The organism is Streptomyces sp. NBC_01460, from assembly GCF_036227405.1.
GTDB lineage: Bacteria > Actinomycetota > Actinomycetes > Streptomycetales > Streptomycetaceae > Streptomyces.
The window spans coordinates 7,656,594-7,771,936 of record NZ_CP109473.1 but is presented as its reverse complement, the minus strand read 5'-3'; the positions used below and the strand labels follow the sequence as shown (position 1 = coordinate 7,771,936).

The 115,343-nt window shown below is 71.2% G+C and carries 97 protein-coding genes and 1 pseudogene (2 of these 98 cut by a window edge); 48 read left to right on the top strand and 50 right to left on the bottom strand.

Annotation, left to right across the window (positions count from 1 at the left end):
* On the bottom strand, positions 1–679 hold the 5' portion of the coding sequence (locus OG488_RS34735) for an enoyl-CoA hydratase/isomerase family protein (protein ID WP_329236515.1). The gene continues 179 nt to the left of window position 1, outside the view; the window shows 679 of its 858 coding nt (coding positions 1–679); the start codon lies at positions 677–679; the stop codon falls past the left edge of the window.
* Between the two features lie 20 nt (positions 680–699).
* The gene (locus OG488_RS34730) at positions 700–1,479 is read right to left on the bottom strand and encodes a phytanoyl-CoA dioxygenase family protein (RefSeq protein WP_329236513.1); all 780 of its coding nucleotides are present in this window, start codon (positions 1,477–1,479) and stop codon (positions 700–702) included.
* A 437-nt stretch (positions 1,480–1,916) separates the two neighbouring features.
* On the opposite strand from OG488_RS34730, the gene OG488_RS34725 reads away from it, so the two are divergent.
* From OG488_RS34725 to OG488_RS34690, 8 genes are all read left to right on the top strand, one after another.
* The gene (locus OG488_RS34725) at positions 1,917–3,365 is read left to right on the top strand and encodes a B12-binding domain-containing radical SAM protein (RefSeq protein ID WP_329236512.1); all 1,449 of its coding nucleotides are present in this window, start codon (positions 1,917–1,919) and stop codon (positions 3,363–3,365) included.
* Positions 3,362–4,765, top strand: coding sequence for an oxidoreductase (locus tag OG488_RS34720; protein WP_329236510.1), 1,404 nt, complete (start codon positions 3,362–3,364; stop codon positions 4,763–4,765). The genes OG488_RS34725 and OG488_RS34720 overlap by 4 nt, the downstream gene beginning before the upstream one ends.
* Before the next feature lie 35 nt (positions 4,766–4,800).
* The gene (locus OG488_RS34715) at positions 4,801–5,910 is read left to right on the top strand and encodes an AMP-binding protein (RefSeq protein ID WP_329236508.1); all 1,110 of its coding nucleotides are present in this window, start codon (positions 4,801–4,803) and stop codon (positions 5,908–5,910) included.
* Between the two features lies 1 nt (position 5,911).
* Positions 5,912–7,291 carry an asparagine synthase C-terminal domain-containing protein gene (locus tag OG488_RS34710; RefSeq protein ID WP_329236507.1) on the top strand — a complete coding sequence of 460 codons (1,380 nt, stop codon included), beginning with the start codon at positions 5,912–5,914 and terminating at the stop codon, positions 7,289–7,291.
* On the top strand, positions 7,288–8,685 hold the full coding sequence (locus OG488_RS34705; protein ID WP_329236505.1) for a B12-binding domain-containing radical SAM protein: 1,398 nt from the start codon (positions 7,288–7,290) through the stop codon (positions 8,683–8,685). Before OG488_RS34710 ends, OG488_RS34705 begins: the two co-directional genes overlap by 4 nt.
* Positions 8,686–8,770: 85 nt before the next feature.
* Positions 8,771–10,813, top strand: coding sequence for a B12-binding domain-containing radical SAM protein (locus OG488_RS34700; protein ID WP_329236503.1), 2,043 nt, complete (start codon positions 8,771–8,773; stop codon positions 10,811–10,813).
* Positions 10,810–12,276 (top strand): MFS transporter, encoded by a 1,467-nt coding sequence (locus OG488_RS34695; RefSeq protein WP_329236501.1) that lies wholly within the window; start codon positions 10,810–10,812, stop codon positions 12,274–12,276. Before OG488_RS34700 ends, OG488_RS34695 begins: the two co-directional genes overlap by 4 nt.
* A gap of 90 nt (positions 12,277–12,366) precedes the next feature.
* Positions 12,367–13,767, top strand: a complete 1,401-nt coding sequence (locus OG488_RS34690) for a LysR family transcriptional regulator (protein ID WP_329236499.1) — start codon at positions 12,367–12,369, stop codon at positions 13,765–13,767.
* Here OG488_RS34690 and OG488_RS34685 read toward each other — a convergent pair.
* Complete coding sequence (locus OG488_RS34685) at positions 13,742–14,431, bottom strand: HAD family hydrolase (RefSeq protein WP_329236497.1); 690 nt, start codon at positions 14,429–14,431, stop codon at positions 13,742–13,744. The two genes, OG488_RS34690 and OG488_RS34685, sit on opposite strands and share 26 nt — an antisense overlap.
* 250 nt (positions 14,432–14,681) lie before the next feature.
* Between OG488_RS34685 and OG488_RS34680 the strand changes: the two genes are divergently transcribed.
* Together OG488_RS34680 and OG488_RS34675 are read left to right on the top strand one after the other, a co-directional pair.
* The gene (locus OG488_RS34680) at positions 14,682–15,452 is read left to right on the top strand and encodes a phytanoyl-CoA dioxygenase family protein (protein ID WP_329236495.1); all 771 of its coding nucleotides are present in this window, start codon (positions 14,682–14,684) and stop codon (positions 15,450–15,452) included.
* Positions 15,449–16,465: a GNAT family N-acetyltransferase gene (locus OG488_RS34675; RefSeq protein ID WP_329236493.1), complete on the top strand. Its 1,017-nt coding sequence runs from the start codon at positions 15,449–15,451 to the stop codon at positions 16,463–16,465. The genes OG488_RS34680 and OG488_RS34675 overlap by 4 nt, the downstream gene beginning before the upstream one ends.
* A 28-nt stretch (positions 16,466–16,493) precedes the next feature.
* On the opposite strand, the gene OG488_RS34670 is transcribed toward OG488_RS34675, so the two are convergent.
* Positions 16,494–17,285: an enoyl-CoA hydratase/isomerase family protein gene (locus tag OG488_RS34670; RefSeq protein WP_329236491.1), complete on the bottom strand. Its 792-nt coding sequence runs from the start codon at positions 17,283–17,285 to the stop codon at positions 16,494–16,496.
* A gap of 222 nt (positions 17,286–17,507) precedes the next feature.
* On the opposite strand from OG488_RS34670, the gene OG488_RS34665 reads away from it, so the two are divergent.
* Positions 17,508–18,548, top strand: a complete 1,041-nt coding sequence (locus OG488_RS34665) for a hypothetical protein (protein ID WP_329236489.1) — start codon at positions 17,508–17,510, stop codon at positions 18,546–18,548.
* 53 nt (positions 18,549–18,601) lie between these two features.
* On the opposite strand, the gene OG488_RS34660 is transcribed toward OG488_RS34665, so the two are convergent.
* Positions 18,602–19,072 carry a hypothetical protein gene (locus OG488_RS34660; RefSeq protein ID WP_329236487.1) on the bottom strand — a complete coding sequence of 157 codons (471 nt, stop codon included), beginning with the start codon at positions 19,070–19,072 and terminating at the stop codon, positions 18,602–18,604.
* Positions 19,073–19,605: 533 nt separating this feature from the next.
* Positions 19,606–20,931 carry an ROK family transcriptional regulator gene (locus tag OG488_RS34655; RefSeq protein WP_329236485.1) on the bottom strand — a complete coding sequence of 442 codons (1,326 nt, stop codon included), beginning with the start codon at positions 20,929–20,931 and terminating at the stop codon, positions 19,606–19,608.
* Between the two features lie 143 nt (positions 20,932–21,074).
* Between OG488_RS34655 and OG488_RS34650 the strand changes: the two genes are divergently transcribed.
* The 6 genes from OG488_RS34650 to OG488_RS34625 all read left to right on the top strand — a co-directional run bounded on the left by OG488_RS34650 (position 21,075) and on the right by OG488_RS34625 (position 28,338).
* A complete protein-coding gene (locus OG488_RS34650) occupies positions 21,075–22,388 on the top strand; it encodes an ABC transporter substrate-binding protein (protein WP_329236483.1) in 1,314 nt (437 codons plus the stop codon).
* 10 nt (positions 22,389–22,398) lie between these two features.
* Entirely contained in the window at positions 22,399–23,409 is a 1,011-nt protein-coding gene (locus tag OG488_RS34645) for a carbohydrate ABC transporter permease (protein ID WP_329236481.1), read from the top strand.
* Between the two features lie 31 nt (positions 23,410–23,440).
* Entirely contained in the window at positions 23,441–24,280 is an 840-nt protein-coding gene (locus OG488_RS34640; protein WP_329239223.1) for a carbohydrate ABC transporter permease, read from the top strand.
* Positions 24,281–24,300: 20 nt separating this feature from the next.
* The gene (locus OG488_RS34635) at positions 24,301–25,659 is read left to right on the top strand and encodes a GH1 family beta-glucosidase (RefSeq protein WP_329239220.1); all 1,359 of its coding nucleotides are present in this window, start codon (positions 24,301–24,303) and stop codon (positions 25,657–25,659) included.
* 129 nt (positions 25,660–25,788) lie between these two features.
* Positions 25,789–26,169 carry a hypothetical protein gene (locus OG488_RS34630; RefSeq protein WP_329236479.1) on the top strand — a complete coding sequence of 127 codons (381 nt, stop codon included), beginning with the start codon at positions 25,789–25,791 and terminating at the stop codon, positions 26,167–26,169.
* 159 nt (positions 26,170–26,328) lie between these two features.
* Positions 26,329–28,338, top strand: coding sequence for a hypothetical protein (locus OG488_RS34625; protein ID WP_329236477.1), 2,010 nt, complete (start codon positions 26,329–26,331; stop codon positions 28,336–28,338).
* A 149-nt stretch (positions 28,339–28,487) separates the two neighbouring features.
* Here OG488_RS34625 and OG488_RS34620 read toward each other — a convergent pair whose 3' ends face one another.
* From OG488_RS34620 to OG488_RS34600, 5 genes are all read right to left on the bottom strand, one after another.
* Positions 28,488–30,254, bottom strand: coding sequence for a galactose-binding domain-containing protein (locus OG488_RS34620; protein ID WP_329236476.1), 1,767 nt, complete (start codon positions 30,252–30,254; stop codon positions 28,488–28,490).
* A gap of 106 nt (positions 30,255–30,360) precedes the next feature.
* On the bottom strand, positions 30,361–31,494 hold the full coding sequence (locus OG488_RS34615; RefSeq protein ID WP_329236474.1) for a DUF1996 domain-containing protein: 1,134 nt from the start codon (positions 31,492–31,494) through the stop codon (positions 30,361–30,363).
* Between the two features lie 188 nt (positions 31,495–31,682).
* On the bottom strand, positions 31,683–32,669 hold the full coding sequence (locus OG488_RS34610) for a phosphotransferase family protein (RefSeq protein ID WP_329236472.1): 987 nt from the start codon (positions 32,667–32,669) through the stop codon (positions 31,683–31,685).
* Between the two features lie 326 nt (positions 32,670–32,995).
* The gene (locus OG488_RS34605; RefSeq protein WP_329239217.1) at positions 32,996–34,129 is read right to left on the bottom strand and encodes a S1 family peptidase; all 1,134 of its coding nucleotides are present in this window, start codon (positions 34,127–34,129) and stop codon (positions 32,996–32,998) included.
* A 180-nt stretch (positions 34,130–34,309) separates the two neighbouring features.
* Positions 34,310–35,839 (bottom strand): carboxylesterase/lipase family protein, encoded by a 1,530-nt coding sequence (locus OG488_RS34600; protein WP_329236470.1) that lies wholly within the window; start codon positions 35,837–35,839, stop codon positions 34,310–34,312.
* Positions 35,840–36,054: 215 nt separating this feature from the next.
* On the opposite strand from OG488_RS34600, the gene OG488_RS34595 reads away from it, so the two are divergent.
* Positions 36,055–36,702: an HD domain-containing protein gene (locus OG488_RS34595; RefSeq protein ID WP_329236468.1), complete on the top strand. Its 648-nt coding sequence runs from the start codon at positions 36,055–36,057 to the stop codon at positions 36,700–36,702.
* Between the two features lie 70 nt (positions 36,703–36,772).
* A complete protein-coding gene (locus OG488_RS34590; RefSeq protein WP_329236466.1) occupies positions 36,773–37,252 on the top strand; it encodes a hypothetical protein in 480 nt (159 codons plus the stop codon).
* On the opposite strand, the gene OG488_RS34585 is transcribed toward OG488_RS34590, so the two are convergent.
* From OG488_RS34585 to OG488_RS34535, 11 genes are all read right to left on the bottom strand, one after another.
* Positions 37,234–38,736, bottom strand: coding sequence for a UDP-N-acetylmuramoyl-L-alanyl-D-glutamate--2,6-diaminopimelate ligase (locus tag OG488_RS34585; RefSeq protein ID WP_329236464.1), 1,503 nt, complete (start codon positions 38,734–38,736; stop codon positions 37,234–37,236). The two genes, OG488_RS34590 and OG488_RS34585, sit on opposite strands and share 19 nt — an antisense overlap.
* Before the next feature lie 333 nt (positions 38,737–39,069).
* Positions 39,070–40,653 (bottom strand): ABC transporter ATP-binding protein, encoded by a 1,584-nt coding sequence (locus tag OG488_RS34580; RefSeq protein WP_443074255.1) that lies wholly within the window; start codon positions 40,651–40,653, stop codon positions 39,070–39,072.
* Positions 40,650–41,471 (bottom strand): ABC transporter permease, encoded by an 822-nt coding sequence (locus OG488_RS34575; protein ID WP_329236462.1) that lies wholly within the window; start codon positions 41,469–41,471, stop codon positions 40,650–40,652. The genes OG488_RS34580 and OG488_RS34575 overlap by 4 nt, the downstream gene beginning before the upstream one ends.
* Positions 41,468–42,421, bottom strand: a complete 954-nt coding sequence (locus tag OG488_RS34570; protein WP_329236459.1) for an ABC transporter permease — start codon at positions 42,419–42,421, stop codon at positions 41,468–41,470. Before OG488_RS34570 ends, OG488_RS34575 begins: the two co-directional genes overlap by 4 nt.
* On the bottom strand, positions 42,418–44,037 hold the full coding sequence (locus tag OG488_RS34565; protein WP_329236457.1) for an ABC transporter substrate-binding protein: 1,620 nt from the start codon (positions 44,035–44,037) through the stop codon (positions 42,418–42,420). The genes OG488_RS34570 and OG488_RS34565 overlap by 4 nt, the downstream gene beginning before the upstream one ends.
* A gap of 43 nt (positions 44,038–44,080) precedes the next feature.
* Positions 44,081–44,992, bottom strand: a complete 912-nt coding sequence (locus OG488_RS34560) for a class I SAM-dependent DNA methyltransferase (protein ID WP_329236455.1) — start codon at positions 44,990–44,992, stop codon at positions 44,081–44,083.
* Positions 44,989–46,260, bottom strand: coding sequence for an MFS transporter (locus OG488_RS34555; protein WP_329236453.1), 1,272 nt, complete (start codon positions 46,258–46,260; stop codon positions 44,989–44,991). Before OG488_RS34555 ends, OG488_RS34560 begins: the two co-directional genes overlap by 4 nt.
* Positions 46,257–47,438, bottom strand: a complete 1,182-nt coding sequence (locus OG488_RS34550; protein ID WP_329236451.1) for an enolase C-terminal domain-like protein — start codon at positions 47,436–47,438, stop codon at positions 46,257–46,259. Before OG488_RS34550 ends, OG488_RS34555 begins: the two co-directional genes overlap by 4 nt.
* Entirely contained in the window at positions 47,435–48,520 is a 1,086-nt protein-coding gene (locus OG488_RS34545) for a PLP-dependent cysteine synthase family protein (protein WP_329236449.1), read from the bottom strand. The genes OG488_RS34550 and OG488_RS34545 overlap by 4 nt, the downstream gene beginning before the upstream one ends.
* Entirely contained in the window at positions 48,517–49,437 is a 921-nt protein-coding gene (locus OG488_RS34540; protein WP_329236447.1) for a Rossmann-like domain-containing protein, read from the bottom strand. The genes OG488_RS34545 and OG488_RS34540 overlap by 4 nt, the downstream gene beginning before the upstream one ends.
* Complete coding sequence (locus tag OG488_RS34535) at positions 49,434–50,690, bottom strand: ATP-grasp domain-containing protein (RefSeq protein ID WP_329236445.1); 1,257 nt, start codon at positions 50,688–50,690, stop codon at positions 49,434–49,436. The genes OG488_RS34540 and OG488_RS34535 overlap by 4 nt, the downstream gene beginning before the upstream one ends.
* A gap of 213 nt (positions 50,691–50,903) precedes the next feature.
* On the opposite strand from OG488_RS34535, the gene OG488_RS34530 reads away from it, so the two are divergent.
* The 6 genes and pseudogenes from OG488_RS34530 to OG488_RS34500 form a co-directional block, all read left to right on the top strand.
* Positions 50,904–51,386, top strand: a complete 483-nt coding sequence (locus tag OG488_RS34530; protein ID WP_329236443.1) for a DUF5709 domain-containing protein — start codon at positions 50,904–50,906, stop codon at positions 51,384–51,386.
* A 680-nt stretch (positions 51,387–52,066) separates the two neighbouring features.
* On the top strand, positions 52,067–53,896 hold the full coding sequence (locus tag OG488_RS34525; RefSeq protein WP_329236441.1) for an ABC transporter ATP-binding protein: 1,830 nt from the start codon (positions 52,067–52,069) through the stop codon (positions 53,894–53,896).
* A 472-nt stretch (positions 53,897–54,368) separates the two neighbouring features.
* Entirely contained in the window at positions 54,369–55,439 is a 1,071-nt protein-coding gene (locus tag OG488_RS34520) for an LLM class flavin-dependent oxidoreductase (RefSeq protein WP_329236439.1), read from the top strand.
* 224 nt (positions 55,440–55,663) lie between these two features.
* The gene (locus OG488_RS34515; RefSeq protein ID WP_329236437.1) at positions 55,664–56,710 is read left to right on the top strand and encodes an aldo/keto reductase; all 1,047 of its coding nucleotides are present in this window, start codon (positions 55,664–55,666) and stop codon (positions 56,708–56,710) included.
* 218 nt (positions 56,711–56,928) lie between these two features.
* Positions 56,929–58,368, top strand: a complete 1,440-nt coding sequence (gene gndA, locus OG488_RS34510) for an NADP-dependent phosphogluconate dehydrogenase (RefSeq protein WP_329236435.1) — start codon at positions 56,929–56,931, stop codon at positions 58,366–58,368.
* Between the two features lie 438 nt (positions 58,369–58,806).
* Positions 58,807–58,929 (top strand): annotated as a pseudogene (locus tag OG488_RS34500) (reverse transcriptase N-terminal domain-containing protein); the annotation flags it as partial.
* 101 nt (positions 58,930–59,030) lie between these two features.
* Here OG488_RS34500 and OG488_RS34495 read toward each other — a convergent pair.
* From OG488_RS34495 to OG488_RS34470, 6 genes are all read right to left on the bottom strand, one after another.
* Positions 59,031–60,248 (bottom strand): amidohydrolase, encoded by a 1,218-nt coding sequence (locus OG488_RS34495; protein ID WP_329236433.1) that lies wholly within the window; start codon positions 60,246–60,248, stop codon positions 59,031–59,033.
* Between the two features lie 99 nt (positions 60,249–60,347).
* On the bottom strand, positions 60,348–61,364 hold the full coding sequence (locus OG488_RS34490) for an ABC transporter ATP-binding protein (protein ID WP_329236431.1): 1,017 nt from the start codon (positions 61,362–61,364) through the stop codon (positions 60,348–60,350).
* Positions 61,361–62,416, bottom strand: a complete 1,056-nt coding sequence (locus tag OG488_RS34485; RefSeq protein WP_329236429.1) for an ABC transporter ATP-binding protein — start codon at positions 62,414–62,416, stop codon at positions 61,361–61,363. The genes OG488_RS34490 and OG488_RS34485 overlap by 4 nt, the downstream gene beginning before the upstream one ends.
* Positions 62,416–63,417, bottom strand: a complete 1,002-nt coding sequence (locus OG488_RS34480; protein ID WP_329236427.1) for an ABC transporter permease — start codon at positions 63,415–63,417, stop codon at positions 62,416–62,418. Before OG488_RS34480 ends, OG488_RS34485 begins: the two co-directional genes overlap by 1 nt.
* 2 nt (positions 63,418–63,419) lie before the next feature.
* Positions 63,420–65,156, bottom strand: a complete 1,737-nt coding sequence (locus OG488_RS34475; RefSeq protein WP_329236425.1) for an ABC transporter substrate-binding protein — start codon at positions 65,154–65,156, stop codon at positions 63,420–63,422.
* A 36-nt stretch (positions 65,157–65,192) separates the two neighbouring features.
* Positions 65,193–66,230 carry an ABC transporter permease gene (locus OG488_RS34470; protein ID WP_329239212.1) on the bottom strand — a complete coding sequence of 346 codons (1,038 nt, stop codon included), beginning with the start codon at positions 66,228–66,230 and terminating at the stop codon, positions 65,193–65,195.
* A 274-nt stretch (positions 66,231–66,504) separates the two neighbouring features.
* Between OG488_RS34470 and OG488_RS34465 the strand changes: the two genes are divergently transcribed.
* The 4 genes from OG488_RS34465 (at position 66,505) to OG488_RS34450 (ending at position 71,717) form a co-directional block, all read left to right on the top strand.
* Entirely contained in the window at positions 66,505–67,992 is a 1,488-nt protein-coding gene (locus OG488_RS34465; protein WP_329236423.1) for a chlorohydrolase family protein, read from the top strand.
* Positions 67,989–68,666 (top strand): GntR family transcriptional regulator, encoded by a 678-nt coding sequence (locus tag OG488_RS34460; protein ID WP_329236421.1) that lies wholly within the window; start codon positions 67,989–67,991, stop codon positions 68,664–68,666. Before OG488_RS34465 ends, OG488_RS34460 begins: the two co-directional genes overlap by 4 nt.
* Before the next feature lie 673 nt (positions 68,667–69,339).
* A complete protein-coding gene (locus tag OG488_RS34455) occupies positions 69,340–70,746 on the top strand; it encodes a sulfatase family protein (RefSeq protein WP_329236419.1) in 1,407 nt (468 codons plus the stop codon).
* 74 nt (positions 70,747–70,820) lie between these two features.
* Entirely contained in the window at positions 70,821–71,717 is an 897-nt protein-coding gene (locus OG488_RS34450) for a formylglycine-generating enzyme family protein (RefSeq protein ID WP_329236417.1), read from the top strand.
* Between the two features lie 53 nt (positions 71,718–71,770).
* On the opposite strand, the gene OG488_RS34445 is transcribed toward OG488_RS34450, so the two are convergent.
* Positions 71,771–72,109, bottom strand: coding sequence for a thioredoxin family protein (locus OG488_RS34445; RefSeq protein ID WP_329236415.1), 339 nt, complete (start codon positions 72,107–72,109; stop codon positions 71,771–71,773).
* A gap of 237 nt (positions 72,110–72,346) precedes the next feature.
* On the opposite strand from OG488_RS34445, the gene OG488_RS34440 reads away from it, so the two are divergent.
* A complete protein-coding gene (locus OG488_RS34440) occupies positions 72,347–73,546 on the top strand; it encodes a TetR/AcrR family transcriptional regulator (RefSeq protein WP_329236413.1) in 1,200 nt (399 codons plus the stop codon).
* A 97-nt stretch (positions 73,547–73,643) separates the two neighbouring features.
* Here the strand turns inward: OG488_RS34440 and OG488_RS34435 are convergent, their stop codons facing one another.
* Complete coding sequence (locus tag OG488_RS34435) at positions 73,644–74,843, bottom strand: oxygenase MpaB family protein (protein WP_329236411.1); 1,200 nt, start codon at positions 74,841–74,843, stop codon at positions 73,644–73,646.
* Positions 74,844–75,633: 790 nt separating this feature from the next.
* On the opposite strand from OG488_RS34435, the gene OG488_RS34430 reads away from it, so the two are divergent.
* Both OG488_RS34430 and OG488_RS34425 read left to right on the top strand, forming a co-directional pair.
* Positions 75,634–76,560, top strand: coding sequence for an aminoglycoside phosphotransferase family protein (locus tag OG488_RS34430; RefSeq protein ID WP_329236409.1), 927 nt, complete (start codon positions 75,634–75,636; stop codon positions 76,558–76,560).
* Positions 76,561–76,741: 181 nt separating this feature from the next.
* Positions 76,742–77,134 (top strand): helix-turn-helix transcriptional regulator, encoded by a 393-nt coding sequence (locus OG488_RS34425; protein WP_329236407.1) that lies wholly within the window; start codon positions 76,742–76,744, stop codon positions 77,132–77,134.
* A gap of 216 nt (positions 77,135–77,350) precedes the next feature.
* Here the strand turns inward: OG488_RS34425 and OG488_RS34420 are convergent, their stop codons facing one another.
* Positions 77,351–77,821 (bottom strand): molybdopterin-dependent oxidoreductase, encoded by a 471-nt coding sequence (locus OG488_RS34420; protein ID WP_329236405.1) that lies wholly within the window; start codon positions 77,819–77,821, stop codon positions 77,351–77,353.
* Between the two features lie 458 nt (positions 77,822–78,279).
* Between OG488_RS34420 and modA the strand changes: the two genes are divergently transcribed.
* The 3 genes from modA (at position 78,280) to OG488_RS34405 (ending at position 81,144) form a co-directional block, all read left to right on the top strand.
* Positions 78,280–79,095, top strand: a complete 816-nt coding sequence (gene modA / locus OG488_RS34415; protein WP_329236404.1) for a molybdate ABC transporter substrate-binding protein — start codon at positions 78,280–78,282, stop codon at positions 79,093–79,095.
* Positions 79,092–79,970: a molybdate ABC transporter permease subunit gene (modB, locus tag OG488_RS34410; RefSeq protein WP_329236402.1), complete on the top strand. Its 879-nt coding sequence runs from the start codon at positions 79,092–79,094 to the stop codon at positions 79,968–79,970. Before modA ends, modB begins: the two co-directional genes overlap by 4 nt.
* Before the next feature lie 91 nt (positions 79,971–80,061).
* Entirely contained in the window at positions 80,062–81,144 is a 1,083-nt protein-coding gene (locus OG488_RS34405; RefSeq protein ID WP_329236400.1) for an ABC transporter ATP-binding protein, read from the top strand.
* Positions 81,145–81,225: 81 nt separating this feature from the next.
* On the opposite strand, the gene OG488_RS34400 is transcribed toward OG488_RS34405, so the two are convergent.
* Together OG488_RS34400 and OG488_RS34395 are read right to left on the bottom strand one after the other, a co-directional pair.
* A complete protein-coding gene (locus OG488_RS34400; protein ID WP_329236398.1) occupies positions 81,226–82,158 on the bottom strand; it encodes a hypothetical protein in 933 nt (310 codons plus the stop codon).
* A 142-nt stretch (positions 82,159–82,300) separates the two neighbouring features.
* On the bottom strand, positions 82,301–82,843 hold the full coding sequence (locus OG488_RS34395; RefSeq protein ID WP_329236396.1) for a DUF1707 domain-containing protein: 543 nt from the start codon (positions 82,841–82,843) through the stop codon (positions 82,301–82,303).
* 231 nt (positions 82,844–83,074) lie between these two features.
* Between OG488_RS34395 and OG488_RS34390 the strand changes: the two genes are divergently transcribed.
* The 3 genes from OG488_RS34390 (at position 83,075) to OG488_RS34380 (ending at position 84,991) form a co-directional block, all read left to right on the top strand.
* Positions 83,075–83,767, top strand: a complete 693-nt coding sequence (locus OG488_RS34390) for an HAD family hydrolase (RefSeq protein WP_329236394.1) — start codon at positions 83,075–83,077, stop codon at positions 83,765–83,767.
* 88 nt (positions 83,768–83,855) lie between these two features.
* The gene (locus tag OG488_RS34385; protein WP_329236392.1) at positions 83,856–84,686 is read left to right on the top strand and encodes a siderophore-interacting protein; all 831 of its coding nucleotides are present in this window, start codon (positions 83,856–83,858) and stop codon (positions 84,684–84,686) included.
* 83 nt (positions 84,687–84,769) lie between these two features.
* Entirely contained in the window at positions 84,770–84,991 is a 222-nt protein-coding gene (locus tag OG488_RS34380; protein WP_329236390.1) for a hypothetical protein, read from the top strand.
* A gap of 34 nt (positions 84,992–85,025) precedes the next feature.
* Here the strand turns inward: OG488_RS34380 and OG488_RS34375 are convergent, their stop codons facing one another.
* On the bottom strand, positions 85,026–86,090 hold the full coding sequence (locus OG488_RS34375; protein WP_329236388.1) for a serine hydrolase domain-containing protein: 1,065 nt from the start codon (positions 86,088–86,090) through the stop codon (positions 85,026–85,028).
* A gap of 326 nt (positions 86,091–86,416) precedes the next feature.
* Between OG488_RS34375 and OG488_RS34370 the strand changes: the two genes are divergently transcribed.
* From OG488_RS34370 to OG488_RS34355, 4 genes are all read left to right on the top strand, one after another.
* On the top strand, positions 86,417–87,529 hold the full coding sequence (locus tag OG488_RS34370; protein ID WP_329236386.1) for an ABC transporter substrate-binding protein: 1,113 nt from the start codon (positions 86,417–86,419) through the stop codon (positions 87,527–87,529).
* A 123-nt stretch (positions 87,530–87,652) separates the two neighbouring features.
* Positions 87,653–88,717, top strand: coding sequence for a Dyp-type peroxidase (locus tag OG488_RS34365; RefSeq protein ID WP_329236384.1), 1,065 nt, complete (start codon positions 87,653–87,655; stop codon positions 88,715–88,717).
* Positions 88,717–89,514 (top strand): family 1 encapsulin nanocompartment shell protein, encoded by a 798-nt coding sequence (locus tag OG488_RS34360; RefSeq protein WP_329236382.1) that lies wholly within the window; start codon positions 88,717–88,719, stop codon positions 89,512–89,514. The genes OG488_RS34365 and OG488_RS34360 overlap by 1 nt, the downstream gene beginning before the upstream one ends.
* A gap of 125 nt (positions 89,515–89,639) precedes the next feature.
* Entirely contained in the window at positions 89,640–90,920 is a 1,281-nt protein-coding gene (locus tag OG488_RS34355) for a diaminopimelate decarboxylase (protein ID WP_329239210.1), read from the top strand.
* 698 nt (positions 90,921–91,618) lie between these two features.
* Here the strand turns inward: OG488_RS34355 and panD are convergent.
* The 5 genes from panD to OG488_RS34330 form a co-directional block, all read right to left on the bottom strand.
* Positions 91,619–92,044, bottom strand: a complete 426-nt coding sequence (gene panD / locus OG488_RS34350) for an aspartate 1-decarboxylase (RefSeq protein WP_329236380.1) — start codon at positions 92,042–92,044, stop codon at positions 91,619–91,621.
* A 579-nt stretch (positions 92,045–92,623) separates the two neighbouring features.
* On the bottom strand, positions 92,624–92,797 hold the full coding sequence (locus OG488_RS34345) for a hypothetical protein (RefSeq protein WP_329236378.1): 174 nt from the start codon (positions 92,795–92,797) through the stop codon (positions 92,624–92,626).
* Between the two features lie 109 nt (positions 92,798–92,906).
* Positions 92,907–93,983, bottom strand: coding sequence for a zinc-binding dehydrogenase (locus OG488_RS34340; protein WP_329236376.1), 1,077 nt, complete (start codon positions 93,981–93,983; stop codon positions 92,907–92,909).
* A gap of 28 nt (positions 93,984–94,011) precedes the next feature.
* Entirely contained in the window at positions 94,012–95,469 is a 1,458-nt protein-coding gene (locus OG488_RS34335) for an aldehyde dehydrogenase (RefSeq protein ID WP_329236374.1), read from the bottom strand.
* A 190-nt stretch (positions 95,470–95,659) separates the two neighbouring features.
* Positions 95,660–96,523 carry a 3-hydroxybutyryl-CoA dehydrogenase gene (locus OG488_RS34330; RefSeq protein ID WP_329236372.1) on the bottom strand — a complete coding sequence of 288 codons (864 nt, stop codon included), beginning with the start codon at positions 96,521–96,523 and terminating at the stop codon, positions 95,660–95,662.
* Between the two features lie 229 nt (positions 96,524–96,752).
* Here OG488_RS34330 and OG488_RS34325 point away from each other — a divergent pair, with 229 nt between their 5' ends.
* From OG488_RS34325 to OG488_RS34305, 5 genes are all read left to right on the top strand, one after another.
* Complete coding sequence (locus tag OG488_RS34325; RefSeq protein WP_329236370.1) at positions 96,753–97,910, top strand: acyl-CoA dehydrogenase family protein; 1,158 nt, start codon at positions 96,753–96,755, stop codon at positions 97,908–97,910.
* A gap of 35 nt (positions 97,911–97,945) precedes the next feature.
* Positions 97,946–99,112 (top strand): thiolase family protein, encoded by a 1,167-nt coding sequence (locus OG488_RS34320; protein WP_329236368.1) that lies wholly within the window; start codon positions 97,946–97,948, stop codon positions 99,110–99,112.
* Between the two features lie 89 nt (positions 99,113–99,201).
* A complete protein-coding gene (locus tag OG488_RS34315) occupies positions 99,202–100,032 on the top strand; it encodes an acyl-CoA thioesterase (RefSeq protein WP_329236366.1) in 831 nt (276 codons plus the stop codon).
* Positions 100,033–100,076: 44 nt separating this feature from the next.
* Complete coding sequence (locus OG488_RS34310) at positions 100,077–100,841, top strand: crotonase/enoyl-CoA hydratase family protein (RefSeq protein WP_329236364.1); 765 nt, start codon at positions 100,077–100,079, stop codon at positions 100,839–100,841.
* An 85-nt stretch (positions 100,842–100,926) separates the two neighbouring features.
* Positions 100,927–102,624: a class I adenylate-forming enzyme family protein gene (locus OG488_RS34305; RefSeq protein WP_329236362.1), complete on the top strand. Its 1,698-nt coding sequence runs from the start codon at positions 100,927–100,929 to the stop codon at positions 102,622–102,624.
* An 86-nt stretch (positions 102,625–102,710) separates the two neighbouring features.
* Here the strand turns inward: OG488_RS34305 and OG488_RS34300 are convergent, their stop codons facing one another.
* The 9 genes from OG488_RS34300 to OG488_RS34260 form a co-directional block, all read right to left on the bottom strand.
* The gene (locus OG488_RS34300) at positions 102,711–102,908 is read right to left on the bottom strand and encodes a hypothetical protein (RefSeq protein WP_329236360.1); all 198 of its coding nucleotides are present in this window, start codon (positions 102,906–102,908) and stop codon (positions 102,711–102,713) included.
* Between the two features lie 183 nt (positions 102,909–103,091).
* Positions 103,092–104,960, bottom strand: a complete 1,869-nt coding sequence (locus tag OG488_RS34295; protein ID WP_329236359.1) for an alkyl/aryl-sulfatase — start codon at positions 104,958–104,960, stop codon at positions 103,092–103,094.
* Complete coding sequence (locus tag OG488_RS34290; protein WP_329236356.1) at positions 104,957–105,970, bottom strand: acyl-CoA dehydrogenase family protein; 1,014 nt, start codon at positions 105,968–105,970, stop codon at positions 104,957–104,959. The genes OG488_RS34295 and OG488_RS34290 overlap by 4 nt, the downstream gene beginning before the upstream one ends.
* Positions 105,967–107,088 carry an acyl-CoA dehydrogenase family protein gene (locus OG488_RS34285; protein WP_329236354.1) on the bottom strand — a complete coding sequence of 374 codons (1,122 nt, stop codon included), beginning with the start codon at positions 107,086–107,088 and terminating at the stop codon, positions 105,967–105,969. The genes OG488_RS34290 and OG488_RS34285 overlap by 4 nt, the downstream gene beginning before the upstream one ends.
* A 29-nt stretch (positions 107,089–107,117) precedes the next feature.
* Entirely contained in the window at positions 107,118–107,900 is a 783-nt protein-coding gene (locus OG488_RS34280) for an enoyl-CoA hydratase/isomerase family protein (RefSeq protein ID WP_329236352.1), read from the bottom strand.
* Positions 107,901–107,914: 14 nt separating this feature from the next.
* Complete coding sequence (locus OG488_RS34275) at positions 107,915–109,480, bottom strand: AMP-binding protein (RefSeq protein ID WP_329236351.1); 1,566 nt, start codon at positions 109,478–109,480, stop codon at positions 107,915–107,917.
* Between the two features lie 82 nt (positions 109,481–109,562).
* A complete protein-coding gene (locus OG488_RS34270) occupies positions 109,563–110,330 on the bottom strand; it encodes an SDR family oxidoreductase (RefSeq protein ID WP_329236349.1) in 768 nt (255 codons plus the stop codon).
* Between the two features lie 28 nt (positions 110,331–110,358).
* Positions 110,359–111,123 (bottom strand): SDR family NAD(P)-dependent oxidoreductase, encoded by a 765-nt coding sequence (locus OG488_RS34265; RefSeq protein WP_329236346.1) that lies wholly within the window; start codon positions 111,121–111,123, stop codon positions 110,359–110,361.
* A 20-nt stretch (positions 111,124–111,143) separates the two neighbouring features.
* On the bottom strand, positions 111,144–112,301 hold the full coding sequence (locus OG488_RS34260; protein WP_329236345.1) for an acyl-CoA dehydrogenase family protein: 1,158 nt from the start codon (positions 112,299–112,301) through the stop codon (positions 111,144–111,146).
* Between the two features lie 155 nt (positions 112,302–112,456).
* Here OG488_RS34260 and OG488_RS34255 point away from each other — a divergent pair, with 155 nt between their 5' ends.
* Positions 112,457–113,632 carry a thiolase family protein gene (locus OG488_RS34255; protein ID WP_329236343.1) on the top strand — a complete coding sequence of 392 codons (1,176 nt, stop codon included), beginning with the start codon at positions 112,457–112,459 and terminating at the stop codon, positions 113,630–113,632.
* A gap of 72 nt (positions 113,633–113,704) precedes the next feature.
* Here the strand turns inward: OG488_RS34255 and OG488_RS34250 are convergent, their stop codons facing one another.
* Complete coding sequence (locus tag OG488_RS34250) at positions 113,705–114,817, bottom strand: CaiB/BaiF CoA transferase family protein (protein WP_329236341.1); 1,113 nt, start codon at positions 114,815–114,817, stop codon at positions 113,705–113,707.
* A gap of 40 nt (positions 114,818–114,857) precedes the next feature.
* Positions 114,858–115,343: the end of an acyl-CoA dehydrogenase family protein gene (locus tag OG488_RS34245; RefSeq protein WP_329236339.1), read on the bottom strand. It continues 672 nt past the right edge of the window; only the last 486 of its 1,158 coding nucleotides appear in the window; its start codon lies off the right edge, out of view — the gene reads right to left on this strand; the stop codon is at positions 114,858–114,860.

Below are 115,343 nucleotides of genomic sequence, written 5' to 3'. Positions count from 1 at the left end.
CGGTCCGGCCGAGGCCGCCCATCACCGCCGCCTTCAGATGCCGCAGGCAGTCGCCCGGGACATCGGCCAGGGTGCGGGCGAACAAGGCGGTCTCCTCACGGAGCCGGTCCCGCGGCACCGCGCGCAGCGCCAGTCCCTTGTCGACGGCCTCGGCGGCCGACAGCCACCGGCCGGTCATCAGCAGCTCCATCGCCGGCTGCAGGCCCATCTTCCGGATGGTTCGGTGGGTGGCGCCGGCACCCGGCATGTGACCGTACGGTGTGTGCACGTCGCCGATCCGGGCCTCCTCGGCGATCAGCACGAAGTCGCAGGCCACCACCATCTCGAAGCCGCTGGCGCGCGCCTTGGCCTGCACCATGGCGATCGTCGGCACCGGCAGGCGCTCCAGGGCGAAGACGACCCGGTTCAGCCGTTCCAGATAGGCGGCGAACAGATCGGAATCGGCTTCCTCACCGTCCAGGACCTCGGTGAGGAAACCGAGGTCGCTGCCGATGCAGAAGGCCCGGTCGCCGGCACCGGTGAGGACGAGCACCTGGCTGGAACCGTCGTCGGCGACGCGGGCGAAGGCGTCCAGCAGTTCGTGGTGCATCTGCTCGGTGGTGGCGTTGAGCCGCTCGGGGCGGTTGAGCGTGACCCAGGCGATCCCGTCGGCGCGTTCCAGCAGAATCGTCTCGTACACCGGGTCCGTCCCCTGCGCCGTCACCGGGCGAGCTCCGCCGCGAGCGGGAGCCCGGTCAGGGTCTCACCGCGCGCGCACACGTCCGCCCGGACGAAGACGAGGGCGTAGGCGCGGCGGGGGCCGTCGGTGCGGTTCGGCCCGGAGCCGTGCAGGGTGTTGGCGTGGTGGACCAGCGCGCTGCCCGCGGGCACCGGGTACGCCACGGGTTCCTGCTCGCTGTGGGCCTCGACCAGGACGGCGCCCTCCTCCGGCCGGGTGTGTTCCACCCGGCCCCACCGGTGGCTTCCGAGGACGTACTGGACGCAGCCGTTCTCCGGCGTGGCGTCGTCCAGCGCCATCCACACCGTGACGGCCTCGGGCGGGGTGAGGTGCCAGTAGCGGTTGTCCTGGTGCAGGACGAGACGGCTGCGTTCGCCCTTGCCTCCCGGCTTGTAGAAGGAATGGTCGCGGAGCAGGCGCACGGGTCCGCCGAGCAGTCCCTCCACCCGCCGGTAGAGGTCGGGGCGGCGGACCTGGGCCTCGCAGGCCGGGTCGGACTGCCACAGGTTCACCTTCTGCAGCAGAGCCAGGTCCAGCGGTCGGCCCCTGCGCTCCGACAGGTCTCGTACCCCTTCCACCGGCCGGCCGTCGTCGAAGAAGGCCCGCTCCACGCTCCCCCGGAGATCCGCCACCTGCCGGGGCGTCAGCACGTGGTCCCAGCGGACCACTCCGTCGCGCCGGAAGACCTCGCGCTCACCGGCTGCCGGATCCGTCGTGGTCGTCGGCTCCACCGCGCCGGAGGACGAGTGGAAAGCGGTCATGACACTCCTCGGGCAGGGAGGGGCCGGGCAGTCACGGTGCGGCGGGCGGACCGGCCTGGCCGGCCCGGGGCCCTCGCGTCGGACACCGCACGATGCTGCCACAGGGCCGGCCCCCGGCCCATAGGCCGGGACGCCATCGCGGTGATGCGCCCACGGCATGGCTCCCGCGGGCCGGACCCACTCATGCCACCGGCGGGTTCGGGTGACCCGCGATTGGCATTGGACGCCGCTCCGACGTGCGGTGTCCCCTGTACTGCGGCTTGCAAAGCCCCATGTGACCCCCGTCCATGCGAGCCGTTCCGGAACCGCTCCCGCCTCCTCACAGGCGGCAGGCACGGCATCACCATGTTCGCCCGTCCCACGGAGCCGGGTGCACGGGCTGTGCGGGCAGTCGGTCGGTGCCCCGGGACTGTCCACGCGCAGGAGGCCAGACACGCATGCAGGTTCTACTCGTGAACGCTCGCCGCTCGTCGTACTCCGGGGAGTCGATCTCCGCACCGCAACTGGGGCTGCTCTCCCTGGCCGCGACCCTCCGGGAGGGCACCTTCCACGACACCAAGGGCACCGACGTCCGGTTCATCGACGACCAGTTGTTCGTCCTGCAGAGGCCGTTGGCCACACCCAACGAGTTCCTGCGCGGCCATCGCCCGGACATCGTGGGCATCCAGGTCCTCACCTCCAGTCTGAAGAACGGCATCAAACTCGGTGCCGAGAGCCGCCGCCATCATCCGAACGCACTCGTCGTCTACGGCGGTGTCGGCGCCACCCCGCTGGCACGCAAGCTCGTCGAGGACGGCTCCGCGGACGTGGTGGTCAAGGGAGAGGGAGAGGTCACCTTCTCCCATCTGGTCCACGAGTACGGCACCAACGGCCGCAAGAACCTGCGCAAGATCCGCGGCATCGTCTTCCGCGACGACGACGGCACCGTGGTCGAGACACCGGCCGCGCCACAGGTGATGCGTCTCGACAAGCTGCCCAAGCCTGCCCGGGACCTGGCGGACATGCAGTTGTACAACACGATCTCCCGAGGCCGGTCCGGCAACCTCGTCACCAGCCGTGGCTGCTCGTACGCCTGCGCCTACTGCTACTCCAAGCACCAGTGGGGGGTCGGCCAGCGCCGGCACAGCGCGGAACGGGTGGTCGAGGAGATCCGCGAACTGGTCGAGGTCCATGGCTTCGACCGGATCCGCATCGAGGACGACGACTTCGTCGAGGACGTCCCACGCATGCAGGAGCTGTGCCGGGGCATCGAGAAGTCCGGTCTGCAGGGCAAGTTCGAGTGGGAGGCCAAGGCCCGTCCTGACCTCATCGACGACGACATGGCGCGCATGCTGCGCGCCTCCGGCTGCTTCCGGCTGCTGGTCGGTGTCGAGACCCTCGACTGGTCGCTGCTCAAGCGGCTCGGCCGGCCGGTCAAGGTCGACGTGACCGAGCGCGCGCTGAGCTCGCTGAGCAAGGCAGGGATCGGCGTCCAGGCCACCCTGATCCTCGGCATCCCGGGCGAGACCGACGAGGCGATGCGCTCGACCATCACCTGGCTGCAGGCGCGGCTCGGTGACAACCGGCACGACATCGTCTCGCCCTGCTTCTTCGTGCCCTTCCACCACGAGGTGGAGAAGGACATGGCCAAGCGGGTCGACTTCACCCTGGAGACCGACGACAGCGACTGCTTCACCGGCCACATCCCGGTGACCTCCAGCGAGGCCGCGTCCATCGACGAACTGTGGAAGCTGTACGACGACATGACCCCGACGCGTCGCGACGGCAAGTACAAGCGCATCGCGTACCTGGCCGACCTGAGCACCGTCCAGACCCGGCTCGGTCTGCTCGACGGCGGCGCACCGCAGACGAAGGAGCCGGCGGCGCTGGTTCCGGAGGTCCAGTGAGTGCGCCGACGGCGGCCCTGGGCACGGAGGTCCTGGACGTCCCGGCCTACGACGGGGCGCGGGCGGTCATGTCGCACCGTCCGTACGTCGTCCACGACGTCGAGGGCAGGCCGCTGGCCCGGCTCGGCTCCGCCGGGCGTCTCACGCAGTTCCGGATGGCCGAGGAGGCCGGCCGGGCCTCCCGCCGTATGCGCTCCATCGACGACGCGGACTGGTTCGGGCTGCTGCGCCGCGCCGCCGACCGCGTCACCGCCCGGCTGGACAGCGGGGACCTCGACCTGTGGCTGCGCGCCCTGTCCGCGGTGAGCGGCCTGCCACGCCGGCGTGCCGCCCGCGGGCTGCGTACGGCCGCCCAGGACCTCGCCCGTATGGAGGAGATCCTGGCCGCGCAGTCCCCCGACGGCACGGTGGCGGCCTACCGGACCGGCGGCAGCGGCCTGGGGTGGAGCTGGCGTCCAGCGGGCCGGTCGGTGCTGGTGCGTCAGCCCGGCAATTTCCCGACCATCAACATCGAGTGGCTCCAGGCCCTGGCCACGCGTCGTCCGGTGCTGCTGAGCACCGCGGCCGCCGACCCCTTCACACCGGTCCTCCTCACCGAGGAGCTGTACGCGGCCGGGCTGCCCGAGCACGGTGTGTCCGTGGTGCACGGGGACGCGCCCGCGCTGCGCCGGCTGGCCGACCAGGTGCTGTGGCCGGGCGAGGACGTGCCTGCCGACCTGCCTCCCGGGAAGGTGAAGACGTACCACTTCGGCCGCAGTCGGGCGGTGATCGGTGACCGGCTGCCGGTCGACGCCTGGCAGCGCCTGGCCCGGGAGGCGTTCGCGGGCTGCGGCAGGCTCTGCGTCAACATGAGCTCCCTCGTCGTGCTGGGCGATCCGAAGGCGGCTGCCGAGGCGCTGGCCCACGAGTTCGCGGCGCGTCCGGTGCTGCCGCTGGACGACCCGAGGGCGGCCGTGCCCGCGTTCCCGGACCGGGCGGCGCGGGATTCACTCGCGCTGCGGATCGAGAGGGAGGTCGCCGCCGGCGCGGTGGACGTCACCGCGGCCGCGACCGGTGTGCCGCTGCGGGTGGAGCTCGACGGCCAGGCGTTCCTGAGGCCCACGGTGCTGCTGGTGGATCCCGGATCGTCGCTGTTCGGCACGGAACTTCCCTTCCCCTTCACGGCGGTGGCGCACGTGCCCCGGTCGAAGGCGGTGGCCGCGTGCGCCGGGTCCCTCATCGTGTCCGTGGTCGGTGAGGCCGACGGGCTGGTGCGGGCACTCGCCGAGGAGCCGGGCGTCGACAAGGTCTTCGCCGGCGACCGGTTCGACCGCGGTTACCACCCGTGCGACCCGCACGAAGGCCATCTCGCCGACTTCCTGTTCAAGAAGAAGGCCGTACTCCCGGGCGCCCTCGCGTGACCGGCCCGGACGGCAACGAAGGAGAGGGACCCGTCATGCGATGTCCGAGCGAGTCGAGGCTCCGTCCGATCACCGACGAGGACGTACGCCGCCTCGTCCGCCTGCACTTCGATCCGCGGCACGGCACGCCGTACTGGCTGGAGCGGGACAGGCGGCAGGGCACCGAAGCGCTCGGGAAAGTACAGGGTCTCGCGGACGCCGTCGCCCTGATCGGGCTGCGTGACGGGTCCGACCAGATGCACTTCGAGGAGGCCGCGCGTCGGACCCCGCTGGAGAACTTCGTGCCGCGCTCGGTGCTCGCCGAGGGCGGCCCGCTGTGGGCGGCGCAGACCGGCGGCACTACGGGACCGGCCAAGCACGGCACCTGGGGCAGCCGTTACTGGGAGGACATCCTCGCCTTCTCCGACGAGTTCCTGGACATGCACGGCGTCCCGCGCGGGAAGAACTGGCTGTTCGTCGGGCCGATGGGCCCGCACACGACGGGCCGGCTGGTGGTCGCCTTCGCGGAGCGCCGCGGCGGGATGTGCTTCTCCATCGACCTCGACCCGCGGATCGTGAAGATCTTCGGCGAGGAGGGGATGACCGCCGCCTACGACCGCTACGTGGATCACATCTGGGCCCAGATCGCGGAAGTCGCCCGGTCCCAGGACATCGGCGTCCTGTTCTGCACCTCCCGGCTGCTGGAGATGCTGCCGGAACGGCTCGGCACCGAGGCGCTGGCCGGGGTGGAGGCCATCGTGCACGCCGGCACCACCCTGGAGCCGGAGACGCACCGGCAACTGCGGGAGGACTTCTTCCCCGGCGTCCCGGTCGTCGGCATGTACGGCACGTCGACCACCGGCATCAGCTGGCAGAAGCCCTTCGAGGCGGAGGACGAGCACCGTGTGGTGTACGTGCCGTGCCAGCCGCACGTCGCCCTGGACGTCGTCGACGAACAGGGGGACGACGTGCCCTTCGGTGAGGAGGGCCGGGTACGGGTCTGGCGGCTGACGGACGACGCCCTGCTGCCCGGTTTCTGGGAGCGGGACCGGGCCCGGCGGGTACGCCCGTACGGGGTCGCGGCCGAACTGTATCCGTGGCCGTGGGTGGGGGATCCGTACAGCCCCGAGTTCACCGAGGGACGCCGCGTCGAGGGGGTCTACTGACATGGCGGGATTCATACTGTCCAGCCGTCCGGACGGCGACGCCGAGGTCGAACTCCTCGGCGAGGGCCGGGCCATGGACGTCCTGGTGCGGCGCGACGGCAGGGACGTCCTCGTGGTCCAGGGCGACCGGCTGACCCGGGAGGACCCGCCTCGGCACGCGTCACTCACCGACCTGGCCGCCTGGACCGAGCGTGCTCACAGCCGTTACTGCGCCGTCCTCGTCCGCGAGGACCGGGCCACCCTGTGGAGCGACGTCGGCGCGACCTGCCCGCTGCACTGGGCGCGTGCCGGCAGGACGCTCGTCGTCGGTACGTCGGCCGGTGCCCTGCTCCCGCGCCTCGGCCGCCCCGCGGTCCTGGGCGACGCCGAACGGTCGCTGCTGCCCGGCGGCCGGTTCGCCGGAGTCACGGCGGTTCCCGCCAACAGCGCGGTGACCCTGGTCGTGGACGCCTACGGCGAGGACCCCGTGTCGGTACACCGGCTTGCGCACCTGCCTGACCTCGCCTCGGTGACGGACGAGGACCAGGCGGTGCGCACGGTCCGGACGGTGCTGGGCTCGTCCGTCGCGCGACTGGCCGCGGGTGCGGACGAGATCGCCGTCTCGCTCAGCGGCGGTGTGGACTCCTCCACGGTCGCGGCGCTGGCGGTGCTGGAGGCGGGTGCGTCGGCGGTGCGCACCTACACCGTGGGCACGCCGTTCGGCGACGAGTTCGCCCAGGCGGCATGGCTGGCGGACCGGCTGGGCACCAAGCACGAGGAGGTGCTCTTCGGGCCGGACGAGCTCGCCGGGATGCTGCCCGGCATGATCCACGCGCTGGAGACCTGGGACCTGCTCACCCTGCAGATCGCCGCACCCGCCTGCTTCCTTCAGGACCACATCGCCACCGACAGCCGCCAGGTGCTGCTGTCGGGATACGGCGCGGACCTGCTGTTCGCGGGGCTCGGCGGCACCGGAGACGAGGAGGCCGTCGAGCGCGCCGTCGTCGATCAGACCCGGGCGACCGCCCGGAGCAACGAGTTCCACCCCGCCTTCGCCGACGCCCGCCACACCTCCGTACGCCACCCGTACTGGTCTCGGGAGGTGATGGCCGCCGCCCTGGACATCCGCGGACGGCTCAAGGTCCGGGAGGGGGAGGCGAAGTGGGTGCTGCGCAGCGCCGCCGCCGACGTCCTGCCGGCCGAGGTGGCATGGCGCCCCAAGCGGGGCATCCACGAGGGCACCGCGATGAGCCACATGTTCGCCGCCGCGCTGGGCAGCGACGACCCCGCCGTCCAGGCCGGACGGCTGTACGAGATCGCCACCGAGGTCTTCCGCAGCGGCGGGCCTGAGACCGGGCCGGGCGAGACGGACCGGGACCGACGTCTGGGAGGCATGGCATGAGGGTTCTGCTGGTGTGGCCACGCAACGAACGGGCCCTGCTCAGTGACCGGCTGAGCTGTTGCGAACCGCTGCCGCTCGAGTACCTCGGCGGCGCGCTGCGCGGCCATCACGACGTGACGATCCACGACCTGCGCCTGGACGCGCCGCTGGCGGACTACGCGGCGACGCACGAACCGCCCGACCTGGTGGGCGTGGCGATCCCCTACACCACCAGCGTCCGGGTGTCCCGCGAGGTGAGCCGTGAGGCCCGCCGCCTGTGGCCGGACGTACCGATCGTGCTCGGCGGCCACCACCCGACGGTCTCGGCCGAGTGGCTGGACGGCTTCGCCGCCGACTGGGTGGTGGCGGGCGAGGGCGGCGCGCCGCTGAACCGGCTGGCCGCCGACCTGGAGGCGGGCCGCGCTCCGCAGACGGGGCCGGGGCTGGCGCCGTACGACTCCCGCACCGGCCTGGAGCGCGACCGGCGGCCCCGCCCCGCGGCTCTCAACGACCTGCCGATGCCGGACCGTTCACTGCTCGCCCATCACCGGCAGGACTACTTCCACTCGATCTACCGGCCGGTGTCCCTGATCCGCTTCACAGCGGGCTGCCCGTACACCTGCAAGTTCTGTTCGCTGTGGCGGATGACGGACCGGCGCTACCTGGTCAAGGACATCGACCGGGTCCTCGCCGAGATCGCCGACATCGACGGCGACAACCTCTACGTCGTGGACGACGAGGCGTTCATCCAGCCCGCGCGCATGCTGGAGCTGGCCGACGCCATCGACAAGGCCGGCTTCCGCAAGCGGTTCCACATGTACATACGCACGGACACCGCGCTGCGCCGGCCCGATGTGATCGCCCGCTGGGCGGAGATCGGCCTGGACTCCGTGCTGGTGGGGGCCGAGTCGATGACCGACGACGAGCTGTCCGGCTATCGCAAGGGCACCGACTCCGACCAGACCCGGCGGGCCCTCGACCTCTTCCACACCAACCAGGTGAAGGTGCGGGCCAATTTCATCGTCCAGCCCAGCTGGGTCGACGAGGACTTCGCACGGCTCGGCCGGACCGTCGAGGAACTGCAGGTGGACATGCCGAGCTTCTCCGTGCTGACCCCGCTGCCCGGCACGGACCTGTACGACGAGAGCCGGGGCCAGCACATCAGTGACGACCCGGAACTCTTCGACTGCTACCACTCGCTCTTCCCGACGAGGCTGCCGCTGGAGAAGTTCTACCACCGGCTCGCCGACCTGCTGGCGGGAGCGAGTGCCCGGCCCGCTCCGGGCGTCGCCTCCAGCCAGGACCCGTCCGTCTTCTACTACTCCGACAACAGCGCCTTCGACGAGATGCTCAGCGGCATCCGCCTCTCCGGCGTGGCGGAGCGGGAGCCGGAGCGTGTCCCGAGCACCGGATGACCGGCCGTCCTCCGCGCCCGCCCCAGGCACGCCGGTGCCGTCCCGCCGCTGAGCAGAACCGACCACGAGGAGCCGTGACCCGAGCATGTCCGCCGAATCCTCCCGCCGCCGCAAGGTGTACTTCATCGGCCTCAACGCGGTGCCCTTCCTCCCCCTGGTCGCCGGCCTGCTGCGCACGTACGCGGAACAGGACGAACGCGTCGCGGAGTCCTACGACTTCCAGGAGCCGCTGTTCCTCGTCGCCCCGGTGCGGGAGATGGCGGACGGCATCACCGAACCGGACGTCCTCGCCCTGTCCTGCTACGTGTGGAACTTCCGCCGGCAGATGAAGGTGGCGAAGATCCTCAAGGAGCGTTACCCGGACATGCTCGTGGTGGCCGGCGGGCCGCACGTGCCCGACCGGGTGGGCGACTTCTTCACCCAGCACCCCTACGTCGACGTCCTGGCCCACGGCGAGGGCGAGGTGGCCTTCCGGGAACTGCTGTCCGCACGGCTCCGGGACCGCCCCGACTACACCGGCGTGCCCGGCGTGACGGTGAACCGGAGCGACGCCCCGGTCGCAGGCCCGCCCGCCGAGCGGCTGCCACGGCGGATCGAGACCCCGAGCCCCTACCTGAACGGGGTGATGGACGGGGCCGTGCAGACCTGCCGGGAGCGCGGGCTGCGCTTCTACGCGTTGTGGGAGACCAACCGTGGCTGCCCGTACTCCTGCGCCTTCTGCGACTGGGGATCGGCGACGATGAGCGCCCTGCGGATGTTCGAGGAGGACCGCCTCCAGCACGAGATCGAATGGTTCGCCCGCAACGACGTGGAGGACCTGTTCATCTGCGACGCGAACTTCGGCATCATGCCGCGCGACCTGGAGATCGCGCACGCGCTGGCGGAGGCCCGTACGGAGGCGGGGTCACCGAAGCAGATCCGGGTCAACTTCGCCAAGAACTCCAACGACCGGGTCTTCGACATCAGCAAGGCCTGGCACGACGCGGACCTGCTGATGGGCACCACCCTGTCCATGCAGAGCACCGACATGGACGTCCTGGAGGCGATCGACCGCAAGAACATCGGTCTCGACAACTACCGCAAGCTGCAGCAGCGGTACGCCGTCGAGAACATCCACACCTACACCGAGTTGATCCTCGGGCTGCCGCTGGAGACCGCGCGCACCTTCCGCGAAGGCATCGGCTCACTGCTGGAGGCCGGAAACCACGAGGACCTCCGGGTGTACGAATTCGGCATCCTGCCCAACGCGCCGATCAACACCCCGGAGAAGATCGCCGGTTACGGCCTGCGCACGGTCCCCAAACGTCTCTACGTCGAGCGGCCCGGCACCCCGGACGACGAGGCGGAGACCATGGACATGGTCATGGAGACCAGCGCCATGCCCCGCGACGAATGGGTCGAGTCCTTCGCCTTCGTGCAGGCGGTGCAGTTCCTGCACAACGGCTGCTACACCCGCTACCTGTCGGTCTACCTCCGGCAGGAGCACGGGATCGGCTACACCGCCTTCTACGAGGGGCTGCAGAACCACTTCACCGGAGAGCCCGCCAGCTTCATCGGCTCCCTCTACCTGCGCATGCGCAGCCTGTACCAGGACTACATCGACATACCGACACTGCCGTTGGCCAACCTGGTCGCCAGCCAGCCCGACCTGGCCACCCATCTCGCCCCGTACGGCAGACGACGGGGCTGGACGATCGACAACTGGGGCTGGCTGCGGGTGGCCACGGAGTTCGACCGTTTCCACACCGAACTGGGCGACTACCTCCGCACCCTGGGACTCGACCCCGACCAGGACACGCGGCTGCGCGACGTACTGCGTTTCCAGCGTGACGTCATGCTGCGCCCGGACTACGACCCGCGGCACGGCAAGACCGCCGAGTACGACCACGACTGGCCCGGTTACTTCGCCGGCGGTCCCCTGCGCCCGCAGCGGGTCCGGGTGGACTACGCCGATCAGCGGTTCGGGGCGAACGGCCGCTTCCGCCCGGCGCCGGGTGACCTGAAGGCGTTCGCGCTCGCGGCGATCGGTCCGAGTTATCCGGTCTCGCGGATCGGCCACTACCGGCACCGTGTCGAGTCCGCCGAGGTGACGCCCCTGGCGGAGCCCGCGTTCAGCGAGCAACTGTGACCGCCCGCCCCGGCGCTCCGTCCTCCGCCGCCCGGCCCCACCGTGCGGCACTGGCCGTCCTCGCCGGGGCCTGTGGCCTGTTCGCACTGCTCCAGCTCGGTGTGGCGACCCTGCTGCCACAGATCCAGGAAGCGTTCGGTGTGTCCGGCTCGCAGGCCGCGTGGGTGGTCTCAGGGCACCTGCTCGTCGGCTGTGTCGCCACCCCCGTCGTGAGTCGTCTCGGCGACCTGTACGGCAGGCGCGCGGTGATGCTCCGCGTCCTGGCCGTGGTCGCGGTGGCGTCCGTGGCGTCGGCGCTCACCGGGTCGTTCACCGTGCTGCTCGTCGCGCGCCTGGTGCAGGGTGTGGCCGGCGGTCTCTTCCCGCTGTGCGTCGGCCTGCTGCGGGAAGGGTTCCCCCAGAGGTCTCTGTCCGGCCCGTCGGGCCTGCTCTCCGCCGCTTTCGGGACCGGTGGCGGAGTCGGCATCGTGCTGGCGGGCCTGTTCGGCGGCGGCCTCCCGGCCGTGCGCTGGCTGTTCGCGGCCGCCGCGCTCCTCGCCGTGGTGCTGCTGGTGGCGGGCGCCTCGGTGCTGCCCGAGACGCCGCGCCGGCCCGCCACCCGCATCGACGTCCCCGGGCTACTGCTCCTCGGTACCGTCAGCACCTGCCTGCTGCTGGCACTGACCCGTTACGGTCAGGAGGGCCTCGGCTCGGTGACCGGCGCGGTGCTGCTGGCAGCTGCGGCGGCGGGCTGCGCCGTCCTGCTCCGGGTGGAGCGCAGGTCCCCGGAGCCGGTGCTGGACATGCGCCTCATGTCCCGTCGGCCCCTTCTCTGCCTGAACCTGGTCAGCCTGCTGACCGGGCTGGTGATGTTCCAGATCGGGGTGCTCGCCCCCGCCCTGGTGGCCGCTCCCCGTGACACGGGGTACGGCCTGGGCGCGGGCGGTGCCGTCCTGACCCTGGTCATGCTGCCCATGCAGATCGGCGCGCTGTCCGGCGGACTGCTGTCCGGCTGGCTGCGGGAGTCGGGGAGGCTGACCGCCCGCGCGGTGATGGGTGCGAGCACGGCCCTCTTCACGGCCGGTGCCGTCGTGTTCGCCGTCCTGCCCTCCGGCGCCGGGGGCCTGGCTCTCGGCACAGCCCTGAACGGCCTGGCCACCGGGCTGCTGGGCGGAGCGATGGCGGAACTGCTGGTACAAGCGTCGCCGAGCGGGGCGACCGCGGTGACGGTCGGCCTGAACGGCGTGCTGCGCAACCTCGGTGGAGCCTTCGGAGTGCAGGTCAGTTCCATGGTGCTGGCGGTCGCGGGCGGCGCGTCCTCCCGTCCCCCGGCCGCCGCGTACCACGCGCTGTTCACCGGTTCGGCCGTTCTTGCCCTCGTCGCGGTGGGTGCGGCCTTCCTCTTCCCCCGTTCACCGGCGCCCCGGCAGGACGTCCCGGTGCCGCCCGTCCACACCTCCCGTCCGATTCGGCCGACCACCTGAAGGGGTGCCGCCGATCCTCCTTGGGCAGGTTCCACGTCGAATCGATGGTCACGGCACGCGGGCCCCGGCCGTGGCAGTAGGGAGAGCCGGATGTTCGACCTTCGCCGTTCGGACGTGGTGCTGCTGCAGGCGGTGGCGGACCACGGCAGTCTGCACGCGGTCGAGCGGGACGGCCGGATGACTCAGTCGTCCGCCAGCCGTCGCCTCGTCAAACTCGAACGGCGGCTGCGCACACCGCTGGTGAGCCGCGGTGCCACCGGTACCGAACCCACCGAGGCGGGGCACGCCCTCCTGCACGTCGGGCGGCGGCTGCTGGCCTCGATCGACTTCGCGATAGCCACCACCCACCACGGTGCCGACGCGGCGAGCCGGCTGCCCGTGGTGGAGTTCGCCGTGGGGACGGAGTGGGCGTACGGCCTCGACGAGCATCTGGCCGGACGATTCCCGGACGTGGTGTTCGACATAGTGCCGGACGACAGCCACCGGATCTGGCAGAGATTCGAACGGTACGCCGCCGACGCGGCTCTCGGCTGGGAGACGGCGCGCCGGCCGATGGCGCGGCGCGGCGGCGTCCTGATCCGGACCGTCGCCGAGGAGCCCCAGCAGATCGCCCTGCCGTCCGGACATCCCCTCGCCGAGCGGGGAATCCTGGACCTGCGCGACCTCACCCGCACGGAATGGGTGGCCGTGGTCGGCGGCGACTCCGGTGACGACCAGGGGTGGGCACTCTCCCGGCTCACGCCGGTCCTGTCGGTCAGCTTCACCGTGCGCTCCCAGGGGGCGGCACTCGACCTGGTGCGCCGTGGGTACGGCATCGCGCTGGTGTCGCCCTCGTCACTCGGCGGGAGCGCCGGACCGGGCGTGGTGCTCCGCCCGCTGCGGCAGAAGTTCGTCCGGAGGCTGCGGCTCGCCGTGGACCCGCTGGCGATCCCGGAGCCGCTCGCCGAGGATCTGTGCGCCCTGCTGCGCCGGCGGTACATGCTGCGGACGACGGCACACGGCGCCGTCCCCGCGGGCACCCGCCGGGACCAGGATCCGGACGGTGGGAACCGTGCCGCTCCGGCGGCCGGCGGGTGCGCCGTACCCCCGCCGGTCCTGCTGTCCGAGTTGCGCTGGTCCTCGCCGGACCGCTGCGGCGGCTTCGAACCCGAGCACCTGCACCTGCTCCGGGTGATCAGCCGGACCGGCAGTCTCAACCGGGCCGCCTCGGCCCTGCTGGTCACCCAGCCGGCGCTGACCCGGCGTATCCACCGGCTCGAAGCGAGCTGCGGCCTGCCGCTGGTTCACAGCACGGCCCGCGGCACCTCACTGTCGGCCACCGCGCGTCGGCTGCTGGCCTGCACGGGCCCGGCCGAGCACCGGCTCGACGCCCTGGTGAACCACCTGCGCGAGAGCGGTCCCGCTGCCGTCCCGGCGGCCGGCCGGCCCCTTGCCGAGTCCACGGCTGGACCGGCCCCTTCTCCGGTCAGTACCCGGACGGCGCCGCGCTGAGATGCTCCAGGACGGCCCGGCGTCCGGCCGGAGGCAGCAGGGGCGTCAGGGCGAGGGCCGTCTCCCGTGCTGTCCGGTGGTGGACACCGGCCATCCCGAGTGCCCGGGCGGCACGGACGTTGCGTCCGAGGTCGTCCACCAGGACGCACTCCTCGAGCCGGCGGTCCAACAGCCTGGCGGTGTGCCGGAAGATCTCCGGTTCCGGCTTGCGCAGACCCACCTCGCACGAGATCACCACGGTGTCGAAGAGCCCGTCCCAGCCCCGCCGGTCGTAGGTGTGTCCCCAGGAGTTGGACAGCAGGGCGATCTTCAAGCCCGCGTCACGCAGGACACGCAGCAGCCCGACCATGGCCGGCTCGTCGGTGAACGGCGCGAACATCCGCTCCACCAGTCCCTCCGTGACGGGGTGCGAGCCGTCGGACCGGCGGACCAGAGCGGCAAGCGTCCCCTCGAACTCAGCCACCGGCAGCTCGCCCCTCTCCACCAGGTGGAACTGCCGCGCCGCAGGACCGGGTACAGCCGCCGGCCCGAGAAGCCGCCCCAGAGCGGCGTGGAACTCCGCGGCGTCCACCCCCTCGTCGGCCGCCCACAGGGCGATGCCCTCGGCGAAGGGGCGGGTGATGACACCGCCCCAGTCGACGACGATTCCCGACACCTCTGCCACGGTCTCCCCCTCGCCTGCGAACGACGGGCCGGCGGCCCCCTTCTGCTACCGCTCCAGGGTGCCCGCCCCGCCTGGCGGACGCAGCCCGCTCAGCCCCATCCGTCCTATGCCTTTTGGGGCGTGCGCCGATCCGTCCCGGCGGATGCGTTGCCGCCGTCCGGAGGCGCGGCACATAGTCGAGCGGTACGGCATCGTGCGACAGCAGGCTCACGCCTACCGGAGGGTGACACGGATGCAGCTCGGTCGGCCGGTGGAAGAACTCGTTCGTGAACTGGACGAGCACGGGTTCATCCCACTCGACGGTCTCGTCCCCGAACCGGTCCTGGAGGTCATGCGCCGCGGCTGCGACGACCTGATCGGGCGGACCCGGCGCATGCGCCACAGCACCCAGGGCTGGCAGCTGGAGGCCGAGGGTGAGGGCGGCGGCTGGGCGGCCCGCGCTGCGGGGCGGGCCGGCATTCCCGGCAAGGTGCGGGTGGTGGGCCGCGCCCACGAGCACTCCCCGGAACTCGCCGAGGTCCCCGAACTGCTGGGCCTCAACGAGCACGTGGTGGAGCCGCTGCACGGTCTTCGCGGCGACTTCTACAACAGCTATCTGTGGGCGAAGCCGTCGGAGGTCGGTTCGGAGAAGCCGTGGCACCAGGATGCGCTCTTCCTCGCGGAGGAGTTCTACGAGACCTACGAGGACGTCTTCACCATCTGGATCGCCGTGGACGACGCCCGTGAGGACAACGGCTGCCTCCGCTTCCTCCCCGGCTCCCATCGCGGCCAGGTTCTGCAGGACCCGCACGGCATCGACCGTGACGACCTGTTCGCCTCCCCACGCGAACCGTCGCTGGACGTCGACCGGCTGTGGCCCGACCTGACGCCGGTCACCTTGCCGCGGCACGCCGGTTCGGCCGTCCTCTTCGGGGCCTTCACCGCGCACACCTCCTCCGCCAACACCACCGAGGACCAGCGGCGTGCCGTCAGTTACGTCTACTCGCTGCCGCGCCGCGGCACCGCGGGAGGCGGACGGTGACGGGGGCGGTTCCGGCGGAGTCCCTCGGAACGGCCTCACGGGGGCGCCCGGCTCCGGACCTGCGCCCGCTCGACCCCGCGGTCCACGGCGACACCGTCTGGGGACTCGCCCGTGCCCGGGACCTGGCGGCTCTGGGCCGGGTGGAGACGACACGGGAGTGGATCACGGGACGGCTCACGGCCCCCGGCGCGGATCCCGCGCGTGACGCCCGGCTGTGCCCGGGGCCCGGCGGCGACGTGGTCGGCGCCGCGTGGGTCGGCCGCACCTCGGGTGTGGCCGGCCGGGTCGTGGACCTGGTGCTGGGGCCGGCGGCCACCCGGGCCGACGGGAGCGGGCTGCTCGACTTCGCTGTCACACGCTGCCAGGAGGCGCTCGGCGGTCCGGACGGCGCGGATCGGACGACGCTGTCGTGTTTCGTCTCGGAGGGCGAGCACACCACGCGCGCGGCACTGCGGGACCACGGCTTCGGCTCGCCACGGACCTACGATCGCATGTCGGTCGCGACGGACGGCCCTCTCCCATCCGTTCCGGCCGTTCCGGGCACAGTGGTGCGCCCGCTGCGCGAGGAGGCGGACCTGCGTGCCTTCCACCGTGCGAAGAACCAGGCGTACGCCGCCGAGGAGGCCGGCAAGGAGGAGGACTCCTACGACGCCTGGTCACACTGGTACCGGTCCGACCCCGGAGTCGACCCCGAGCAGTGCGCCCTGCTCGAACTCGACGACCGCGTCGTGGGGTTCGTGAACATCACCGACCGGATGCTGGACAGCCGTGGCGTGGCCTACGTGCGACAACTGGGCATCGACCCGTCGGTGCGCGGCAGAGGGCTGGGCGCAGTGCTGCTGGGATGGGCGCTGGGCGAGGCACGGGGCCGGGGCAGGACCGGCATGGTCCTCACCGTGGACCAGGAGAACGTCCGGGCACGTGCCCTGTACCGGCGGCTCGGCTGGCGGGTGGAGTCCCGCTGGGACGATGTCCGGCGCACCGTCACCCTGCCGCGTGGCGGCCATGGCTGAGGAGGCCTCCGGCCGGGTCCCGTCCCGTTCACTCCTTTCCGATGATGCGCCGCATACGGGCCTGGGCCTCGCCCGCGCCGAACGCCCTGCGGTGCGATTCCTTGGCCTCGGTCCGTACGCGTTCCAGTCCCTCCACGAACGGCGCGTTCACCCGTGGCCGGGTTCCCTGCACGGCGGCCGGGGTGTAACCGGCGATGGTACGGGCCAGTTCGACGGCACGGTCCAGCACGCCCTCGGAGGGGCGCACCTCATGGAGCAGACCGTCATCGAGCGCCCGGTCGGCCGGCCACTCCTCGCAGGTGAAGAGCATCCGCTGCATGACGGAGGTGCCGACGGTGTAACGCAGCATGAAACCGCCGAAGTTGCAGGCGATTCCGACCCGGAGCTCCGGCATCACCAGACGGGCGGTGTCCGCGGCCACGCGGTAGTCGCAGCAGAGGGCGATCTGCAGACCGATGCCGATGGCGTAGCCGTCGATGGCGGCCACCACCGGCTTGGAGATGCCCGCGACAGCCGTGTAGAGGTCGGTGATGTCGTCGATCCAGTCGTTCACCTCGTCCCCGCCGGTGAACGCGGAGACCTCGTTGAAGTCGCCGCCCACGCCGAAGGAACGGCCGGGTCCGCCGTGGAGCACGACGGAGCGGACGGACGCGTCCTGGTCGAGGTCGTGCATCAGCGCGGTCAGTTCCTGCATCCGGGCACGGCTGAACGGATTCTGCTCGTGCGCCCCGGAAAACTCCACAAGAACGACGCCGTCTCCGACGTGCGACCATCCGACGGATTTGTGATTCTTTTGAGAGGACTGGAGCGGAACCGACATCGGCGACCTCTTTCTCGCTCTTTCGGATTACCTTTTGAACCCGATCGCCGACGCACACTAGGCGCGTCGCGCAGGCCGGGTCAATGGCTGTTCCGACCAACGGTCACACCACTCGGACATTCCTGACGGAAAGGCCTCGCGGACCCCTTCCTCAGGGATTCGTGAGAGCCGAAGGAGAGCAACGGAAGAGGATTCGAAGGAATGCACGAAAAAGATCGACAGGTGCCGCTGACCATTGTGCTGGGTACGGGACGCTGCGGGTCGACGATGCTGTCCGACCTGGTGAACGAGCACCCCGGAGCTCTCAGCCTGAGCGAGTTCTTCGCCTGTCTCGACCCAGGTGTCTTTCCCGACGGCGCAGTGGACGGCCCGGCCTTCTGGAAACTCCTCAGCACCCCGCGCCTCAAGCCGAACGTACTCATGACCCACCGGGTCCCGGTGCCGGAATACCGGTATCCGATCGGCTCGGGCCGTTATGCGGCAGGAGATGTGCCCGCCATCAGTCTGATGACCCTTCCACCACTCACCGGGGACCCGGACGGGCTGTACGACCGAATACGGGCCGAAGTGACAGGCTGGCCCTCGGCACCGGTTTCCCGTCAGTACCTGCGGCTCTTCTCCTGGTGGGCATTCTCGTCCGGTCGGGATGTCGTCGTCGAGCGTTCCGGAGCATCACTGCGGTTCCTTCCGGAACTGCTCACACATTTTCCGGCGGCGCGGTTCGTCCACATGTACAGGGACGGCCCGGACTCCGCGATGTCGATGAGCCGCCATCCGTTGTTCCGGCTGGGGGTGCTGATCGGTGACATGCGCGCGGAACTGGGTGTGGACCCGTACCGGAGCCCGGACCCCCGGCACACGGAGCTGCTCCCGGAGCACCTGCGCCCGTTCGCCCCCGACAGCCTGGACGCCGCGGCACTCGCGGACACCGACATCCCGCTGGTCCGGTTCGGTGACATGTGGTCACGAGCCACGGGAGCGCTCCGGCACCTGTCCGGGCTGCCGGCGGAGCAGTTGCTGCATCTCTCCTACGACGCCGTGATGACCGATCCGGAGCCTCAGCTGACCGCGTTCGGACACTTCGTAGGTCTCGCCGAGCCGGAGGAGTGGGCCGAGCGGGTCGCCGGGAAGGTCGATCGGAAGCGGGCCGGTGCAGCAGCCCGGCTCTCCGCCCGGCAGGCGGAGGAACTCCGTCTTGCCTGCGCCCCCGGCACCCGCCGTCTCACCCGACTCGTCGGCGGGACGGCGGGTGCCGCTCCCTGACGGCACTCTCGGCGCGCCCGGCGTGGCGCGTACGCTCCGGCGGATCGCCGCGGTCAGCCGGAGCTGATGCGCTCGTCGTCCCCCAGCTGTCCGAGGGCCAGAACGGCAGCGTACTGATCCTGGTCGAGCCCCAGGCAGTGGCCCGGCGCGTGCTCGATGTCGCGCCGGTTGATTCGGTGCTGCGCGTCCGCCCACCTGTGCAACGCGCTCCGGGCGGCGCCGGAGGTGAAGCCCAGCGCGGTGGCCACCTCGTTCCAGGTGGCGCCCAGTTCGATCGCCTCGCGTATCCGGCCGCCACGCTCCCGTTCGACATGTCGGTGGACGGACTCGCGGAGGGCGATGGCCGCGAGGGCGTCGCCGCGGCCGGCTTCGTCCGGCGGGTCGACGGGCATCGCGTCGTACGTCAGCCGGTTGTCGTGTTCGTCCAACTTCTCGATGTGCCAGGCGAGTGGCGTGGTCGCGGGGACATCGTCGGGACGTCGGACGGACAGGGCCTTCCACCGCTCGTACAAGGATGTGATCATGGTTCCCCTCGGATCGGCCGGGCCCGTGACGACGCCGACGGTCACGTAGTGGATCAGGGCCGGTCGGACCACGGCTCGGACATCGCACGGTCGGCCTGGCGGCCTTCGGTCCGGGCGCGCGACACGGGTGGACCTCCACGCGCATTATCTTCGGATCACCTCGGCCGGACAATGCCCCGCGGACGAGCAAGCTCTCCCTGCCCGTCGAGGGTTCTCCTGGTACGAGGGCGATCGGCCGAGAGGGGCTCAGGCCGCTACCCGCGGACCGTCCACCCGACAGGAGACACCGGTCGCCAGGGGGAGGCCGCCAAGGTGGAGCACAACGGCACGAGGATCGACGAGAGGGACGACGTACGGCCGCCCGGCGCGGTGCGGTACCGGCGCCGCAGGGGCGCACGCCCCCGGCCGGGGCGCCGCGTCGTGCGTACGCCGTGGGCAGGGCGGTGGCCCCGGACTCGGCCGGACTGCGCCTCCCTTCCCGGCCGCCGGCGTTCCGCACCCGCCCGGGGCGCGGATCCCCGGGCCCACCCCGTTCAGCCCGCCACCGTACGGCCGCGGCTCGCCACCGCGCGGTCCGCGGCCGGGGCCGCGTCGGTGTGCGGCGCGGGCCGGGTGCCTCCGCGCGCCAGGAAGTCGGACAGGGGCAACGTGGCGGCGCCCACCGTGACCGCGTCCGGGCCCAGGTGGCCCAGGTCGATCGTGGTGCGGGCGACGGCGTGCTCCAGGGCGTACTCCCGGGCGTAGCGGCGGATCTCGGGGAGGAGGTGGGGGCCGATGAGCAGGCCCGCCCAGCCGCCCAGCAGGATGCGTTCGGGCAGGAAGAGGTTGACGAGGTCGGCGAGGGCCGCGCCCAGGCACTCGGCCGTCTCGTCCAGGATCGAGACCGCCACCGGGTCGGGGGCACCGCCACCGGGCCCCGGGTAGGCGGCTCCGAGCAGCGCGGCGAGCGCGGTCTCGTCGTCGGCGTCCTGGGGCAGCGGGCCGCCCGCCTCCTGCCAGCGCTCCCGCATGGCCTCCGCGCCGGCGTACGCTTCCAGACACCCGATCGAGCCGCAACGGCACCGGCGGCCCCGGAGCTGCACCGTGGTGTGGCCCCACTCCAGCGCCGCGTTCGAGAGGTCCTCGTCGAGGATGTCCCCCCGGTTGACGCTCGCGCCCACCCCCGAGCCGATCAGTGCGACCGCCGCCGCGCCCGCGCCCCGGCCGCCGCCGAACCACATCTCGGCCTGACCCAGCGTCTTGGCGCCGTTGTCGATGAAGAACGGCACCTCGGGCGGCACGTCGACGACCTCGCGGAGCAGCCGCTCGAAGGGGACGGCGCTCCAGCCGATGGTCTGGCCGTGGACCACCGCGCCCGGGCCCCCCGAGGCCTGTGGGGCGTCGCGTTCGATGATGCCGGGCACGCCGATGCCGATGCCGAGCAGCATCCCCGGATCGGCGCCCGCGTCGCGCAGGACGTCGGCGACTCCCGTACGGACATGGCTCACGATGCGCTCGACGTCGTAGCCGTGCTGGGCCAGCAGGCGGTCGGTGCGGGCCAGTTCCGCCAGCGAGAGGTCGAACAGCTCGACGCGCACCCTGGTCTCACCGATGTCGATGCCCACGAACAGCCCTCCGGCCGGGGCGATCCGGAGCAGGGTGCGGGGACGGCCGCCGTCGGAGTCGACGATGCCCGCCTCCTCCAGGAGGCCTTCCGAGGCCAGCTCGGCGACCACGTTGCTGATCGATCCCGAGCTCAGGCCGGTCGCGGGCCCCAGCTCCTGACGGCTCAGCGGGCCGTCGAAATACAACCGTTGCAATACCCGCGCCCGATTGCCCCTTCGCAGGTCACGCACGGTCCGTCTGCTGCGTTCAGCCATGTTGCTCCCTTCGTCCCGGCAACATACCCCGGTCGCGGCACTTGACGCGCACTTTCTTCACCTCTTAAATCACATCTTAAATTAAGAGCGGGAGGGACGTTCGGATCCCGAACGCCGCCCTCCCCGGAAAGGGGCCACCTTTCATGCGTCACCTCAGAGCCGCAGCAGCCGTCACCCTCGCCATATCCGTCGCCGCCGGAGTCACCGGCTGCGGAGGCGGGACCTCGACGGACGGCGGGAGCAACGAAGCGCCGAAGACCCTCACGTACTGGGCGTCCAACCAGGGCCCGAGCATCGAGGCCGACAAGAAGATCCTCACTCCCGAGCTGAAGAAGTTCGAGAAGGAGACCGGGATCAAGGTGAAGCTGGAGGTCGTCCCCTGGGCCGACCTGCTGAACCGGATCCTCGCCGCCACCACGTCGGGTCAGGGCCCGGACGTGCTGAACATCGGCAACACCTGGTCGGCCTCGCTCCAGGCCACGGGCGCGCTGCTCCCCTGGGACGACAAGAACTTCGAGGCGATCGGCGGCCGGGACCGCTTCATCGACTCGGCGGTCGCCTCGGCGGGCAAGGAGGGCGAGCCCCCGGCCGCGGTGCCGCTGTACTCGCTGTCGTACGCCCTCTACTACAACAAGAAGATGTTCGCCGACGCCGGCATCACCACCCCGCCGGCCACCTGGGACCAGCTCGTCAAGGACGGCAAGAAGCTGTCCAAGGACGGCAAGTGGGCGCTGGGCGCAGAGGGGTCCAACCTCTCCAACAACATCCACCAGGCCTTCGTCCTGGGCCAGCAGCACAGCGCGGACTTCTTCGACGAGCAGGGCAAGGCCGACTTCACCTCGGACGGCGCCGTCGCCGCGGTGAAGCAGTACGTCGACTTCATGGCCAAGGACAAGATCATCGCTCCGGGCAACGCGGAGTACGCGCAGAACCAGTCTCTGACGGACTTCGCCAAGGGCAAGACGGCCATGGTGCTGTGGCAGGCCGCCGCCACCACCTTCGCCGCCCAGGGCATGAAGCCGGAGGACTGGGGCGTGGCTCCCGTGCCCGTCCCGGCAGGCGCGCCTGGCACGGGCAAGCAGACCAACTCCATGGTGGCCGGCATCAACATGGCGGTCTTCAAGAACACCAAGAACATCGACGGCGCCAAGAAGTTCGTCAAGTTCATGACGAGCGACGCCGAGCAGAAGATCCTCTGCAAGACCTACGGCTCCATCCCGCCGGTCAAGGCCGCCCAGTCGGACCCCGCCTTCGCCGCGCCTGACCTCAAGGTCCTGCGCGACACCCTCGCCACCAGCGCCGCCCCCCTCCCCCAGGTGCCGAACGAGTCGCAGTTCGAGACGGCCGTGGGCACCGCGGTCAAGGAGCTGTTCGCGGACGCCGCGGCCGGTACCCCCGTGACCACCGAATCAGTCAAGGCGCGCCTCGAAAAGGCCCAGCAGACGATGCAGCAGTGAGGCTCTTTTCATGACCGCCACCGTGACCACGGACCCCGGAGTCGACAAGTCGACCAGGGGTACGAGCCGGGGCAGCGGGGATGCGCGGCGGAAGCTGCCGCGCATCCCCGACCGGATCCGCCGCGGCGGACTGCCCTATCTCCTGCTCCTCCCGGCCGTCCTGCTCGAACTCCTCATCCATCTGATCCCGATGATCGTCGGCATCGTGATGAGCTTCCGCCAGCTCACCCAGTTCTTCATCAGCAACTGGGGCGCGGCACCCTGGACCGGCCTGGACAACTACCGGATCGCCGTCGACGTCGACGCCCCGATCGGTGAGGCCCTGCTCCATTCCTTCTTCGTCACCTGCGTCTTCACGTTCTTCGCCGTGGGCCTGTCCTGGCTGCTCGGGGTCGCCGCGGCGATCATGCTCCAGGAGAACTTCCGGGGCCGGGGCGTCCTGCGGGCCGTCTTCCTCGTCCCGTACGCCCTGCCCGTCTACGCGGCGGTCATCACCTGGGCGTTCATGTTCCAGCGGGACAACGGGCTGATCAACCACGTCCTGCACGACCAACTGGGACTGACGGACCAGCCGTCCTTCTGGCTGATCGGCGACAACAGCATCTACGCGCTGATCATCGTCTCGGTCTGGAAGGGCTGGCCCTTCGCCTTCCTGATGCTGATGGCCGCGCTCCAGAACATCCCGCGCGAGCTGTACGAAGCCGCCTCGATCGACGGGGCCGGCATCTGGCAGCAGATCCGGAAGATCACGATGCCCTCGCTGCGGCCCGTCAACCAGGTCCTGGTGCTCGTGCTGTTCCTGTGGACGTTCAACGACTTCAACACGCCGTACGTGCTGTTCGGTAAGTCGGCGCCCGAGAACGCGGACCTCATCTCGATCCACATCTACCAGTCGTCCTTCGTCACCTGGAACTTCGGCACCGGCTCCGCGATGTCCGTGCTGCTGCTGCTCTTCCTCCTGGTCGTGACGGCCGTCTACCTCTTCTTCACCTCCCGCGGAAGGAAGGGTGCCCGTGCCTAGCAGCGCCCGCTCACGTGCCGCCCGGTCGCCCATGGCCGCGCCGCAGTCCTTCCTCTGGGCCCGCCGCGTCATCCTGACCCTGCTCGCGGGCTTCGTCCTGCTGCCGGTCTACGTCATGGTCAGCAGCTCCCTGAAGCCGCTCCAGGACGTCTCGGGCAAGTTCCAGTGGATCCCGGACGAACTGACGGTCCAGCCGTACTTCGACATCTGGGAGACCGTCCCGCTCGCCAAGTACTTCGTGAACTCGCTGATCGTGGCGGGTGCGGCGACGGTCTTCTCCGTCATCATCGCGGTGTTCTCGGCCTATGCCGTGAGCCGCTACAACTTCCGCGGCAAGCGGGTCTTCACCGTCACGGTCCTCTCCACGCAGATGTTCCCGGGGATCCTCTTCCTCCTGCCGCTGTTCCTGATCTTCGTGAACATCGGCAACAGCACCGGCCTGGCTCTGTACGGGTCGCGGGGCGGACTGATCCTCACCTACCTGACGTTCTCGCTGCCCTTCTCCATCTGGATGCTGATCGGCTACTTCGACTCCATCCCGAGGGATCTCGACGAGGCGGCCATGGTGGACGGCTGCGGCCCGGTGCGTGCCCTGTTCCGCGTCGTCGTGCCCGCCGCGGTCCCGGGGATCGTCGCCGTCTCCGTGTACGCGTTCATGACGGCGTGGGGCGAGGTGATGTTCGCCTCCGTGATGACGAACGACGCCACCCGCACGCTGGCGGTCGGCCTTCAGGGCTACGCCACCCAGAACGACGTGTACTGGAACCAGGTCATGGCCGCCTCGCTCGTCGTCAGCGTGCCGGTCGTCGCGGGATTCCTGCTCCTGCAGCGCTATCTCGTCGCCGGGCTGACCGCGGGAGCCGTCAAGTGACCGACAACGAAAGGCAGTCAGTGAACGACCTCGCCGGCCTCCCGGCCGACTTCACCTGGGGCGTCGCCACGGCCGCGTACCAGATCGAGGGAGCCGTGGCGGAGGACGGCCGCGCCCCCTCGATCTGGGACACCTTCTCCCGCACCCCCGGCGCCGTCGACAACGGTGACACCGGTGACGTGGCCTGCGACCACTACCACCGGGTCCCCGAGGACATCGGGCTGATGAAGCAGCTCGGCGTCGACGCCTACCGCTTCTCGGTGGCCTGGCCACGCGTCGTGCCCGGCGGCGACGGGCCCGTGAACAAACCCGGTCTCGACTTCTACGACCGGCTGGTCGACGGCCTCCTGGAAGCCGGCATCACGCCCTTCGCCACCCTGTACCACTGGGACCTCCCCCAGGCGCTCCAGGAGCGGGGCGGCTGGACCGTCCGCGAGACGGCCGAGCACTTCGCGGCGTACACCTCCGTCGTCGTCGAGCGCCTCGGTGACCGGGTGAAGGACTGGGCGACGCTCAACGAGCCGCTCTGCTCGGCCTGGATCGGCCATCTCGAGGGGAAGATGGCGCCGGGTCTGACCGACCTGACGGCCGCCGTCCGCGCCTCGTACCACCTGCACCTCGGCCACGGTCTCGCCGTCCGGGCGATCCGGGCGCAGTCCCCGGACGCCCGCGTCGGCATCGTCAACAACCTCAGCCCGATCGAGCCCGCGAGCGCGAGCGAGGCCGACCTCGCCGCCGCCGTACGCGCCGACGGCCACATCAACCGCTGGTGGCTGGATCCCGTCCACGGCCGTGGCTACCCGCAGGACATGCTCGACCTGTACGGCGTCGAGCTGCCCGAACGTCCGGGCGACCTGGAGACCATCGCGGCACCCCTGGACTGGCTCGGACTGAACTACTACTTCCGCCAGATCGTCACCGCGGACAGTCGGGGTCCCGTCCCCCACGCCCGGCAGATCCACCTGCCCGGCGCCCGGCACACCCACATGGACTGGGAGGTCCACTCCGCGGGCCTGGAGCAGCTGCTGATGCGGCTGACCGAGGAGTACGGCGCGGAGCGGATCTACGTCACCGAGAACGGCTCGGCCTACCGGGACGTCGTCGGGCAGGACGGCTCCGTGCACGACCCGGAGCGCACCCGGTACCTCGAGGAGCACCTGGCCGCCTGTGCCCGCGCCGTCCGCAGGGGCGCGCCGCTGGCCGGCTACTTCGCCTGGTCGCTCCTGGACAACTTCGAGTGGGCGTACGGGTACGACAAGCGCTTCGGCCTGGTCCACGTCGACTACGCGACCCAGCGCCGGACCGTCAAGAGCAGCGGGCGGCGCTACGCGGAGCTGATCCGCGAACTCTCCTCCCGCAGGTCCCTCGAGACGGCCTGAGCTCTTCCCGGGGCGACGGCACAGCCCCCGGTCACCGGCGGTCCACCCGCCGGTGACCGGGGGCTGTGCCGTTCGGCACACCGCCGGAGCGCGATCAAGGGCGGGAGGTCCGGCGCTTATGCTCGCCGTATGGAGCAGAGCGAAGTCCTCAAGCGAGTGATCGGCATCCTCACGGAGGCGGGCGAGATGCAGCGCCACGCCGAGGAGGACGACGGTGGTGGCGACCTGGACGCGGGCGGCAACATGGTGACGACGCTGCTCAACGAGACGATGCCGCACATCGCCATCCCCTCCGACGCCACCGTCGAGGAGATGGCCGCCCTCGTGGGGCGCGAGGTCGGTGGCGCCGTCGAGCAGCTGGTCGGCGCGTTCACCCTGGCCTTCATCGCCCTCGCGCAGATCCACGACTCCGGGCAGGAGGACGTGACCTCGGCCGATGTGCTGCAGGATCTGGCGCTGCGGGCCGAGGAGTTGAGCTCGGGTGACGAGGGCCCGGAGGAGTCCCTCTAGCGCGGTCGGGGGCCTGTGCGCCCTGAGCCGTGCGGGGCCGTGCCGTACGGGGAACCGTGCACGGAGCGCGGCGGCGGCGAGGCCGATGTGACCGTCACACGATTGGCTCGTTTGCCGGAGTGACGGTTCTCTGCCCACGGCTCGGAAGGCACCATCCCCATGCCGCTCCATCCCTCGCCGCTTCGCATCCTCGGTCACGGCGCACGCCCTGGCGTGAAGGAGGCCGAGGCAGCCCTCGTCGAGCACTACCCGCGCCTGGTCCGCCTGGCCTATCTGACGCTACCGCCGTCCCTCGGCCGGCACCGCAGGGTGCTCGCCGCGCACGCAGCGGTGCAACGGGCCCTGCACGGTGACGCCCGTCCCCTCTCAGGAAGCGGCGCGGAAGGCGTTCCCGCTCCGCGGTCGGGGGATTCACCGGGCGACGGCCCGCACACGGCCGCCTACGCGGGCGTGCGTCTGAGGGTCGTTCGTATCTCGCTCGCGTACGGGCGGAGGCCCCGGTGGTGGCCGGGCCGGGTGCCCGCACCGTCGGCGCTCCGTCCTTCGGTACCGGTGGTACGCGGGCTCCGTCTCTTCCCCCGCGCGGGCGGGATGGACGAATTCGCCCTGGACCGGGCCCTGGCGGATGTTCCGGCGCCCGTCCGCGCCGCCCTGGGCCTGCGCCTGCTGGAGTCGCTGTCCGACGACGGCACCCGGGCCCTGCTGGCCGAGGCGGGCGTGGGCGACCCGGCCGCATCGGTACGCGCGGCCGCGCACGTCGCGGGGAACGACCACGACCGCGTCCGGCGCATGCTGCGCTCGGACGAGTTCGATCCCTGCACCGTGCAGACGCGCCCCAGCGACCTGTTGCGGCGCCGGCACCGGGTGCGGGCCGGCGCGGCCGCCCTGGTGCTTCTCGCGGTCTCGGGCGGCGGTCTCGCGCTCTCGGCCGACGCCGGGACCGGCGGCTCCCGGAGCCCGTTCCCCGCGTCGCGCGTGACGGTCCCGGGTGGCGCCCTCGATCCCGCGGCCCTGCTGCGGACCGCACCGGGACAGTGGGCGGACACCTCGCGCGTGGACTTCAGCGCCTGGCCGCCGCGGGGTGGCCGGACCGACGACCGGAAGCTGTTGGAGCGGGCCCTCGGCAGCTGGGCCGGTCCCCCGGCGGACGCCACCGTCACGACGACCCCCGGCACCGCCGTCGTACCACCCGCCCAGCCTCCACGCCTGCTGTTCGCGGGCGAACTGGGCGGCGAGGCCGTGGTGCTGTTCCACGACGGAGGGGTACGCGTCGTGCGGTACGCCGAGCCGCTCTCCGGGAAGGGCTCCCCCGCCCTGGACTTCGCCCGGGTCGACGACGCCGACGTCACCACGGCGGCGGCGCTCGCCGTCAGCCGTACCGCCGCCTCCGCACGGTATCTGCTGGCGCCCTGGGTGGCGGAGTCGACGACGCGCGACCTGCTCGCACCTGACATGCCGGCACGCGCGCTGGGTGTCGACGGGGACGGGATCACGGCGTCGGTGCCCCGCCCGGAGGAGGGTGGCGGCTGCCTGTCCTGGCCGGTGATGCAGCTGCGGTCGTCGGAGAGGATCGTGGAGAAGCACGCCTTCCTCGTCACGGATCTGGGCGACATCGCCCCGGTTCACCTCACCCACACCCCGAAGCCCGGAGCCGGTGCCCCTGCCAGGCAGCCGCGTGAGGCGACGGGTCCCGAGGCCCTGACGGGCTGGGCCCGTACCGCCTGTTCGCTGGAGGGACTGCGCCACTCCGGGGTGCGGGCCGTGAACAACTGGCAGTTCGCGGAGCAGCCGCTGCCCGGCACCCGTTCCCGCGCGGACTGGGTGTGCACCAGGGCGGACACATGGAGCGGGCCGGGCCGGGTCCTGGTGCAGTTCGCCGAGCCGGCCACGTCCCCCACCGCACGGGCCGAGGTGGTGTCCGACCGCCGGAACACGGCCCTGTGCAGCCGCTTCGGCCAGCACGTGGTCGCCGGCGTCCACTGGAGGTCGCCGACCGGTTCCTGGTACGTGCTCGCGGCCGGGAGCCGCGCCGTGAAGCGGATCGAGGTGGCGGGCTCCGTACGCGGAGGGGCCGACGGCCCGACGCTGGCGGTCCGCGCGCCGCGGGGCTCCTCCTTCCGGGTGGACGCGGAACTGCGCGACGGCGGGACGATGTCCTCGGCCGGGTGACACGGCCTCACCCGCACGACCGCCCGACCGGATCCCCGCCTCCCGCACACACCGGTCCGCGGCGGGCCACGGTGGTCCGTGGCCCGCCGCGGACGTTCCTGCCGCACCGACAGCGGGGAATGGGACGGTGCGGCGGGCTCAGCGGGCGGTCAGCTCCGGTAGACGCCGAACTCGTAGAGCGAATAGCCCCACGGTGTGCCGCGCACGGAGGTGTTCACCCGTACGTAGCGCGCGTCACCGGTGACGTCGATGCCGTCGATGCCGCCGTTGCCGTCCGTGACGGTGTGCACGGTGGTCCACGCCTGGCCGTCGTCCGAGGTCTGCACGGTGTACCCCTTGGCGTACGCGGCCTCCCAGGCGAGCTGCACGTGGTCGAACGGGGTCTTCGCTCCGAGGTCCACCTGGATCCACTGCTGGTCGGCCCAGTCACTGGCCCAGCGGGTGTCGAACGAACCGTCGACGGCGTTGCCCGCGGCGCAGGGGCAGCCGGTGCCGTCCGGCTGGGAGGTGGACGCGGTGGCCGGCTTCCCCGACGCCACGTTCGTGCCGCCGACCTGCGGCGGGACGACCCGGAAGGACTTGGTCTCGATGCCGACGTTGCCCTTGCCGTCCGAGCTCTTCAGGTACACCTTCCACACACCGAGACGGTCGGGAGCGGTCACCTCGAAGGTGCCGTCACCCTTGTCCGTGAACCGCGCGTCGTTGAGCTGGGAGCTGTCGTCCACGTACTTGCTGCCGAACAGCACCTGGTGCGTCAACGGGTCACCGTCGGGATCGGAGACCGACACCTTGAGGGTGAAGGGCTTGCCGGCCTGGACGGCCGAGGCGTTGTCCACGTTCATGCCGGTGATGACCGGCGGTGTGTTGTCGCCCGAGGTGTCCGCTCCGTACGCCTTCTTCACGGCGTAGTACGAGAGCCGCTTCTGGCCGGCCGGAAGCAGGTTGAACCAGACACCGCCGAAGTCGTACTCCGTGCCGTAGTGGAACAGTGTCGCGCCGAGCGCCACCCCGGTGTGGCCCGTGACGCACTGCCACGCCCTGTCATATCCCTCCGCCTTGGCGACATCGGTCGGCTCGTCCGGCACACCGTTGGCGTCGTCCGGCACCTCCCACTCGCCCGCGGGTCCGCCCTCGGTCACGATGTAGGGCTTGTCGAAGCCCCCGTCCTCCCAGGTCTTGCGGATGTCGCAGACGGCGCCGTAGGAGTTCACCGCGTACAGGTCGAGGTCCGGCGCGTTCTTCTTGTAGTAGGGCCAGGCGCCGGTCCACGCGTCGGTCGAGGTGACCGGGTGGTCGGCGTCGACGGCGTGGATCTTCTTGGTGATGTCGTTCACGAAGGTCGTGTAGGCGTCGCGCTGCTGCTCCAGGGCGTCACCGCTGTAGCAGTTCTGCAGGCCGAGCACGGATTCGTTGCCCACGTTCCACATGAGGACGCCGGGATGGTCCTTGTAGGTCTCCACCCACTTGGGGAACTCGGCGAGCATGTCGTTCTTGTAGCCGGTGTCCGTGAGGTAGTCAACGCATCCGCCGCTTCCGGGGCCACCGCCGGGCTGGAGCCAGAAGCCGGCGACGACCTTGATGCCGTGCTCGGCCGCGCTGTCCAGCAGCGGTTTCGTGGTGGCGTCGGTGCCCCAGGTCCGGATGGTGTTGACACCCATCGACTTGACGTCCGGCATGTACGTCTCGGCATCGGCGACGGACGGGCCCCAGGTCAGCCCTTTCACGGTGTACGGCGAGCCGTCGACGGTCAGTTTCCAGGCGCCCTGTGAGCCCTCGACCTTCACCACGCTTCCGGCCGCCTGAGCGGCGGGTACGGGCAGGGCGGCGGCTCCCGCGACGACGAGGGCGGCGACGGCGAGACGGGACGTCGTCCGTCCGCGGCCGCGGACCGAGGGGGTGAGGCTTGGGAGTTTCATGTGCGGGACAGCTCCTCGTGGGGGGGGGTGGGGGAGTGTGGGGAGATCGGGAGAGAGCGCTCTCCCTCGTGGGTGTGGGGCGCCCACGGGGAAGAGCGGGGGAAGGTCAGGGAAGTTCGTAGTTCTCGTCGAGGGCGGCACCCTTGTCGGGGTTGTTCTGGTCGTAGCCCCGGGCGTCGCACTGGAGACCGCCCACGATGCAGTGGCCGACCATGGCGTCGAGCGTGGGCTCGTCCCACGCGTTGAAGAAGTCGTAGTGGAAGGAGTGGCCCGTGCCGCTGGCCAGCCTCACCTGCGACATGTCTCCGTTGACCGGCCACGCCATCTTGAACTCGATCATCGGCAGTGCGACGGGATGACTGGCGGGACAGACGTCCTGGTTGGCCCCCGTCACGACGGGATAGGCCATGTGTGCCTTGTGGTCCGGGGTGTCGAGGTTCTTTCCGTCCCAGCAACTGGGCGCCTGCATGCGCAGGTTGAGCTGTGTGTCCGGGCTGGTCGGGCAGCTCGCCGGGAACTCGTAGTTGTGGTAGCTCTCGCCGCACTCGTAGCCCTCGACCATGCCCGGGTGGTCGCGGAACTCCTCGGCCGTCTGGGTCGGGCTGCCGACGACGAAGCGCAGCCCCGCGGGGAACGGCCGCACCGTGCGGTAGTCGGTGACACCCGCCTTGTAGTAGATGGTCTGCGGACCGACCGGGCGGATCTCCTGGTCCCCCTTGTAGAGGGTCGGCATCCAGTACGCGGACAGGTCACCGGGCGCCTTGCAGGCGGTGCCGCCCGCTCCGAGCGAGGCGGTGGTGCTGTTCTCGTCCGTGGTGTCGTTCCCCATGAAGGTGTGGTTGTGGGACTTTCCGGTCTGGCCGGGGTAGACGATCGGGTCGACCGAGCCGGTGTGGTTCACCGAGCAGTTCGCCTGGAACTCGTGGAAGTACCGGTGGGGCGGGATCTCGGTCGACGGCACCACCCCGGTGACCGGCGGGTCCGCCGGGATGTAGCCGTCGCCGTCGGGGTCGTCACCCGACGGGACGGGGTCGGCCGCCGCCATGGCGTGGCCCTGCATCTGCTGTGTCCCGTTCATGACGTGCGAAGCCGTGGCCGGCGCACCGGCGGCCTCGGGGGCCGCCCCTGCCACGGGGTCACCGGCGCGGGTGATCGCCGTGAACCCCATGACGACCAGGGCCAGTGCGGTGGCGACGACGAGCGCGGACACCAGGAACGTTCTGCTGAGTCTTTCGGTCATGCGGACCTCCGTGCTGCTCTGCATCCGCGCACGTCGCGTGCGCGGTGGGGGGAGAGTGGAGCTGGACGGCGCGTCGTCCGGAAATCTGGGAGAGCGCTCTCCCAAGCGGTGACAGTGTTACGTCGCGGCTGAGAACATGTCAAGAGTTGATGAACGACAGCTGTCACGACGGGAGTTGGGCGACACCTCTACGGGAGCAGAGTCAGCACCTCGCTGAGGTTGTGTGCGGCGATCCTCCGCATGGACTCCCTGTCCGGGAAGTCGCCGTCGAGCAGACGAAGGGGCCCCGCGACCAGGGAGAGGTGGGCCGCCAGGGCGTAGAGAGCGAGGCGGCGGGGGTCGAGGCCGGGACGCGACAGCGCCTCGTAGTGCCGGCGGAAGCGGAGGCGGAGGAAGACGTGCTCCCACTCGGCGTCGAAGTGCATCAGCCCCTCGATGTCGATGAGGACGGCACGCCCCGCCGGGCTCACCAGGACGTGGTCGGGGCCGAGCTCCCCGTGGATCAGTCCGTACGCGGTACGCGGGATCACCTGCGCCCGAAGCTCCCGCAGCCGGTCGACGAGCCGGCCGCGCACCGCCGCGATCCTGGCGTCCCGCTCCGCCACCTCGTCGACGTCCCGCAGGGCACGGTCGAGAACCAGCTGTTCACAGGAGGTTCCGAGGGCGACGCCACCCCGTTCCAGCAGGTCCACCCTGCCGTAGCGCGCAGCATGGTGATGCTGCATCAGACCCAGGGTCCGCGCCAGGTCGTCCAGGACCGCTCTCGCGCGACCGGGCTCCGATGCGAGGAGCGCCTCCAGCGTGCCATCCGCGACGTCCTCGACCACGGCGACGTCCGCCGGGTGGCGCCGCTCGGTGTCGTCCGCCCACAGCAGGCGCGGAACGCGCGCCCCGATCTCGTCCAGCCTGCGCCGCGCGGCCAGGAACGGCACCAGCCCGGAAGCGGGCGCGAACGGGTCGCTCGCATCGCCGCCGGCAGCACCGGGCCAGAAGTTCTCCTCGTCCGCCCAGCTGTAGACGATCACGCTCGCCGGCGCGCTCCCGGTAAGCCTGACCCGGTACACGCCCTTCCTGCTCCCGCCGCGCAGGCGGTCGACCCCGACGATCCGGCATCCCGCCCCCAGAGCGTCGCCCACCAGCCCCGACAGGTCCTCCGGCTCCACCCGTGCACGCATCCCCAGAACCTACCCGGAGCCTCGGCGGGCGGACATCGGCACGTGGCACCCCGTCGGCCCGGACGGCCGCCGGGACGCCCGGGTGACGAGACGTGCGCGCACGAGCACATGAGCCCGCAATGATCCGACAGGATGCCCCGCCCGGGCAGGCCCGGGGGCCGGGACGGCCGAGGTCTGCTGCGGCAGGGGGCCACCCTGCTGCCGCAGCAGACCGGTCGCGTTCCCGCCGGGTCACCAGGACCCGGCGGGGACCATCGGTCGGGCCCTGTGGAGCCTCGGGCCCAGTGGAGTGTCAGGCCGTGTGGAGCGTCAGGCCGTGTGGAGCGTCAGGCCGTGTGGAGCGTCAGGCCGTAGCGGTTGAGGATCTCGTTGATGGGCTGGTGCCAGGTCTCGCCGCCGCTGCTGCAGTTGCCCCAGCCGCCGGACGTGACTCCCTGCGCCTGGTCACCGCTGATGAACGAGCCGCCCGAGTCGCCCGGTTCGGCGCACACGCTGGTCTTGGTCATCTGACGGACGGCGCCCTGGCTGTAGTTCACGGTCTCGTTCTTGGCGAGCACGTTGCCGCAGTGCCAGTGGGTGGTGGAGCCGGAGCGGCAGATCGAGGCGCCGATCGGGGCCTCGTTGGAGCCGCGGACCAGCTGGTCGGAGACGGTGCCCCAGCCCAGGACCACCGGGACGGTCCACCAGCCGCTGCCCACGTTCACCCAGGCGTAGTCGTTCTCCGGGAAGGACGAGCCCTGGAAGTTGCCGATGGCCGAGCCGTCCCAGCCCCTGACCGCTCCGCCGGCCTGGCCGCAGTGGCCCGCCGTGACGAAGCCGCCGTGCACCGAGAAGCCTATGGAACAGCGGACGTTGCCGGTGTAGTAGGGGTCGCCACCGACCGTCCCCGCCGCGAAGGTCTGCGGAGCCTCAGCGGTCTGCTTCACCGTCACGGGGCCCGCCTTGCGCGCCTTCGCGACGAATGTGCGGACATCGTTGTCACCCTGCTCGGAGGCGACGACGTTCACGACGACGCTGTTCGCCCGGGGATCGACGTGCCAGCTGCTGACGCCGCTCGGCGCGGAGAGCGCGTCGAGTCGCTTCTTGGTGGCGTCGAGCTCCCGGGCGGTGTGGTCGACCACCTGGACCCGCGCGCCGGTCGCCCTGACGTCACCGGCCTTGGCTGGATCCGTGACGGCGACCGTGAGCCTGCCGCTCTCCGCGTCGAACCAGGAGCCGCCGAACGAGGCCCCGGCCGCCCCGCTCGCCTTCCCCTGCAGGGACGTCGCCGCCTTCTCGGCGGTGAGCCGCGCCTCCGCCTGACTTTTCGTCAGCCCGAGGTCCCGCTGCATGGCGGTGATGATCCCGGCGGAGGCCTGCGCTTCGGCGGAGGAGGGGGAGTCCGCCGCGGAGGCCTGGATCGGACCGACAGCCGCCCAGGTGCCCATCATGAGCAGTGCGGAGAGACCCGTCCGCACCATCGTCGTGTGTCTCAAGGGAGTGCCCCTTCTGTTGTTCCAGCATCGTGGGGGTGGAACAGGAGGCATCCGAGAGCCGTCTGAGAGCGCTCTCAGAAGTGCCGCTCCGGACTGTAGTCCAGTTCGACAGGCAGGTCCATGCCAATGACACCCCGGGGCGGGTTCCCGCGCCCACCGAGGGGATCAGGGTGCGAGCAGCGGGAGTCCGGCGGCCCGCCAGGGCGACCGGAAGGCGTCCCACCGACCGCGGGTCCCCTCGGGCCGCGTGTCCCATATCCGTACGGCGCCACCGGATGCGACCTGCGGCCAGCCGGGATCACCGGTCGCGGCGAAGTCCGCCCACGCCTGCGTCATCCGCCTCGCGAGGTCGCGGTCCGCGGCGCCCGGCGGCCCTCCCAGCAGGAAGTGGACGCTCTCGTCGTCCACGGTGCCGAAGGCGAACGGGATGTCCGCGCAGTGCCAGGCCCTGACCCGCTCCCCCCGGCCGCCGCGCTGCCGGACGAAGCGGGAGAGGTAGGCCCTGCCACCTGCCCGCGCGTGGGACTCCGCCAGTCTGCTGCTGTACTCGCCGAACAGCATGTCCCCGTACACAGCCAGGTAGCGCTCGTTCACGCAGGCCCCTGGCATCAGCGCCCGGTAGGCGTCCAGCAGGGATCGCGGGAGCCGGTGGTCGGAGGCGAACACGGCGAGCTGCTCCTCGGTGGTGACCTTCGCGCAGCTGCCCACGGCGTCGAGCAGCCAGTACTCCTCGCCGGTGTGGCAGACCATCAGGTCCACCTCGCGGCCGGTCCCCGCGGCGTGGGCGGTGAGAGGGTCGAGGGGCAGCCCTGCCACACCCGCCACGGGTCCGTAGATGGCCGGATCGTAGTGGCGCGGCCCCGATCCGGGATCGCTCCGGTAGTGCTCGGCCACCTGGTCGGAGGCGTCGACGAGCGCTTTCGGGGACGCGGACACCAGCCCGTCGTACGTGGCGGGGACCCCGGCCGCCGCGGCCACCTCCGCCGTGGTGCGGGCCGCTGACTCCGGGGTGGCACAGGCGTTCACCGCGCTGTGCAGGACGGCACGGCGGAACAGTCCGCGCGCCTCCTCCATCGCCATCAGGCAGGCGACGGAGGTCGCTCCGGAGGACTGTCCGGCCACCGTGACCCGGGCGGGGTCGCCCCCGAAGGCGGCGATGTCGTACCGCACCCACCGGAGTGCCGCGATCTGGTCGAGCAGGCCCCGGTTGTCCGGACAGGGCTCCGCGTCACCTGTGGTCGGGACATGGCCGAACCCCTCGAAGCCGAGGCGGTGGTTGAGCGTGACGACCACGAGACCACGGCCGGCCAGGACGGTGCCGTCGAAGTCCGGCTGGGCGGAGGAGCCGAAGACGTAGGCGCCCCCATGGATCCAGACCAGGACGGGGAGCGCGTCCCCGCTCCCGCCCGGGGTCCAGATGTTGAGGCTGAGGATGTCCTCGTCCCCCGGGGACCAGACCGGCGATCCGGGCAGCTCGGCCGACTGCGGTGCCACGGGGCCGAACACGGCGCAGTCCCGGACTCCGTCCCAGGACGCGGCGGGGCGGGGGCTCCGGAACCGGTCCGCGCCGAACGGCGGTGCGGCGTAGGGGATTCCGCGGAGCACGGTCACTCCGGGATCGCGCGGGGCCGGCCGCCCCGTGACGGCTCCGGCCCGCGTCGTGAACACTCCGGCCCGCGCCGTGAACACTCCCATTGCCGCTCCCCCGCTCCCGCCCCTCTGCCGGGGGCCCGGTGTCAGCCTCGCACCGGTGGGGCGACCGGGGCCAACACCTGAACGGTGTCCACCCACGCATCCGCGAGGTGAATCAGTCGGCGGATCCACGGCCTGTCGGCGCGAGCGCCCGCCCGGGAGCGCGGATCCTGGAGGTGTCCCTCCCCGACCTGTCGCACAGGAAGCCAGGTGCCACGATGACAACCGGCCCCTCCCAGGCAGCCGGCGTGCGGGTGCCGGACACGAGGCTCGCCGTGGAGGCGGCCGAACTCGTCCGCGACACCACCGGCGAACTCGTCTACCACCATTCGCACCGGGTCTATCTCTTCGGTGCCCTTCAGGGCCGCCGGCGTGATCTGTCCTTCGATCCGGAACTGCTGTACATCGGCGCCCTGTTCCACGACCTGGGGCTCGGCCAGCGCTTCCACGCGAGCGGCCGGCGCTTCGAGGTGGACGGCGCCGACGAGGCCCGCCGCTTCCTGCAGGCCCGCGGTGTACCCGAGGACAGCGTGCGGAGGGTATGGACGGCCATCGCCCTGCACACCACGCCGGGCATCCCCGCTTTCATGGAGCCCGAGGTGGCGCTGGTGACCGCGGGGGTGGAGTACGACGTCCTCGGCATCGGCTACGACGACGTCTCCGACGCCGACCGGGCCGCGATCGTCGCACTCCATCCGCGCCCGGACTTCAAGCGGCGGATCCTCGCGGCGTTCACCGAAGGCGTCCGGCCGAAGCCGGGGACGACCTTCGGCAACGTCAAGGCGGACGTACTCCAGCACTACGTGCCCGGCTTCGAACGCGGGGACTTCGTACGCACCGTGCTCGATTCGCCGTGGCCGGAGTGACAGCAGGCCGGCCGTGGGACGTACCCGGAGGACAGACGCGGACGCACCGCGTCGGAGCGGAGTGATCGTCATGACCGTGGGCAGGGCAGAGGTGCTGGCGCGCCTCGATGTGTTCGTCGGTGAGTGGACCCTGGAGCCCCGGTTCCCCGACATCCGGCCGCCGGTGCCCGGCCCCGAGGGGGACGGGCCTGGGGCACGCACCTGGTTCGAATGGGCCCTGGACGGCCAGGTTCTGGTGCAGCGCACCGAGATTCCGGTTCCCGAGGCGCCGGACGGCCTGATGGTCGTCCGGGCCGACCCGGGGAACGCCTCGTACACGCAGCACTACTTCGACTCCCGTGGCGTGGCCCGCCTGTACGCCATGACCTTCGACGGCAGGGTGTGGACGCTCACCCGGGAGTCACCCGACTTCACCCCTCTGGACTTCCGCCAGCGGTTCACCGGCACGTTCAGCGAGGACGGGAACACCATCGCCGGTGCCTGGGAGGTCCGTTTCGACGGCGGCGGGTGGGAGCACGACTTCGCCCTGACCTACCGCAGGGCGGACTGAGTCCGCAGCGCTGGGACATCGGCGAGTTCCCGCACGGTGGCCACGTCGCTGAAGGGCAGCAGCGCGTCACCGACGATCTGGTAGGGCTCGCTTCCCTTGCCGGCGATCAGGACGATGTCGTCCGGCCCGGCTGCCGACAGGGCGAATTCGATGGCGCTGCGGCGGTCGGTGAGGCGTTCGTACGGGGTGCCGGTCGCCTCGATGCCCGGGACGACCTGGTCCAGGATCGCCTCGGGATCCTCGTTGCGCGGGTTGTCCGAGGTGAGGACGCACAGGTCGGAGTGGGTCCCGGCGATCGTCCCCATCTCGGCCCGCTTGGTGGTGTCCCGGTCGCCGCCGCAGCCGAAGACGGTGATGACCTTGGAGCGGGCGAAGCCGCGGATGGTGCCGAGCACCTTGTTCAGCGAGTCCGGTGAGTGGGCGTAGTCCACGATCACCGAGGTCCCGCCGGCGGTCAGGACGCGTTCGAACCTGCCCGGGATCTGAGGCATCCGTTCGAGCGCGGCGACCAGCCCCGCGAGGTCGTGCCCAAGGGTGTGGCAGGCCGCCACCGTGGCCAGGGCGTTGGACACGGAGAACCTGCCGGGAGCGGGGATCGCGGCGGGGTACTTGCGGCCGTCGTGGTGCAGGGTGAACCGGGTGCCCGAGGCGTCCACGACCAGGTCGGTGGCCCGGTAGTCGGCCTCGGTGTCGAGGGCGTAGGTGGTCACCGCGCCGGGCATCATCGCGCCGATACGGGCGCCCACCGGATCGTCGGCGTTGACCACGGCGTGCCCGCACAGCCCCTGGAAGAGCCGGAGTTTGGCGTCCCGGTAGTTGTCCATCGTGCCGTGGTCGTCCAGGTGGTCCTGGCTCAGGTTGGTGAAGACCCCCACGTCGATGAAGGTGCTGTCGACCCGGTGCGTGAGCAGCCCCATGGACGTCGCCTCCAGGACCACGGTGCCCACCCCGCGGTCGCGCATGCACCCCAGCAGGTACTGCAGGTCGGGGGATTCCGGGGTGGACAGCACCGACCGGGGCATGGGGATCAGCTCGTCGCCGATGCGGCTGCCGGCGGTGCCGATGACCCCGGCCCGCGCCCCCTCGGAGATCCTGAGCACGGACTCGACCATGTACGAGACGGAGGTCTTCCCGTTGGTGCCGGTGATCGCCACCATGTCCATCCGCCGCCCCGGCTCGCCGTAGTAGCGGGAGGCGGCGACCGCGGCCATGCTCCGGGTGTCGGGGACCTGCACGACACAGACGTCCCCCGCCGCCGCGGGCAGCACGCAGCCGGCCTCCACGACGACCGCCGCCGCGCCGCGCGCGAGCGCGGGCGCGACCGCGCCGGGCCCGCCCTCCAGGTGCCCGGGCACCGCGATGAAGAGCGATCCCGGCACCACCCGGTCCACGTCGAAGGCCGTTCCGGCCGTGATGAGCGCCCTCTCCGGGTCGCCCTGGAGGATGTGGTGGTTCTGTCCGGCCAGCAGCTCGCTCAGCTTCAAGGTGGTCCCTTCGAGGGGTGGCTCGAGCCGGGGTGCGGCCGTCGCCGGAACGCCGCGACGGCGGTGCGCCGAAGCAGCGGTGGTGAAGTCGGGCGTGTGCGGTGTGGAGCGGTGCCCGCCGTGCTCGCGTGACGTGCGGAAGGACGGCGGAGAGGTGGGATGGGCGTCGCCCCGGGTGGGGACGACCGCGCTGAAGGCCGCTAGCCGTGTCCGTGAAGGACGACGCGGCGGCTCGTGGGCGCACAGGGGGCGGCCTGGCGCGCGCACTTCCCTATGACGCCGGTATGACCCATGGGGCGAGTGTACGTCCGGACGGGTGGTCCGGATTCCGCTTCAGGGACGTGCGGTGGTCCTCCCCCGCTGTGAGGCATCGAGCAGCGAGACGGTGAACGGGTGCCGGGGAGCGGTCAGGATCTGTTCCCTGGGCCCCTCCTCGACGACTTCTCCGCCGTCCAGCACGGCCACGCGGGTCGCCGGAGCCGCGGTGTCCAGGTCGTGCGTGATCAGTACGACGCCCATCCCGTCCCCGCCGCGGATCAGTCCGGCGAGCAGGTCCAGCAGGGAGCGCCGGGTCACGGGGTCGAGTCCCGAGGTGATCTCGTCGCAGATCAGCACCCGGGGCCGGGCGAGGAGTGCCCTGGCGAGGGCCGCGCGCTGGAGTTCGCCGCCGGACAGCCGGCCGGGCAGCCCCCGGACGAGGCGCTCGTCCAGTCCGAGGTGCGTCAGCACCCGCCGGGCCTCCGCCGCCGCCTCCGGGCGCCCGGCGCCGTGCAGGCGTACCGCTGTGCGGGCCACCTGGTCGAGGACGGGCCGGTGCTCGTCGAAGGCGGCCCGCGCGTCCTGGAAGACGTACTGCACGGCGGCGAGCTGCCCACGGCTGCGGTCCCGCAGGCTGCGCGGCAGCGCCGTGCCGTCGAGCAGGACCTGTCCGCCGTGGTCGCGGTGGAGTCCGGCGAGGCAGCGGGCGAGGGTGGTCTTGCCGCTGCCCGAGCGTCCGACTACGGCGAGGCACTCGCCGCCGCGGAGGGTGAGCCGGTCCACGCTCAGCACCGGGACCCGGGCGCCGCCGGTCCGGTGGCGGGCCGTGAGGCCGCTGACCGTCAGCACCTCGGCGCCGGTGCGCTCGGGGTCCGCGTACGGAAGGGTCCTCGGTGCGACGAGGAATTCCCTGGTCCACGGGTGCGTGGGGGCGTCCAGGATCCGGTGGGCCGGGCCCTGCTCGACCACGCGGCCGCCCCGCATCACCAGCACCTCGTCGGCGAGTTCGCGTACGACGTCGAGGTCGTGGCTGAGCAGCAGGACGGCGATGCCCCGGCGGACCACAGCCGCGAGCTGGTCGACGACACGACGCCTGGTCAGGGCGTCCTGCCCGGTGGTGGGCTCGTCCGCGACGATGACACGGGCGCCGAGGAGCAGCGCCTGCGCCAGGACGACACGCTGCTGCTGGCCGCCGGACAGCTGGTGCGGGTAGCGCCTCAGCACCTCGTCGGTACGGGAGAGCTGGGCGTCGGCGAGGGCTTCCATGACGCGCTGCCGTGCTGCGGCACGGCGCCGCGACCGGGGCAGGTCCCGCACCTGCTGTCGTGCCATGTCGTGCAGGAGGGCTCCGGTGCGCCGGGCGGGGTTGAGGACCGCCGCGGGGTGCTGGGGGACGTAGCCGATACGGGTGCCGTGCACGGTCACGTCGCCCGTCACCCGCGCGCCGGCCGGGAATGCGCCGAGCAGGGCGAGGCCGGTGGTGGTCTTGCCGCTGCCGGACGCGCCGACCAGGGCGGTGACGGTGCCGGGCCGGATCCGGAGGGAGACCCGGTCGACGAGCGCCCGCCCGTCGACCTCGACGGTCAGCGCGGTGACGGCGGCGATCACGCGGTTCTCGTCCACGGGCGACTCCATGGGAGGGTTCACGGACGGATTCATGGGCGACGGCCCTTCCGGGGCGGGGTGCGGTTCGGGGTGCGGTTCTCCATGGCTGCGTCGACGAGCAGATTGCTGCCCATGGTCAGGGCCACGATCAGCAGGGCCGGCACGACGACCGCCCAGGGCTGGATGAGCAGTCCGGTGCGGTTGCGGTCCACCATCACGGCCCAGTCCGCGGCGTCCGGGGCGACACCGATGCCCAGGAAAGCCGCGGTGGCCACCAGGTAGAGCACCCCGGTCAGGCGGATCCCGGCATCGGCGGCCAGGGTGCGGAGGATGGACCGCCCCACGTATCCGACGGCCAGCCGCCACCAGCTCTCCCCCTGCATGCGCAGCGCCTCCACGGCGGGCCGGGACGCCGCCTCCGCGGCGGCCGCCCGCACGATACGGGCGGCGTCCGGGACGGAGACGAACGCCACCAGCAGCGCGAGTCCCGCTGCTCCGGGCTGGAAGGCTGCGGCGACCAGCAGGATCATGAGCAGCGAGGGGACGGCGAGCAGCACGTCCAGGGGACGCATCACCACCTCCTCCAGCCACCTCCGGTGGGTGAGCGCGCTGATCAGCCCGAGCGGCAGGGCGACGAGGTAGGCGAGTGCGGTGGCCGCCGACGCGACGAGCACCACGGGCCGTCCGCCGAGCAGCACCTGCTGGACGACGTCCCGGCCCACGAAGTCGGTGCCGAGCAGGTGTCCGCCGCCGAGGGTGAAGGACGCGGCGCGCGCCGGGGGTTCCCCCGCGAGGAACGGTCCGGCGAGGGCCAGACCGAGCGGGATCACCACGAGGACCGCCCCGAGTCCGTACCGTCGGAGCCGCTTCACGCCGCCACCGCCGAGCGCGGTGCCAGCCGGTGGGTGACGAGGTCGGCGCCGAGGTTGACCACGACGGTGGCGAGGCCGAAGACCACCGCGAGTCCCTGGACGACCGGGATGTCGCGGTCGGCCACCGCGTTCATGAGGACGGTGCCGAGTCCGGGGATCACGTAGAGGGCCTCCACGACGATGACGCCGCACAGCAGCCAGTCGATGGTGCGGGCGAGCTGCTGGGTGGCGGGCGCGAGTGCGTTGGGCAGGGCGTGCCCGTAACGGATGCGGGCGCCGGGGATTCCGTACCGCTCGGCGTGGGCGGTGTACGGGGCGGCGAGCGCCTCGATCATGCCGGCCCTGACCAGCCGGGCGAGCGAGCAGACGGGCCGGGCGAGCAGGACCAGGACGGGCAGGACGAGCACGGCGGGGTGCCCGAGCAGGCCGGGGCCGTAGCCGACGGCGGTCGGCGGGAACCAGCCGAGCCGCAGGGCGAAGACACTCACCAGCAGTACTCCGAGGGCGAATTCGGGTACGGCGTAGACGCCGAGTGTCGCGGAGCTGATCAGCCGGTCGGTGAACCGTCCTTCGTGGCGGGCGGCGAGCACGCCCAGGCCCACGCCCGCCGGGACCAGGAGCAGGACCGTGACCGCGGTGAGGACCAGGGTGGGGGCGAAGCCGTCCGCGAGGAACCCGGCCACCGGTCGTCCGGAGGTGAGCGAGGTGCCGAAGTCGCCGTGGAGCAGTCCCCTCACCCAGTCGGCCAGCCTCTCGTGGGCGGGCCGGTCGAGCCCCATCGCCTCGCGGACGGCCGCGATGCGCTGCGGGTCGGGCTGGTCCCCGGCGAAGGCCACGGCCGCGTCGCCCGGCAGCGCTTCGGTGAGCGCGAAGACCAGCAGCACGACGGCCGCGGTCTGCAGGGCGCCCACGAGCAGCCGCCGGGCGATCCAGGAGCGCAGTCCGTTCACGCCAGCCAGACCTTGTCGAAGCGCGCCCAGTCCAGGGTGTTGGCGGGGGCCTCGCGGGCCACACCCCGCAGGGCGCGTGCGGTGCCGAGGATCCAGTCGCCGAAGCCCCAGACCAGGAAGCCCCCTTCGGTGTGGAGTTGTCGCTGCATGCGCCCGTAGAGGGCGGCGCGTGCCGTCCTGTCCTTGGTCGACTGGGCCTGCCGGTAGAGCGCGTCGAAGGCCCTGTCCTGCCACCGGGTGGCGTTGGTGGTGGAGTCGGTGAGCAGCCGCTGCGAGATGTGGGACTCGATGGGCATGGCGCCGGACCGGTAGCAGCACAGGGTGCCGGAGTCGAGGATGTCCTTCCAGTACGAGTCCTTGCTGCCCATCCGTACGTCGACGGTGACCCCGGCGCGTGCCGCCTGGTCCCGGAAGATCCCGGCGGCCTCGGTGAAGCCCGCGGCGACGGCTGAGGTGTCGAGTGTGACCTTCAGTCCTTCCGCGCCGGCCTGCCGGAGCAGGCTCCGGGCACGGCCGATGTCCTGTGCGCGCTGCGGGAGTTCGTCCGCGTAGTACTCGTATCCCTTGCCGAAGAGGTCGTTGCCCGTCTCGCCCGCGCCGGACAGGGCACCGTCCACCAGCTCCTGACGGTCCGCGATGAGGAAGAAGGCCTGACGGACCAGGGGGTCGTCGAAGGGCGGGCGGTCGGTCTTCATGGCGAAGGCCTGCATGGCGCTGTTGCGCAGCCGGACGATCTCGACGGCTCCGGTCTTCTCGTGGGCACGTCCGGTGGCGGGGGTGAGCTCGTGGGCGTACTCGATCTGACCGCCGAGGAGGGCGTTGACGCGGGCGGACTCCTCGTTGGCGACGACGAACTCGAGCGTGTCCAGGTGGGGGGCGCCGTCCCAGTGGGTGTCGTTGCGCCGCAGGACGGTGGAGCGTCCGGGGGTGAAGGAGACGAAGCGGAAGGGCCCGGAGCCGATGGGCTCGCGGTCGAAGGCGGTGGCGCCGGCCTGGACGATGGAGGTGCCGAAGGCGGCGAGGACATTGGGGAATTCGGCTGTGGGCCGCTTGAGCACGAACTCGACGGTCCGCGTCCCCGTGGCGCGGCTCGCCTTCAGGTCGATGGGTTCCAGGGACGCCCGCGCCCGGTAGGCCTTCGCGGGATCGGCGATGCGGCGGTAGCTGTACAGGACGTCGGCGGCCGTCACCGGCTTCCCGTCGTGGAACTCCGCCTGTCTCAGGGTGACCGTCCAGCGGTCGAGGCCGGCGTTCGGCTCCCATCCCTCGGCGAGACGGGGCACCGCGGCCAGATCGGCGCCGTAGTCGGCGAGTTTGTCGAAGAGCGCCTTGCTCCGGGCGGCGTCCACGAAGAGGTTCCCCAGGTGCGGGTCGAGGGTCTCGCTCGCGCCGCCTCCGGCGAAGGCGGCGCGCAGCCGCCCGCCGCGCCGGGGGGTGGTGTCGCCCTTGCCCGGGGCGGTCCCGGTGGAGGCGGGTCCGGAGCATCCGGCGAGTGCCAGTGCGCCGAGGCCGGCCGCTCCCCCGGCCGCGGCGAGGAAGCCGCGCCTGCGAAGGCCGGGGAAGCGTTCGTCTCTGCCGGCCGATGCCGATGCTGATGCTGGTGCTGGTGCGGTCATGACGGGTCTCCTGTTGCTGGGCGTGCTGGACGGCCGGTGGTGGTCACCGCCGGCTTCCCGACGGGATCTCGGCCGATTCCCTGACGGATTCCGTGTCGGGCTTGCTGACGGGGTTTGTGGCGGGACTGCCGGCGGGTTCCGTGGCGGGACTTCCGGCGGGTTCTGTGCGGGGCTTTCTGGCGATCAGGTGCAACCGGTCGCCGTCCGCCGCGTGACCCGGCTCGGCGCCGGGCCGCCAGGCAGGTTCGGTGCGCGGCCCCGGGCCGTCGTACAGGGCGAGGACCTCGAAGCCGTGGACGGTGAGGAAGTGGCGCAGTTCCTGGGGCAGGAGCAGCCGCCACGCCGACCGCTCCTCGACGGGTGGACTGCCGTCGTCGGCGGTCCAGACGCGGGTGCGCCGGAGGAGCTGGGCGGCGCGGTCGACGCGCAGGACGGTGGTCGAGCGGTACGTGGTGCCGTGCCAGGTGAAGCGGGAGACGGCGGGTGTGGCCGGAGGCTCGTCCCGGCCGAGGAAGTACGCGCCGTTGCGCATCTCCGCGACCAGCAGGCCGCCGGGGACGAGGGTGCGGCGGCAGGATCCCAGGAATCCGTCGAGCTGCTCGTTCGTGTGGCAGTACAGCAGCGAACTGTCCAGGCACACCACGGCGTCGAAGACGCACCGGCCGAAATCGAACCGGCTGAGATCGGCCTGCACGTACACCGGTCCCGGGTGGTGCTCACGGGCGTGGGCGAGCATGGTGCCGGACAGGTCGGCGGCCGTGACACGTCGTCCGGCGGCCTGGAGTCGGGCGGCGTCGCGCCCGGTGCCGCAGCCGAGGTCCAGGACCTCCGGCCCCGCGCCGTACCGCCGCAGGAGGTCTTCCGCCCAGCTCCCGGCGAGGCGCCGGGGATCGGGGAACCTGGCCTCGTACAACTCCGGGCGGTCGGTGAGCAGGTTGCCCGTCCGGTGTGTCACGCCGTCACCGCCACGGAGGCGGGGCGGGTCCGGGGGAGGGTGCCGTTGCGGTGCAGCCAGGCCACTCCCGCCGCCGAGGCGAGCCCGGCGGCCAGACAGCAGGCCCAGGGCAGCAGGGCGGCCGGGGTGCCGCCGCCGTTCCGGGCACCGTCCATGGCCAGGCCGACAGCCGCGTTGCCGAGGGCCGCCGCGATGCCGGAGACCGCGTAGAAGACCCCGAAGTACGTGCCCGTCAGCGCCTGCCTCCCGAAGCCGGGGATCAGCTCCATGACGAAGGGCTGCGCCGTCATCACCCCCAGGTGGAGCAGGAGGGCTCCGGCCACGACGGGCAGGGCGCGCAGGGTGGCGTCCAGGGTGCCGTCAGGAGGTGAGTCCGCGCCCGCGACGAGCATCGGCGGGACGAAACCCAGCCCCATCAACACCAGCCCGGCCGCGATCCAGCGCCCTCTGCTGCCCCGCCCCTTCAGCGCGCGGGTGATGCGCATCTGGAAGGCGATGCCCGCGAGTGTCCCCACGAGGAAGACGAGCCCTGCGGCGCCGTCCCAGCCGGTGGCCTGCCGGGCGCCGGCCGGCAGCAGCAGATAGAGCTGGTTCTCGAGTGTGAACATGCCGACCATGGCCAGGGCGAAGGCGAGGAAGGCACGGTTTCCGAGGGCTTCGCGCCAGTCGGCGGTGACGCTGCCCGTGGCCGGCGGCACGTCCCGGGCGGGGAGCACGAGGGCCTGGGCGACGGTGAGCACGGCAAAGATCCCGGCGGCGGTGAGCGCGGAGGCCCGGAAGTCGACGAGCAGCAGGGCACTGCCGAGGAGAGGTCCTACGAGGGCGCCGGTGGTCGCGAAGACGTTGAAGAGGGCGAAGGCCTCCGCCCTGCGCTCCCCCGCCTCCTGGGCGAGATAGGTGCGGACGGCGGGATTGAACAGGGCACCGGCCACGCCGCTGAGGACGGAGGCGGCCAGGAGGACGGGAAGTCCGTCACCGAGCGCGAAGAGGGCGAACCCGAGGGTGCGTATCGCGCAGCCGGTGATGATGACGCCTCGGGCGCCGAGCCGGTCGGCTGCGGATCCGCCTATGAGGAAGAGGCCCTGCTGACTCAGGTTGCGTACGCCGAGGACGATGCCGACGACGGCCGCCGACATGCCGAGGTCGTCACCGAGGTGGGTGGCAAGGTAGGGAATGAGCAGGTAGAAGCCGGTGTTGACGCCCAGCTGATTGACCATCAACAGGCGTATGGGGAAGGGGAACGCACGGATCTCGCGCCAGGTCCTCATGAGGCGGCGCTCCGGACTGCGGCTCGGGCGTCTTCTCCGGCTCCGGCTCCGGCTCCGGTCTCTGCTCCGGTTTCGGCGTCGACTCCGGTTTCGCCTCCCGCTCCGGTTTCGGCTCCCGCTCCGGTTTCGGCTCCCGCTTCGGTCCGGGGGCGTACGCCGAGTCCCGGCCGGCCGGTGGCCGCGACGTGTCCGTCGCCGCCCCCGATGCCGGTCCACGGATCGTGGGCGAGCAGGAGATGCCCGTCGAGGTCGGTCCAGCGGGCGCGGTCGGCGATGTGGACCGCAGGGGCGATGCCGAGGGTGCTGGCGGTCAGGCAGCCGAGCATCAGGTCCGTGCCACTGCCCTCGATCAGGGCGGCGATACGGAGAGCGGCGTGGACGCCGCCGCATTTGGCGAGTTTGACGTTGATCCCGTGGACGCGTCCGGCGAGCCGCCGCGTGTCCTCGTAGGTCACGGCGTCCTCGTCCGCGATGACGGGCAGGGGCGAGCGTGCGGCCAGCCGTGCGAGGGCCTCCGGGTCGCCGGGGGCCAGGGGCTGCTCCACGGCCTCGACGCCGAGTTCGGCGAAGAGGGGCAGAAGGGTGCGGGCCTGTCCGGCTGACCAGGCGCCGTTGGGATCGAGGAGGAGACGGGCGGCCGGGGCAGCGGCGCGGACGGCTCGGACCCGGTCCAGGTCCGCGTCGTGGTCAGGCGCACCCGCCTTGATCTTGATGACGGAGAACCCCGCATCGGCCAGCTCGCGGGCCTGCGCCGCCGCCCGGCCCGGGGAGATGAGGGAGATGGTGCGGGCGGTGGCGGTCCTCGGCGCCACGGGGGACCCGAGGAAGCGGTGGACGGCGGTGGCCGTGCGCTTGCCGACCAGGTCGAGGAGCGCGGCCTCCACGGCGGCGGTCATCGCGGCCGGGGTGCCGGGTGCGGTGAGTTCGCCGACGCGCAGGGCGTGCAGCGCGGTCTCCGGTCCGGCGAAGCGGGTGAGCCACTCCCCTGCCCGGACGGCGAGGCGTTGGAGGGTGGGGGTGTCGAGCTTGTGGAAGACGCTGCTGACGGCCTCCCCGTGACCGGTGAGTCCTTCGTGTTCCACGCTGAGGACGACGGCGTCGCGGGCGGTCATGACCGATCGCGAGATGCGCAGCGGCTCGGCGAGTACGAGTCGCACGGTGTGCTGGGTGAGTCTCACGGCTGCCTCTCCGAACTGTCCGCCAGCGGATCGGTGACGGTGGTGCACCTGGCCCATCCCCCGGTGTACGGGGCGCGCGGGTGCGAAACGTCGACGGGGTGCCCGGCCGCGAGGCCGGGGTCCAGGTGGTGGGCGGTCATGAAGTCGTCGTCGTAGACGGTGCCGAGATAGCGGTGGGGCCCGTCGGGGAAGACAGTGGCCACAGCGGCCCCCGGGTGGGTGCGGGCGGCCCAGGCGGCGACCCGCGCGACGGCGCCGGTGCTCCAGCCGCCGCTGACGAAATTGCCCCGGGCGAGGCGCCGACAGGCGTCGGCGGCTTCGGCCGGGCCGATCCAGTGGACCTCGTCGAAGGCGTCGTAGGCCACGTTCCGCGGATGGATGCTGCTGCCGAGACCACGCATGAGCCGGGGCGCGGCCTGCTGTCCGAAGATGGTGGATCCGGTGGAGTCGACGGCGATGAGACGCAGCCGTGGCCAGTGCCTGCGCAGCGGTGCGGCGATCCCGGCACTGTGTCCCCCGGTGCCGACACTGCAGACGAGGATGTCCAGATGGTCGAGCTGGGTGGCCAGTTCGGCCGCCAGCGAGGCGTAACCCGTCGTGTTGTCGGGGTTGTTGTACTGGTCGGGCCAGTAGGCTCCGGGCATCCGGGCGAGCAGGTCGTGGAGCCGCTCCAGCCGGGCGCCCTGCCACCCGCCGCGTGGGGCGGGGCGGTCCACGAGTTCGAGGTGCGCACCGTACGAGCGCAGCAACTGCCGCATGGAGGGTTCGAGTTCGCTGTCCCCGACCAGCACGACGGGATGCCCGAGGGCCTGTCCGGCGAAGGCGAGACCTATGCCGAGCGTGCCGGAGGTCGACTCCACCACCGGTGCGCCGGGCAGCAGTTCGCCTCGCTCCTCGGCGCCCAGGAGCATGGAGACGGCGGCCCGCGCCTTCATGCCGCCGACGGCGTGCCCTTCCAGCTTGGCCCAGAACCCCGGGTGGGGCAGGGGCAGTCCGGCGGTGATCCTGGCCAGCGGGGTGCGGCCCAGGAGTGCCAGGAGCTCGCGGTTGGGAGCGAGGGCGGGCGGTGAGGCCGTGATCACGAGGTACCTCCGTCGGATGTGCGGGAGCGGTGGACCGTCGCGCCGGGCTCGCCGTCGGATGCGCGGAAGCGGTGGACCGTAGCGCCCGGCCCGCTGTCGGCCGAGCGGTAGCGATGAACGGTGCCCGGCCCGCCGTCGAGCCAGAAGAACGGGTACGGCTCCGCGCAGACCGCGGCCACTCCGGCGCCCAGGAAGCGGGGCAGGACCGCGCTCCCGGTCTGGGCGAACATGACCAGCGGTTTCCCGTGGTCCAGGGCGCTCCGGCGCAGCGGGTCGAAGGTGCCGTTTCCGAGTGTCATTCCGGAGGCCAGCACGGCGTCGCAGCCGCCGATCTCCGCGAGCGCGTCCGTGCGGATGGGCTCCCCCCACTCGGTGGTGCCGGCCTTGAGGTCGCAGGGGATCACGGCGAGGGAGCGCGAACGTAGTGCGGAGATGAGGGAGTTGACGACACCGACGACCAGGACGGTGCAGCCGGGGCCCACATCCAGCAGATCCACGACCGCCGCGGCCCGCGCCTGCGACCGTTCGAGCGAGCTCCCGGCGGGGATGCTCACCGGCTGTGCCCCGTGGGTCGGGGTGTGCGGGGAGACGTCCATCAGATAGGCGTCCAGAGCGGCGACCCGGACCGGCAGCAGCGGGTGGGCGAGGAGCGCGTCCACCTCCGCTCCGGCGCACTCCTCCACGGTGCCGTCGGGGAGCGAGCCCGGTTCGACCGCGCACGAGCCGACGGCGTGGCCGAGGCGGAGGCTGAGGACCTCGTTGCGGTATCCGCCCTGCCGTCCGTCGTGCCGTGCGGCCTGGACCGTCGTGAAGGCCACGGAGATTCGACCGGCCCGGGGATCCGGGCCGAGCTCGCCGTGGAGGGCCTGTTCGAGGAGGCCGTCGAAGGAGGCGTGGGTGCGCGAGGCCGTCGTCATGAGCGCACCAGCAGCGGTCGCACTCCCACGAGCAGCGATGCGACGCGGTCCCTGGCGCCGAGCCCGGTCGTGTCGCCCGCCATGACGTGCCCCAGATACGCGTTGTTGCTGTCGGCCGCCTCCACCGTGCGGCCCGCCTCGGCGAGCTGGACCTCCAGGACACCGTCGGCGTCCCTCAGCCCGTCAGCGCCCTCCACGGACGCGAGCGTGCCCGTGCCGTCGGGGACGAGGAATCCGATGGCCGCGCTGCGGAGCCCGGTGTCGCGCCGCCTGAGGTCGGGCTCGCGGCCCAGCGCCACGTCGACGCAGGCGGCGGCGAGGTCGATGCCGGTGACATGGCGGACCAGTTCGGTGATGCGATTGCCCGCGGGGCGGGGATTGACCTCCACGACCCGGGGGCCGTCGGCCGTCAGCTTGATCTCGGTGTGCGCCACGACGTCGTCCAGGCCGAGCGCCGCCCCCGCGCGCAGCGCGGTGACGGTCGCGGCGTCACTGTCGTCAGGGGACAGGGCGGCCGGGAACATGTGGCCGGTCTCGACGAAGGCCGGGGCCCCGCCGATGCTCTTGTCCGTCAACCCGACGACGTGGGCGACACCGCGGCAGGTCACGGTCTCGACGCTCACCTCCGGGCCGTGGAGGAACTCCTCGAGCAGGATGTGGGGCGCACGCCGCTGCCCCCTCGCGTTGCGCGGGAAGTCGGCCAGCGCCCCGCAGGCCTCGGCCAGCTGCTCCGGGTCGTCGACCCGGCGGACGAACATACCCGCGCAGAGGTCCACCGGCTTGACCACCAGGGGATAGCCGATGCCATGGGCGGCCGCCGCGGCCTCCGCCCCGTCGGCACACACCGCGAAGCGGGGGCCGGGGACACCGGCGGCGGCGAGGACGCGTCGGGTGGCGTCCTTGCGGCAGGCGTTCTCCATGGCTTCGGCCGAGGGGCCCGGCAGGCCCAGCCGGCCGGCGATCCGGGCGGCCGTCGGCAGGTAGTAGTCACAGGACGTGACCACTCCGTCGAAGCGCAGTGCGTCGTGCAGTCGCTCGACCTGCGGAAGCAGTGCCTCCACCTCATTGGTGGGCGCGGTGACGACATTACGTGCGGTGAGCAACGGGTGCCCTGTGCCCTCCGGCGCGGACCGGAGGTAGTGGTGCAGGTCGCGGGTGAGGAAGGTGAAGTGGTGCCCTCCCTCCCTCAGAGCCCGCGGCAGCAGTCTGCTCATCGATCCGACCCAGCTCTCGACCACCAGCAGATGAGCCACGAGTTCCCCTTTGTCACAGTGCCGTTGGGATGGCGGGCAGGCAGAGGTCACCCCTGTGCGGGGGTCTCCGGACCCGACCGCCCACACGTTATCGACAATCGTTTTCATTGTCATCTAAAACAGCGTCAGCATCGCGGAGAGGCGGCTTCCGTTGCGCCCCTCGCCGGACCGGAGTGGAATTGCCTACAGGGGACCCGGAGGAAGGGGCACGTCATGACCGACAGCGACAGCGACCGGGGGGACGACGTCTACCAGCCGCAGGAGCCGGAGGCCTCGGACCCCGATGACCTGCTGGACCTGGAGGACACCCTGGACACGTCCGGGCTCGCCGACGTCCTGGACGAGGGCTACTCCCCGCCGGACCGGCCCTGGGCGGTCGACGACGAGGGCACCACCGCTGCGGAACAGCACTCGGGCGAATCCCTCGAAACCCGGCTGACCAGGGAGAACCCCGAGGAGACCGGTCCGGTCGGCGACGGCAGGGGCGATCTCGCGGACGGCGACGGGGAGCTCTACGACACGGAAGTGGGGACCGACCGGGCGGGCAGGCTCACGCAGGAGGGCGACGGGCACGTGCCCTCCACGCTCACCGCCCAGGACGTCGGCATCGACGGTGCCGCGGCGTCCGCCGAGGAGGCGGCGATGCACCTGATCCCCGAGGAGGAGGACCTGTTCGGGGAGGAACCGGCGCGCTGAGGAATCCGCCCACGGATCACGGCGCCCGGAATCGTCCGCCCTCGCCGGTCTCCCACTGACGGCGCCCACCCTCGCCCCGTATGCGTACCGGGCCACACGCGCGTACCATCCTCCTTCCCGGCGGAGGTCCCATCGCGGAGGTTTTCCCGTTGCGGAAGCTGGAGCCCTGGCGGGCTCGGCGCAGCACGGTGTCCGATGCCGGCACCCTCTTCGCGGTGTGCGCACCGCACCGATGATGCGCGACGCCCTGCACGTCGTAGGGCTCGGCGCCCGCGCCCGGCAGCTTCTGGACGTACGTCCAGCGCTGGGAAGCGGGACGGCGCACGCACTGCGGCCGAGAACACGTGGTCCCCCATATGGGTGCCGTCGCACACGACGGAGCACGTCCGAACGGGACGGACACCGCCGGGAGCATCGGACCCACGCCGGTGAACACACGCGCGCCCATGGGCGCGGGGGGCCCGGACGGACCGGCCGAAACGCGCCGTCGTGCTGCCCCGTACCCCCGAAAACGCTTGGACGCCGACCGCCCGGTCACGGAAGACTCGTCCTTCCCGGACCTCTTGCCGCGGAAGCGGCGAGCGCTGCCGCCGGGGACGGTGCTGCGCCCCGAGGGGCGGAGAGACCTCCCACCGCGGCGGAGTCCGGAGCAACTGCCCGCGAAACGACATGAGGTCGGCATGGGATCGCAGCAGTCTCACGGCACCGTGCCGGGCAAGGGCCCGGTCCGGCTCGCACTCCGCCACTACCTGCGGGAGCTGTCCCGCCAGCGCGCGCTGTCCGTTCCGGCGCTCCTGCTCCCCGCGCTGGGAAACATCGGGATCACGTACATCGCGCCACTGGTCGTCGCCAAGCTCGTCGGCCGGATCGCCGAGGAAGGGTCCCTGGGCCTGCGCGAAGCCCTCCCGTACGTCGGCGTGTTCGCCGGAGTGCTGCTCCTGGCGGAGACGCTGTGGCGTCTGGGACTGCACTGCCTCAACCGTGTCGACGCACGGGGCATCGAGCACCTGTACGTCACCGGCATGGACGAACTGTTCGCGAAGGACGCCGCGTTCTTCCAGGACAACTTCGCCGGATCACTGACCAAGCGGGTGCTGAGCTTCGCGTCACGCTTCGAGGAGTTCGTCGACACCCTGACGTTCAACATCGTCGGCAGCCTGGCCCCGCTGCTCTTCGGCACGGTGATCCTCTGGAGCTACGACCCGCTGCTGGTCGCCGGCCTCCTGACGATGATCACGGTGACCGCGGTCTGCGCCGCGCCGCTCATCCGGCGCCGCCAGAAGCTGGTCAACCGGCGCGAGGAGGCGATCGCCAGGGTGTCGGGCCACGTCTCGGACGCGCTGATGAACATGGACACCGTGCGCGCCTTCGCCGCCGAGGAACGCGAGGCCGCCGAGCACCGGTCACGGGTGGCCGAGTCCCGGCGCCTGACACTGCGCTCGTGGGACTACGGGAACCTCCGCATCGACACCCTCGTCGCGCCGCTGTCCGTGCTGACCAACGGACTCGGCCTCCTCCTCGCCGTCGGGATCGGCGCGGGCGGCGGCAGCGTGGAGGCGATCGTGGTCGCGTTCACGTACTACACCGGCTCGACCCGCATCATGTTCGAGTTCAACCAGATCTACCGCCGTCTGGAGAGCTCCATGACCGAGGCGGCCCAGTTCACCGAGCTGCTCCTGGCCCCGCCCACCGTGCTCGACCCCGCGTCACCCGAGCCGCTCGGTCCGCAGGCGGCGGACGTGCGCTTCGAGCAGGTCACCTTCGCCCACGACGGCGGCGACCCGATCTTCCGGGGACTCGAACTGGACGTACCGAGCGGGTCGAGGATCGGCCTCGTCGGCCGGTCCGGGGGCGGCAAGACCACTCTTACCCGGCTGCTGCTGCGGATGGCCGACGTCCAGTCGGGCCGCATCCTGATCGGAGGTCAGGACATCAGTCGGCTAAAGCAGTCGGACCTGCGGAGCCTGATCGCGTACGTCCCGCAGGAACCGGCCATGTTCCACCGCACGCTGCGCGAGAACATCCGCTTCGCCCGACCCGGTGCCACCGAGGCCGAGATCCGCGCGGCGGCCGACGCGGCCCACGTCACGGAGTTCGCCGACCAGCTCCCGGCGGGATTCGACACGATGGTCGGGGAGCGGGGCGTCAAACTCTCCGGAGGACAGCGTCAGCGGGTCGCCCTCGCCCGGGCCATTTTGCGCAACGCGCCGATCCTCCTGCTCGACGAGGCGACCAGCGCGCTGGACTCCGAGAGCGAGATCCTCGTCCAGCAGGCACTGTGGCAGCTGATGGAGGGCCGGACCGCGCTGGTCGTCGCGCACCGCCTCAGTACGGTCGCGGCGATGGACCACCTGATCGTGCTCGACCACGGCCGCATCGTCGAACAGGGCACGCATCACGAACTGCTGGGCACTGACGGCGCCTACGCGAAGCTCTGGCACCACCAGTCCGGCGGCTTCCTCGTGGACACCGCCGACGGACGGCCCGCCGCGCCCGAACCGACACGGTGACGGCGCGGTCCCCGGACGCACAGCGCTCCGGGGCCCGCGCCGTTCCGGCGTTCGACAGCGAGGCCGCCGTCGAAGGCTCATTGACATTACGGGCGACCCCACCGAGACTCGATCACATGCACGAGGTCCAGCCCCTTCCCAGCGAGCGCTGTCCCCGCCTCGTCCGCGCGTCACGCGCCGGGTGTTGATCTTCACCGCACCCCTCACTCCGCTTCGCCCGCTCCCCCGCACCTGATCCGACGTCACCGTCATGTGCCGTGCGGGCACGGCGAGCCCCGATCGTCACGGATTTTCCGCGTCGTGCCGCGTCATGCCACGCCCTGATCCGTCCCGGTCGTGTCCGCCCGCCGCCGTGCGGCGGTACCCGTCCTGCCCGTACCGCGACCGAGGCGGTGCCGGCACGCCCTCTCTCACCAACGGCCCCGGCCCCTCGCGCTCCACCGCGCGGGCCGAACTGTGATCGGACGACACGATGAGCTCGAAGTTCCTCTGGTACATCCCCAACACCGTCGAGCCGGGCCACCGGGGCGACGACACCACGACCGGCTGGGGGTCGGTCGAGTTCTCGACCGAGCTCGCCCGCACGGCGGAGGCCCACGGCTGGAGCGGCGCCCTGCTCGGCACCGGCTGGGGACGCCCTGACACGTTCACCGTGGCCACGGCCCTGGCCGCCCGGACCACGACCTTCGAGCCCCTGATCGCCGTGCGGCCCGGCTACTGGCAGCCGGCCCACCTCGCGAGCGCCGCGGCCACGCTCGACCAGCTCAGCCGCGGACGCGTCCTCTTCAACATCGTGAGCGGGCTGGACCACGTGGCCGCGTACGGCGACACCCGGACCGATCCCGCCCAACGGTACGCCCGCACCCAGGAGTTCCTGCACCTCCTGCGGCGCCTGTGGACCGAGGAGAACGTCACCTTCAGCGGCGAGCACTTCCAGGTCACCGACTCGACCGTCTCGCCCCGCCCGTACGCGACCGGCACGAGGACCCATCCGACGCTGTACTTCGGCGGCGCCTCCCCCGCCGCCGAACGGGTGTCGGCGGCGGAGGCGGACGTCCAGCTCTTCTGGGGCGAGCCGCTGGAGGGGGTCGCCGAACGTATCGGCCGGCTACGGACCTTGAGCGAACAGGTGGACCGCCGGCACGCTCCGCTGGAGTTCGGGCTGCGGATCACGACGCTGGTGCGCGACACCACCGAGGAGGCGTGGCGGGCGGCGGAGGAGAAGGTGGCCGCCATGGCCGCCGCCGACGGAGCCGCCTGGACGGGCAGTCACCGGACGGCCGTCGGGCAGCAGCGGCTCTACGACCTCGCCGCGCGCGGCGAGGTGCTCGACACGTGCCTCTACACCACACCCGGCACGTTCGGTGGTGGCGGCGCCGCCACCACCTGGCTGGTCGGCTCCCCCGACGACGTCGCCACGGCGCTGGAGAACTACCGCAAGCTCGGGATCACCCATTTCGTCCTCTCCGACACCCCGTACAAGCAGGAGACCACGCGCGTCGGCGACCAGCTGCTGCCCCTGCTCCGCGAACGGTCCGTCTGACAGCACCCGCGCCGGGCGCGGGCGGTCCGGGCAGCCGGGCAGCCGGGCAGCCGGGCAGCCGGGCAGCCGAAGAAGAACGTCATGTTGCAGGCAGGGGCACTCCCTGGACGCCGATAGGTGCATCTGCCAGGCTTTCGGACGCCCGCTCCGGCGTGCCGTCCTCGTCCCGTCCTCGTCCCGTCCCACCCCGGAGCCCCGCCCTCGGAAAGGGAGCACCCCTCATCATGACGACCTACCGAGCCCTCGGCCGCACGGGTGTGCAGGTCAGCCCGCTGACCCTGGGTGCCATGAATTTCGGCGCCTGGGCCAACAGCGACCACGACGACGCAGTAAAGATCATCCACCAGGCCCTGGACGCGGGGATCAACGTCATCGACACCGCGGACGTCTACTCGCGGGGCGAGAACGAGGAGATCGTCGGCAAGGCCCTCGCGGGCGGCCGCCGCGACGACGTGTTCCTCGCGACCAAGTTCCACGGCCGGGTGGACGACGATCCCCAGCACCAGGGCAACTCCCGGCGCTGGATCCTCAAGGCCGTCGAGAACAGCCTGCGCCGTCTGGGCACCGACCACATCGACCTGTACCAGGCCCACCGCCCCGATCCGTCCACGGACATCGAGGAGACTCTCGGTGCCCTCGACGACCTCGTGCGCCAGGGAAAGATCCGCTACTTCGGCACCACCACGTTCGAACCCCACCAGATCGTCGAGGGGCAGTGGGCCGCCGAGCGCCTCCGTCTGCAACGCCCCGTCACCGAGCAGCCCCCGTACTCCCTCCTGGCCCGGGCCGCCGAGCGCGCCGTCCTCCCTGTCGCCGAGCGGTACGGCCTGGGCGTACTGCCCTGGAGTCCGCTGGCCGGCGGCTGGCTGTCCGGCCGCTACCGCAAGGGGGACCCGGCGCACGCGGAGTCCAGCCGCCTGGAGCGCCAGCCGCACCGCCACGACCCCGCCCTCGAGGCGAACCGGCGCAAGCGGGAGGCGGCCGAACAGCTCGGGGAGCTCGCCGAGGAGGCGGGTCTGTCCCTCATCCACCTGGCGCTGGCCTTCGTGCTGGAGCACCCGGCCGTGTCCACCGTGATCATCGGTCCACGCACGCAGGAACACCTGGCGAGCCAACTCGGCGCAGCGGACGTGCACCTGACCCGGGACGTGCTGGACCGGATCGACGAGATCGTGGCGCCAGGGGTCACGATCAGCCCGGCCGACGAGGGCTACCAGCCCCCGTCCCTGACCGACGCGTCCACCCGTCGTCGAGGGGCGTCCCGCCACTGACGAAGGCGGATGGAGCCACGACTCCGGCGGTCGTCGCCGGGGTCACGGGCAGGACGGCCGTGCCACGCACCGCTGACGACCATCCGGGGAACACGGGCGACACCCTGACGGGCTCCCGGGCCACGACCGGCTGCTCACCGTAAGCTCGGAAGCCTGTTCCAGCACGGCGGTCGGTCGCACTGCCGCACACGACGAACACGGAAGCGGGCAGGGTCACAATGAGCAGTACAGCGCAGATCGGTGTCACAGGGCTTGCCGTCATGGGGCGCAACCTGGCCCGGAACTTCGCACGCAACGGATACACCGTCGCCCTGCACAACCGGACCGCCGCCCGCACCCAGGAGCTCGTCGAACAGTTCGGCGACGAGGGTGATTTCATCACCACCGAGAGCGCCGAGGATTTCGTGGCGTCATTGGAGAGGCCACGACGTCTCGTCGTCATGGTGAAGGCCGGGGAGGCCACGGACGCGGTGATCGCGGAGTTCGCTCCCCTGCTGGAGTCCGGCGACATGATCATCGACGGCGGCAACGCGCACTTCGCGGACACGCGGCGCCGTGAGCACGAGTTGCGGGAGCAGGGCATCCACTTCGTCGGCGCGGGCATCTCCGGCGGCGAGGAAGGGGCGCTCAACGGGCCGAGCATCATGCCCGGCGGCAGCACGGAGTCCTACGACTCGCTCGGGCCGATGCTGGAGAAGATCTCCGCGAAGGCCAAGGACGACGCCCCCTGTGTCACCCACATCGGGCCTGACGGCGCCGGACACTTCGTGAAGATGGTCCACAACGGTATCGAGTACGCGGATATGCAGCTCATCGGCGAGGCGTACCAGCTGCTCCGCGACGTCGCCGGGTACTCCCCCTCGCAGATCGCGGACATCTTCCGCACCTGGAACACGGGGCGCCTGGACTCCTACCTCATCGAGATCACCGCGGAGGTGCTCTCACAGGTCGACGCCGCGACCGGCAAGCCCTTCGTGGACGTGGTGCTCGACCAGGCCGAGCAGAAGGGCACCGGCCGCTGGACCGTGCAGATCGCCCTCGACCTGGGCGTCCCCGTCTCCGGTATCGCCGAAGCCGTCTTCGCCCGGTCCGTCTCCGGTCACACCGACCTCCGCGAGGCGTCGCGCCACCTCGCGGGGCCGACCGCCCGCAAGCTCGGCAAGGACGAGGCCGCGGCCTTCGCCGACCAGGTCGAACAGGCCCTGTACGCCTCCAAGATCGTCTCGTACACCCAGGGCTTCCACGAGCTCGCAGCGGGCAGCGACGAGTACGACTGGAACATCGACCTGGGCAAGGTCGCAGCGATCTGGCGCGGCGGATGCATCATCCGCGCCGCCTTCCTCGACCGCATCACCAGCGCCTACGAGGCGCAGCCCCAGCTGCCCAGCCTCCTCGCCGACAAGAGCTTCGCCGAGGAGATCGCCGCCGCACAGGACGACTGGCGCACCGTGATCGCCACCGCCGTCACCCAGGGCGTTCCCACCCCGGCGTTCGCAGCCACCCTCGCCTACTACGACTCCCTGCGCGCCGAACGCCTCCCCGCCGCCCTCACCCAGGGCCAACGCGACTACTTCGGCGCACACACCTACCACCGCACCGACCGCAAGGGCACCTTCCACACTCTCTGGGGCGGCGACAAGACCGAAGTCGAGAGCTGACCGACGTCAGCGGAAGCCGACGCCCGAGCGGAGTCGCCTCAGAGGCGATCGGAAGGCTGAAGGAATCAGCGGAGATGGACGAGGCCACGACGCTCCCGCCCCTCGCACCGCCGCGCGCAAGGACGCCAGCAAGAGGAACGCCCCGATCCACAGCCGTCGGCATCCATGTCCGCGTGCACGCGGAGTACAAGGAGCCGCTGTACGCCGCTCCCCTGCATGGTCGGGGCCGGCTCGGCCGCAAGGCCGGGTCGGGCTTCCACTCGTACTGCTGACCGTCCTACCGGCGGGGCACGTTCCCCTGGGTCAGGCAGTGTGCGGCCCGGGGAGCCTCGTCGGCTGCCGCCGACCCGACGCCGCGCCGGAGCGACGCCACGGACAGCGGGCCCGAAGCCCTGGGCCTTTCAGCGCTGACGCAGCCATCCGTGCTCGTGCTGCGAAAACTCCCTGAGCGTGCAGCGGGTTACGCAGCAGAGCAAGGGCCGCAAGACGGCAGGCATGGACAGGGAACGAGCACTCACCCCCCAGGCGCGAGCTCGTCGGCACCTGGGACGATGCCGATGACCAGGGCAGGCGCGGGAACCCGGGGGATTTCCCGGGTTCCCGCGCCCGCACCTCGCGTCACCCACATGACGGTGGTGACCCGTGCATGACGGTGGTGACGCCTACATGGCGGCGGTGATCACCTCGAGGCCGTCCGCCACGATCCGGCCGTCGTGCAGGACCGTGCGGTCGGTGCCGCGGTCCATGACGGCGCTGCTCGGCGTCTCGCCGTCGACGAGGAGCAGATCGGCGCGGTCGCCGACCGCGAGGCCCGGCCGGTCGGTCACTCCGGCGAGGCGCGGGACGTCGTGGCTCATGATGGAGGCGCCGCCCATGCTCGCCACCGCGAGGCACATCTCGATGTGGTCGTCGCGGCGGAAGTTGTTGGTGAAGGCGAGCTGCCAGGTGCGGTCGAGCAGGTCGCAGTTGCCGTAGGGGCTCCAGTAGTCGCGCTGGCCGTCCTCGCCGAGACCGACGCGGACGCCGGCCTCGGTGAGCTGGACGAGCGAGAGTTGGCCGCGGCCGGCGGGGGCGACGGTCGCCATGGCGATGTCGAGCTCCGCGAACTCCTCGATGAGGCGACGGCTGGTGGATTCGTTCACCGAGCCGAGCTCGTAGGCGTGCGACATGGTGACCTTGCCCTGCATCCCGAGCGCGCGCACCCGCTCCAGGATCAGATCCGTCGAGAAGACGCCCAGCTCGCCGGGCTCGTGCAGGTGGATGTCGACCTCGACGCCGTACTTCTCGGCAAGGCCGAAGACCACGTCGAGGTGGCCCTTGGGGTCACGGTCCAATGTGCAGGGGTCGATGCCGCCCATCACGTCGGCGCCCGCCTTGAGCGAGGCCTCCAGGTAGTCGGCGGTGCCGGGCTCGCGCAGGATGCCGGCCTGCGGGAACGTCATGATCTGGACGTCGGCGAGGTGCCCGAACTTCTCCTTGGCGGCGACGACCGCCTCGAACTTCTCCAGCTTGCAGTCGACGTCGACCTGCGCGTACGTGCGCACCCGCGTCGTACCGCGGGCGATCATGCGCTCCAGGGTGCCGGCCACCCGCTCGGGCAGGGGGACCTCGGCGTCGCGCCAGTTCTCGCGGTCGTTCATCGTCATCGTCCACACGCCGGGGCCGCCGGTGTGCGGGCGGAACGGCAGGCCGACGCGGGTGGAGTCCAGGTGGACATGGACGTCGCTGAAGGCCGGCAGGAGCAGGCGGCCGCGGCCCTCGACGACCTCTGCGGCGGGCGTGGCCGCCGGGTCGTGCGGGCGGATCGCGGCGATGCGGGTGCCGTCGAGCTGGACGTCACTGCGCTCGCCGCCCCAGGGGCGGACGTCACGGATGAGCATGTGGTGCAACTTCCTTACGTTGTCGGTCAGTCGGCGGGTGCCGGGTCAGTGGCGGGCATCGGGTCAGTGGCGGGCATCGGGTCAGTGGCGGGCGTCGGGTCAGTGGCGGGCGGCAACGGCCCGGTCGGCGAAGTGGCAGGCGGGTCCTTCGTCGCTCGCCACTGACGGCACCTCCCCCGCACAGCGGGCCTGTTCGGCCTCGCCGAGGGTGGGGCGCAGCGGGCAGCGCGTACGGAACACGCAGCCGGAGGGCGGGTTCGCCGGGGTGGGCAGGTCTCCGCTGAGGCGGATCCTGCGGCCCCGGTCGGCGTCCGGGTCGGGCTGGGGCACGGCGGAGAGCAGGGCCCGGGTGTAGGGGTGGCGGGGGTGGTCGAAGACTTCCCGGGTCACTCCGCTCTCCATGACCTTGCCGAGGTACATGACGGCGACGCGGTCGGCGAAGTGCCGTACGACGGACAGGTCGTGGGCGATGAAGAGGTACGAGACGCCGGTGTCGGCCTGGATGTCCTGGAGGAGGTTGACGACCTGCGCCTGGACCGAGACGTCGAGGGCGGAGACCGGCTCGTCGCAGATGATCAGGCGTGGTTCGAGCGCGAGGGCGCGGGCGATGCCGACGCGCTGCTTCTGCCCGCCGGAGAACTCGTGCGGGAACCGGTTGTAGTGGTCGGGGCGCAGGCCCACCCGGTCCATCAGTTCCCGTACGCGCGTCTTGATCCCGCCGGCCGGGTCGATGCCCTGGGCATGCAGCGGGGCGGCGATGGCGGCGCCGACCGTCTGCCGGGGGTTGAGGGACGAGGTGGGGTTCTGGAACACCATCTGGACCTGGCGCCGGTACTCCTGTGCCTCGGCCCGCTTCATCGCGCCGATGTCGCGGCCGTCGAGGCGGACGGTGCCCGAGGTGGGTTCGAGGAGGCGCATCAGCAGCCGCCCGGTGGTGGACTTCCCGCACCCCGACTCGCCGACGATACCGAGGGTCTGTCCCGCGCCGACGGAGAAGCTGACACCGTCGACGGCCTTGATCGGGGCGCCGCCGCGGCCCATCAGGCCGCCCCTGCCCGGGAAGTGCTTGGTCAGGCCGTCGGCCTCAAGCAGCGGGGTCTGCTCGGTGGTGGTCATCGCGCGGCCTCCTCGGTGGTGTCGCCGACGGTGTCCCCGGTGGTTCTCCCGGCGACGGCGAGATGCTCCTGGTGGCACCGGGACGGATGGTCGGCCGCCTCGGCCGTGACGAAGGCCGGCCGCTCGCTGTGGCACAGCCCGTCGGGCACGAGGTGGGTCTGCGGGCAGCGGTCGGCGAAGAGACACCCGGTGGGCAGCGCGGTGAGCGACGGCGGGAAGCCGGGGATGGGCCGCAGCCGTCCGCCGTTGTCGCCGAGCGTCGGCATGGAGGCGAGCAGGCCCTGGGTGTAGGGGTGGCGCGGGTCCCGGAACAGCTCGCGCACGCTGCCCCGCTCCACGCACTGTCCGCCGTACATGACGGCGACCTGGTGGCAGACCTCGGCGACGACGCCGAGGTCGTGGGTGACGAGGACGACGGCGGTGCCGGTCTCCTGCTGGAGTTCGCCGAGCAGGTCGAGGATCTGCGCCTGCACGGTGACGTCGAGAGCGGTCGTCGGCTCGTCGGCGATGAGCAGTTCGGGTTCGCAGACGAGCGCCATGGCGATCATCGCGCGCTGACGCATGCCGCCGGAGAACTCGTGCGGGAAGGCGCCTGCCCGCCGCTTCGGGTCGGGGATGCCGACCCGGCCGAGCATGTCGACGGCGACGGCGAGCGCGGCCTTGCGCGACACCTTGTTGTGGACGCGGTACGCCTCGGCGATCTGCGCGCCGACGGTGTGGAAGGGGTGCATCGCGGAGAGCGGGTCCTGGAAGATCATGGCGATCTTCTTGCCACGCCAGGTCCGCATCCGGTCCTCGGACAGGGAGTTGAGGTCGGTGCCGTCGAGCAGTATCTCGCCGGTGACCTGTGCCCGGCTCTCCTTGAGGAGGCCCATCAGCGCCTGGCTGGTGACGGTCTTGCCGGAGCCGGACTCGCCGACGAGGCCGACGGTCTCGCCCCGGTTCAGGGTGAGGTCCATGCCGTTGACGGCGTGCACGAGTCCGTCATCGGTGGGGAAGGCGACGCGCAAGTCGGTGATACGGAGCAGCGGTTGCTCGGTGGAGGTGGACATCAGGCGGCCCTCACTCGCGGGTCGATGACGGCGTAGACGGCGTCGACGACGACGTTGGCGACGATGATGAAGAAGGCGGCGAGCAGGGTGATCGCCATGGTCACGGGCAGATCGCCGGCCTGCGCGGCCCGTACGGCGGTGAAGCCGACTCCGGGGACGGAGAAGATCTGCTCGGTGAGGACCGCGCCGCCGAGCAGCAGGCCGATGTCGAGGCCCAGCATGGTGACGACGGGGGTGAGCCCGGCGCGGGCGCCGTGCCGGACGACCATCACGGTTCTCGACAGGCCCTTGGAGCGGGCGGTGCGCATGAAGTCCTCGCCGAGCGTATCCAGCATGGAACTGCGGGTGACGCGGATGTACTGGGCGCTGAACAGGACGGCGAGCGCGACCCAGGGCAGCAGATAGTTCTGGAACCAGCCGCCGAACCCGGCGGGGCCGAACGGTGAGCTGATGGCGTTCGTCGTGAACGGCAGCAGGTCGAACGTCGAGACGAAGACGAGGAGCAGGAGCAGACCGGTGACCGGGATCGGCAGGGACACGCCGATGGAGGCGGCGCCGACGATCACCTTGTCGGTGAGCCTGTTCTTGCGCAACGCGGCCAGCGTACCGAGGGTGACGCCCGCGACCGTCCACAGGACGATCGCGCCGACGGCGACGGAGACCGTGTACGGCAGGGCGCGTTCCAGTACGGCGGTGACGTCCTCGTTCGTCTGGAAGGACTTGCCGAAGCAGGGCCACTCGCACAGCGACTGCGCGCCGGCCGCGCCGACCGTCCGCCCGTGGAACAGGCCGGACATGTAGGTCAGGTACTGGGTGAGGAACGGCTTGTCCATGCCGAGGGCGACGCGCGCCTCGGCGACGCGTTCGGGCGTGCACTCCTGGCCGCAGGCGGCGGCGGCCGGGTCGGCGGGCCCGAACTGGAACAGGCTGAAGGTGACGAAGCTGATGACGGTCAGCAGGACGACGGTGGCGCCGAGACGCCGTAGCAGAAAGGCGGGCATGGTCACCCCTTCTTGGACACGACCGAGACGGTCGACAGGTCGATGGAGCCGAAGAAGTAACCGACTTGCGCGTTGCGGATGCGGGATCCGACGACGCTGCGGGTGACGTTCCTGATCAGTGGGACGAGCGGGTAGTCCTGCATGCCCCGGTCGAAGAGCGTCGCCCACTTGCGGCCGAGGTCCTCGCTCGTTCCGTTCTCGCCGCGCAGTGCGTACATGGCGCGCGCGATCTCCGGGTCGTGGTAGCGGGGGATGTTGGAGAAGCCGAAGGACTTGCCGTCGACGCTCGGGCCCAGGTTCGGGTCCACGGTCGTGCGCACCGAGGCGCTGTCGGCGCCGCCGCACCAGCCGCTGCGGGCGATGTCCGGCATGTTCTCGCCGGCGAGCGTCGTGTAGTAGTTCGCGGCGGGGATGGCGCGCAGTTCGAGGTCGATGCCGATCTGCTTCAGGTTCTGCTGGAGCGAGGTGCCCATGTTCTTGTAGCGGGGCGTCGCGTCGGCGTACCCGTAGACGAGCTTCTTCGGGTAGTCGCGGCCCTTGAGGAGCTTCCTGGCCGCCGCCACCCGGGGCTGCCCCGACGGGGCGAGGGCCGTGTGCTGGGTGACGTATCCGCGCTGGTCGGGGTTGATGTAGGACTGGGTGAGCTTTCCGAAGCGGGCGCCGCCGTACTGGAGGTGGATGGCCTTGCGGTCGATGGCGACGGCGATCGCCTTGCGCACGACCGGGTCCTTGATGGACTCGGTGTTGAAGTCCAGGACGTCGGTGCAGCCGATCAGCCCGGAGGCGGTGCGCCGCGCGACGTCCGCCGTGTCGAGCTTCGCCGCGTCGGACGCCTGGAGGCCTCCCGCGCTGTCGAGGGTGAGGGCCGTCGCGTCGGAGTCGGCGAGCAGTTGCTGGCTGATGGTCGACTGGGCGGTGGAGAGGCTGAAGGTGAAGGTGTCCGGCAGTGCGGTGCGGTTCGGGTCGGTCGCCGGGTCCCACTCGGGGTTGCGCACGAGCTGCATGGAGCGGCCGCGGTCGTAGTGCTTGATCTTGTACGGGCCGGTGGACACCGGGTGGTTGGTGTAGTCGAGCTTGGTGTCCTTCGCCCGGGGCACGGGAGCGGTGTTGGAGCGCGAGACGAGCGCGGGGAACTCGGCGAAGGGCTGCTTCAGCCTGAAGACGACCGTACGGCCGTCGGGCGTCTCGATGCCCTTGAAGTCACCGGCGGAGCCCTTGGCGTAGGGGCCCTTGTAGCCGTCGTCGGACAGGGCCGCGTTCAGTTCCTGCGGCGCCTGTGTGTAGACGTCGCGGGCGTAGGTCCGCTCGACGCCGTACTTGACGTCCTTGGCGGTGATCGGTGAGCCGTCCTCGAACGTGAGCCCCTTCTTCAGGGTGTACGTCCAGGTCAGTCCGTCCTTGGACACCTTGCCGAGATCGGTGGCGAGGTCGGGGACGATCTTCGGGGGCTTGCCCGCCTCCTCCTTCGCCATGGTGAGGGTGCGGTAGTAGAGCTGGCCGACGTTGGCTGTCTGGACGTAGTTGCTGTTGCCCGGGTCGAGGGTCTGGAAGTCGGTGGACATCAGGACGTTGACGTTGCCGCCGCGGGTCGTGTCGCCCTCGCCGACCTTGACGGCCTCGAAGGCGTCGGCGGGGGCGCGGGAGCCCGAGCCGGCCGCGGGCTTGGGGCCACCGCACGCGGTGAGGGTCAGTCCGGTGGCCGCCGCCAGGGCGAGCGCCGCTGTGGTGCGTCGATTCACTGCCGCTCCTGGTTTTCCTGGTGGTGCCGCCCGGGGTCAGCCACGGGAGGACTTGGGGTCGAGGGCGTCGCGGACCGCGTCGCCGAGCAGGTTGAAGGCGAGGACCGTGATCACCAGGGCGCCGGCGGGGACGGCGAGGAACCAGGGGTCGGTCAGGTACCAGTTGCCGGCCTGGGCGGCGTTGAGCATCTGGCCCCACGACGGGGTGGGGTCCTTCACTCCGACGCCGAGGAAGGAGAGCGCGGCCTCGGCGGTGATGTTCGTGGGGATCATCATCGTGGCGTAGACGAGGACGACGCCCATGACGTTGGGGACGATCTGGCGCAGGATGATCGAGCGGTGCGAGGCCCCGTAGGCGCGGGCCGCCTCGACGAACTCCTGCTCGCGGATGGACAGCACCTGGCCGCGGACGACGCGTGCGAGATAGGCCCAGCCGAAGAAGCCGAGGATGATCACGAGCGAGGCGATCGGCAGCAGGCTGCCGTCCCCGAGCGCCGTGTCGCCGAGCCGGGACTGCAGGATCGGCGTGAGCGAGAGCACGAGCAGCAGGTGCGGGAAGGCCAGGAACAGGTCCATGATCCGGCTGATCACCATGTCGACCTTGCCGCCGAAGTAGCCGGCGGCCGCGCCGAGCACGGTGCCGAGGACGACGGAGACGGCGGTCGCGAGCAGCGCGATGATCAGGGAGACCTGAGCGCCGTGCGCCATGCGGGCGAAGAGGTCGCGGCCGAGGCCCGGTTCGACGCCGAGCCAGTGGTCGGCCGACGGGAAGCGGTAGTAGGACAGCGGGAGTCCTGGCGTGCCGTAGTCGTCGAGGACGTCCGGGCTGGTACGGGTGGTGTAGGGGTCCTGGCCTTCGATCGCGGTGAGCAGCGGGGCGAGCGCCGCGAACAGGATCATGAGGACCACCACGGCGAGCGCGGCAAGCGCGATCCTGCTGCGCCGGATGCGCAGCCATGCCGTGCCGAGCAGGGAGCGGGCGGCGATGGCGGGCGGGGCCGAAGTCGCCGCGGACGGCGGGGAGTCGGGCACGCCTCCGGCATCGGCGTCGGAGGGCTGCCGCGCGGGCAGCACAGGGGAATCCGTCACGTCGGGAGATCCGTTCGGCGCTCGGGGGAAGGTTGGCCGGACGGTATACCAAGAAGTCACTGGCGCGAAAGAGGTGACCAGTTATTGGTATACCGAAGCATGCGACCAGTGCTGATACCGGGGCAATTCATCAGAGTCGGACTTTCGGTCATCACGATGACCCGCCCGCTCTTCCGCTTCGGTATACCAACTCGTACGATCAGGAACCCGACGGACGGTGAGCCGCACGCGTCCGCGGACACGGCCCCCAGGAGGCACCATGCGCACCCGCTGGCGCGCCCGGCACATCCTCGCCCACCAGGGCGGCGGCCACGCGCTGCTGCGGGACGGCGAGGTGGTGTGGGAGGACGACACCGTCGTCTACGTCGGGCCGCGCTACGAGGGCGCGGTCGACGAGGAGCGCGACCTGGGCGAATCCCTGGTCATGCCGGGGCTCATCGACCTCGACGCGCTCACCGACGTCGACCATCTCGTGATCGACTCCTGGGCCGGCCCCGAGCGGGGCAAGGGCCTGCAGTGGTCGCTCGACTACTTCACCCACCGCCGCCACGACGTGTTCACCCCGCGGGAGCGGGCGACGATCCGCGCGTACGCCCTCGCCCAGCTCGCGCTGCACGGCATCACCACGTTCATGCCGATCGCCTCCGAGGTGCACAGCCGCTGGGCGGAGCCTTACGAGGAACTGGTCGACATGGCGCGGACCGCGCGTGGGATCGGACTGCGCGGATACCTCGGTCCCGCCTACCGGTCGGGCGTCAACGTCGTCCTGCCCGACGGCACCCGCGACGTCGCCTTCGACGAGGAGGAGGGCCGTGCGGGTCTGCGCGACGCGGTCCGCTTCCTCGACCATCTCGCGGAGCTCGACGACCCGCTGCTGACGGGCGTCCTGCTGCCCTGCCGCATCGAGACGCTCACCGAGGAACTGCTCGGCGAGACGGCACGGATAGGGCGGGAACGCGGCGTCCTGATCCGGCTGCACGCACTCCAGGGCCTGGTCGAGCGCGACATCATCCGGCGCCGGCATGGCCTGTCGTCCCTCGGACTTCTCCAGAAGCACGACCTGTTGAACCCGAATCTGCTGATCCCGCACACCGTCACCATCGACCGGCACCCCTCGGTGCACGGTGAGGACCGGGGCGATCTGGCGCTGCTCGCCGGCAGCGGCGTCTCGGTGATCCACTGCCCGCAGACGTCCCTGCGCTACGGCGAGATGCTGCACTCGTTCCGTGCGTACCGCGAGGCCGGGGTGAACCTGTGCCTGGGTACGGACTCCTTCCCGCCGGACCTGATCCGCGGCATGGACGTCGGTGTGCACCTGGCCAAGATCGCCGAGGGCCGCTCGGACGCCGCACCGGCCGAACAGTACGTGGAGGCTGCCACCCTGGGCGGTGCCCGCGCCCTGGGCCGCGACGACCTGGGCCGGATCGCGCCCGGCGCCCAGGCCGACCTGGTCGCCTTCTCGCTCGACGACATCCGCGACGGCGTGCTGGACGACCCGGTACGGACGTTCCTGCTCAACGGCACGGCACGGCAGGCGACGGACTCGGTCGTCGCGGGCCGCCCGGTCCTGGTGGACGGCGGTCTGCCCGGGATCGACCTGGAGGCCCTGCGGCGCGACTCCCAGGCGCTCTTCGAGCGGATGCGGGCGGCCTACAGCGAGCGCGACGTGGAACGCCGCGATACGGCCGAGCTCTTCCCGGCCACCTTCCCGGCGTTCCGCGCTCCGGAGCGGGAGGCCTGTGCGTGACGCGCGTCGAGGCGGCCGAACTCCCCGGCTCCCATGTGGCACGCACCGAGGATCTGATCAGGACCGGCATCCACTCCGGGGCGTACCTGCCCGGCGCGCGGCTGCGTGAGCGCGAACTCGCGGAGGCGCTCGGTGTCTCGCGCGTCCCGGTGCGCGAGGCCCTGATGCGGCTCGCCACCGAGGGGCTCGTCGTCCTGGAACCGCGGCGCGGCGCGCGCGTGCGCCGGCTCACCCTCCGCGACGTCGACGAACTCTTCGACCTGCGGCTGAGTCTGGAGGTGTTCGCCGCGCGGCGGGCGGCCGAGATCGTCGCACGCGGCGGTTGCCACGACGTGTTGCGCAAGGTGCTGGACGAGGCCGGGGCGGCGACCGCGCGCGGGGACGCGGCGGGCATCGCGGCCGCGAACACCGCCTTCCACGCGGAGCTCATCACCATGACCGGGAACCGGCTGCTCCAGTCCTCCTTCCAGCCCTCCCTGGGCCTGATGCACTGGCTGTTCCGGCTCACGGGCACCGAGCGCGGCGCCGGGCAGCACTGTGCCGAGCACCGGCAGATCTGCGATGCGATCGGCGCCGGCCGCCCGCGCCTCGCCGAGGCGCTGACGTTCTCCCACATCGACATCCGGCGCGAGCCCGTGATGCGGTCCCTGGCCCGGACGCTGCCCGCGGACTGATCCCGGACATGGATGGCGGCCTGCCGAAGGTCGCACTCGGTAACGCCTTCTTCCCGTACCCGCGCACGCGCGTGCCGATCCTCCGACCGGAGGGTGAGGGTGACGGTGCCTCTCAACGTGACGAGGCGCTCCGTACGAGCCCTGGCTTCCCTCACGCTCGCCCGATCGGGCTGTCGGCGCTCACGGTGGCGGGAGAGGCTGCGAGACCCCCGGAGGCGGCACGTCCCAGGGTCTACGGGCACCGGGTCAGATTTCACATGCCGTGCATGGAACGGCACGCTCTGCTCCCTCTAGGCTCCGGGCATGGCAGCAGAAGGAATGCTCGCTGCTCGCCGCCATGTCGATTTCGGCAGGCTGGCGAGCGCGCTGTGTACGTCAGCCGCAGCGTGACCGCCCTGGCGAGGCAGCCTGTCGCTCGACCATGTTCCAGCTCCTGTCCGGCGATCGTCGCGGCAGTGAGCCAGTTCTGATCCGGTCGGCCCGTGCCCTTTCACCCTCGCTGCGGGGTCCCTGCTCGGCGCCCGGCCTCCCGAACGCCTGAAGCCCCTCCCCTTCCTGCTTCCCGCAGGAACGGCGCTATCCGTGCGGGCGCGCGATGTCCATGAGTTCCGCGTTTCGGGACGCGGTTCCGCGCCCCGCTGTCTTCTCGATGGACCACAGGAGGAAACGATTCATGAGTAGCAACGACAGCCCCCGGGTCAGTCGGCGCGGCTTCCTCGCCGGCACGGCGGCGGCGGCCGCCACGGCAGCCGTTCCCGCCCTGACTCAGCGCGCCGCCGCCGACTCGGCGGCGGCCGTCGCGGCCCGCCCCAACATCCTTCTGATCGTCACCGACGACCAGCCCAAGCAGACCGAGTGGGCGCTCCCCAGAACAGTCGACTGGCTTGCCGGGCACGGCGTCACATTCACCCATGGCCATGTCACCACTCCGCTCTGCTCCCCGTCGCGGTCATCGGTGCTGTCCGGCCAGTACGCCCACCATCACGGCGTGCGGAACAACGGCGCCTCGTACCAGCTGGACCAGAACACCACCCTTCAGCGTTACCTCAAGCAAGCGGGCTACCGCACCGGTCTGTTCGGCAAGTTCCTCAACTCCTGGACGCTCGCCCAGAACCCGCCGCACTTCGAGGACTTCGCGCTGCTCCAGCCGGGCTACGTCGACGCCAGGTGGAACGTCAACGGCACGGTCCAGACCATCAACGGCTACACCACCGAGATCATCAAGAACCGGACGCTGAACTTCCTGGACAAGGCCGCTTCCGACGACCGCCCCTGGTTCGCCTATGTCACTCCGTACGCCTCGCACGGGCCGCGCACTCCCGAGGCCAAGTACGCCGGGACGGCCGTGCCGGAGTGGAACGGCCGTCCCTCCGTCCCCGAGGCCGACCGGAGCGACAAGCCGGCCTACGTCCAGAACGCGACCGGAACCCTGGCCGACGGCCGGCGTATCCGCGCGGAACAAGGGCGGGTCCTGCGGTCCGTCGACGACGCGGTGCAGGCGTTCAAGGACAAACTGACGGCCCTCGGGCAGCTGGACAACACCCTTGTCATCTACATCGCGGACAACGGCTTCGGCTGGGCCGATCACGGCTGGACGAAGAAGTCCGTGCCCTATCGCCCCGCCCATGAGGTTCCGTTCTACCTGTCCTGGCCGGCCGGGGGCCTGGGAGCGGGGACCACCGACGACCGCATCGTCGCCAACATCGACATCGCGCCCACCGTCCTCGACGCGGCCGGAGTGGTCCCGGGGCACGCGCAGGACGGACGGTCGCTGCTCACTTCGTACAGCCGGGATCACCTGCTCGTCGAGTTCTGGAAGCAGGGCACCGCCGCGGGCGGGCCGCCGACCTGGTCGTCCTACGTCGCCAAGAACAAGCAGTACACCGAGTACTACGACCTCACGACGGATGCCGACGGCAAGGTGTCCGGCACGGGGCGGCTGAAGTTCCGGGAGTACTACGACCTCGCGGGCGACCCGCACCAGCTGAAGAACAGCCTTCACCAGGCGACCCCGCAGGACGAACAGAACCTCGGCATACCCGCACTGGCGGCGCAGCTCGCCGCCGACCGCGCCGCCTGACCGGGCGCAAAGCCCCGGCAGGGGCCCGCAGCGATGCCTGCAGGCCCCTGCCGGACCTCTATCGAAGGAGCTCTGTGTCCTCCTCCTGCTGCACACCGGGCCACGACACCCCCACGATCGTCGCGACCGCCGTCGCGCCGCCTCCTCGACGGTCGGCATCCGTGCTCCGCGTCCGCAAGCGACTGATCGACCTTCCCGGCGGGCGCTTCCTGATGGGCACCGACGACCAGGACGGTTTCCCGGCCGACGGGGAGGGCCCGATCCGTGAGGCCGAGACCGCACCCTTCGGTATCGCGCCCACAGCCGTGACCAACGCCCAGTTCGCCACGTTCGTCAAGGCGACCGGTCATGTGACGGAAGCCGAGCGATTCGGCCTCTCCTTCGTCTTCGCCGGTCTCCTGTCCGACGAGCTGGCCGCCTCATCGGATTCGGTGGCGGCAGTTCCGTGGTGGCGAGCGGTGCCGGGCGCCGACTGGAGGCACCCGGAAGGCCCGGGTTCCTCCTTCGCCACCCGGCAGAACCATCCGGTCGTACACGTCTCGTGGAACGACGCCCAGGCGTACTGCGCATGGTCAGGTACGCGACTGCCGACCGAGGTGGAGTGGGAGTACGCGGCGCGCGGCGGACTGGAGCAGCAGCGCTACCCGTGGGGCGGCGAACCGACGCCCGGCGGGCGCCCTATGTGCAACATCTGGCAGGGGGATTTCCCCAACCACCACACGCGTGAGGACGGCCACCTCGGCACGGCCCCGGTGACGTCCTACCGGCCCAACGGCTACGGCCTCTACAACGTCGTGGGCAACGTCTGGGAGTGGTGCGAGGACTGGTTCACCCCGGACACGGCCCGGGTGATGCGCGGTGGCTCCTACCTGTGCCACGACTCGTACTTCAACCGCTATCGCGTGGCGGCACGGAGCTCCAACACGCCGGAGAGCTCGACGGGGAACATCGGCTTTCGCGTGGCGGGCTGAGAACGTGGGCGGCCTCGAAGCACCTGGGCCTCCAGCCTCGGATCCGTCGCGTCTCAGAGGTTGCGGTCCAGGAACTCACGGATCTCGACGGTGGTCCACGGCCCGGCGCCCAGCGCCACCGCCTCCCCCTCCTTCAGCAGGACGCAGGACGGGGCTCCGGTGATGCCGTACCGCCCGGTCGCCTCCGGACAGCGCGCGATGTCGGTCCTGACGGCCGTCAGGCGGCCCGCGTACTCCTCGGCGATGCCGCCCACGACGAGGTCCATCGCCCGGCAGGGCTCGATCGCCTTGGGCCATGTCCCGATGAAGTACGCGAGGACCGGCTCTCCGCTCATCCTGAGGACGAAGTCGAACTCCGCGTCCTCACGGGGCTGGTGGACCCGCTTCACCATGGAGGCTCCTGACCTCGTGTTTCCGTATGCGACCCCCATCATCCCCCGCGCGGCGCCGCCGGCTCACACGGACACCCGGCACGGCCACGGCAGCCGCCCTGCCGCCCCAGGCGCCGGGATGTGCCATGAGCCGTTCACGTCACGGGACCATCGCGCGGGAAGTGATCCGGGAGTCACGTCCTGCGGTCCGCGCCGAGGGCGCCCGGCCCCCTGACGACGTGTGATTGACTGATTCGCATGGCCCCCGCCTCCCCGTCCGCCCGTGCGGCCTCGACCGCCGGTCCGGCCGCGGCCACGCGGCCCCGCAACCGCAGGCAGCTCATCGTCGGCGCGGCCGGGCGGGTCTTCAGCGAGCGCGGCTACCACGCGACGTCCATGGAAGAGGTCGCGGCCGGCGTGGGTATCACCGCGGCCGCCCTGTACCGGCACTTCCCGAACAAGTACGCGCTGTTCGCCGAATGCGCAGACGTCATGGTGGACGGACTGGTCACCGCACTCGACGAGGTTCCTTCCGGGGCGGCGTTGACGGACGTGCTCACCGCCCTCACCCGGATCACCGTCGTCCATCGTGCGTCGGGCGGCGTGTACCGGTGGGAGGCCCGGTACCTCAGCCGCGAGGACCGCCGGCGTCTCGGCGCGAAGTTCGCCCGTCTCGTCGAGCGGGTCGACGAGGCGGTGCAGCGCGAGCACCCGCTGCCCGACGAGCACCTGCGGGCCATGGCGGCCCTCGGCGCGATCGGCTCCATCACGATGCATCACACGTCCATCGCCCCACGCCGGGCCGAAGACCTGCTGCTGGCGTCGGCGCTGGGCGTGGCCGGCTGCGATCCGGCGGCAGGACGGCGGAGCGCCCACATCGTCGTCCGGCTGCCGGCCCGGCCGGTGCCGCGCACCCGGCGCGCGGAGATCCTCGCGGCCTCCATTCCGCTGTTCGCCCGGGACGGGTTCGTCAGCGTCACGAACGGACAGATCGCGGAGGCGGTGGGGCTGACCCCGTCCGCCCTCTACCGCCATTACCCCGGCAAGATCGACATTCTGGCGGCAGCGTGCCTCCAGGCCGCGGGACTGCTGGCCCAGGGGGTGGAGCAGAGTCTGCGCGAGGTGACCGGCCCGCTCGACGCCATCGTGGCGCTGGCCGCGACCTATGTGGCCTACAGCTTCGAGTACACCGAGCTCAACAGTGTTGCCGAGGCCGAGCTCGCCGGCTTGCCCGAAGGCCTGCGGCGGCCCGTGGTCCTCGCCCAGCGGGAACACATCGCCGTCTGGGAGCAGCAGTTGCGGCTGGCCCGTCCGGAGCTGGACCCGCGCCAGGCGCGGGTGCTGGTACACGCGGGGTTCGGCGTGGCCGTCGAGGCGGGACGAAGACTCCGATGGCAGGACAGCCCCGACCATCGTGAGGCCGTGACCGCCCTGGTCGTAGGCGCTCTGGGTCTCTGAGCGGCCGTCGGAACCCGGCCCGCGCGCAGAGGCCCGCCCCCCCGGCGCACGGCTCATCCGCCGCGGGGCGGGCACCGTCGATGACCGGATCGGCGGTTCAGGCCACCCGGTTCCCGGTGGGGATCGTGATGGGCGTGGTGGTCCCGGAGGAGCCCTTGTTGAGGAACAGCATGCCCAGGGCGCGCACGAACTGGTCGAACATGTAGAAGCTGCCGGGCATGACGGGTGACAGCCCTTCACGGAACAGGATGTACGCCGGCCACGCGGTGCGGACCAGGGCCGCCGACACGTAGTCGCGCTTCAGCCCCAGCCAGTCGCCGACCTCGTTGCTGAGGACGTAGCGCACGAACTCGTTGAGGAAGCCGCGGGTGACCCCGAGGTCGATCTGCGCGGTCAGGCCGAGCAGCTCCTCGGCCAGGGCGATGCCCTCGGTCGACGGGGTGAGGATCGGGGTGAGTACCTGCGCCGACTGCGCTTCAGCGGCCGCCCACGTCTGCGGAATGTGCTCGTCGGGCACACCGAGCAGGTGGAGGGCGACCTGCCACGAGTGCAGGAACGCCTCCTGGTCCGCGGCCGGGAAGGGGACCTTCCACTCGAGCAGCTTCCGGTGCACGTAGGTGCCCAGACTGTGGAAGGTGACCAGGATGTCGGCCGCACTGATCGGGACGGTCTCGTCGGCGACCGCCCGCCAGTGCGGCGACTGCGGCAGGAGGTGACGCACCGCGGCGTGCACCACGCGTGTCTTGTTGGCGGTGACGACGAACTGCCCCGCCGGTTCGAAGGCTCCCAGCTGGGAGAGGTCGTAGCCGAACGTGAACGTCTTGGCCGCACGGTCCTGCATGTTCGCGCCGCCCGCGGACCAGTAGACGCTCTTGGCCTCACGCGGGATCACGGTGCTCATGATCCCGCTGCCGAGGCCGTACAGCATGAAGAGGTACATGTCCCTGCGCCGGTTGAAGTCCGCGGCGCGGGCCAGCTTGGTGCGATCGGCCCAGGAGGGCAGGCGGTTGACCTGTCTGAGGTACGCAGTGAAGGCGGCGGGCAGGCCGCTGGGCAGCGGATCGTCGTTGTTCACCCACGGCGCCCACGCGGCGTTGATGGCCGGCACATGGCCGTTGTCGAGCATCGAGACCATCAGAGGGTCCGCCGCGTCGTCCCAGATCCACGCCGGGCCGGTCCCCGCGGCGGCTCCCTTCACCGAGCCCGTCGACGCCCACGCCTGGGCGGGGTTCGCGACGCCCACGAGGCCGAGCGCGACACCTAGGGACAGAATGTTTCTCCTGCTGAGATTCTCCATTGACTTACCTGCTCCCCTGACGGGCCAGATGGCTCTGAGTTGCCTTCGCAGACATGCAAGTCGGCTGATCCGTGTGAGACAGAGCGTGCCCCACGGATGTGATTTTCGATTAACATAGCGAGGCGTGTCGCCGTCGGCAATGGTGCTGACCGAGGGGCTCGTCGCCAATGTCACCCCACAGCGGGCCGGTTTCCCTCCGATACGACCTCGGGGAGTGCTCGACTCGGCACACCTGACGCATGATCAGCGGAGCACCTCCACCTCCGGCCGCCGATGCGTCGTGATCAGTTGCGTGAAAGTCCTCCTCGTGGGAGCAACAGGGACCATCGGCAAGGCTGTTGTCGGCACGCTGGGCGCCTCGCATCAGGTGCTGTCGCTGACGTCGCCCAGGCCTACGTCTTGCGTGGAAGGCGCGATGCAGTGGCCAGATGCTCCGCCTTTGAGGAGCGGCGCCCTGACGCACCGATCCAGCCGACGGACACGAACACGCCATAGGGTGGACCGCGTGACCGACAGCGCCCTCCCGCACTGCTCACGCGCTCGCGCAGCCCTCCGTTCGACGTGCCACCTCCGGGTGCGATCTGCGTGAACCGCGCGCCTCCCGCGTTCCGCGCCGGCTCGCGGGCAGTAGCTCGTAGCTCACGCCGGAGGGGTTGCGGGTTCTGGCGTCACCTCGTACACGACGGATCGACAAACTCCCTCGACACACGCGGCCATGACGCGTTGTGATGGCGCCGTCAGGATCCGAGATCCCGCCCGGCGCGGCGGGTCGACCACAGGAGGCGCACCCTTGGCGACCGAGACCCCCGAGGTGAAGCAGACCGTCGGGCCCACCGGGACGGGTCGGCCTGACATCGACGCCCCGCTGGTCAGACGCCTGGTCGACACGCAGTTCCCGCAATGGGCCGAGCTGCCCCTGACGTTGCTGGACCCAGCCGGCTCGGACCACATGATCTACCGGCTGGGCGAGCAATTGTCCGTTCGGCTGCCGCGTCACCCCGGGGCTGCCGGACAGGCGAGAAAGGAGTCCGAGTGGCTCCCCCGGCTCGCCGCGCACCTGCCACTCACCGTGCCCGCGCCGATTGAGGTCGGAGAGCCCGCCTTCGGCTACCCGTGGGGGTGGGCGGTGAACCGCTGGCTGGACGGAGAGGTGGCGAGCGTCGACGTGCTGGCCGAATCCCCGGAGGCCGCTGTCCTGCTGGCCGAGTTCCTCACCGCACTCCAGCGCTTCGCCCCCGAAGAGATCCCGGCCCTCAGTTCCCGCGGCGACCTCACGGCCGGGCCGTTGGCCGACCGGGACCGCGCGACCCGTGCCGCCATCGCCAAGACGGCCGGCCTGTTCGACGCGGCGGCGATGACCGAGCTGTGGGACGCGGCGCTGGACGCCCCCGGCTGGGACGGCCCGGCGGTCTGGTTCCACGGCGACTTCCACACCGGCAACCTGCTGACCCTCGACGGCCACCTCAGCGCGGTCATCGACTTCGGCGGGCTGGGCGTCGGTGACCCCTCCCGCGACCTGATGATCGCCTTCACCTTGATGTCGGCCCGGAGCAGGGCTGTCTTCCGCACGGCTCTGGGCGTCGACGACGCGACCTGGGTGCGCGGCCGCGGCTGGGCCCTGGCCACCGGCCTCAACGCCTACACCACGTATGCCGCCGTCAACCCCCACGTCGCCGAGCAGACCACCCGCCAGATCACCTCCGCCCTGGCCGGGTAGGACCTGGCCGGGCAGGACCTGGCCGGGTAGGGTCTGGCGGCCATCCCGGCGTCCGGCACCTCCCGTGGGCGTGCCGAGATCCGGCGCAGCGGGAATCACATGTAAAAAAACCTGGCAGATGCGAGCACTTCGGTACTCATAAGCTTGCATATGCGAGCACATCACACCTATCGTGACCTGTATGCAGTTCTACACGATCGGTCAGGCAGCACGGCTGCTGGGCGTGAGCCCCGACACCGCGCGCCGGTGGGCGGACGCGGGCAGAGTCGCCACTCACCGTGACGAGGGTGGGCGCCGGCTCATCGACGGCAAGGACCTGGCCGCCTTCTCGGTCGAGATCGCCGGCAACGGCGGAGAGCCCGACGTCTCGTACACCTCGGTCCGCAACGCCTTTCCCGGCATCGTCACCGCAGTGAAGTTGGGCGATGTCGCGGCCCAGGTGGAGATCCAGGCCGGGCCTCACCGACTGGTCTCGCTGCTCACACGTGAGGCCGTGGAGGAGCTGGAGCTGGAGGTCGGCATGGAGGCCACGGCCCGCGTGAAGTCGACCAGCGTGCACATCGACCGGTCCTGACGGAACACGGCACGGCCTTCACCCTTCTCGGCGCGCATGCCCCGCAGGCGTATCAAACGGTCCGCGAGGTCCGCGTCGCCGCCCGGCCTCCGGTGCGGAACACCGAGGCCGGACAGAGATACCCACCGGCGCGCCCTGAACGCGGCGGGGGTGGCGGCGGGCGGGGACACGACGGGGCCGCCCGTCCGGAAGAACGCGCGGGCCGGGATCCGGCCCTCAGGTCCTCGACGTGTAGCGGCCGTCCAGGTGGATGGCGTTGATGCCACTGATGTGTCTGGCCCCGCAACGGTCCTGGGGAAGGACCAGCTGCGGGCCCGCGCGGTCGAGCGGGGTGTCGTCGATGCTCACCGCGAGGAGGACGGGAGCCTGCCCGAAGTCCGGGTCGATCTCGGCCCAGGAGAGGAGGACGTGATGGCCGTCCGCCCCTGACAGGGCGATGAGGAACCGCAGCCGGTCCTTGCGTCGCGCGGGGTCGAAGCCCGGGCGGGCGTCGTGCAGGACGTCGTGCAGGAGCGGACCCGTGAAGCGATGGTGCCGGGTGCCGCTGGTGGCGCATTCGAAGCTGACCCTGGCCTGGTGCTGGGGCCAGGCCAGCAGATCCGGCACCCTCAGCCGGGCAGGACGTGCGAGGTCGCCGGTCAGGGCGAGCTCCGTCACCGGATCGGCGGCCGTTCCGGACCGACTCACGGGCTACCACCTCCCGGGGGACCGTACCCGCCTGGGCGACCCGTACAAACGCACATGCCCACCCCAACCGCAGCAGATCCCGCTCATGCGAAGCAACAAGTGACTTCCGCCTTGAATCTGCGGCAGTATGATCAGCGCATGCACGCCACCGGACCGGGCCACCGGACCGGGAAGCAACCGCCCCTCGCCGCATCGTCACCGGAGTGATCCTCGGGGACGTACCGGCCCAGGTGGGGCCCCGCGCGGGGCCGTTCCGGAGGGTGGCCATGTCCGGCGGTGAAGCGGCGAGGAGCTGAATACAGCGCCCCACGTCCCGGCAACAGCCGTGATCGAGCCGGCCGACGCGGCCGTCGGGAGAGCGAAGAGGGTCCACCGGACCCCTCCGAAGGCCCCGCCGGGTCCTTCGGGAAGACATTGCAGACGGACTCTTCGGAAGAGTCAGAGGGAGTGGACCCGTGATGACCCGTTCCGTGCACCGGACCCTGCGGATGGCCGGTGCAGGCGCAGCCGCGCTGCTGGCACTCAGCGCCTGCTCCTCGTCCGACGACTCGTCCTCCGCGTCGGACACCTCCGCCTCCGCGGACGCTTCGGAGAAGCTCTCGGGCACGGTGACCGTCTTCGCCGCCGCCTCGCTCAAGGAGAGCTTCACGACGCTGGGGAAGGACTTCGAGAAGGCCCACCCCGGCACGAAGGTCACCTTCAGTTTCGGCGGCAGCGACAGCCTCGCCGCCGGCATCACGGGCGGCGCGCCGACCGACGTCTTCGCCGCCGCCAGCGCCAAGACGATGGCCATCGTGACGGACGCGGGCGACGCCGCCGGCACGCCCGCCACGTTCGTGCGCAACCAGCTGGAGATCGCCACCCTGCCCGGCAACCCGGACAGGATCAGCACCCTCGAGGACCTCACCGGACCCGGCCTCAAGGTCGTCCTCTGCGACAGGACGGTGCCCTGCGGGGCCGCCGCCCAGAAGGCCCTCGACGCCGGCAAGCTGAAGCTCACCCCGGTCTCCTACGAGCAGGACGTCAAGAGCGCCCTGACGAAGGTCGAGCTGAAGGAGGCCGACGCGGCCGTCGTGTACAAGACCGACGTGAAGGCCGCGGGTGACAAGGTGGAAGGCGTGGAGTTCCCCGAGTCCGCCAGTGCCGTCAACGACTACCCGATCGCGCTCCTCAAGGACGCGCCCAACCCCGCGGCCGCCGAGGAGTTCATCGCGTATGTGCAGTCCGCCGAGGGCCAGAAGGTCCTGACGGCGGCCGGCTTCCTCAAGCCGTGACCGACCCGAACAAGTCCGGCACCGCGGCCCGGACCGTCACGGGTGGCGACACCCGCGACGGCGGGCCGCTGCGCCGGCGTGTCCGGGCAGGTGCCCGGCGCGGGGTGCCCCTGCCGCTCCTGGTGCCCGCCCTGGTCGGCCTCGTGTTCCTCCTGCTGCCGCTGGTCGCCCTGCTCGTACGAGCCCCCTGGCGCGACCTGCCGGATCAGTTGACCAGCCCGGAGGTCTGGGACGCCCTTCGGCTCTCCCTGATCTGCGCGACCTCGGCCACGGCTGCGAGCCTGGTCCTCGGAGTGCCGCTTGCCTGGCTGCTCGCACGCACCGAGTTCCCCGGCCGGGGCCTCGTGCGGGCCCTGGTGACGCTGCCCCTGGTCCTCCCCCCGGTGGTGGGCGGTGTAGCACTTCTACTGGCGCTCGGCCGCAACGGGGTCGTGGGCCAGTGGCTGGACTCATGGTTCGGCATCACCCTGCCGTTCACCACCGCGGGCGTCGTGGTCGCGGAGACGTTCGTGGCACTGCCGTTCCTCGTCATCAGCGTGGAGGGCACGCTGCGCGCCGCCGACCCACGCTTCGAGGAGGCCGCGATGACCCTGGGCGCCTCGCGCTTCACCGCGTTCCGCCGGGTCACCCTGCCGCTGATCATGCCCGGTATCGCTGCGGGTTCCGTCCTCGCCTGGGCCCGCGCGCTCGGCGAGTTCGGCGCGACGATCACCTTCGCGGGCAACTTCCCCGGCCGTACGCAGACCATGCCGCTGGCCGTCTACCTCGCGCTGCAGAGCGATCCGGCCGCCGCCATCGCGCTGAGCCTGGTGCTGCTCGCCGTGTCCATCGCGGTCCTCGCGGGGCTGCGGGACCGCTGGATGACGGTCTCATGAGCCGCCCCGCTCCCTCTCCCGGAGCCCGCACCTGCCCCGCCCCACCTCCCACGGTCCGTGCCGGACCGCCCGACCGCTGGATGGCCGCCTGATGACCCGTATCGCCCCGGAGCCCGACGCCGGCAGCGCCACGGCCGTCGGCGTGGACGCTCATCTCGTCGTGGACCGCGGGTCCTTCCGCCTCGACGTGGAACTGACCGTCGCCCCCGGTGAGGTCGTCGCCCTCCTCGGGCCGAACGGGGCCGGCAAGACCACGGCCCTGCGGGCCCTCGCGGGTCTCCTCCCCCTGACCGGCGGCCATCTGCGCCTCGACGGGGCCCTGTTGGACGGTACGCCGCCCGAGTCCCGCCCGGTCGGTGTGGTCTTCCAGGACTACCTCCTCTTCCCTCACCTGACCGCCCTCGACAACGTCGCTTTCGGCCCCCGCTGCCAGGGTGCCTCCAAGACGGAGGCCCGCGCCCAGGCCACGGGATGGCTGGACCGGATGGGTCTGGCGGAGCACGCCGGCGTCAAGCCTCGGCGGCTCTCCGGCGGCCAGGCACAGCGGGTCGCCCTCGCCCGCGCGCTGGCGACGCATCCGCGGCTCCTCCTCCTGGACGAGCCCCTCGCCGCGCTCGACGCCCGCACCCGGCTCGACGTACGCACCCAGCTCCGCCGTCACCTCGCCGACTTCGAGGCGGTGGCCGTGCTGGTCACGCACGACCCCCTGGACGCCATGGTGCTGGCCGACCGGCTCGTCGTCATCGAGCACGGGCAGGTCGTCCAGGAGGGCGCGCCAGCAGAGATCGCCCGCCACCCCCGTACGGACTACATCGCCCAGCTGGTCGGCCTGAACCTCTACGCGGGCCGGGCCGAGGGTCACACGGTACGGCTGGACGCGGGGCCCCTGATCACCACCACCGAGGAACTCACCGGCCCCGCCTTCGTCGCCTTTCCCCCGAGCGCCGTCACCCTGTACCGCGACCGTCCCACCGGGTCCAGCGCACGCAACCTCTGGCGGTGCGAGGTCGCGGGGCTGGAGACGCACGGCGACCAGATCCGCGCCGACCTCTCCGGTGAACTCGCCCTCGCCGCCGATCTGACGACCGTCGCCGCCGCAGAACTCGATCTCCATCCCGGAGCACCGGTCTGGGCCACGGTGAAGGCCACACAGACGCACGCGTACCCCGCCTGACACGGCGTCCCGAGGCCCTCCGGGTCGAGAGCTCCGCCCCTGTCCGACCAGAAGGAGCCAGAAGGGGTGAGGGGGGCAGGCTCAGGTGCGGATCCAGCCCTCGCCGACGGTCGCCTCGCGCGCGACACGACGCCACTCCCCCTCCCCTCCGGGCAGGGGCCAGGCCCAGGTCGGCTGTTTCGTGGTGTTCAGGCCGTGGAGGAGACGGGCGAGCTGAGGGCCGGCGGTGGCGGCGCCGTCCGGGACCGTGGGACCGTGGACGGCGCGGAGTTCGGCGAAGCGTGCCAGTTCGTACGCGTAGAAGCCCACAGCCTCGTCGGTACGTACGGCCAGGTCGTCTCGCGGCACCGTACGGTGCAACTCCAGCAACGGGGGCTCGACGGACTCGGCGATCGCCGCGGCGAGCCGTGCGTGACCGTCCAGGATCAGGTGGCAGTGCAGGCCACTGACCCACCACAGCAGAACGGGTGGGAGCGTCCCCTCACGGACCTGCTTGCGGTACGCCTTGACCCGGCCGTCGTCAGGACCGGGCATGGGCCGTAGCGGCAGGACCTCCCACGACGTGGAGTGGAGGTGCCAGTCGATGTATCCGTCCGGACGGCCCTCCACGAGCATCGAGTTCCAGTACTCGGCGGGCGACGTGTCAGCGGGCCGCCCGCGCGCGAACGGACTCTCGCACGACAGCAGCCATCGGCCCTCGTGCAGCGGGCTGCCCGGCGACTCGCCGAGGTACCCCGCGAAGCGGTGTGCCCACCGTTCCGGACTGCCGGACAGGGCACGCCCCTCGTCGGCGCGCAGGGGTGGGACGAACGAGCGGTACTGCTCGGTGCGCCAGAAGTCCACGCCTCCGTGGTTCTCCTCGGCAACGGCGAGCACCACGGGCCGCGCCCGCTGGGAGACGAGGAGTCGCGGACCGGCGCTGAAGACGCACAGCTCGGGCCGACGACGGTCCTGTACGTCCAGGGACAGGCCCACCCATGTGCCGTCGTCCCGTGTGACATCGCTGCGCTGCATGCCGAGAGCGTAGACGGCGGCTACGGGAGGCCGATGACGCCTGGGGCGAGGCACCTCGGAGAAGGTCGGCGCCGACGGGGCGGACCGGCGCGGGAACGGAGTTCGCCGACGCCGGAAGGCCGGACGGATCCCTGTCGGTTCCTCAGCGCCGTGCGTGGCGGATCTTCAGCCGTCCGTACCCCAGGGCCCCGGTGATCCGGATCCTCGGCCCGCTGCCGCCCGAGCCTTTCCGAGGCCTGTAGCGCGTGTCCTTCCAGCCGGTGTGCAACTCCTCGAAGTCGACGATCGCGTCGCGAGGCACCGTGATCCTGGCCTTGCCGGTACCGAGTTGCAGCTCGATGTCGACTTCCTGATGCTCGAAAACGGCGCGGGACAGGTCGAGGCGGACCTGTCCGAACGCGGACTCGACCTTGAGCGTCCGCGGCACCCGCCAGGCGCCGCGCCGCCGGATCCGACCGCCGGCGGCGGCGATGGTGGACGTGGTGTCCGCCTTCTCCTCCGGGAGCGAGGCCAGGACAGACGCGAGTTCCCCGTGCGTCCGGGCGGTGAGCACCTGGTCGAGGCCTTCGTCCATCTGCTCGTGCGAGAGGTGCCCTTCGGCATAGGCCTCCTGCAGGCGCCGCACCATCGCGTCTCGAGCGTCTTCGCCGATCTGGGACGGCAGGTCTTCCGGCAGGGAGGTCACCGCCCCACTTTAGTGCCGTGCCGCCAACGCGGGCATGCCACGTTCCGTACGTGCACGACGGTGTCCGCGCACCCCTTTGTCCGCCGGGTCGGACCGGACGTTCGGCTCGGTGCGGAACCCACGATTCCGGCGAGTCACCGCAGAGGCACCGCCCGGGCGGGTAGGCGGTGTTGCACGAACGTGTGACACGGCGAGAAGGCCGCGTACGAGTGGCCGGTGAGGTGGAGACCGATGGTGAAGCTGCTGCTGTGGAGCGTGGACCACACCCTGATCACGACCCGGGGCGTCGGGCAGGAGATCTTCGCGGACTGCTTCGAGCAGGTCACCGGGCAGGTGATGACGGAGCGGGCGGCGGCCGACGGGATGACGGAACCCGCCGCCTTCCGCCTGACCGCGGAGCTCCACGGCGTGACCGGCGACCGCCCCATGGTCGAGGCGTTCGCGCGGCTCTCCGCCGAGCAGTACGGGACCCGGGCCGCGGAGATCCGCGAACGGGGGCGCGCCCTGCCCGGGGCGGCGGACACCCTGGCGGCGGTGGCCGGCCTGGGTGATGCGGTGCAGAGCGTCGTGTCCGGGAACATCGCGGCGGTGGCCCGGGCCAAGCTCACCGCGTTCGGGCTCGGTACCCACCTCCGCTTCCCGCTGGGCGGCTACGGGGAGGACCACGAGGAGCGCCACGAACTCGTGCGCGTGGCCATGCAGCGCACGCGGAGCGCCCTGGACACGCCCCTCACGGCGGAGAGCGTGGTGTTGATCGGCGACGCACCTTCCGATGTCGCCGCGGGCCTCACGCACGGGGTACGGGTCCTGGCGGTCGCCACGGGGAACTCCACGACGACGGAGCTCAGTGACGCGGGAGCGGATGACGTCCTGCCGGACCTGACCGATCCCGCCGTACTGCTGGACGCGCTCGCGGACCGCTGAGTGCGCGACGGGACGGGGGTCCCGTAGCGCAGAAAGATGACGGGCACGGAGGCTTGGGGATTTAATTAGCTTAGGCTAACCTTCTTTTGTGTCGAAAACTCCCAGGCTCATGCCGCCGAATCCCGGGCTGTTCCGTGGCGAAGTGGTGCGCAGCCGACGCTTCTCCCCGTCGATGCAGCGGGTGACGATCACCGGTGCCCACCTCAGCGACTTCCCGTGGCTGGGGTACGACCACTGGTTCCGCCTCTTCCTGCGCCTGCCGCACCAGGTGGATTTCGTACTCCCGGAGCTCTCCGGCTCGCGCTGGTGGGATCCGTACTACGCCATCCCGGAGGCCGTACGGCCGCACTGCGCCAACTACACCGTCGCCGGCTTCCGCCCCGAAGCGGCCGAGCTGGACATCGACTTCGTCGTGCACTGCGGCCCTGAGGGTGAGCCCGAGGGTGCCGCGGCGATCTGGGCGTGCGCGGCCCTCCCCGGTGACCCGGTCGCCCTGCTGGACCAGGGCCTCATCTTCGACCGCCCCGCCGACGCCACCGAGGTGCTCGTCGTCGCCGACGAGAGCGGTCTGCCGTCGACCGCCGGCATCCTCCGCTCGCTCCCGCGCGACACCGTGGGACGGGTCATCCAGGAGGTCCCGCTCGCCGGGGACCGCCGCCCGCTGGACGCACCGGCGGGCGTCTCCGTGACCTGGGTGATCCGCGACGACGCGACCGCGGTGCCCGGCGCCGCCGCCCTGGACGAACTCCGCCGCCACCACGCCGTCGCCGCGTCGGGCTACGCGTTCGTCGTCGGCGAGTCGACGCTCGCCACCGAGGGCCGCCGCCACCTCGTCCGCGCCGGCCTCCCCAAGGACCGCATCACCTTCTCCGGCTTCTGGAAGAGCGAGAAGAAGGCGAGGAAGCTCGCGCACGCCTGACCGGCGGGGTGAGCCGGCTCGGCGGCCCCGGCGCCCCGCTCCCGCCGGTGGCGCGCGGCGGGATTCCTGGGCACGGTGGAGGCATGAACCCGCCTGTCACCGTCCATCCGCTCGGTGCCGACGGCGGCCGCCGCGTCTCCGTCCGAACCGCCGGTGAGACACACATCCTCGGCATCGCCCACAACGACCGCGACGTCGTCGAGTTCCTCCGCCGCGCCGGCCTGGACGACCCGGAGCAGCTCCTGGACGACTCCGGCTGGGTCCGGTGGCGCGGCGGCCGGCCGCACGAGTGGCTCGCCGCCTGAGCGCTGCCGCGGGTTCGCCCCCGGGCACCCACCCTCACACGGAGCGGCACAGAGCGTGGTCGACGAGGTCGCGCAGTGCGTCCTCCTGACGGGCGGCCGCCCGCGGGTCCGCCGGGCGGCTGTGCGCGGAGACGGTGAGGGAGAGCCGGCCGTCCGTCGTGACCGCGGCACGGACGACGTATCCGAAGCCGCTTCCTCCGTGCCCGAGGTACCCACCCCCGCAGGACAGCGGTGTGAAGAACAGCCCCGGTCCGTCCCTGGTCCCTTCCGGGTGGCCGCTGTCCTCCGGCACCCGGACCATGGTCCGCATGGCGGCGAGCTCGGCCGGCTTCAGCAGCCTTCCGCCGGTCAGGGCGGTGAAGAAGCGGTTGAGGTCGCGGGCCGTGCCGGTCATCGAGCCGTCCGCCCCGCTGTCGAACGGGCGGTAGGGGATCGTGGTGTCCACCATCGGGCCGTCCGCGGTGAACTGCTGGTAGTCGACTGCGTGCGGGTGCGGCAGGAAGGGCCGGGTGCCGGGGGTATCGGTGTGCTCCAGGCCGAGGGGGCGCAGGATGCGCCGGCGAACCTCCTGTTCCCAGGTGCGTCCCGTGATCTTCTCGATGATCATTCCGGCGAGCACGTAGTTCGTGTTGGAGTACGCCCACCGGGTGCCCGCCGGGAAGTCGGGCTCGTGGCGCACGGCCAGGGCGACCAACTCCTCGGGCTCGTACGCACGCCACCGGTGGGCGAAGTAGGTCCGTTCACCGGGGTCGGGAAAGACGTCGTAGATGTAGTCGGGCAGCCCGCTGGTGTGTTGCAGCAGGTCGCGGACGGTGACGGTCCGGCCGTCGTTCCCTGCTCCGGACACCACCCCGGGCAGCACCTGCTCCACCGTGCGGTCGAGGGAGATCCGTTTCTCGCCCACCAGTTGGAGCACGACGGTGGCCACGAAGGTCTTGGTCGTACTGCCCAGCCGGAGGTAACCGTCCTCCGGGACCGGGCGGCGCGTGACGAGGTCCCCCACCCCGGAGCGGGCCGTCACCGTCCCGTGCGGGGTATCGAGGCGAACCGCCACACCCGTGACACCGGCATCACGCAGCGCGTCGGCATCACGCTGCACGGACGCCGCACCGGCGGAGGAGGATGCCGCCGAAGCCGCCGAGAGGGGAAGGGACGACACGGCCAAGGCGAACACTGCGGCTGATAAGCGCGAACGACGGGAGATCATGATCCGAGGCTAGGAAGGGCGACCTCCGGCAGCCATCCGGGAAGCACCCCTTCCGGGACGGGTGCCGGCCGGATGGACAGCACACAGGATTCGGCCGGACAGGGAGACCAGGGCCGCTGTCGGCGGTCCAGCGGTGGGGAGTTACTCTCGGCGCCACCGACGCTCACTCCGCGGTCCGGGCGACGTACGGCCGCATCTCACTCGGGAGACGCCGACGCATGAACACACCGGCACCGCGGCCCGCAGCCGGGCCGTCCGACGGATCGCCCCTCCGGATCGGCGTCCTCGTTCCGCTGAGCCGGCCCGGTTGGGTCGAGGCGGGTCACCATCTGCTCGCCGGAATCGAGTGGGCCGCCCAGGAGGTCAATGACGCCGGTGGGGTCGCCGGACGGCCGCTCGAGCTGCTGGTCCGGGACACCGCGGCTGATCCGGGGAGGGCCGCTGCCGCCGTGGACGAGCTGGCCCGGCTGGGCGTGGCCGCCCTGGCCGGGGAGTACCACAGCGTGGTCGCCTGCTCGGCTGCCACCAGGGCCGACGCCCTCGGCCTCCCCTTCCTCTGTTCGTCAGCGGTCATCGACGCGCTCACCGAACAGCCCACGGAGTGGGTCGCCCGCCTCCCCCCGCCGCAGTCCCGCGGCTGGCGGGTCTACGCCGACTTCCTGCTCGGCGCGGGTCACACCCGCGTCGCCGTCGCAGCCGAGCCGAGTGTCTACTGGGCGGCGGGGACCGGCGTCCTGCGGGAGTACCTCGCTCCACTCGGCGGCACCGTCGTCGAACTCGACATGCGGGCGCTCACCCCCGCGGCGGTGTGCGACGAGCTCGTCCGCCGTCGCGCGACCGCCCTCCTCCTTCTGGTCGGCCACCCGGAACCGGCGGTGCCGCTCGTCAGGGCCGTCCGCGACGACCGGCGACTCGCAGGCATCCTGGTCGGTGCCCCGGCCGGGCAACCGGAGTTCGCCGCATGGGCGGCGTCGCTGGGCGCCGACGGCGCCGCCGTCCCGTTCCTGCGCTACCTGCCCGAGCGCCTCGGCCCCCTCGGACGCCGCGTCGGGGCGGCACTCCGTGAGCGGCTGGGCGAGGCACCCTCCTTCGTCGCCTTCGAGGGCTACGACACGATCGCCGTCCTCGCCGACGTGCTGCGTTCCTCCGGTGGGGACCGGGCGCGCACCGCCGCGTCGTGGCCGCACGTGGCGGTCGAGGGCACCCGTGGGCAGATCCGGTTCGCCCGCACTCCGGGAAGCGGCGTCTGGCAAGGGGCCCGGACGCCGGTCCAGGTCGTCGACCGTGATCCGGCGGACCCCGGTCGCTTCCGGATCCTCCACACCGGCTGAGAGAGCCCCAGGGGCGTTGACGGGCCCCGAGGGGCAGCGCCCGGCCGGGCCGCTCCGGGGTGCGGGCGGAAGCGTGGTGTGGATAAGTGGCAGGGAGCCCTGTCCACCACCCACGGAGTGCGCATGTCCGAGGCCGTACCGGATCCCGTCGTGGTCCAGCCCGTCGTAGCACCGCTGACCAGCGCCGCGGTGGTTCTGGTGGCGACGATCACCCCGGGCGGGGAGTCCGCCGTACGTGAGGTGCTGCCCGACCTCGCGGCGTTCGCCCGGTCGATCGGCTTCCGGGTCCCGAGCGCCGGTCTGGCCTGCGTGACGGGTTTCGGCTCGGACGCCTGGGACCGGCTGTTCGCGGGCCCGAGGCCGGCGCACCTCCACCCCTTCCAGGAGTTGCGGGGCCCCGTCCACCATGCTCCGGCCACGCCGGGCGACCTGCTGTTCCACGTCCGCGCCGAGCAGATGGACGTCTGCTACGAGTGGGCCTCCCAGCTGCTCGGACGGCTCGGCGGCGCGGTGAAGGTCGTCGACGAGGTCCACGGCTTCCGCTACTTCGACCACCGGGACCTGCTCGGCTTCGTCGACGGCACGGAGAACCCGGTCGGCGACGACGCGAGGACCGCGGCCCTGGTAGGCCGGGAGGATCCCTCCTTCGAGGGCGGCAGTTACGTCGTCGTGCAGAAGTACCTGCACGACCTGGCCGGCTGGAACGGGCTGAGCACCGAGCAGCAGGAACGGATCATCGGCCGTACGAAGTTCAGCGACATCGAGCTCGCCGACGACGTCAAGCCGGCGGATTCGCACGTCGCTCTGAACACCATCACCGAGGACGACGGCACCGAACGGGACATCCTGCGCGCCAACATGCCGTTCGGCAGCTTCGAACAGGGCGCGTTCGGCACGTACTTCATCGGGTACGCAGCCGACCCGGGCGTCACCGAGCAGATGCTCCGCAACATGTTCCTCGGCAGCCCGCCCGGCACGCACGACCGCATCCTCGACTTCTCGACGGCGGTCACCGGCACGCTCTTCCACGCCCCGAGCGCCGGCTTCCTCGACGATCCCCCACCGCCGCCCTCCCCCGCCGGGACCACGGCCGTCCCGGAGCCGGACGCCGAGGCTCCCTCCTCCGGGGCGGCGATGGTCCGCGACGGTTCGCTGCGCATCGGCAGCCTGCAAGAAAGCGCCCCGTGATGAACAATCTGCACCGCGAGCTCGCCCCCGTCACCGATTCCGCATGGCAGCAGATCGAGGAGGAGGCCAGACGCACCTTCAGCCGTCACGTGGCGGGCCGCCGGGTCGTCGACGTCAGCGACCCGCAGGGGCCGGAGCTGTCGGCGATCGGCGACGGGCATCTGCGGGACATCGACCCTCCCACCCCCGATGTGATCGCGCGGGCGCGCACCGCCACGCCGGTCATCGAGTGGCGGGTGCCGTTCACGCTGACCAGGGCTGCGGTCGACGACGTGGAACGCGGCTCCGAGGACAGCGACTGGCAGCCGGTCAAGGACGCGGCTCGTACCTGTGCGTTCGCCGAGGACATGGCCGTCATCGACGGGTACGCCGCAGCCGGCATCACGGGGCTGCGTGACGGTTCCTCGCACGCGCCGGTGCCGCTGCCCGCCGACGCGCGGGACTATCCGACGGCGGTGAGCCAGGCGTTGACCCGTCTGCGGCTCGCGGGTGTCGACGGCCCCTACCGCCTCCTGCTCGGCGCGGACGCGTTCACCGAGGCCACCGAGACCTCCGACCACGGCTACCCGGTGGCCACCCACCTGGCCCGCCAGCTCGACGAACCCATCCTGTGGGCGCCCGCCGTCACCGGCGGGGTCCTGCTCTCCACCCGGGGCGGCGACTTCGAGCTCTGCCTGGGGCAGGACCTGTCCATCGGATATCTGGACCACGACGCGACGAGCATCCGGCTCTACTTCCACCAGGCGTTCACCTTCCGGATGCTGACACCCGAGGCCGTGGTCCCGCTCATCGCCTGAAGGCTCCGACCTGCGAGGCTCCCATCAACGACACCCGCCGCACGCCACCACCGGATCCCGCGAGGGCCGAGGGCCCTCCCCCCGCCGCACGCTCCGCCCGGTTCGCCGAGGTGCTCCGCCTCGCAGTGGAGGAGGGGCTGCTCGGCGAGAAACGCCCCCTCGCCGGTTTCCTGGACGCGGACGGGATACGCGACTCCGTCGACGCGCTGCGGGACGCGTTCGCCGCCGAGCCCGGCGTACGGGTCCTGCACACCTTCGCCGCGAAGGCCGCCTCGCTGATCCCGGTGCTGCACCTGCTCGCGGAGAGCGGCATGGGCTGCGAGGTCGCGAGCCCCGGTGAGCTGAGGCTCGCGGTCGAGGCGGGTTTCCCTCCGGCACGGATCGTCCTGGACTCCCCCGCCAAGACCCGCGACGAGCTCCGGCTCGCGCTGGCCCTCGGTGTCGCGGTGAACGCGGACAGTTTTGACGAGCTGCGCCGTATCGAGGAGTTGCACTCCCCCGGCTCGGCGTCCGTCCTCGGGTTGCGGGTGAATCCGCAGGTCGGGGGCGGTTCCATCGGCGCCATGAGTACGGCGACGGCCACCTCGAAATTCGGCGTGCCCCTGCGCGATCCCGGCACCCGCGAGCAGGTCGTCCGGACATTCGCCGAGCGGCCCTGGCTGACCAGGCTGCACGCCCACGTCGGCTCGCAGGGGTGCTCTCTGGAGCTCATCGCCTCGGGCATCGCGGAGACGTACCTGCTCGCCGAGGAGATCAACGGGCGGGTGGGCACCCGTCGGGTCACCGGGATCGACATCGGGGGCGGACTGCCGGTCAACTTCGCGGACGACGAGGCGCGCCCCGCCTTCGCGGACTACGTGGCGGCGCTGCGCGCGGCGGCTCCCGGACTCTTCGACGGGCACTACGACCTGGTCACCGAGTTCGGCAGGTCCCTCCTCGCCAAGAACGGCTTCATCGGGGCACGCGTCGAGTACACCAAGGAAGCGGGCGGACGCCGTATCGCCCTGACCCACGCGGGGGCGCAGATCGCCACCCGTACCGTCTTCATGCCTGATGCCTGGCCGCTCCGGGTCGGCGCGTTCGACGGTGAGGGCCGTCCCCGGAGCGGGCCGCCGATGGTCCAGGACATCGCGGGGCCGTGCTGCTTCGCCGGGGACATCGTGGCCCACGCCCGGGAACTTCCCGAACTGCGGGAGGGTGACTTCGTGACCCTGTACGACACCGGGGCGTACTACTTCTCCACCCCGTGGGCGTACAACAGTCTGCCCCGGCCGGCCGTGTACGGCTTCGCCGGGGAGAGCGGCGGCATGCGCTTCGTCCCGGTGCGCGACGCCCAGTCACTGGACTCGGTCGCCGAGGAGAGCGGACTGGCCCACGCCGCCGCTCTGACGGGCCTCCACCCGTAGCCGGACCTCGGGTGGACGGGGGCACCGGCGGGTCCTGGGTACGCGGCAACCCGCCTCGCACAAGGGGCCACGCTCTGTGGCGGATCGCTGCGCGGTCCTCCCCGCGCCCCGGGAGGCCGTCGTCGCCGGCCGGGCGACGACCCGGGCACCACGCCGACCTTGCCGGAGCGGGCCTGACCGGCGCCCTGACCTGCGAGCACACCGGCCGGCCCGCCTGCTTCCGCGTCGACACCCGGCCGCCCGGAGCTGCCATGGCTCCCGAGGCGGCTGGCGGGCTCCGGCTCACCCAGCCGGCTGGGGCGAGGGCTCCGGCTCGGGCACCGGCTCGGGGTTCGGGTTCGGCGGCTGCGGAATCGGGTCGGGCGCGGGACCGGGAGGCACGGGGCCCGGCGGCACGGGCGGCGGGGACGGCACCGGTGTCGGCGGCCCCGGCACGGGCGGGGGCGTCGGCGCGGGCGGTACGGGGTCGGGATACGGCTGTGTCATCTCGGTCCTCCAACTGCGACGAACGGGAGGCGTGGATCTCACTCTCCACCGTCTCCCCGTGCGGCTGCCCGCGCCCGCCGAGTCCACACGTACACACCGTGACACCTGACGTCGATGTCCCCCGACCGGCGCTCTTCCGGGCCCCGCCGCCTGCTCTGAGTGGCAGGGGCCCGGTGGCAGGCGTTCCCCTCGTACGGTGGCCGCCCGGGCGGTCAGCCCCGCGCGGGCACGGCCTGCGGGCTGCGCTCGGTGCGTGTACCTGGCACGGGGGCGGACGCGTCGGCTCCCAGGGCCACGATGCGGTTCCCCTCGTCGACGTGCACGACGCTCGGCACCAGGGCCCGCGCCTCGGCGTCGTCGACCTGGGCGTAGCTGATGAGAATGACGAGGTCACCGGGGTGGACGAGGTGGGCGGCGGCACCGTTGATCCCGATGACGCCGGAGCCGCGCTCCCCCTCGATGACGTACGTCTCGAGCCGGGCGCCGTTGTCGATGTCCACGATGTGCACGAGCTCGCCGGGCAGCAGATCGGCGGCGTCCATCAGATCGGCGTCGACGGTGACCGAGCCGACGTAGTGCAGGTCGGCCTGGGTCACGGTGGCTCGGTGAATCTTGGACTTGAACAGAGTGCGCAGCACTGTGGACTCCTCGAAGACGGCTCCCTGCCTGCTTTCTGCAGGTCAAAGGCTGTCTCGACTCTACACCGACACCCCCGCGAGATGTTTGTGAGGAACATCGCTCCGGTCGGGCGAGACTTCTTCCTACCTGGGCTTTCCCTTTGCACGGGCGCCTGTTGGGATGATCGCCCCGGAACGCGCGGGGGCTCATGCTGACCGGATGCCGACTTACCTGATGAGCCATCAGGATTGCGAGAGGCCCCTCGCACACACGAAGGACGCGCACCCACGCATCACCGACCTGTCAGGCACCGATATCGCTCCGACTCACGGATGGCCATCAGCCGGTCGCCGCCCGACCGCTCCGGGGGTCGGCTCGCTGGTTACCGCCCGCCCGAGGCCGCTCGGCAGCGCGGAACTCGCGAGCGAGGCGGGGCCACGGCGCCGACGCCCGCCCGGGCCGAAGCCAAGGTCACGCGCCCCTGCGCACCTGCGTGCGCCGCTCCTCCCTTCTGTACGGTCCAACCGATGGCGAACCGCCCTCGCACGCCGTGAAGGAGAGCCGGTGCAGCCACTCGAGGAAGTGCTCCAGGACCTGACTCAGCCCTCGAACGTCTCCACGCACTCCGATGACGTGCTCGCCAGGAAGGTGAAGGCCGCCATCGCGGCGGACGACAAGAAGCCGAGGGCAATCGAGGACGAGCCGCTTCGGTTCTGGCCACGAAGTTCCACCACGTATTGCGCTTCTGTTGTTTCATACCAGCTCAGAGGCATGCGGCCTTTCTTTCAGGGGGGGTACGGGATGCGTGTACGCCGCTAGCCGGCCGGCGGACCCCCGGCCCGCCGGTAGGCGCGACGGGGATGCGGCGGTCCACCGGTCGACTCAGGCGATGTCGAGGACGGTGCGCAGCGCCTCTCCGGTGTGCATCTGGCGGATCGCCTCGTTGATGTCCGTCAGGGGCAGGTGGTGCGTGATCATCGACTCCAGGTCGATGCGGCCCGCACGCCACAGGTCGATGATCGTGGCGTACGTGCGGCGGATGTCGTCGCCGCCGTAGAAGGAGGGCAGGATCGCCTTCTCGTTGAGGACCAGCTCGGCCATGCTGATGTCGGTCATGTCGGTGCGCGAGCCGGCGCCGACGAGGCAGACCGTGCCGCCGAGGCGAGTGGCGTCGTACGCGGCGCGCAGGGTGCCGGCCTTACCTACGGCCTCGAAGGCGTAGTCGAAGCCGAAGCCGCCGGTGAGCCGCTTGACGGTCTCCGGCAGTTCCGCGGGTGCGATCGCCTCGGTGGCGCCGAACTTCAGGGCCCAGTCACGGCGGTTGGCCGTCGGGTCCACCGCGATGATCCGCGCCGCGCCCGCCACCTTGGCGCCCTGGAGGATGCTGATGCCGACACCGCCGAGGCCGATGACGACGACCGACGAACCCGGCTTCACCTTGGCGGTGTTGAGGGCCGCTCCTATGCCGGTGGTGACGCCGCAGCCGATGAGGGCGGCGATGTCGTAGGGCACGTCGTCGGGGATCGGGATCGCCGCGTAGGCCGCGATCACGGTCTCCTCGGCGAAGGTGCCGGCGCCCAGCATGCCCGGGACGATCGTCCCCCCGGTGCGGAAGTTGGGGTTGGCGAGGTTGCGATGGCCGCTGCGGCACAGGTGGCCGTCGCCCGCCTTGCAGGAGGGGCAGGTGTCGCACGGCGGCATCCAGCAGACGATGACGCGGTCGCCGGGCTTGACGTGGGTGACTCCCTCACCGACCTCGATCACCTCGCCCGCGCCCTCGTGGCCCGGGACGAACGGCGCGGGGTGGGCGAGTACACCGCTCATGGCTGAGAGGTCGGAGTGGCACAGGCCTGCCTTGTGCATCTTGACCCGGACCCGCCCCGGGCCGAAGGACACCGTTTCGGCGTCGACGACGTCGAGGGTGGTGTCGCCGGTCTTGTGCAGGAGTGCTGCGTGCATCATGTGCTCCTTGAGTTGTGGACGCTGCTCACGCCCGTGCCGGGGCGGGCAGGTGGATGGTCTTGGTCTCCTGGTAGGCGGCGAAACCCTCGGGGCCGAACTCGCGGCCGATACCGGAGCTCTTGTAGCCGCCGAAGGGTCCGGCCATGTCGAAGCGCTGGCAGTTGACGGAGTACGTGCCGGTACGGATCTGCCGGGCGATCTCGATGCCGTGCTCGACGGTGCCCGCCCAGACGGTGCCGGCCAGGCCGTACGGGGAGTCGTTGGCGATCCGGACGGCGTCGGCCTCGTCCTCGTAGCGGATGAGGCAGATGACGGGCCCGAAGATCTCCTCCTGGGCGATCCGCATCCCGTTCTCGACGTCGCCGAACAGGGTGGGCTCTATGTACCAGCCGGTCGTCAGGCCCTCGGGGATGCCACCGCCGGTAAGGAGCTCGGCGCCCTCGTCCTGGCCGATGCGGATGTAGTCGAGGTTCCGCTGCCGCTGCTGCTCGGTGACCATCGGCCCGATCAGCGTGGCCGGGTCGGACGGGTCACCCACCTTGAGCGAGGCAACGGCCGCTGTGAGCTGGGCGGCGATCTCGTCGTAACGGCTCGCCGGGGCGAGAACGCGGGTCAGGGCGACGCACGCCTGGCCGCTGTTGGCAAAGGCTCCCATGACGACGTTCGGCAGGGCGGCTTCGAGGTCCGCGTCCGCCAGGAGGATCGCCGCGGACTTGCCCCCGAGCTCCAGGGTGACGCGGGTGAGGTTGCCCGCAGCGGCGGCCATGATCTGCTTGCCCGCGCCGACCGATCCCGTGAAGGCGACCTTGTCGACGCCCGGGTGTGCGACCAGGTACGCGCTGGTCTCCCGGTCGGCGGGCAGGACGCTGAGCACGCCTTCCGGCAGCCCGGCGGCCTCGCACACCTCGGCCAGGAGGTAGGCGTCCAGGGGCGTTTCCGGGGAGGGCTTGAGGACGACGGCGCAACCCGCGAGCAGGGCGGGCGCGAGCTTGCCGGCGATGGTCAGCTGGGGCACGTTCCACGGGGTGACCGCGGCCACTACGCCGACCGGCTCGCGGCGGATCAGGAGCGGGCCGGTGAGGCCGGGCCGCTCCTCTTCCGTGGCGAGACCGGCGGCGACGTCCAGGGTCGCACCGAAGGTGGCGACGGCGCTGAGTGCCTGGGCCCTCACGGAGACGGTGATGGGGCAGCCGTTCTGCAGGGTGATCAGTTCGGCGAGTTCCTGGTGGCGGGCGAGGAGACCGTCCTTGATCCGGGTGACGATCTCGATGCGTTCGGCGGTCGTCATCCGGGGCCAGGGGCCGTGGTCGAACGCCTCGCGGGCCGCGGCGACCGCCCGGTTCACATCCGCGGGAGTCGCGTGGGGCACGCGCCCGACGACCTGCTCGGTCACCGGCGAGATCACGTCGATGGTGTCCCGGCCGGCCGGGGCAGCCCACCTTCCGCCGATGAAGAGTGTGCGGTGCTCCAGGATGTCGCTCATGTGTGGGGTCCTCGCTTCGTTGCGCAGGCAGGGAGATACCGGATGCTGGGTGACTCTCGGGCCGGAAGGCGCCACCGAAGTGAACTGCGTGCAACTCGACAGCAGGTTCAAGTGCGCAACAAACTGGCCCTATGAAGAAATAAGTTAATTCACGCTAACGATCGTGTCCAGGTCGGCACCAGGGCCGGGCTCAGCTCGGGTAGGTGTAGAAACCGCGCCCCGCCTTACGGCCGACGGCTCCGGCCGCCACCATGCGGCGCAGCAGCGGCGGCGGGGCGTAGAGCGGCTCCTTGTACTCCTCGTACATCGATTCCGCGATCGACAGACCCGTGTCCAGGCCGATGAGGTCGAGCAGCCGCAGCGGCCCCATCGGGTGGGCACATCCGAGCACCATGCCGGAGTCGATGTCCTCCGCCGAGGCGATACCGGACTCGAGCATCCGCACGGCGGAGACGAGATAGGGAACCAGCAGCGCATTGACCACGAAGCCCGCACGGTCCTTGGCGCGCACGACGGTCTTGCCGAGCCCCTGTTCGGCGAAGGCTGTCACCGCCTCCGCGACTTCGGGGGCGGTGAGCTCGGTGGGAATGACCTCGACCAGTCGCTGCACCGGCACCGGGTTGAAGAAGTGGACGCCTACGACGTTCTCCGGCCGAGCGGTGACGACGGCCAGATCAACGATCGGGATCGACGAGGTGTTGGAGGCGATGACCGCCTCACGGTCGGCAAGGACCCGGTCCAGGCGCTGGAACACGGACGCCTTGGCATCTCGCCGTTCCGCGACCGCTTCGACAACCAGATCCCGGTCGGCGAAGTCGTCGAGGTCGACGGTGAAGGCGAGTCTCCGGAGCATCGAGTCACGCTCCTCCTCGGTGAGCTTGCCGCCGCGCAGCCCGCGGTCGACCGAGTCGATCAGCCGGGACCGGCCGGCAGCCAGGGAGTCCGCGTCGCGCTCGGCGACCACGACATCGAGGCCGGCGCGCGCGCAGACCTGAGCTATCCCGGAACCCATGAGGCCGCAGCCCACGACCCCGACTCGACCGAATTCACGCATCCGCACGATGTCCTCTCTCCCACTGCCGCCTGGCCCCGGATGGGCCGTGCGCACGATCCGATGCCGACCTCCAGCCCACTGGTAAGCAAGCGCCGCGTCACTACTGCAGCCATGAGCGCATGTTTTTCCTCATGAGTATGCACTCCAGGTCTGGACTCGATGGTTATCCGAGATTAACTTATGTGTGTCCGGCGAGCGTGCCGGACGTGCCAGAAAGGATCCGCTGACCTTGCGTCGTAGCGTGTTCACCGAAGACCACGAAGCTTTCAGGAAGGCCATCCGGGCGTTCATCGCCGAGGAGGTCACCCCCCACTACACGGACTGGGAGCGGCAGGGACACGTGCCCCGCGAGCTCTACCGCCGGCTCGGAGCCCTGGGCGTGCTGGGCATTAACGTGCCCGAGGAGTACGGCGGGGCAGGCGTCACAGATTTCACCTACCAGGCCGTGATCCGGGAGGAGTGCGGCCGTGCTGGAGTCGGGTTCGGCGCCGAGTCGGTGCACACCTGCCTCGTCCTGCCCTACCTGCTGGAGTTCGGCAGCGACGAGCAGAAGCGACGCTGGCTGCCCGGCTTCCTCTCCGGCGAGATCATGACCGCCATCGCCATGACCGAGCCCGGCACCGGCTCCGATCTCGCGGGCATCGCCACCCGGGCCCAGCTCTCCGAGGACGGGACTCATTACGTCCTCGACGGCGCCAAGACCTTCATCACCGGCGGCGCCCAGGCTGATCTCGTCCTGGTCGTCTGCCGGACTGCCGCCTACGACCCCGCCGACCGTCGCGGCGGGCTCTCGATCCTTTGTGTGGACACGGTGTCCGAGGGTTTCGCCGTGGGACGCAAGCTCGACAAGATCGGTCTGCGCGCGCAGGACACCGCCGAGCTGTCCTTCACCGGCATCCGGGTCCCGGTCGAGAACCTTCTCGGCGAGGAGGGCGCGGCCTTCACCTACCTCACCCACAACCTCGCCGTGGAGCGCCTCGGAGCGGCGATCAACGCCTACGCCAACGCGGCCGGGGCGATCGGTTTCGCGAGCGAGTACGTGCGCGAGCGCGAGGTCTTCGGCAAACCGGTGGCCGCGTTCCAGAACACCAAATTCGTCCTCGCAGAGTGCGCCACCGAGGTCGCCGCCGCCCAGGCTCTCGTCGACCGCGCCCTGCTGGAGCATGCCGCAGGCGAGCTGACGGCCGCCGACGCCGCCAGGGCCAAGCTCTTCTGCACCGAGGTCGCGGGCCGCGTGATCGACAAGTGCCTCCAGCTGCACGGCGGTTACGGCTACATGCTCGAGTACCCCATCGCCCGGCTCTACGCCGACACCCGCGTGAACCGGATCTACGCCGGAACCAGCGAGGTCATGAAGACGATCATCGCCAAGGACCTCGGTCTCTGAGTCCGCGCCCACCCCACTCTTCCCAGGAGGACCCCATGCGCGACGCAGTGATCGTCGACGCCGTCCGCACCGCCGTAGGCAAGCGCGGCGGCTCGCTCTCGCAGCTGCACTCCGCCTCGCTCTCCGCCCATGTCCTCAAGGCCCTGGCGAAGCGCAACAGCCTCGACCCGGCCCTCGTCGACGACGTCATCTGGGGCTGCGCCTCCGGAGTCGGCATGCAGGCCGGCTGCGTCGGCCGCGCCGCGGTACTGGCGGCGGGCTGGCCCGAGTCCGTCCCCGGCCTGACGGTCGACCGCCAGTGCGGCTCCTCCCAGCAGGCCGTCCACCAGGCGGCGGCCGGTGTGATCTCCGGGCAGTACGACGTCGCCGTCGCCGGTGGTGTGGAGATCATGAGCCGGCTCCCGCTGGGCACCACGCGGGGCGACGGCAGCCTCGGCGAACCCTTCGGACCCGATGTCTTCGCACGCTACGACGGCATCCGCTTCAACCAGGGCACGGGCGCCCAGCTGATCGCCGACGAGTACGGCATCACACGGACCGAGATGGACCAACACGGCCTGGAATCCCACGCGCGGGCTGCCCGGGCGATCGACGAGGGCCGGTTCAAGGACCAGATCGCCCCCATCTCCGTCGCCGACGAGGACGGCACCACCCGCGTCTTCGACACCGACGAGGGCGTGCGGCGGGGCTCCACCATCGAGAAGCTCGCCGGGCTCAAGCCCGCCTTCGCGGAGGACGGGACCATCACGGCGGGAAACGCCTCGCAGGTCTCCGACGGCACGGGCGCGCTCCTCGTCACCACCAGCGAGTTCGCCGCCTCCCAGGGATGGACGCCCATGGCACGCGTCCACACCGCGGTGGTCACCGGGACGGACCCGGTCACCATGCTCAAGGGACCGATCCCGGCCACGGCCAAGGCGCTCGCGAAGGCCCGCCTGTCGATCGATGACATCGGCACCTTCGAGATCAACGAGGCTTTCGCCTCCGTCACTCTGGCCTGGCTGCGCGAGACCGGCGCGGACCACGCGCGGATGAACCCGCTCGGCGGCGCGATGGCCATCGGCCACCCCATCGGCGGCTCCGGCGCCCGCCTCATGACCACCCTGGTCCACCACATGCGCGACAACGGCATCCGCTACGGCCTCCAGTCCATGTGCGAGGGCGGCGGCATGGCCAACGCCACCATCCTCGAACTCCTGTGAGGGCGGCCCAGGACGCCCCTGCTCACACGACCGGGACGGGACAGGGGCCGGGGAGGACGGAAGCCAAGGACTTCGTCGAATTCCTGAGTGTGGAACAACTGGACCGGGACCTGTTCCGCGGCCGGTGCCACGACGGCATTCCCTCGCGCGCCTTCGGCGGTCAGGTGGCGGCCCAGGCCCTCGCGGCCGCCTGCCTGACCGTGCCGGAGGACCGGACCGCTCATTCGCTGCACGGCCACTTCCTGCGCCCGGGCGACACGGCACGCTCCCTCGTGTACTCCGTGGAGCGGGTCCGGGACGGATCCTCGTACCTGGCCCGCCGGGTCACCGCCGTCCAAGGTGGTGAGCCCGTCTTCACCCTCACGGCGTCGTTCAAGCGGCCGGAGACGGCCGGCGACCGCCAGCCCGCCATGCCGCAGACCCCCGAGCCCGGGACTCTGCCCGACATGTACAAGACCTGGGCGACGAACAACCCGGAGGACTTCGCGCAGGCGGAGTTCTGCCGGGTCCTCGAAATGCGCTACGTCCCCGGACCGGCCGAGCCGACCACACCGGGCCTGACGGAGCAGAAGCTGTGGATCCGCGCGACCGAACGGCTGCCCGACACCCACGTGCTACACACCTGTGCCCTGGCGTACGCCTCCGATCTCTTCCTCGCTCCGGCCGTGGCGCTGCCGCACCAACTGCCCCGGATGCTGCGCCGCGAGCCCTCGTCGGTCTTCCTCACCTCGCTCGACCACTCCATCTGGTACCACCGGCCGTTCCGCGCCGACGAGTGGATGCTTTTCGCCCAGCGCAGCCCCACTGCGGTGGACGGACGTGGCCTCGCCTTCGCGGACGTCTGGAGTCTCGACGGCACGCTGATCGCCCACGTGGTGCAGGAGACCGTGATCCGCCCCTCACGGGCGCGCCACCGCTGAAGCCCCCATGTCCCCCTTCTCTCTGTCCCATCGGAGGAATCCCCATGTCCGACCTGGTCCTCACCTCGTTCGAGGACGGCGTCGCCGTCGTCACGATCAACCGCCCCGAGGCCCGCAACGCCGTCAACCGTGCGGTGGCCGACGCCGTCGCCGAGGCCGTCGACCAGCTCGACGCCCGTGACGATCTCGTCGTCGGCGTGATCACGGGTGCCGGCGGCACCTTCTGCGCCGGCGCCGATCTCAAGGCCCTGGCCGCCGGAGAGCGCTCCGGCATCCCCGGCCGCGGCTTCTGCGGGGTCACCGAGACCCCGCCCACCAAGCCGCTGATCGCCGCGGTCGAGGGATACGCACTCGGCGGCGGCACCGAACTCGCCCTCGCCTGCGATCTGATCGTGGCCTCCGGAACCGCGAAGTTCGGGCTGCCGGAGACCAAGCGCGGCCTGATTGCCGCGGGGGGCGGCCTCGTTCGGCTCCCCCGCCGGATCCCTTACGCGGTGGCGATGCAGTACGCGCTCACCGGAAGCCTCCTTCCTGCCCAGCGGGCCTACGAGCTCGGCATGGTCAACGCGCTGACCCCGGAGGGCGGCGCCCTGGACGGGGCGCTCTCCCTCGCGCGGGAGATCGCGGCCAACGGGCCGCTCGCGGTCCGGGCCAGCAAACAGATCGTGACCGAGTCGGCCGACTGGGCGGCGGACGAGGTCTGGGCGCGCAATCGCGCCGCCTGCGAACCGGTCTTCGCTTCGGCCGACGCCCAGGAGGGCGCGCGCGCCTTCGCGGAGAAACGCGCCCCTCGCTGGAGTGCTCGCTGACCGACGCGCCGCTCCGGCTTCCAGGGGATTTCCCGCTACCGTCCCGAGGCACCGCTCGGGCATGACCGGACGAAGGAGTTCAGCCATGACCACCACCTGGCCCCAAGGGCTGCCCCGCACCCTCGACTACCCGACAGGCTCGATCGCCGATCTCCTCGCCGGTTCCGCGCACGCCTTCGGCGACCGCACGGCGCTCATCGACGGCGATGACCGGCTCTCGTACGCGGAGCTGTACGAACGGGCGCTCCGGATCGCGCAGGGTCTGCGGGAACAGGGCATCGCCCCCGGCGACGCCGTCGCCGTCCACCTACCCAACTCGATCTGGTTCACGGCCGCCTACTACGGCATTCTGCTGGCCGGAGCCGCGGTGGTGCCGGTCAACCCGGCCCAGCCGCCTCTCGCGCTGCGTCGCCAGCTCGACGACTCGGACACGGTCGCCGTCTTCACCCACCCGGCCGTCGCGAGGGCGTTGAGCGAAGCAGTCATCGGCTCCCGGGCGGTCCGGCTCGTCTGCGTGACGCCGACGACGGCCGCTGCCCCGGGGCCCGCGGGCAACCCTGCCGCGGTCGCGTTTCCGGTCACCACGGTCGCGTTCGACGCGCTGATGAAGGCGGAGCCGGCGCCCGCGACCGGCGTCGGCGGCGACGCGGTCGCGCACCTGGCCTTCACCGGCGGGACGACGGGCGTGCCCAAGGCCGTCCGGGTCCTGCACCGCAACCTGATCACCAATGTGCTCCAGGTGGCGTGCTGGCGCAGTGCCGCCGTGCCCTCCGCGGACGAACGGGGCCGCATCCTGCTGCGCCATGTGCCCGCGGCGCGGAACCCGCACCACATCCCGCTGGCTGCCGCCACCGGCATCTCGGTCGCCCCGCTCTTCCACGGCATGGGCATGGTCAGCCAGAGTGTCTTCGTCGCCGCCGGCATCACCGTGAAGGTGTTCGGGCGGTTCGACGCGGCCAGGTACCTGGACACCATCGAGGAGATGGGCGTCCACGCCATCAGCGGCTCCCCCGCTCTCTGCCACGCCCTGCTGTCCGTACCGGGCGCACGGGAGCGCGATCTGTCGTCCGTGCGGGTCGTCAGCAGCGGGTCCGCGCCGATCAACCCGGCCGTGGTCACGGAGCTCTCCGGGATCTTCCCGAACGCCGTTGTCAGTGACGGTTACGGGCTGACCGAGGCCACGATGGGTGTCGCGATCAGTCCGCTGGACAGCGCGATCCCGCGTCCCGCCGGCAGCACGGGCCTGGTGCTCTTCGACACCGAGGTCGAGATCCGTCAGCCTGACCGGACCACCCCTGTGCCGCCGGGCGAGCGGGGCGAGGTCTGGGTCCGGGGGCCCCAGGTGACCGCCGGCTACCACGGTCACCCCGAACTCACCGCGGAACAGTACATGGGCGGCTGGCTGCGCACCGGCGACCTCGGCACGCTCGACGAGCGGGGCTGGCTGTCCCTCGTGGGCCGGGCGAAGGACATGCTCATCTACAAGGGGTACAACGTGTATCCCGGCCCTCTGGAGAACATCCTCCGCGAGCATCCGGCGGTCGCCCAGGCGTCCGTCGTGGGCCGGCCGCACATGGAGCACGGAGAGATCCCGGTGGCCTTCGTCGTGCTGAGGACCGAGGCGGACGTGTCGGCCTCGGACGAGGATCTGATCGCGTACGTCGCCGAACGTGTCGCGCCGTACCAGCGGGTCCGGGACGTGGTGATCGTGGAGGAGCTGCCGCTGTCGGCGACGGGGAAGATCCTCAAGACCGAGCTGCGCAGGCGGGCGGCCGACTCCTGAGCCGTGGGGCACAGCCCTTCCGGGTTGCGGGTGCGGGCCGGGCGGAGTGGGTACTCCGCCCGGCCCGCACCCGCGCGCTCTTGGCGCTACTGGGCGTAGGCCCTCAGCGGCGGCTCATCAGGAACCTTCGTGGCGTTGAGGATCTCCGCCGTGAAGTTCGCGCCGGTGACCGCCGTGGCCGCCACGGCCTCGTGAGGCCGGACGCCGGGGAGGTTGACGGTCAGGCACGTGCCGAAGGGAAGCCGGCTGGGGACGGCCGGTCCTGAGTGCGACAGGGCATCCACGACCAGCCGCTAGGCGACCGCGTCGTACAGCATGCTGAAGTGGGCGCCTCCGTGCTCCAGGCTCACCACCTGTGTGGCCTCACATTTCGGCCCCTTCCAGGGGGCCGGGCGGCACGACTTCGCGGGCCGGGAACAGCGGCACCGGGGCCCTTGTCGCGGGCCCCGGTGCGGTGGGGGAATCCGTTACGGCAGCACGATCGGGAAGGTGCGCCTCGGCGTCTCGAGAAGGCCGTGGAAGGTCGAGAGCACAGTGACGTCACCGTCCACCGTGATGGCACCGGAGCCGATCGCCTCGGGGAAGGAGACGCGCTGGGCCAGAGCCCGGTCGAGCGTGGCGCGCTCCAGGCGGAGGGTCAGCTGGGGTGGCTCTTCGCCCGGTGCGTCGCCTCGCATCGGGGTGAGCACTCCGTTGCCGACCAGCAGCGTCCACGTCTCGTCGGTGTCCGTGAACTCCCAGCGCAGCAGCAGCCGATGGGCCGCAGCGCGCGGGCCGTCCAGCCGGACCGCCAGGGAGTCGAAGATCTGCCCGGTGGAGAGCGCCGCCAGCATGTCCACGCTCTCGGCTCGTGGCGCGCCCTTGGCGCGCTTCTCCTGGCCGGCCTCCCGCAGCTCCTTGGCGCCCGTGAGATAGATGTTGCGCCAGGTGCCGTTCTCCTGGGCGAAGCCCAGCTGTTCGTACGTGGCGATCTGCAGCTCGCGGGCCGAGGCGTGCTCGGGTTCGGCGAACAGGACATGGTTGAGCAGTTCGGCGGCCCAGCGCAGGTCGCCGTCCTCGAAGGCCTCTCGGGCCCTGGCGACGGTGGTGTCCGCGCCGCCGATGGCGGCGACATACCGCTCGGCCTGCCCGACCGGTGGGTGCGGCCACAAGTGGGCCGGGTTGCCGTCGTACCAGCCCATGTAGCGCTGGTAGACGGCCTTGACGTTGTGGCTGATGGATCCGTAGTAGCCGCGCACGTTCCAGGCCCGGCCCAGCTCGCCGGGGAAGGCCTGGATCTCCTCGGCGATCTCGGGGCCCGTCAGGCCCTGGTTCATCAGGCGGACGGTCTGGTCGTGGAGATAGGCGTAGGCGTCGCGCTGCTGGGTGAGCATGCGCATCACCGCGTCATGACCCCATGTCGGCCAGTTGTGGGAGCCGATGAGGGTGTCGGTCCCGTCGAACAGCTGGATCGATTCGGTGATGTACGACGCCCAGGCGTGGGCGTCGCGCACCTGGGCGCCGCGCAGCGTGAGGACGTTGTGCAGTGAGTGGTTGACGTTCTCGGCGATGAGCAGGACGCGGTGGTCCGGCAGGTGGAAGTTCATCTCCGAGGGCGCCTCGGTGTCCGGGGTCAGCTGGAAGACCAGCCGGACTCCGTCCAGGACAAGTTCCTGGCCCGTCGCCGTGATGCTCTTCGTCGGTGCGATCAGGCCGACCGTTCCGGTGGACAGGGCCTGCCCGAGACCGAATCCGACCGATGCCCGTGCTCCGACGGGCAGCGAGCGCCCGTACATGTAGACGGCGCGGCGCAGCATCGCGGGGCCGGCGAAGACGTTCTCGCTGACGGCGTGGTCCATGAAGCCGTCGGGCGCGACGACATCGCAGTCCCCGGCCCGGACCGCCTCGTCGGTGGTGACACCGAGGACTCCGCCGAAGTGGTCGCCGTGGCTGTGCGTGTAGATCACGGCCTTGACCGGGCGCTCGCCACGATTGCGGGTGTAGAGCCCGAGGGCCTCGGCGGCGACCTCTCCGGACGTCAGCGGGTCGACGACGACCACCCCGGTCTCGCCCTCGATGATCGTCATGTTGGAGACGTCGAGGCCGCGGACCTGGTAGATGCCGGGTGCGGCCTCGAAGAGTCCCTGGGCGGTGTTGAGCCGGCTCTGCCTCCAGAGGCTCGGGTGGACGGTGTCAGGGCAGTCGTTTTTGTTCAGGAAGTCCCAGCGGTCGTTGTCCCAGACGACCCGGCCCGCGTCGTTGCGCACGACGCAGGGCTCCAGCTTGTCGATCAGGCCACGGGTGGCGTTGGTCTGGTCGGTCGTGTCGCCCCAGTCGAGTTCGGGTGTGGCGGTCATCGCTCGCATTCCTCGTCGTTGATGGCCCTGGAGGGCGCGGTGATGCGGGTCCAGACAGCGCTCTCGCCTACGTCGGCGGCCCGCATACCGAGGCTCTCGGCCCAGCTGCGCTCCGAGGCGACCGCGTCGCGCCAGGACCACAGCCGGCGGGTGAGGCGGTGCAGCGGATACTCCTGGGTGATGCCCATGGCTCCGTGCAGCTGGTGTGCGATCCGGGCGATCTCTGTCGCCGCGGCGGCTGTGGTGATCCGCGCGATCTCGTCGGCGCCGGTGAGTGGTGCCGCCTCGCGGGCCAGAGCCAGCGCGGCGTCGGCCTGGACGAGCTGGACGCGCATCCGGGCGAGGTTGCCGGCGACGGCCGGGATCTTCAGCAGGGGGGCGCCGAACTGCTTGCGCTCGGAGACGTACGTCCTGGTGAGTCGGTAGGCGCCGTGGGCGGCGCCCAGGACGGCCGCCGACCAGAGGAGGGCGAGCCGTTCCCGTACCTCTCCGTACGCGGGGGCGCCTTCGACGGCGGTGACGGGTGTGCCGGCGAGGACCACGGTGTCGCGGGGCTCCCCGGCGAGGTTGTCGACCTTCCGGAGGGTCACCGTGGCGTCGCCCAGGTCGACCAGGAGCGGTGTGACGCCGGGTGCGCACAGCACCAGGCGGGTGGCGTCGCGGGCCCACGGCACGGAACTCAGCTCGGCGTCGACCGTGCCGGACACCGCGTCGGGCGCCGCGTCGAGCAGGAGGACCGTGGAGAGGCCGTCGTCGAGCCTGCCTGCCTGGCCGAGGACCCAGTCGGCGGTGGACGCCTCGATGATCGGGACGCCGATTCCGTGTCCGGCGAGCGACTCGACCACCACGAGCAGGTCGTCGAAGGAGCCGCCGGAGCCGCCCCGGTCCTCGTCGAGCCCGACGCGCGGCAGACCCAGCTCGACGAGTCCTGCCCACAGGCCGGGACCGCCGGCCGCTGCCAGGTCGTCGATGAGGTTCCGCAGTTCGTCGATGTACTCGCTCCGGCTCATGAACGGGCCTCCTGTCGGGCGATGAGGGAGAGCAGGACCTCCGCCGAGCCCCCGCGCAGGCTGAAGGCGGGTGAGGCGAGCAGCGCCTGGCCGAAGACGCCGTCGAAGGACGGGTCCTGGCACAGGTCGGTGCGGCGGAGCGCCTCGATGACGTCGTGCTCGAAGGCGTTACCGAGGTACTTGAGGGCCGCGGCCTGCTGTACGGGTGCCTGACCGGCGTCCATGGCGCCGGCCACGTCGAAGCAGAGCCGGCGCAGCACCGCGAGACGGGCCACCAGCGAACCGAGGAGCGCGTGCAGTTCGCGGTCGTTCCGCCGGCGGGCGGTCTCGGCGATCAGCTCGACCAGGACGGGATAGCTGGACAGGGCGCGCTCGGCGCCGCCGCGCTCGAAGGAGAGCTGCTCGACGACCTGCTTCCAGCCCTGGTCGGCCTCGCCGAGTATGCGGTGCGCGGGGACGAGGACGCTCTCGAAGCGGACCTCGTTGAAGTGGTGCTCGCCGGCCAGGTCGACGATCGGTGTGACGGTCACACCCTTGGTGTCCATGTCGACGATGAACTCACTGAGGCCGTCGTGCTTGCGCTCGCCGCGCGTGGTGCGCGCGAGCAGGTAGGCGTGGGTGGCGTGGTGGGCCTGGGTGGTCCAGATCTTGTGGCCGTTGACGAGCCAGCCGCCCTCGACCTGCTCGGCGGTGGTCTTCACCGAGGCCAGGTCGGATCCGGCCTCCGGCTCGCTCATGCCGAGGCAGAAAACGGCCTCGCCGGAGGCGATCCTCGGCACGATCTCCTGCTGGAGCCGGCGTGTGCCGTGCCGGAGGACCGCCGGCCCGATCTGCCGGTCGCCGATCCAGTGCGCGGCCACCGGGGCGCCCGCTCGGAGCAACTCCTCGGTGACAGCCAGGCGTTCGACGTTGGTGCGCCCGGCTCCGCCGAACTCCTCGGGGTACGTCATGGCGATCAGCCCGCGTGCGGCGAGTTCCTTGCTGAACTCCAGGTCGAAGGAGCGCAGCCAGGAGTCGCTGCGGGGTGTGTAGCGTCCGGCGTCCCGCCATTCGGCGGTCAGCTCCCGGACCTGTGTGCGCAGTTCGGCGCAGGAGTCCGTTCCTGGGGTGTGGTCCATGGTGGCCTTTCGGGCAGGCGGTTCGGGTGTCAGCGGCCGGTGAAGACGCCGGGGCGCTTCTCCTGGAAGGCCGCGAACGCCTCCTGCGAGTCCTGGGTGGAGGTGATGACGGCCATGTGGGAGGAGATCAGGTCCAGTGCGGTCCGCAGGTCGTGGCGGGCGCCCTGACGGACGGCGCGCTTGATGGTGCGGATCGCGACGGGCGGCCGTTCGGCCAGCCGGGCGGCGTAGGCGTACACCGCGTCCATCAGGTCCTCGTCCGCGTGGACCTCGTCCACCAGGCCGATGCGCAGCGCCTCGTCGGCGCCGACGAAGTCGCCGGTCCACAGCATGCGCAGCGCGGTGGAGGTGCCGACGGCGCGGGGCAGGAGCCAGCAGCCGCCGTCGCCGGGGACCAGGCCGACCTTGATGTAGCCCTCGGAGAAGCGGGCGCCCCGGCCGGCGAAGCGCAGGTCGCACAGGAGCGCCATGTCCATCCCCGCGCCCACGGCGGGGCCCGTGACGGCGGCGATGACCGGCTTGTCGACGTCCTCGAGTGCGAGCGCGACGCGGTGCACGTGCTGGGTCAGCAGTTCCTTCTCGCCCAGCGGGGCCCGCTCTTCCCCCTTGAAGGCGGAGAGGTCGACGCCGGAGCAGAAGGAGTCGCCCGCACCGGTGACCACGATGACCCGTACTCCGGGGTCACCCTGTGCCTGGGTCAGGGCGTCGGCCCAGGCGTGCACCATGTCGATGGTGAAGGCGTTCTTCCGCTCGGGGCGGTTGAGGAGGATGGTCGCGATCCCGTCGCGGACCGTGTACTCGAGATCGGCCATCGCCGTCCCTTTCTCTAGTGGATACCGGCCCGCAGCTCGCGCTTGAGGACCTTGCCGTTGGGGTTGCGGGGCAGTGCGTCGACGAAGTGGACCCGTCGGGGTTTCTTGTACGAGGCGATCCGGTCCCGGGTGAAGTCGGCGAGCTCCCGCTCCGTGGGGCGGTCCGTACCCTGGCGCAGGACGACCACTGCGGTGACTGCCTCGCCCCACACGTCGTCGGGGACGCCGACGACCGCCACCTCGGACACCGCCGGGTGCTCCGCGAGCACCGACTCGACCTCGGTCGGATAGACGTTCTCGCCACCGCTGACGATCATGTCCTTGATGCGGTCGGTGAGAAACAGGTAGCCGTCGGCGTCGAGGTAGCCGCCGTCACCGGTGCACAGCAGGCCCTCGGAGTCGTACAGCGCGGCGGTCTCCTGGGGCCGGTTCCAGTAGCCGGGCGTGTTGTGGCGGGAGCGGATCCGGATCTCGCCGGCGGTCCCCGGCTCGACCGGCCTGCCGGTCCCCGGCTCGACCGGCCTGCCGGTCTCCGGGTCGGCGATCACGACGTCGACGCCGCGGCGGGGCCTGCCGACCGATGTCAGCAGATGCCGTTTGTGGCCGTCGGGCGCATGGTCCTCCGGCGGCAGCTGCGTGACCGTGCCACCGCCCTCGGTAAGTCCGTACTTGCCCATGAAGTGGCAGGCGAAGAGGCCCATCGAGCGGCGCAGCAGGGCGGGGGTGATCGGCGCGGATCCGTAGGTGATGAGCGTGAGACGGGAGAAGTCGCGCCTCTCCACCCCGGGCAGTTCGGTGAGCAGGTGCAGGACCGAGGGGACCAGGAAGGCGTGTGTGACGCCCTCCTGCTCGATGGTCTCGGCCGCCGTCTCGGGAGTGAAGTCCGGGAACATCAGGCTGTTGGCGCCGGCGGTGAGCGCCACGCGCAGCCAGCCGAGCCCTCCGATGTGGAACATCGGCAGGGCGTTGAGCGCGACGGACCCGGGCTCCCAGAGGTACTCCCGCAGCTCCGTGGTGTCGGCGTAGAAGTTGCCGTGGGTCAGCAGGACGCCCTTGGGGACGCCTGTGGTTCCCGAGGTGTAGATCTGCAGGAACACCTCGTCGGCATCCGCGGCGGTACCCCGGCCCGGATCGTCGTCCGGGTGGGCGGCGAGCCAGGTCTCGTACGCGGGCACGCCTGGATCCTCGGAGGGGCCGATGACGACCAGCCGCAGCGTGGGCAGGGCCGCGCACACGGCGTCGGCGGCGGCGCGGAACTCGGGTTCGGCCAGCAGGACCGTCAGCTCGGCGTCCTGGGCGACAGCAGTCAACTCACGCACGGTGAGGCGCCAGTTGAGGGGTACGGTCACCAGTCCCGCCTTGGCGGCACCGACCAGGATCTCGCCGGCCTCGTTGCGGGTACGGGCGAGGAACCCGATTCGCGAGCCGGCGGGGGTCTCGACGAGCAGCGCACGGGCTATCCGGTTGCTGCGGGAGTCCAGTTCGGCATAGCCGACGGTGCTCCCGTCGCACGTGAGCGCGGCGGAGGTGCCTCGCTCGGTCGCGTGGAGGCGGACGGCGTCGGGCAGGTGCAGGCCCATGAATGGGTCCCTCCATCGTCGTTGGCAGAGGATGCGGGCGGTACGGGGTGGAGCCGGTTCGGTCCGGACCCGGCGGCATACGTCAGCCCTTGGGACCGCCGGCGACGTAAAGGATCTGGCCGTTGACGAATCCGGCCTCCTCACGGACGAAGAAGGAGACCGCCTGGGCGATGTCCTCGGGGCGGCCGCCCCGGCGGACCGGGATGGCCTTGGCATACCGGTCGGTGAACTCCTCGAAGGTGATGCCCATGCGCTCGGCGGTGGCCTCGGTCATCTCCGTGGCGATGAAGCCGGGGGCGACGCAGTTGACCGTGACGCCGAAGGGTCCGAGCTCGATCGCCAGGGTCTTGGTGAGGCCCATCAGCCCGGCCTTGGCCGAGGAGTAGTTCGACTGGCCCCGGTTGCCGAGGGCTGCGGACGAGGAGAGGTTGACGGTGCGGCCCCAGCCGGCGGCGGTCTGGTGGCGCTGTACGGCGCGTGCCATCAGGAAGGCGCCGCGCAGGTGGACACCGATGACCGAGTCGAACTCCTGGTCGGTCATCTTGAAGAGGAGATTGTCCCGGATGATGCCGGCGTTGTTCACCAGGACGGTGGGGGCGCCGAGTTCGGCCGTGACGCGGGCGACGCCCGCCTCGGCCTGTTCGGAGTCGGAGACGTCGCAGCCGACGGCGAGGGCGCGGCCGCCCTCCTTCTCGACGGTCCCGACGGTCCTGGCACAGGCCGCCTCGTCGAGGTCGAGGACCGCCACGGCGAATCCGTCACGGGCGAGGCGGGCGGCGATCGACGCGCCGATTCCCCGGGCGGCGCCGGTGACGACGGCGACCTGCTGAGCGGAGTGGGTCGTGGACACAGTTGCTCCCTGTGGCAGTGTGGGGGGCCTACTTGGGGGCCATGCGAATGGCGCCGTCGAGGCGGATCGTCTCGCCGTTGAGCATGGGGTTCTCGATGATCGAGGTCGCCAGGTGGGCGTACTCCGAGGGGTCGCCGAGCCGGGAGGGGTGCGGGACCTGGGCGCCGAGCGCGTCGAGGAACTCCTGCGGCTTCTTGTTGAGAAGCGGGGTGGAGAAGAGGCCGGGGGCGATGGTGACGACCCGGATCTTCGCCGCCGCGAGGTCGCGGGCGATCGGGAGTGTCATGCCCACGATGCCGCCCTTGGACGCGGAATAGGCGCACTGGCCGATCTGGCCCTCGAAGGCCGCGGCGGAGGCGGTGTTGATGATGACACCGCGCTCACCATCGGCCTCCTCGGTCTTCGCCATCTCGGCCGCGGCGAGGCGCAGCACGTTGAAGGTGCCGATCAGGTTGACGCCGACGACGAACTCGAAGTCCTCCAGGGCGTAGGGCGTGCCGTCGCGGCCTACGGTGCGGCCGCCCTTGCCGAGGCCCGCGCAGTTGACCGTGATGCGCAGCGGCGCCAGGGCCGCCGCGGTCGCCACGGCGCGGGTGGCGTCGTCGGCGCTGCGGACATCGCCGGCGACGAAGTGCGCGCGCTCTCCGAGTTCCTTGGCGCGCTGCTCGCCCTGGGAGGTGGGCAGGTCGAGGAGGACGACGTGCGCGCCCTGGCCGATCAGGCGTTCGGCGGTGGCGAGGCCGAGGCCCGACGCGCCACCGGTGATGACTGCGGAGACTCCGTTGATCTGCATGGTGAGGTTCCGTTCCCGGTTCAGAGGCCGATGGACTTGGCGATGATGGTCTTCATGACTTCGCTGGTCCCGCCGTAGATCCGCATGACGCGGGTGTCGGCGTAGAGGCGGGCGATCGGGTACTCGAGCATGTAGCCGTATCCGCCGTGCAGTTGGAGGCACTTGTCGATGACGCGGCTCGCGGTCTCGGTGCACAGCAGCTTCGCCATGGCCGCGTAGTCCGCAGACAGTTCGCCCTGGGCGTCGCGCTCCAGGGCTTCGTACGCCATGAGCTTGGCGGCCTCGACCTCGGTGGCGCACTCGGCAAGCACGAACTTGGTGTTCTGGAAGGCGGCCACAGGCTTGCCGAAGACTTCGCGGTCCCGGGTGTACTCCTTGGCGAAGGACACGGCCGCTTCGGCGGCGGCGGACGCCTGGACGGCGATCACGAGGCGCTCGCGTGCGAGGTTGCGGCCGAGGTAGAAGAAGCCCTCGTCCTGCTCGCCGAGCAGGTTCTCCACCGGCACCTTCACATCGGTGAAGGAGAGCTCGGCGGTGTCGGAGGCGTGCAGGCCGATCTTGTCCAGGCTGCGGCCGACCTCGAAACCCTCACTCCCGGTCTCGACGACCAGGATCGACAGACCCTTGCGACGGTTGTCCGCAGGGGCGGGGGACGTACGGCAGACGACCAGGACCAGGTCGCACTGCGTACCGCCGGTGATAAAGGTCTTGGCGCCGTTGAGGACGTAGTGGGTGCCGTCCTCTGAGAGGACGGCCTTCGTCCGGATGCCGGCGAGATCGGAGCCGGTACCGGGCTCCGTCATCGCGATGGACAGCATGAAGTCGCCGGAGACGCAGCCGGGGACCCAGCGGCGCTTCTGCTCCTCAGTCCCGAAGTGCAGGAGGTACGGCAGGATGATGTTGGAGTGGGTCATCGCGGTGCCGATGGTGGCGCCGGCCCGGGCGACCTCCTCGGCGAGCACGGCACCGAAGTGGTGTCCGGCCTGGGCACCGCCGCCGTACTCCTCCGGTACCTCCATGCCGAGCAGGCCGAGCGCGCCGAGCTTGCGGTAGAAGTCGCGGGGGACGGCCTTCGCCGCCACCCAGTCCTGCAGGTGCGGAACCGCTTCTTTGGCGAGGAAGTCACGGACCACCTGTCGGAACGCCTGGTGCTCCTCGTTGAATACCGTGCGCGGCATGGGATCCTCTCTCACGATCTGTGGTTAGCCAGTTTTTACTTTCACCACCCACGGCCCTGCTGTCAAGAGACTTCGATCCCAGATCAGGACCTGGACATGATGGTTAGCTTGGAATAACTTAATGCTGCCCGTCACCCCTCTCTCAGGAGCAGCCCATGCGTGACGCAGTGATCGTCGATGCCGTGCGGACCCCCGTCGGCAAACGCGGCGGTTCCCTCTCCGGCATTCACGCCGTCGACCTCTCCGCCCATGTCCTGACCGCCCTCGCCGAGCGCAACGGCCTCGACCCGGCCTCCGTCGACGACGTCATCTGGGGCACTGTTTCCCAGGTCGGCGAACAGGCCGGCGTCGTCGGCAGGTTCGCTGCACTCGCCGCGGGCTGGCCCGAGTCCGTGCCCGGGGTGTCCGTCTCGCGCGCCTGTGGCTCCTCCCAGCAGTCGGTGCACTTCGCCGCCGGACTGGTCATCGCCGGCCAGTACGACATCGCCGTCGCCGGAGGCGTCGAGTCGATGAGCCGGGTTCCCATGGGCGCCGCCCGCGAGGTTCCAGGGACGGGCCAGGCCTACGGCCCACTCGTCCTCGACCGCTACTTCCCCGACGGGCAGGGCACCTTCGACCAGGGTGTCGGCGCCGAGATGATCGCCGAGCAGTACGGATTCAGCCGCGCTCAACTCGACCAGCACGCCTTGGACTCGCACGAGCGGGCCGCCCGGGCCGTGGACGAGGGCCGCTTCAAGGCACAGATCGCTCCGGTCACCGTCACCGGCGCGGACCACACGACGCGCGTCTTCGACACCGACGAGGGCGTGCGGCGCGGATCGACCCTGAAGAAGCTGGCAGCCCTCAAGACCCCCTTCAAGGCTGACGGCGTGGTGAGCGCCGCGAATTCCTCCCAGATTTCCGACGGCGCCGCCGCGCTGCTCATCACCACGAGCGAGATCGCCCGCCGGAACGGCTGGACCCCGCTCGCCCGGGTCCACACCGCGGTCCTCGCCGGCGTCGATCCGGTCACCATGGCCCTGGGGCCGGCCCCGGCCACAGCCAAGGCCCTCAGGCGCTCGGGCCTGTCCCTCGACGACATCGGCGCCTTCGAGATCAACGAGGCGTTCGCCCCGGTCACCCTGGCATGGCTGAAGGAGACCGGCGCGGACTACGAGCTGATGAACCCCCTCGGAGGTGCGATGGCGATAGGCCACCCGCTCGGGGGCTCCGGTGCGCGCCTGATGACCACACTGGTCCACCACATGCGCGACAACGGAATCCGCTACGGCCTCCAGGCGATGTGCGAGGCCGGAGGCATGGCCAACGCGACGATCCTCGAGCTGGTCTGAACCGTCCACCCGGGTACGGAGAGGGGGTGCTGCCCACCGGGCAGCACCCCCTCTCCGCGCGCTCACCTCACGTCACGCCAGGCCGACCTCCGCCAGGACCTCCCGGGTGTGCGCGCCGACCACCGGCGCGGGCCGCGGTGTGCCCGGCGGGGTGCCCTGGAAGCGCGGGGCGGGGGCGGGCTGGAGCACACCACCCTCCGTGTAGTAGGTACCGCGCGCCAGGTTGTGCGGGTGGGTGGCGGCCTCGGTCAGTCCGTACACCGGGGTGACACAGGACTGCGTGCCGTCGAAGGCCGCCGTCCACTCCTCGCGGCTCCGTCCGGCGAAGATCTCCGCCAGGCGCGCCCGCATGGCGGGCCAGCTGTCCCGGTCGTGCTGCCCGGCGAACAACGGGTCGCCGGTGAGGCCGAGGACCTGCAACAGGACCGCGTAGAAATGCGGCTCGACGCTGCCGACGGCCATGTGCCCGCCGTCGGAGGTGCGGTAGGTGCGGTAGAAGGGGGCACCACCGTCGAAGAGGTTGACGCCGCGGGCGTCCTCCCATCGGCCGATCGCCAGCAGGCCGTGGATGAGGGCGAGCTGGACGGCGGTGCCGTCGGTCATGGCGGCGTCGACGACCTGGCCTTCGCCCGTGCGTCGCGCGCTGACCAGCGCGGTCGTGATGCCCAGGGCGAGCAGCATGCCCCCGCCACCCATGTCTCCGACGAGGTTCAGGGGGAGGGGCGGGTTCTCGTCCGCGGCGCCGAGCGCGCCGAGCGCGCCCGCGACGGCGATGTAGTTGATGTCGTGGCCGGGCGCCTGGGCGAGCGGACCGTCCTGGCCCCAGCCGGTCATCCGGCCGTAGACGAGTTCGGGGTTGCGGGCCAGGCAGATCTCCGGGCCGAGGCCGAGGCGTTCCGCGACACCGGGGCGGAAACCTTCGATGACGGCGTCGGCGGTGTCGATGACGGCGAGGACGGCCTCGACGCCCGCCGGGTCCTTCAGGTCGAGGGCGACCGAGCGGCGGCCCCGGTGCAGAATCGGATGCTTCGACGCGGTGCCGGCATCGGCGGGCCGGTCGACGCGGATGACTTCGGCGCCCTGGTCGGCCAGGAGCATGCCGGCAAAGGGGCCGGGTCCGATGCCGCCGAGTTCGACGATGCGGATGCCGGCCAGCGGGCCGGCCGGAGTGGATGCGGTACTCACTGGAGGTCGGCTCTTTCCGGGCGACGGGATGACGAAGGGCTCACAGGCCCAGATCCTTGGCGATGATCGTCTTCATGACCTCGCTGGTTCCGCCGTAAATGCGCGAGACACGGGTGTCCGCGTACAGGCGGGCGATCGGGTACTCCAGCATGTAGCCGTAACCGCCGTGCAGTTGAAGGCATTTGTCGATGACGCGCCCCGCGACCTCCGTACCGAAGAGCTTGATCCTCGCAGCGTCCGCGCCGGACAGTTCGCCCTCGTCGTCGAGTTCGATGCCCTTGTCGACGAGCGCCTGAAGGGCCTCGACCTCGGCGGAACACTCGGCGAGGACGAACTTGGTGTTCTGGAACGCGGCCACCGGCTTGCCGAAGACCTTCCGCTCCAGGACGTACTCCCGGGCGAATTCGATCGCGGCCGTGGCCGTGGCGACAGCGCCCACGCCGATCGAGAGCCTCTCGCGGGGCAGGTTCCGGCCGAGGTAGGAGAATCCCTTGTGCTGCTCGCCGAGAAGGTTCTCGACCGGGAC

Bases quoted from the DNA above. Each gene is read 5' to 3' on its own strand.
- OG488_RS34730 (WP_329236513.1), bottom strand. From the start codon at position 1,479: ATGACCGCTTTCCACTCGTCCTCCGGCGCGGTGGAGCCGACGACCACG.
- OG488_RS34725 (WP_329236512.1), top strand. From the start codon at position 1,917: ATGCAGGTTCTACTCGTGAACGCTCGCCGCTCGTCGTACTCCGGGGAG.
- OG488_RS34715 (WP_329236508.1), top strand. From the start codon at position 4,801: ATGCGATGTCCGAGCGAGTCGAGGCTCCGTCCGATCACCGACGAGGAC.
- OG488_RS34710 (WP_329236507.1), top strand. From the start codon at position 5,912: ATGGCGGGATTCATACTGTCCAGCCGTCCGGACGGCGACGCCGAGGTC.
- OG488_RS34705 (WP_329236505.1), top strand. From the start codon at position 7,288: ATGAGGGTTCTGCTGGTGTGGCCACGCAACGAACGGGCCCTGCTCAGT.
- OG488_RS34700 (WP_329236503.1), top strand. From the start codon at position 8,771: ATGTCCGCCGAATCCTCCCGCCGCCGCAAGGTGTACTTCATCGGCCTC.
- OG488_RS34690 (WP_329236499.1), top strand. From the start codon at position 12,367: ATGTTCGACCTTCGCCGTTCGGACGTGGTGCTGCTGCAGGCGGTGGCG.
- OG488_RS34670 (WP_329236491.1), bottom strand. From the start codon at position 17,285: ATGTCGGTTCCGCTCCAGTCCTCTCAAAAGAATCACAAATCCGTCGGA.
- OG488_RS34660 (WP_329236487.1), bottom strand. From the start codon at position 19,072: ATGATCACATCCTTGTACGAGCGGTGGAAGGCCCTGTCCGTCCGACGT.
- OG488_RS34655 (WP_329236485.1), bottom strand. From the start codon at position 20,931: ATGGCTGAACGCAGCAGACGGACCGTGCGTGACCTGCGAAGGGGCAAT.
- OG488_RS34650 (WP_329236483.1), top strand. From the start codon at position 21,075: ATGCGTCACCTCAGAGCCGCAGCAGCCGTCACCCTCGCCATATCCGTC.
- OG488_RS34645 (WP_329236481.1), top strand. From the start codon at position 22,399: ATGACCGCCACCGTGACCACGGACCCCGGAGTCGACAAGTCGACCAGG.
- OG488_RS34640 (WP_329239223.1), top strand. From the start codon at position 23,441: ATGGCCGCGCCGCAGTCCTTCCTCTGGGCCCGCCGCGTCATCCTGACC.
- OG488_RS34630 (WP_329236479.1), top strand. From the start codon at position 25,789: ATGGAGCAGAGCGAAGTCCTCAAGCGAGTGATCGGCATCCTCACGGAG.
- OG488_RS34625 (WP_329236477.1), top strand. From the start codon at position 26,329: ATGCCGCTCCATCCCTCGCCGCTTCGCATCCTCGGTCACGGCGCACGC.
- OG488_RS34620 (WP_329236476.1), bottom strand. From the start codon at position 30,254: ATGAAACTCCCAAGCCTCACCCCCTCGGTCCGCGGCCGCGGACGGACG.
- OG488_RS34615 (WP_329236474.1), bottom strand. From the start codon at position 31,494: ATGACCGAAAGACTCAGCAGAACGTTCCTGGTGTCCGCGCTCGTCGTC.
- OG488_RS34610 (WP_329236472.1), bottom strand. From the start codon at position 32,669: ATGCGTGCACGGGTGGAGCCGGAGGACCTGTCGGGGCTGGTGGGCGAC.
- OG488_RS34605 (WP_329239217.1), bottom strand. From the start codon at position 34,129: ATGGTGCGGACGGGTCTCTCCGCACTGCTCATGATGGGCACCTGGGCG.
- OG488_RS34600 (WP_329236470.1), bottom strand. From the start codon at position 35,839: ATGGGAGTGTTCACGGCGCGGGCCGGAGTGTTCACGACGCGGGCCGGA.
- OG488_RS34595 (WP_329236468.1), top strand. From the start codon at position 36,055: ATGACAACCGGCCCCTCCCAGGCAGCCGGCGTGCGGGTGCCGGACACG.
- OG488_RS34590 (WP_329236466.1), top strand. From the start codon at position 36,773: ATGACCGTGGGCAGGGCAGAGGTGCTGGCGCGCCTCGATGTGTTCGTC.
- OG488_RS34580 (WP_443074255.1), bottom strand. From the start codon at position 40,653: ATGAATCCGTCCGTGAACCCTCCCATGGAGTCGCCCGTGGACGAGAAC.
- OG488_RS34565 (WP_329236457.1), bottom strand. From the start codon at position 44,037: ATGACCGCACCAGCACCAGCATCAGCATCGGCATCGGCCGGCAGAGAC.
- OG488_RS34555 (WP_329236453.1), bottom strand. From the start codon at position 46,260: ATGAGGACCTGGCGCGAGATCCGTGCGTTCCCCTTCCCCATACGCCTG.
- OG488_RS34540 (WP_329236447.1), bottom strand. From the start codon at position 49,437: ATGACGACGGCCTCGCGCACCCACGCCTCCTTCGACGGCCTCCTCGAA.
- OG488_RS34530 (WP_329236443.1), top strand. From the start codon at position 50,904: ATGACCGACAGCGACAGCGACCGGGGGGACGACGTCTACCAGCCGCAG.
- OG488_RS34525 (WP_329236441.1), top strand. From the start codon at position 52,067: ATGGGATCGCAGCAGTCTCACGGCACCGTGCCGGGCAAGGGCCCGGTC.
- OG488_RS34520 (WP_329236439.1), top strand. From the start codon at position 54,369: ATGAGCTCGAAGTTCCTCTGGTACATCCCCAACACCGTCGAGCCGGGC.
- OG488_RS34515 (WP_329236437.1), top strand. From the start codon at position 55,664: ATGACGACCTACCGAGCCCTCGGCCGCACGGGTGTGCAGGTCAGCCCG.
- gndA (WP_329236435.1), top strand. From the start codon at position 56,929: ATGAGCAGTACAGCGCAGATCGGTGTCACAGGGCTTGCCGTCATGGGG.
- OG488_RS34495 (WP_329236433.1), bottom strand. From the start codon at position 60,248: ATGCTCATCCGTGACGTCCGCCCCTGGGGCGGCGAGCGCAGTGACGTC.
- OG488_RS34490 (WP_329236431.1), bottom strand. From the start codon at position 61,364: ATGACCACCACCGAGCAGACCCCGCTGCTTGAGGCCGACGGCCTGACC.
- OG488_RS34485 (WP_329236429.1), bottom strand. From the start codon at position 62,416: ATGTCCACCTCCACCGAGCAACCGCTGCTCCGTATCACCGACTTGCGC.
- OG488_RS34480 (WP_329236427.1), bottom strand. From the start codon at position 63,417: ATGCCCGCCTTTCTGCTACGGCGTCTCGGCGCCACCGTCGTCCTGCTG.
- OG488_RS34465 (WP_329236423.1), top strand. From the start codon at position 66,505: ATGCGCACCCGCTGGCGCGCCCGGCACATCCTCGCCCACCAGGGCGGC.
- OG488_RS34455 (WP_329236419.1), top strand. From the start codon at position 69,340: ATGAGTAGCAACGACAGCCCCCGGGTCAGTCGGCGCGGCTTCCTCGCC.
- OG488_RS34445 (WP_329236415.1), bottom strand. From the start codon at position 72,109: ATGGTGAAGCGGGTCCACCAGCCCCGTGAGGACGCGGAGTTCGACTTC.
- OG488_RS34440 (WP_329236413.1), top strand. From the start codon at position 72,347: ATGGCCCCCGCCTCCCCGTCCGCCCGTGCGGCCTCGACCGCCGGTCCG.
- OG488_RS34435 (WP_329236411.1), bottom strand. From the start codon at position 74,843: ATGGAGAATCTCAGCAGGAGAAACATTCTGTCCCTAGGTGTCGCGCTC.
- OG488_RS34425 (WP_329236407.1), top strand. From the start codon at position 76,742: ATGCAGTTCTACACGATCGGTCAGGCAGCACGGCTGCTGGGCGTGAGC.
- modA (WP_329236404.1), top strand. From the start codon at position 78,280: ATGACCCGTTCCGTGCACCGGACCCTGCGGATGGCCGGTGCAGGCGCA.
- OG488_RS34405 (WP_329236400.1), top strand. From the start codon at position 80,062: ATGACCCGTATCGCCCCGGAGCCCGACGCCGGCAGCGCCACGGCCGTC.
- OG488_RS34400 (WP_329236398.1), bottom strand. From the start codon at position 82,158: ATGCAGCGCAGCGATGTCACACGGGACGACGGCACATGGGTGGGCCTG.
- OG488_RS34390 (WP_329236394.1), top strand. From the start codon at position 83,075: ATGGTGAAGCTGCTGCTGTGGAGCGTGGACCACACCCTGATCACGACC.
- OG488_RS34380 (WP_329236390.1), top strand. From the start codon at position 84,770: ATGAACCCGCCTGTCACCGTCCATCCGCTCGGTGCCGACGGCGGCCGC.
- OG488_RS34370 (WP_329236386.1), top strand. From the start codon at position 86,417: ATGAACACACCGGCACCGCGGCCCGCAGCCGGGCCGTCCGACGGATCG.
- OG488_RS34365 (WP_329236384.1), top strand. From the start codon at position 87,653: ATGTCCGAGGCCGTACCGGATCCCGTCGTGGTCCAGCCCGTCGTAGCA.
- OG488_RS34360 (WP_329236382.1), top strand. From the start codon at position 88,717: ATGAACAATCTGCACCGCGAGCTCGCCCCCGTCACCGATTCCGCATGG.
- OG488_RS34345 (WP_329236378.1), bottom strand. From the start codon at position 92,797: ATGCCTCTGAGCTGGTATGAAACAACAGAAGCGCAATACGTGGTGGAA.
- OG488_RS34340 (WP_329236376.1), bottom strand. From the start codon at position 93,983: ATGCACGCAGCACTCCTGCACAAGACCGGCGACACCACCCTCGACGTC.
- OG488_RS34335 (WP_329236374.1), bottom strand. From the start codon at position 95,469: ATGAGCGACATCCTGGAGCACCGCACACTCTTCATCGGCGGAAGGTGG.
- OG488_RS34330 (WP_329236372.1), bottom strand. From the start codon at position 96,523: ATGCGTGAATTCGGTCGAGTCGGGGTCGTGGGCTGCGGCCTCATGGGT.
- OG488_RS34320 (WP_329236368.1), top strand. From the start codon at position 97,946: ATGCGCGACGCAGTGATCGTCGACGCCGTCCGCACCGCCGTAGGCAAG.
- OG488_RS34310 (WP_329236364.1), top strand. From the start codon at position 100,077: ATGTCCGACCTGGTCCTCACCTCGTTCGAGGACGGCGTCGCCGTCGTC.
- OG488_RS34305 (WP_329236362.1), top strand. From the start codon at position 100,927: ATGACCACCACCTGGCCCCAAGGGCTGCCCCGCACCCTCGACTACCCG.
- OG488_RS34295 (WP_329236359.1), bottom strand. From the start codon at position 104,960: ATGACCGCCACACCCGAACTCGACTGGGGCGACACGACCGACCAGACC.
- OG488_RS34290 (WP_329236356.1), bottom strand. From the start codon at position 105,970: ATGAGCCGGAGCGAGTACATCGACGAACTGCGGAACCTCATCGACGAC.
- OG488_RS34285 (WP_329236354.1), bottom strand. From the start codon at position 107,088: ATGGACCACACCCCAGGAACGGACTCCTGCGCCGAACTGCGCACACAG.
- OG488_RS34280 (WP_329236352.1), bottom strand. From the start codon at position 107,900: ATGGCCGATCTCGAGTACACGGTCCGCGACGGGATCGCGACCATCCTC.
- OG488_RS34275 (WP_329236351.1), bottom strand. From the start codon at position 109,480: ATGGGCCTGCACCTGCCCGACGCCGTCCGCCTCCACGCGACCGAGCGA.
- OG488_RS34265 (WP_329236346.1), bottom strand. From the start codon at position 111,123: ATGCAGATCAACGGAGTCTCCGCAGTCATCACCGGTGGCGCGTCGGGC.
- OG488_RS34260 (WP_329236345.1), bottom strand. From the start codon at position 112,301: ATGCCGCGCACGGTATTCAACGAGGAGCACCAGGCGTTCCGACAGGTG.
- OG488_RS34255 (WP_329236343.1), top strand. From the start codon at position 112,457: ATGCGTGACGCAGTGATCGTCGATGCCGTGCGGACCCCCGTCGGCAAA.